Source organism: Bradyrhizobium diazoefficiens, from assembly GCF_016616885.1.
Lineage (GTDB): Bacteria > Pseudomonadota > Alphaproteobacteria > Rhizobiales > Xanthobacteraceae > Bradyrhizobium > Bradyrhizobium diazoefficiens_F.
In genome coordinates this window covers 6,186,825-6,299,993 of the sequence record NZ_CP067102.1, presented here as the reverse complement: position 1 = coordinate 6,299,993, position 113,169 = coordinate 6,186,825, and the positions used below count along the sequence as shown (strand labels likewise).

Sequence of the window (113,169 nt, the reverse complement as noted above, 5' to 3'; positions counted from 1 at the left end):
GAAGCGGATCACCATGCGCACGCCCTCGACCTCGAACTGCCGCATCGAGGCAATCCAAAGGCTCAGGATGATCAGGTAGAGCGTGAGGGCGGCGAGCAGCCGCCAGCCTACGAACCAGCTTTGACGTGGCGACATGGTGGTTTCCTTCATTATGTAATCAGCGATTACATTTCGGTGTGGCAAGAACGTCAATTGTGTAATCGCTGCTTACATTCACGTTCGGGTGATGCTAGAAGGCGCCATGCCTGCCCGTCAGACGTCCAAGCCTCAGAGCTCCAAGCCCCGGGGCTCCAAGTCTCAGACCTCCAAGCCTCGCGCGCGTCGCCAGACGTCCGAAGCCCGGCCCTATCATCACGGCGACCTCCGCCGGGTGCTGATCGATGCTGCGCTGCAACTGGCGGCTGAGGGTGCCGAGGTCTCCGTACGCGAGGCCGCCCGCCGGGCCGCGGTGTCGCCGGGGGCGCCGTTCCGGCACTTCCCCAACCGCGACGCGCTGATGGTGGCGGTGGCCGAGGAGGCGCAACGGCGCTTTCGCGTCGAGATCGAGGCCGCGCTGGGCGATGCTGCGCCCGCCGACCCGCTGGCCCGCTTCCGCGCCTTCGGTATCGCCTATGTACGCTGGGCGATGCGCAATCCCGCGCATTTCGAGATCATCTCCACGGGGCGCTATTTCGCCCATGGCAGCTCGGCCGAGCTGACGCGCGACAATGCCGAATTGGTCGCGCTGACCGAGCGGATGCTGGCTGACGCGGCCGACCAGGGCCTGCTGCGATCGGCGGATCTCAAACGCATCCTGATTGCCGGCCGTGCCATGATCTACGGCTTCGCCCGAATGAACCTCGACGGTCATTTTCCGCGCTGGGGCGTGGCGGAAGACGAAATCGAGCGGATGGCGGAGGGGGTGATCGATCTGTTCATCGCCGGGATCGCGACAGCTTAGCGTCGTCAGGGGTGGCGCTTCGCCCCCCGCTAACATTAAGCGAAGGTCGGATCGCCGCGCGCGTTGCTTGTCCGTGACCGTTCAATTACAATTTTATGACACGGTGCAGGCTTTCCGGCTGCGCCGAACGTCGCAGGCCGGTCAGACGGCTTGGCATCACCCGCCGGACCAGCTGTTGCGTATCGTCGATGGCGCCCGCGCCCAATTCAGGTCCTTCCGCCACCACCGCCGCCCTGGCGAGCGTCGCCGCGCTCGGCATCTGGCGGCTGCTGGCGGTTGCCGCGCCGCATTTCGCAGCGCTTGCGCTGATGTACGAGACCGAGACCGATTTCGGCTCCCGCCTGTCCTTCCTGTTCGCCTGGGGGATCCTCAACTTCTTCTGGATCACGCTGTTGCGCCGGCCGGCACTGTCGGGCGCGCTGTCGCTGACCATGGTCGTAGTGCTGGTGCTGCTATCGCGGCTCAAGCACGACGTCGTTCAGATGACGGTCAACTTCATCGACCTGATGATGATCGACCGCGACACCGTCGCGTTTCTGTTCACGATCTTTCCGAACCTGCGCTGGTCGGTGATCGGGGCCGGCCTCGTCACGCTGCCGCTGATGTATGCGCTGTGGTGGCTCGATCCGTTCCGCATCCGCCGCCTGCCGGCATTCGCCGCCATGCTCGCCTGTGTTGCTGGGTTGGTCGGCTATTCCGTCTCTCATCCGGACGAAGCTTGGCGCGGCTATTACGACGACGGCTATCTCTCGAAGTTCTTCCGCTCCGGGGTCACGGCGGTCTCCGACTTCGCGCAGTACGGCTTCATGGAGTCGGCCGCCTCGACCGATGAGCGGCTCAACATGCCACTGGTCGACGCCTGCCATCCGGCCGGCCGGCGGCCGAATATCATCATGATCCATGATGAATCGAGTTTTGACATCCGCGCCGCACAGGGCATCAAGGTGCCGCCGGGTTATGGCGGCCACTTCAAGTCCTGGGACGGCAAGGAGCGCACATTCCTGGCCGAGAGCAATGGCGGGCCGAGCTGGTTCACCGAATACAACGTGCTTGCGGGTCTCTCCTCGCGCTCGTTCGGCCGCTTCGCCTATTTCGTGACGCGCATTGCCTCGGGCCGCGTCGAGCGCGGCCTGCCGCTGGCGCTGCGCCGTTGCGGCTACGACACCCTATCGCTCTACCCCGCCTATGGCGGCTTCATGGCCGCGCGCAGCTTTCAGGTGACGACCGGTGTCGAGCGCTTCCTCGACTCCGGGGATCTCGGCGCGAAGGACGTCGAGCCCGACAGCTTCTTCTACGACAAGGCGCTGCGGTTGATGGGCGAGCGGACGCCGAACAAGCCGCTGTTCAGCTTCATCTATCTCGGCGCCAATCATTTCCCCTGGGAGACGCGCTTCCGCCCCGATTTGGTGCCGAACTGGCGTGCGCCGGGCAATGCGCCGTCCATCGACGAATATCTGCGCCGGCAGGCGATGAGCGCCGAGCAATACAAGGCCTTCGTCGCGGGCTTGAAGAAGAGTTTTCCGGGCGAGCCCTTCCTGATCGTGCGCTACGGCGATCACCAGCCTGAATTTGCGCCCAATCTGCTCGAGCCCGGGCTCGACGAAGGCGCGATCGGCAAGAAGCTCGACGCCTACGATCCGCGTCTCTACGCGACCTATTACGCGATCGACGCCGTCAATTTCGAGCCGGTGAAAAGCGACGCTGTGATGGACACGATAGACGGTCCGTATCTGCCGCTGGTGATCCAGGAAGCAGCCGGCATCCCGCTCGATCCGTCCTTTGCGGAGCAGAAGCAGATCATGCTCCGCTGCAAGGGCATCTTCTACGGCTGCAAGGACGGCGCCGAAGCGCGGCGGCTGAACCGGCTGCTGATCGATGCAGGGATGATCCACGGGCTGTAGTTGGCCTACTGTTTGCCCAGCTTCTCCCACAGCCACTTTGCCACCACATCCGGCGATGAAGTCGCATCGTTGCCGCTCGCGCGCAAATTCGCCTCGCGCATGGTGGCGATGTCGATCTTGCCGAGCAGTGGGCTCAGCGCCGCCTTGAGCCGCTCGTCGCCGACGCGCTTCGGGGCCAGCAGCAGGATCGCGTCGTAAGGCGGGATCGCGTGCTTGGGATCGTCGAGCGCCATCAGATCGTATTTCGCGATCAGCCCGTCGCTGGTGTAGCCGGCGATCACGTCGACCTCGCCGCTGGCCACCGCCGCATACATGAAATCCGGCTGCATCTGGCGCTGCGCGCTGAACTGAAGACCATAGGCTTGCCGCAGCGCCGCCCATTCCGGCCGCGAGAAGAATTCGTAGTCGCCAGCAATCGACATCGTCGATGCATGCGCGGCGAGATCGGCGATGGTGCGGATGCCGAGCGCGTCGGCGCGCTTCTTCGGCATCACCAGCGCATAGGCATTCTCGAAGCCGAGCTCGCCGAGCAGCGTGATATTGTCCTTCGCGAGCGCCGTCTTCAAATCTGCCACCAGCTCCGCGCGTGGCTTGATGTCGGGGCGGTGCAACTGGTTGGCCCAGAGCGTACCGGAATAGTCGACATAGAGATCGATGTCGCCCGCCTTCAACGCCTCGAAGATCACGCTCGAGCCGAGACCCGACCGCGCCGTGGCGGAGAGGCCGGCTGCCTGGAGGCGGTCCCTCAGCAGGGCCGAGAGCACGTATTGCTCGGCGAAGGTTTTTGCACCGACCACATAGCCGGACGACGAACGTCCCATCGTCGGTACCAATGTCGCCGCGACCAGTGCCGCGATCCCGATCGCACCGAGCCCGGCGCCAATGCGGCTGCGATTGCGCAGGCCGCTCTCGATCAGGCCAAGCAGCTGATCGACGGCGAGCGCGAGCAGGGCTGAGGCAACGCAGCCGAACAGCACGAACACCCAGTTCTGGGTTTGAAGCCCCGCAAAAATGTAATTGCCGAGGCTGGTCTGACCGATCGGCGTCGACAGCGTCGCGGTGCCGATCACCCACACGGCGGCGGTGCGGATGCCGGCCATCATCACCGGCAGTGCCAGCGGAAGCTCGACCATGATCAGCGACTGCCGCTCCGTCATGCCGGCGCCTTTCGCGGCTTCGATCAGCGCGGGGTCGATGCCGTTGAGCCCGGTGATGCCGTTGCGCAGCACCGGCAGCATCGAGTAGAGCGCCAGCGCCAGCATTGCCGGCAGGAATCCGAATGCGGAGAAGGAGACGCCGAACCATTTTAGCGTCACGGACGCGGCGAGCAGCAGCAGTGGATAGAACAGCGCGAGCAGCGCCAGCCCCGGCACGGTCTGCACGATGCTGGCGAGCGCGAGCAGGACGGCGCGCGGCGCCGGGCGGTTGCGTGTGAGGATTGCGAGCGGCAGGCTGACGATCAGGCCGAGCGCGAGCGCGGCGAGGCTCACCCGTACATGATTGCCGAGATAGTCGGGCAGATGCGACAGCGCCTCGCCCCAGCGTGGATCGGTTATCATGCGGCACCGCTCTGTGGTAGCAGCGCGTTCAGCCGCTCGACCTGGCGCCGAGGCGTGCGAAGCAGCTCCAGCACATAGGCATCGCTGCTCGTCGAGAGCTCCGAAGGCGTACCCTGCGCGAGCAGTTTGCCGCCGCGCATCACCGCGATGCGGTCAGCGAGCAAAATCGCCTCTGTCATGTCGTGCGTGATCATCACGGTGGTCAGGCCGAGCTTGCGGTGCAACGAGCGATAGTCATCGCCGAGGGCGTCGCGCGTGAGGGGATCGAGCGCGCCGAACGGCTCGTCCATCAGCACGATGCGGGGCTTTGCTGCCAGCGCCCGCGCCACGCCGACGCGCTGGCGCTGCCCGCCCGAGAGTGCCTCCGGCAGCCTTTCACGATGGGAGGCGCGGTCGAGCTGCACCAGCTCGATGAGCTCGTCGACGCGCGCGGCAATGTCGGCCGTAGGCTGGCCGAGCAGCTTTGGCGTGATCCCGATATTGTCGGCGACGCTCAAGTGCGGAAACAGCCCGCCGCTCTGGAAGACATAGCCGATCCGGCGCCGTAGAGCGACCGGATCGACGTTCTGGACGTCCTCGCCCTCGACCGTGATGGTGCCGCCATCGGCCTCGATCAGCCGGTTGGCAAGCCGTAGCAGTGTCGTCTTGCCCGAGCCCGAGCCGCCGACGATCGCCAGAAACTCGCCCTCGGCGATATCGAGCGACACATCGTCGACGGCCCTGAGGGGGCCGAAGCTCTTGGAGACGTGCGTATAGCCAATCATCGGCCTGGAAGGCATCAGACGTGCACTCAGCTCGCTTGCCCTCCGGGGGTGTTCAGACCGGGGACATGGTGGACGGGTGTTCGGAGACATCGTGGACACTTTCGACAGCGAATCAAGGAGGCTGTCGGATGCCGTTCCGCGAGGTGTCTCGGATGGACGCGAGATTGGAGTTTGTGATGTTGGCCTCGGCAGAGGGAGCCAACGTTCGGCAATTGTGCCGTCGGTTCGGGATCAGTCCGACGACGGGCTACAAGTGGTTGGAGCGTTGGCGGACAAGCGGGACGACGGGGCTTCAGGAGCAGTCGCGGCGGCCGCAGCATTCGCCGCTGCGCAGCGTTGCGGCGACAGAGGATGCGGTGCTTTCGGTCCGCACGGAGCATCCGGCCTGGGGCGGCCGCAAGATTGCCAGGCGGCTGAAGGATCTCGGCCACGATGAAGTTCCGGCGCCCTCCACGGTGACGGCCATCCTGAAGCGGCATGGTATCGAGCTCGGCACATTCGGCGGTGGTCAGGCCCCCTTCACCCGCTTCGAGCGCGGGCGGCCGAACGAGTTGTGGCAGATGGACTTCAAGGGCCATGTGGCCATGCACGCCGGCCGGCTTCATCCGCTGACCGTGCTCGACGATCACTCGCGCTTTTCCGTGGTGCTTGCGGCTTGCGCCAACGAGCAGACCGAAACGGTCCAGCAGCAACTCATCACCGCATTCCGCCGCTACGGCCTGCCCGAGAGGCTGATTACCGACAACGGTTCGCCCTGGGGCGATGGCCCGGGCAGCCCGTTCACCCCGCTCGGCGTCTGGCTGATCGAGCTTGGCATCAGGATCAGCCATTCGCGGCCCTATCATCCGCAGACCATGGGCAAGGACGAACGCTTCCACCGCAGCCTCAAGGCCGAAGTGCTGTCCGCTCCGCCCTTCGCCGATCTCGCCGCCGCCGCGCGCGCCTTCGAGCACTGGCGCAACGTCTACAACACGCAGCGACCACACGAGGCTATCGAGCTGGCCGTCCCGGCCAGCCGCTATCAGCCGAGCCAGCGCGCCTATGTCGAGACCATCGCGCCCTTCGAATACGCCCCGGGCGACATCGTGCGCCGCGTCCAGCAGGGTGGTCACGTCAGCTTCCTCGGCCGTGCCATCAAAGTCCCCAAGGCCTTCCGCGGAAAGGCGATCGCCTTCCGGCCAACCACACAGGACGGCCTCTTCGACGTCGTCTTCCGAACCCAGACAATTGCAACCGTCGATATTCGGCCTCTCGACGGCAGGCTCGAAAGTGTCCACGATGTCTCCGAACACCCGTCCACCATGTCCCCGGTCTGAACAGGGGGAGGGGGGTGGTCGGGCCTCATGCGTAGCACGCTTGGCCGGTTGATTGAACTTGGCCGCGTGAGCGGCTAAGGCATCGCCAGGGTTCGGAGGAAACACATGACTACGCCCACGGCAGTGGCGCTGGAAGATGCCAAGGTTGCGTTCCGGTTAGGGGACGGGCGGGTCTATACGGCGGTGGAGAAGGCCCATCTGACGGTCGCACAGGGCGAGTTCGTCGCCATTGTCGGCCCGACCGGCTGCGGAAAATCCACGCTGCTCAACGTCGCAGCCGGGCTGCTCAAGCCGGCCGCCGGCAGCGTCAAGATTTTCGATCGGCCGCTTGCGGGGCTGAACCGGGACGCCGGCTATCTGTTCCAGGCCGACGCGCTGTTCCCCTGGAAGACCGCGCTCGACAATGTCGCGATCGGGCTCGAGATCAAGGGTACGCCGCGCAGCGAGGCGCTCCCGCTGGCGCAGAAATGGCTGACCTCCGTCGGGCTTGGCGCCTTTGCGGGCCGCTATCCGCACATGCTCTCCGGCGGCCAGCGCAAGCGCGTGGCGCTGGCGCAGGTTCTGATCCGCGACCCAAAGATCCTGCTGATGGACGAGCCTTTCGGGCCGCTGGATGCACAAACCCGCCAGGTGATGGGCAATTTGCTGCTCGACTTGTGGAATGCCGATCGCAAGGCCGTGCTGTTCGTGACCCATGATCTCGAAGAGGCGATCGCGCTCGCCGACCGCGTCGTGATCATGTCGGCCGGGCCGTCCTCGCGCATCATCGGCGACTGGCGCGTGACGTTGCCGCGCCCGCGCGACATTTTCGAGGTGCGGATGGACAAGGAGTTCCATGCGCTGCATCGCGAGATCTGGAGCGTGCTCAAGGACGAGGTGATGAAGGGCTACGCGCAATCCACCCACGCGGCGGAGGCGGTCTGATGTCGCGCGTCACGCTGCTTGCGCTGCAAGTCCTGGTCGCCGTCGTCTGCATCGTGTTGTGGCAGCTGCTTTCGACCGTGCCGGTGTTCGGAAAAATCCTGCTGCCGCCATTCTTCTTCTCCAATCCCGTCGATGTGTTCAGCCAGATCGTGAAGTGGTTCGCGAGTGGCGTGATCTGGAAGCATCTCGCAATCACGCTCTGGGAATCCATTCTCGCCTTCGTGATCGGCTCGGTTGCCGGTGTGCTGGTCGGCTTCTGGTTTGCGCGGCAGCCGCTGGTTGCCGCGGTGTTCGACCCCTACGTGAAGATGGCCAACGCACTGCCGCGCGTCGTGCTGGCGCCGATCTTCGCGCTGTGGCTCGGGCTCGGCATCTGGTCCAAGGTCGCGCTCGGCGTGACGCTGGTGTTCTTCATCGTGTTCTTCAACGTCTACCAAGGCGTCAAGGAGGTCAGCCGCACCGTGCTCGACAATGGCCGCATGCTCGGCATGAGCGAGGGGCAGTTGATGCGGCACGTCTATTGGCCGTCGGCGCTGTCGTGGATGTTTTCCTCACTGCACACGTCTGTGGGTTTCGCTGTTGTCGGCGCCGTCGTCGGCGAATATCTGGGATCGGCGGCAGGCCTCGGCTATCTGATCCAGCAGGCCGAAGGCATATTCGACGTCGCCGGCGTGTTCGCCGGCATGTTCGTGCTGTCGGCCTTCGTCATCCTGATCGACTTCGGGGTGACGTTGGTGGAGCGGAGGCTACTCGTCTGGCGGCCAACCGTGGATGGGCGCGGTTAACGCAAAACGGGACCGCGCATCTGCGCGAGCCCGACCGCAAATGCTCAATCAAGCAGCTTGACGTCGTCGGGCGCTTGCGGCGGCGTCTTGATCGCGATCGCCTTGACCTGACCGCTGATCGGCTTGGTGCCGCCATGCGCCGTGCCCTTGGGGATGATGACGAGGTCGCCCGGTTTCACCGTCACCTCCTTGTCGCCGAACCAGATCGTCCCGGTGCCCTCCAGGATGTACTGGATCTCGTTGGTGTTGGGGTGCATGTGCTTGGGCACGTTGCCGACCTGGATCGAGACGGTGGCACCATCGGCAACCATGAACGTCTTGGAGCGGTAGCCGACCTTGTTGGCGTCCCCCAGCGCGTCGCCTTCCATCTCACTGGTATGGATGATTTGCGGGGTGATGCTCTCGGCGGCCAGCGCCGGCCGCAGCAGGTGGGTTGCGCCGCATCCCGCGACAAAGGCAGCGGTGAGCGACAGCGCGGCTGCAAGGCGATTCATGGATGATCCTCCCCATCAAAGTTTGTTGTTGTGGGCGCATGCTATTGCGCCGAAAGGCCAAATGGCCAGTGCCGCTTAAGCGGTGCTTCTCAAGCCAGTCCCGCTGCTCTATGGTGCCGCCAGCCGAACGGAGGAAACCAATGAAGAACACGATTGCCAGGCTCGCCGGCGCGCTGCTCGCGCTGACGCTCAGCACCTCGCTTGCCGCAGCGCAAAGCAAGGTGACCATCGCGGTCGGCGGCGGAGCCTGCCTGTGCTATCTGCCGACCGTGCTGGCGAAGCAACTCGGCGAATACGAGAAGGCCGGCCTCAATGTCGATCTGGTCGACCTCAAGGGCGGCTCGGACGCACTCAAGGCCGTGCTCGGCGGCAGCGCCGACGTGGTTTCCGGCTATTTCGACCATTGCGTCAACCTGGCGGCCAAGAAGCAGGAGCTGCAGGCTTTCGTGGTCTATGACCGTTATCCCGGCCTCGTGCTGGTGGTCACTCCCTCGCACTCGGCGGACATCAAGTCGGTCAAGGACCTCGCCGGCAAGAAGGTCGGCGTCAGCGCGCCCGGCTCCTCCACCGACTTCTTCCTGAAATATCTCCTGAAGAAGAACGGGGTTGATCCCGCCAACACCGCCGTGATCGGTGTCGGCCTCGGCGCCACGGCGGTGGCGGCAATGGAGCAGGGGCAGATCGATGCCGCGGTGATGCTCGATCCCTCCGTCACCGTGCTTCAGGGCAGCCACAAGGATTTGCGCATCCTCAGCGACACCCGCACCCAGAAGGACACGCTCGAGACGTTCGGCGGTGAATATCCGGGCGGTGCGCTGTACTCGACCGTGGCCTGGATCAACGGTCACGAGAAGGAGACGCAGGCGCTGACCAACGCGATGCTGGCCACGATCGCCTGGATTCACTCACATTCGCCCGAAGAGATCATGGCCAAGATGCCGGACGAGATGGTTGGCAAGAACAAGGACCTTTATCTCGCCGCGCTGAAGAACACGATCCCGATGTTCTCCGAGACCGGCAAGATGGACCCGAAGGGCGCGGACGCCGTGCTGGCTGTGTTCAGCGTCGGTTCGCCGGAGGTGGCCAACGCCAAGATCGACGTCAGCAAGACTTTTACCAACAAGTTTGTCGACCAGGCCAAGAAGACCACGGGGAGCGCCAAATAACTGACGCGAAGGCTTGGTAATCAGGCCCCATGACATCACCAACCATTCATCGCGTCACGACGCTTGAACTTGCCGTGCGTCCCGCCGTCTGGCTGTTCGCCGAGGAGCGGCGCGCCGAGATCGAGGCGCATTTCGCCGAGCAGCAACGCGCGCGGCCGAAAATCTGGAACGGCCGGGTCTTGCTCGGGCGCGATGCCGTCTTCACCGACGGTCATCTTGCTGCGACCTATTTCGAGACGGATTTCGCCAGCTTCCTCGCCTGGCGCGACTGGGGCTTTCCCGATCCGGCCGTATTCAACGGGTTCGGCATGGGCGCGCTGCGCACCTCCGATGGCGCCTTCGTGATGGGCGAGATGGCCCATCACACCGCCAATGCGGGGCGCATCTACTTCGCGTCGGGTACGCCCGATCTCGACGATGTCAGGGACGGCACGCTCGACATTCCCGGCAGCGTCGTCCGCGAACTCGAGGAGGAGACCGGCCTGTTGCCTGCCGATTATTCGGCGGAGGCGGACTGGCACTGTGTCGTCACCGGCAGCGCACTTGCAATGATCCGGATCCTCGACCTGGATATGCCGGGTGAGGCGGCCCGCGCGCGGATCGAAGCCAATCTGGCTCGCCAGGACGAGCCGGAGCTTTCGGCCATCCATCTCGTGCGCGGAATGGATGATCTCATGCCGGCCATGCCGCGATTTGTCACGGCCTTCATCGCGCAGCAGTTCGCCTCGCGCTGACGCGCGAGGCTTGACATCGTGCGCCCCAGCCCATGTGATGGGCGAAAAAGCAAAAACAAAAAATCGCAATGCACAATCGTCCAGGGAGGTTTAGATGCGCCTGCGCATGGCTGTCCGCTTGGTACATGGGCTATTGATCGCGATTGCAGCGATGGGCTTGACCGTTTCGGTTCAGGCTCAAGAGAAGAAGATCAAGATCGGCGTGATTTTCGATCTGACCGGCCCACTCGCGGGTGGCGGCTCCGAGCTCGAATATCTCGGCACCAAGATCATCCTCGACCATTTCAGCAAGACCGGCGTCGAGGGCTACAAGGTCGAGGCGGTCTACGCCGACGCGCAGAGCAAGCCCGACATCGCCATCAACGAATCCGTCCGCCTGCTCGAGCAGGAGAAGGTCGACATGGTACTCGGCTTCTTCTCCTCGGCCCAATGCGTGCCGGTTGCCGCCCGCGTCGAGCAGCTCAAGAAGTTCATGTGGATGACGACCTGCATCTCGTCCGCCGTGTTCGCCGACAAGAACTACAAGTACGTCTTTCGCCCGCAGGCGAGCGGCGATCAGTTCGGCGCAATGACGATGGATTTCATCGCGCAGAATGCCCAGTCAAAGCTCGGCAAGGAGCCGAAGGACCTCCGCGTCGCCATCATCCATGAGGACGGCTCCTATGGCGTCGACGTCTCCAAGGGCAACGAGGCCGGCGCGAAGAAGGCCGGCTTCAACATCGTGCTGAAGGAGGGCTATTCGGCGACCGCGCCGGATCTCTCCGCGCTGGTGACCAAGCTGAAGCGTGCCAAGCCCGACGTCGTTTTCCACACCGGCTACAACCCCGATATCACGCTGTTGCTGCGGCAGGCGCGCGAGCAGGGCCTGAAGTTTGCAGCCCTGGTCGGCCATGGCGCTGGCTACGGCGTCTACGAGAAGCTGAAGGAAGGGATGGGCGCCGACGCGAGCTACATCTTCAATACCGACCCGATCTCGATCTGGCTCGCCAACCCAAAGACCATGAACCCGAAGCTTGCGCCCGTCATCAAGATGGTCGGCGAGGAGTTCGACAAGATCAGGCCGGGCGTTGCCATCCGCTCCGCTCACGTCGGCATCGGCGCGTCCAACACCTACGTGTTCATGGATGATGTCCTGCCACGTGCGATCAAGAAGTATGGCGGGGTCGATCCAGAGGCGCTGCGCAAGGCCGCGCTCGATACCGACATCCCCGAGGGCGGCACCATGCTTGGCTTCGGGGTCAAGTTCTATGGCGAGGGCACGCCGATGGCGGGCCAGAACGAGCGCTCGTTCCCGGTCGTGATCCAGTACATCGACGACAAGTCCTCGGTCGTGTGGCCCAAGAGCCAGGCGCAGCGCGAAGCCGTGCTGCCACTGCCAAAGGGCACCACCTATAGCAACCAGTAGCAGCGGAGCGGGGCGGTGCTGGAGGTCAGCGGACTGGTGAAGCGGTTTGGCGGCTTCAGCGCCGTCAACAACGTGTCGTTCAAAGTCGATCAGGGCGAGATCCTCGGCCTGATCGGCCCCAACGGCTCGGGCAAGAGCACGATCTTCAACATGCTCTCCGGCACGCTGGCGCCAAGCTCCGGGTCGATCCTGTTCGATGGCTCGGAGATCGCGGGGCTGGCGCCGCACCGGATCATCAACCGCGGCATCGGCCGCACCTTCCAGATTCCGCGGCCGTTTCGCCGCCTCTCCATTTTCGAGAACGTCGCACTTGCCGGCTTCTACGGCCAGGGCCGCCATAGCCGCGTCGAGGCCGAGGAGGCGGCCGAGCGTTCGCTTGCCATGGTGGGCTTGCCGACCGATCGCCACGCCAGCGTCGACGGGCTTGGCGCGGCCGGCTTGAAGAAGCTCGAGCTTGCGAAAGCGCTCGCCACTGCGCCAAAGCTTCTTCTCGCCGACGAGAGCCTCGGCGGCCTCGACGAGGCCGAGATGGGCCAGGCCGCCGACATGTTGCGCAACATCCGCGACGAGCTCGGTATCACCATCATCTGGGTCGAGCACATCATGGGCGTCTTGATGCGCGTCGTCGACCGCGTCATGGTGCTCGATCATGGCGAAAAAATCTCGGAAGGGCTGCCGAGCGCGGTTGCCGGCGATCCGCGTGTCATCGAGGTCTATCTCGGCACCGATGCCGCGACCACGCAGGCTGCGGCCGCCGAAGCGCGTCGCCGCGCGGGAGACCATTGATGCTGGAGCTTCGTGGCGTCAACGCCGGCTATGGCACCTTTCAGGCGCTGTTCGACGTCAATCTCGATGTCAAGGCAGGCGAGGCCGTCGGCGTCATCGGCCCGAACGGCGCCGGCAAGACCACGCTGATGCGCGTCATCTCCGGCCTGATCCGTCCCTCGCGCGGGTCGATCGCGATGGAGGGCGTCGACGTCCTGGCGACGCCGCCGCACAAGATCGTCAGCCTCGGGATTGCGCATGTGCCGGAGAACCGGCGGCTGTTTCCGCAGCTCTCGGTCGACGGCAATCTCAAGATGGGCGCCTTCATGAGGGAGGCGCGCGCCCGCTATGCCGAGCGGCTGGAGGTCGTGTTCGACCTGTTTCCGCGGCTGAGGGAGCGCCGTCATCAGATGGCCGGCACGATGTCCGGCGGCGAGCAGCAGATGTGCGCGATCGGCCGCGCGCTGATGTCCAATCCAAAGCTTCTGCTGCTCGACGAGCCCTCGGCGGGGCTGGCGCCGGTCGTGGTGCAGCAGGTGTTCGAACTGGTGAAGCGGATCCGCGCCAGCGGGCTGACGGTGCTGATCGTCGAGCAGAACGTGCAGCAGGTGCTGCGCGTGGTCGACCGGGCCTACCTGATCGAGGCCGGCACGATCCGCGCCTCGGGCACCTCGGCCGAGATGCTGGCGAGCGACACGGTCAAGGAAGCGTATCTCGGGGTGTGAGGGGCATATGCAAGCGTTCCTGGACATTTTCGACATCTACCTGCTGGAGGCCGTCATCAACGGCATCCTGCTCGGCGGTGTGCTGGCGCTGCTCGCGCTCGGGCTGAACCTGATCTTCGGCGTCATCGACGTGACCTGGATATGCTACGCCGAGCTCGTGATGATCGGCATGTACGCCATGTATTTCATGGTCCAGTATTATGGCATCAGCTATTTCATCGCAGCACCGCTGACCATCCTGCTGGTCGCGATCCTCGGCGCGTTGCTGCATTATCTCGTGATCGCGCCGCTGTTGACGGCGCCGCCGATCAACCAGCTGCTCGCAACCGGCGGCGTGCTGTTCGTGCTGCAGAGCTTTGCCACCGTCGCGTTCGGCATCGACTTCCGCAACCTCGGCATCCGGCTGCCGGTGCTCGCTTTCGGCGACATGAATTTTAGCTACGCGCGACTTCTGTCATTCCTGGCCGCGCTGGTCGGCATGGTCGCGGTCTATCTGTTCATGACCCGCACCTTCACCGGCACGGCGATCCGCGCCATCTCGCAGGACCGGCAGATCATGGCGCTGATGGGTGTCGACACCAAGCGGATCTATCTCATCACCTCCGCGATCGGCGGCGGGCTGGCCGGACTCGCCGCCTGCTTGCTGGTGCTGCAATACGACGTGCACCCCTTCGTCGGCCTCTCTTTCGGGCCGATCACCTTCCTGATCTGCGTGCTCGGCGGGCTCGGCAATTTCATCGGCGGTTTCATTGCGGCGTTCGTGTTCGCCGAGATCATCTCGCTCGGCGGCCTGTTCTCCGATCTCGAATGGGGCTACGTGCTCGCCTTCGCCTTTTTCATCGTCATGATGTTCATCCGGCCCGCGGGCCTGCTCGCGAGGCGCCGATGATGGGACAGGGCCGGCTTGTTGCGTGGGGGATAGGACTGGCCGCGCTGGTCGCGCTGCCCTTCGTCTATCGTGATCCCTATCACCTGCACATTCTGGTGCTGATCCTGATCTGGTCGTTCGCCTACACGTCGTGGTCGATGATGGGGCGGTTCGGCCTGGTCTCGCTCGGCCACGGCGGCTTCATGGGGATCGGCGCCTATGTCACCGCGCTGTTGTGGAATCATCTCGGCCTGTCGCCATGGATCGGCATTCCCGTGAGCATGGTCGCGGCCGGCGCGCTGGCGCTGATCGTCGGCTATCCCTGCTTCCGCTTCCGCATCACCGGGCACTATTTCGTGCTGGTGACGCTCGCGCTCTCGGGCATCGTGCTCCAGGTCATCACGGCCACGCGCGACTATACCGGCGGCTCGCTCGGCTACACGCCAAACCGTGCCTCTGGCAGCAAGCTGCTGGCGCTGCAATTCGACGACAAGACCAGCTGGTATCTGGTCGCGCTCGCGGTCTGGCTCGCAGGCATCGTCGTCTGGCACCTGATCGATCGCAGCATGAGCCGCTACGCGCTCGAGGCGATCTCGGAGGACGAGGACGCGGCTGCCGCCGCCGGCGTCGACGTCACCGCGGAAAAACTGAAGATCACCTTGATCAGCGCGGTGATGACGGCGCTGGCGGGCGCCATCTATTGCCAGTACCAGATGTTCATCACGCCCGACACTGTCTCCGGCATCGCGGTGTCGCTGCAGATGGTGTTCGCGGCCATCGTCGGCGGCCTGTTCGTCTCGCTCGGCCCGACCGTCGGCGCCGTCATCACCATCCTTCTCGCGGAAACCTTGCGCATCGGCTTCGGCACCAGGGCGGTCGGCTGGGACAACCTCGTCTATGGCGTGCTGCTGGTGCTTTTCATCATATTCCTTCCGAAGGGCATCCTTGGTAGCCTGCTCGACCGATTGAAGCCGCAACGCAAGGTGCCCCGCGCTCATGAGCAAAAAGCCGTCCAAACCGCTCGCCCAGGAACTTGACCGCTACATCACGCCATTCCGGCACGACGGGTCCGGCAAGTTTCACCTGAAAGACTACAAGACCAACGAGAAGGGCGATCTGGACAAGGAGACGGCGCAGGAGATTCTCGACGCCAACAAGAAACGGCTGATCGCGTTCCAGGAGAAACTCTACGCCCAGGACCGCTGGTCGGTGCTAATCGTATTCCAGGCAATGGATGCCGGTGGCAAGGACAGCGCGATCAAGGCGATCTTCGAGGGCATCAATCCGCAGGGCTGCGAGGTATCCGCTTTCAAGGCGCCGAGCAGCAAGGAGCTCGACCACGATTTCCTCTGGCGTCACGTCATCGCGCTGCCGGAGCGTGGCCATATCGGCATCTTCAACCGCTCCCATTACGAGGAATGCCTGGTGACGCGCGTGCACCCGGAGATCCTCGCCAAGGAGAAGCTGCCGCCACGGCTCGTCACCAAGCACATCTGGAAGGAGCGGTTCGAGGACATCTCCGCGTTCGAGCGCTATCTCTGCCGCAACGGCACATTGGTGCTGAAATTCTTCCTCAACGTGTCCAAGGAGGAGCAGCGCCAGCGCTTTCTCGATCGCCTGGAGCAGCCGGCCAAGCAGTGGAAGTTCTCGATGGACGACATCAAGGAGCGTGCCTTGTGGCCGCGCTATCAGGCGGTCTATCAGGACATCGTGCGCCACACCGCCACGCCGCACGCGCCGTGGTATGTCGTGCCCGCCGACCACAAATGGTTCGCCCGCGTCGTGATCGGCTCCGTCATCGTCGCGGCGCTGGAAAAACTGGATCTGCGCTTTCCTCGCGCCGACAAGGCCTCGGTGGCGGAGTTCGAGAACGTGCGCAAGGCGCTGGAGCGGGAACGGAAGGGCAAGGGGTAAGGCGCAGCGATCTGCGATCGACCTCCGCCCTACGATTTCTCGAAAACAACCCCATGCACAGTAGCCGATGATAGTGAAATCAATGGCTTGACCGTCGGCGCAAATAATATTCTGAATTTGCGAATTTTATTTGACCCGTCGGGCAAAACAGGAGCATGATGTCATCATCGCGCCGGTGCCCCTCAGTAGCCCCGGCCCCACCAGTAGCAGAAGCGCTCGACATTGGCGGGAAGGCTCGCTTCGTAGTTCGCCCACTTCTCGTATTTCGGCAGCTTCACTTCCTTCATCGCGGTGTCGAAGCATTTGCCGGCGTCGGCCGCCTTCTTCACCTCGGCCGAAAGATCTTCCATGTACGCGATGTCGTCCTCTACATCCTTCTTGGTGCCGAGCCGGCCGCCGGCATAGGGATGGCCGGGGATCATCCTATCCCAATCGAGCGAAGCCAGCTTCTTCAGCGAGGCGATATATTCCAGCGGCGAGGCGTTGTCCGGAATGTTGCGGAACTGGACGGATTCGATCGGCGCGAAGTCGACCACGAAAACGAGCTTCTCCTTCGGCAGCCGCATCACCAGCGAATTGTCGGAATGGTTGCGGCCGACATAGTCGAGCTCCAGCGTGGTGCCGCCGAGCGTGATGGTCTTCTTGTCGCCGACCACCTGGTCCGGCATCACGATGTCGGCCAAGAGCGCGTTCTGCTTTTTCAGCTCGAGCAGCCGCTCCTTGGCCCGCCGGTGCGCGATGAAGGTGGCGCCGAGATCCTTGAAGGGCTGGCCGCCGGCGATGTGGTCGTAATGGTGGTGGCTGTAGATGACGTATTTGATCGGCTTGTCGGTGACGGCCCTGATCGCGTCGATGTAGGGTTTTGCGGGACGCAGATACGAGATCGGATCGGTCGCGATCACGCCCTGCGGTGTCACCACAAACATCGACTGATGGCCGCCATAGCGGAAGATGTAGACGTTCTCGGTGCCGTCGACCTTCTTGGTCGAAGTCTGCGGCGGGTTTTGCGCGAACGCCGATCCGGTCATGAGGGCCGCGAGTACGGCGATACAAAATGATGCTTTCATCTCTGGCTTTCTGAAATGGCGAGGCGGATATGCTCCCTCACACAAACGCTGCCGAGAGGGATTTATTCCGCGCTCTGATGGGGTCAGTCGTCACGGAACAAGCGTGCAAATGTGATCCTCGGTCCATTGATCCCGCTTGACAGTTTTATGTCACGGGAGGACCATGCTTATGGTCGCAAACAAGCGACGCGTAATGTCCATCTCAAGAGCAAGGGGAGGTCTATGACGCCACCTCCGCAAATCCAGCCGCGTTAAGTGCGATGGAGCTCGTTCGGACTATCGCATAGCGGCGGAAAACCGCGAACGGCACGCCGGGTTAAGGTTTAGTGGGCTGCAGTCAGTGAGGCATAGCCCCTACCTGCCCGGCGCTGTGCGTTTTGGGCGCACGGTAACTACGCCTTCTTCTGCACACCGAAGAGATCACCGAGCCATTGATAATACACCGGCTGCTTGTCGTGCAGCGTGGCGCGGTTGTTGGGAGGACGGTCGGCATTGCCCCAGAGATAGAGGCTTCCGGTCACCGCAAAGAACTCCTGTACGTTCTTCAGCACGAATGATAGGCGTGGAGCAGCTCGTGCAGCAGCACCGGCTTCTCCGGCGCAACGACGGCCGCGTCAACCGTGACGCCCTCGACCTTGGACGAGAAGTGCCCGCCGCCGTCGCCCTGTCCGGGCTTGACCGAGACCGGCTGGCTTTTGAAGAAGGTCATGATCTCAGGCTTCGCGCCGCATTCGACGACGATGTCGATCTGATGCTTCAGCGACGCGACGACTTCCTTGAGGTTCGGCTGGCTCTGCGCGGCGCTGGTGTCCACCGTGATGCCGCGATAGGCGAAGGCGGGTCCGCTCTGCGCGATCGCAGTCCGTGTGCCGAGCACGATCGCAGCTCCCGCAAGCACGAGCTGGCGCCGATCGAAATGTGTCATGTGATGCCCCCGAATTCCCGCGGTAATCTCGCATGCTTTTGCGACACTGACCACGGCCGGGTTCCATCATATCTGCGTTGCAGCAAATGCCAAGAGATGGTCGCCTGATCGGCAAACTTCCGACACATGATCAGAGCGAATAGCGCTGATCCGGCATGACGCAGTGCTTCGCGCGGTCACGATTCCGCCGGCGCATTTCATTTGTTTTGGGGAATCCGCGTGTCGCATAAGCTTGCATCGGCGCTTTTCGCCGCCTTCTTTCTCACCCTCTCGTCTTTCTCCCCTGCCCACGCAGAGCCGCCTGCGCCGGCCGCCACGGCCGCACTGTCATCTGACGAAGCCAGGCGCGCGCTGGAGACGCTTCAGGACGACAAGAAGCGCGCGCAAATGATCGATACGCTGCGCGCGATCGCGAATGCGTCCGGTCCGCAGCAGCCAGCACCCGCGCCTGAGTCAAAATCGCCAATCCCGCTGTCGGCCGACGGCCTCGGCGCGCAACTTCTGCTCACGGTGTCCGAGGAGATCGGTGAGATCTCGCACGATGTCGCCGACATGGCGCGGACGCTCACGCATTTTCCGGCGTTCTATTACTGGATCGTGCGGACCGCGAATGATCCCGACGCGTATAATCTCCTGATCGAGATCGCTTGGAAGCTGGCGCTGGTGTTTGGCTGCGCGCTTGCGGCCGAATGGGTGATTGTCCGCCTGATCCGGCGTCCGGTCGCCTTCCTCGAAGGCCGTGTGCCGCAAACCGCGCGCCTGCCCGTCGAGGTGCTGCCCATCGCCGATCCGCCGTCATCGGTCGCCGACGTCACCCCTTCGCCGGACTTGCACAAGCGCCGGCACAGCCTCGCGCGCGTCTGGCAACTGTTGCTGCGGCTGCCCTTCGTGTTGGGACGGCTGTTGCTCGAACTGCTCCCGGTGGTCGTTTTCGTCAGCCTCGCCACCGCACTGCTCGGTACGGAGATCGGCGAGCCCGCCACCGTCCGCCTCGTGATTCTCGCCGTGGTCAATGCTTATGCGTTCTCGCGCGGGCTCATTTGCGTCGTCCGTGCGCTGGCTGGGCCATTCGGCCTGTTTCCGGTGCGTGCCGAAACCGCGGCCTATATCGAGATCTGGGCGCGTCGCATCGTCGGCGTCGCTGTCACCGGCATCGCGTTCGCCAATGTGGCGCTGCTGCTCGGCCTGCATCGCGCCGGCTATGCCGCGCTCATTCGCATGGTGCTGCTGATCGTGCACCTGTTTGTCGTCGTCATCATCCTGCAATGCCGCCGCCAGGTCGCGGACGCCATCCGCGCGCCGGCGGACCGGCAGGGGCTCGCGGCGCGCCTGCGCAATCGCATCGCCGGCGGCTGGCATTATCTGGCCATCGCGCTCGACCTGGCGCTATGGGCGGTCTGGGCGCTAAACATCCGCAACGGCTATTCGCTGCTGCTGCAATATTTCGTCGGCACCATCGCGGTGGTGCTGATCACGCGGGTCGCGATCATGGTGACGCTGAGCCTGATCGATCGCGGCTTCCGCATCCAGCCGGAAATCCTTCAGCGTTTTCCCGGACTGGAGATCCGCGCCAACCGCTATCTGCCGCTGTTGCGCAAGATCGTCTCCGGCGTGATTGCCTTCATTGGCTTCGTCGGCGTGCTCGAGGTCTGGGGCGTCGATGCCATCGTCTGGTTCTATGGCGGCCAGATCGGCAGCCGGTTGCTCTCGGCGGTGGCGACGATCGGCGTCGCTGCCGCCATCGCCGCGGCGATTTGGGAGGCCAGCAACGCGCTGCTGGACCGGCAGATCAATACGCTGTCGCGCGACGGACATTATGCGCGCGCGGCGCGCCTGCGCACTTTCCAGCCGATGCTGCGCACGGCGCTTCTATGCCTGATTGCCACGGTCGTCGGCCTCACGACGCTGAGCGAAATCGGTGTCAATGTCGCGCCGCTGCTCGCGGGGGCCGGCATCGTCGGCATTGCCATCGGCTTCGGTTCGCAAAAGCTGGTGCAGGATCTCATCACCGGCCTGTTCCTGCTCCTGGAGAATACGGTCCAGGTCGGCGACACCGTCAGCGTGTCGGGCCTGTCTGGCGTGGTTGAGAATGTCTCGATCCGCACCATCCGTCTGCGCGCCGGCGACGGCGCCGTGCACATCGTGCCGTTCAGCGCGGTGACGACCATCACCAATGCCAGCCGTGGCGCCGGCAATGCCTCCGTCAGTGTCAACGTCGCCTACAAGGAAGACACCGACCGCGCCGGCCAGATCCTCAAGGACATCGTCGAGGAGATGCGCCGCGAGAGCGAATTCCGCCCGTTGATCCGCGGCGATCTCGAGCTCTGGGGCATCGACAAGGTCGATGGTGCCATGGTGTCGATCGTCGGCCAGATCCGCTGCACCGAGGCCGGCCGCTGGCCGGTCCAGCGCGAATTCAACCGCCGGATGAAGCAGCGCTTCCAGCAGCACGGCATCGAGGTCGCATCCGCGACCCAGACCATCTTGATGCAGATCGCGCCGCCTGCCGATGTCGCCATCAATCCGACGCCGCGGCGGGCGGCCGGATAGCCGCGCCGCAAAATTTCCGGCTTGCCTCCGCTCACGCGGCAGCGTTCACTCGCCCTCCAGTCTGCTGATGACATGCGGACGACAAGAAGCCTGGGAGAGAGTGATGCGGGGGCTGTGGGCCGGATTGCGCGGTCATGCGATCGTCATTTGCGCGTTGATCGCATGTGCTGCATGGAGCGCACCCGGCCACGCCCAGCCATTTCCGTCGCGTCCCATCACGCTGGTGGTCCCGTTCGCGGCCGGCGGACCGACCGATACGCTGGCGCGGATCCTGTCGGAACGGATCGCAGCCGAGCTGCATGCGACCATCGTGGTCGAGAACGTCGCCGGCGCCTCCGGCAGCATCGCCGGCGCCCGCGTCGCGCGTGCAACGCCTGACGGCACGACCATCACCATCGGCCATTCGGGCACGCATGTGCTCAACGGCGGGATCTTCAAGCTGCCTTACGACGTGGTCACCGATTTCGAGCCTGTCGCGCTGGTCGCGATGGGGACGCAGCTGATCGTCGGCCGAAAGTCGCTCGAGGCCAACAGTCTGAAGGAGATGATTGCGTGGCTGTAGGCCAATCCCGGCAAGGCCACTGCGGGGACGGCCGGCGCCGGCACCGGCGCGCATGTTGCGGGTGTCTTCTTCAAGGACAAGACCGGCACCGACTTCCAGTTCGTGCCCTATCGCGGTGCGGGGCCCGCCATGATCGACCTCGTCGCCGGACAGATCGATATCATGTTCGACCAGGCTTCGAACTCGCTGCCACAATACAAGAACGGGGCGATCAAGGCGTTCGCGGTGACATCGCCGACGCGGCTTGCGTCCGCGCCCGACATTCCGACCGTCGACGAGGCGGGCCTGCCTGGCCTGTACATCTCCTACTGGCACGGCATCTGGGCACCGAAGAACACGCCGAAAGAGATCGTCACGAAGCTCAACACGGCCATTGTCGCGGCGCTTGCCGATCCCGCCGTCAAGCAGCGTTTCGCCGAGCTGGGCCAGGAGATTCCGCCGGCGGAGCAACAATCGCCGGCCGCGCTCGGCGCCTTCCAGAAGGCCGAGACCGAGAAATGGTGGCCGATCGTGAAGGCTGCGGACATCAAGCCGGAATAGCTGCACGACGTTAACTATTGCGCCGCCTGCAACTGCAGATCGTTCGCGAAAAGCTCGCTGCGGTGCGAGATCACAATCGCGGCTTGAGGAGCAACGTCCTTGATCTCAAGTGAGCGCTGGCCGACAATGTTTGCCCTTCAATAAGAAATTCCCTGGGGGATTTCGTGAATAGACCTGCTTGGGTCAGCGCCCAACCGACCTCATCCGATTCCGCGCAAGGCATGACGCTGCTGCGCAATCCCCTGCTCAACAAGGGCACGGCTTTTACCGAGGCGGAGCGCTCCGCGTTCGGCCTGCGCGGCCTGCTGCCGCCTTGCGTGCTGACGATGGAGACGCAAGCTCAGCGCATTCTGACCAATCTGCGCACGCTGCCGACCGACCTGGAAAAATACGTCGCGCTGAATGCGCTGCATGATCGCAACGAGGCGCTGTTCTTCCGCGTCGTCGTCGACAATATCGACGAGATTCAGCCGATCATCTACACGCCGACGGTCGGGCTCGCCTGCCAGAAATACGGCCTGATCTTCCAGCGGCCGCGCGGCATGTTCATCTCCTCGCGCGATCGCGGCCAGATCGCCGAGATCCTGAAGAACTGGCCTTATCCGGCCAAGCTGATCGTCGTCACCGACGGCGAACGCATTTTGGGACTTGGCGATCTCGGCGCCAACGGAATGGGTATCCCCGTCGGCAAGCTCTCGCTCTATTCGGCCTGCGCCGGTGTGCATCCCGAGCACTGCCTGCCGATCGTGCTCGACGTCGGCACCAACAACGAAGAGCTCCTGAGCGATCCCTACTATCTCGGTCTGCGCGAGCGACGGCTCACCGGCGAGGCCTATGACAGCTTTGTCGACGAGTTCATGACCGCCGCGCGAAAGACCTTTCCCGATGTGCTGATCCAGTTCGAGGACTTCGCCAACCATTCCGCGTTCAAGCTGCTGCACAAATATCGCGATGAAGCCTGCGTCTTCAACGACGACATCCAGGGCACTGCGGCGGTCGCGCTCGCCGGGCTGTTCTCGGCGCTGCGGGTGAGCGGCGGCAAGCTCAGGGACCAGCGCATCCTGTTTCTCGGCGCGGGCGAGGCGGCAACCGGCATCGCCGATCTCGTCGTCTCCGCGATGATGGCGGAGGGCGCAACGGAAGCCGAGGCGCTCCGGCGCAACTGGCTGGTGGATTCCCGCGGTCTCGTCGTCAGTGGCCGCGATGGCCTCTCCGGCCACAAGCTCCGCTATGCGCATAAGGATCGGGCGCCGATCGCCGACTTCCTCACCGCGATCAAGACGCTGAAGCCGACGGCGATCATCGGTGTTGCCGCGGTCGGCGGCGCCTTCACGCCCGAGGTGCTCAAGGCGATGGCCGGGCTCAACGAGCAGCCGATCGTGTTCGCACTGTCCAACCCGACCTCGAAGGCCGAGTGCTCGGCGGAGGATGCCTATCGCTACACCGCGGGCCGCGCGCTGTTCGCCTGTGGCAGTCCCTATGATCCGGTCAAGCTCAATGGCCGCACCTTCGTGCCGCGCCAGGGCAACAACTCCTACATCTTCCCCGGCGTCGGCCTCGGCGTCATCGCCAGCCGCTCGCGGCTCGTGACCGACGAGATGTTCATGGCGGCGGCCCATACGCTCGCCAATTGCGTCGGCAAGGACGACCTGGATCAGGGCAGCCTCTATCCCGCGCTGCCCCGCATCCGCGAGGTCTCAGCCCTGATTGCGGTGGCGGTCGCTGATGTCGCCTATCAGCGCGGGCTTGCCGACGGACCCGCGCCCAACGACGTCAAGGGCCTGGTCCGGTCGCAGATGTACGAGCCGAAGTACTGACGTCGCTAAGCTCGACATGGAGCGATGAGTGCGCTGACGCTTCCACATCGTCATGGCCGGGCTCGGACAAGCCCGGCCCATGACGGCACGGTGGAATCGCCGTTGTCTGCCGTCGCCTTATGTGCGACGGTTCGTAGCGTTACAAGAATCTCAAGCCGTTAGGTAAGTCACCATGGACGATCGTTTGCCCGACCTGGGCGATCTCGAGCACGAGGTCATGCAATTGGTATGGGCTCATGGGCCGGTCACGGCCGAAATCGTGCGCGAGCGGCTGTCGCGACGCCTGAAGGAATCGACGGTGCGGACGGTGCTGCGCCGGCTGGAAGAAAAGGGCTATGCTCGCCACACCGTGGACGGACGCACCTACGTGTACCACGCCGCCGAAGAGCGCGCCCGCGTTGCGGCCAAAGCTGTGCAGCGCATCGTCGACTGGTTCTGCAATGGCTCGATGGAGGAGGTCCTCGTCGGCATGGTGGACAATGCGATGCTTGACCAGCAGCAATTGCGCGCGCTGGCGGATCAGGTGGCCAAGGCGAAGAAGGCGAGGGGAGTGAAAAAAGAATGATCGCAGCTCTGGCTGAGGCGGCGTTACGCTCCTTCGCGCTGGGAGGTGTCGTCTGGATCGGTCTCATCCTGTTCCGCGTGCGCAATCCGCACGTCCACATGACGGCGTGGGTCGTCGTGCTCTTGGCATCGCTGGCGATGCCGTTCGTGATGCATTGGCCGACGCTCACCATTGACCGGCTGCCTTTGTCCATGCCGGTGCCGGACGAGTCTTGGCCGGCCGATTTCGCGATGCCGGAGCATCCGCAGCCGTCCCTGCCGATCGCACCCAATGCGGCGATCGCGCCGATGGTGAAGCGAGGGGTCTCGATCGACTGGTGGATGGTCGCCACCACCGTCTATGCCTGTGTTGCCAGCCTGCTGCTGCTGCGGCTCGCCATCGGCCTCTGCCTGACCTGGCGTCTGGTGCGCGCGGCGAAGCCGGTGACAAGCCGTGAGATGATCGATGCCGATGTGCGCGTCAGCCGCGACGTCGGCGGCCCCGTCACCTTCGGTTCGACCATCCTGGTGCCGCCGCAGTTTTTCGGCTGGGACGCGAAGAAGCGCCTCGCGGTGCTCGCCCATGAGGGCGCGCATGTCGCCAACCACGATTTCTATGTCCTCTTGCTCGCCTCGCTCAACCGCGCGGTGTTCTGGTTCAGCCCGTTCTCCTGGTGGCAGCTGGCGCGGCTTGCCGAGCTTGCCGAAATCATCAGCGATGCCCGGGCGATCGAGATGATCGACGACCGGCTGTCCTACGCCGAAATTCTGCTCGACGTCGCCGCCTCCGTGAAGCCGCAGCCGATGGAGCTTGCGATGGCGCACGCTTCGACCGTGCGCGCGCGGGTCGAGCGCATCATCGCAGCCGCCGCCATGCCCGTCGCGGTCGGTTGGCGCAAGCGGCTGTGGATCGCGGCCGCGATCGTGCCTGCCGTGATCGTGTCGGCCGGCATGATCGCCTATCGCACGCCCGATCCCGTGTCCGGCAGCGCCGATCTCGGCGATGTGCCGGCGCAGCATTACCGTCCGTTCGTCAATTTCTACGCCGTCAATTTCAACGCCATGGGCCCCGCCTCGGTGTTTGCCATCTTCCGCGAGGGCGACGAAATCTACGGGCAGCTCACCGGCCAGCGCAGGCTGCGCCTGAGCGTCGCCAGCGACGGCACGGCGTCCTATGCGGCGTCGTTCGGTGAGGTCACGTTTCCGATCGATGCCGAGCGGCGCTCCTCCGAATTGATGCTGCATATGAATGGCCGCGACGTGCGCGCCGTTCGCGTTGCCGAGATGCCGGCACCGGCGACCGATCCCGTGTCGCTCGATCACTATGTCGGCTGGTACAAGGTCGCGCCGAACCGCGTGCTCACCGTGCGGCGCGATGGCGATCGTCTGCAAGTGCAGGAGACCGGGCAGGGCCGAACGCCTGGTCTTGCCGAGGGGGCCGATGCCTTCTCCGTCCACGGCGATCGTCTCCTGATCTTCCTGCGCGATGATGTGGCCGGCGTCTCGCGCGTTCTGGTCCAGAACGCCACCTCCGGCGCCCGCCTCGCGCAGCGGATCGATGCGGCGCAGGCCCAGGCGATCGAGGCCGACTTCGCGCGCCGCCTGGCGGAGGTGCCTGACAGGTTCAGGGAGCAGGTCCCGGCTGCGGGCAGCAAGGAGACGATTCTTGCCGGGATCGAGGATATGCGCCGCGGTACGCCAAACTATGATCGCATGAGCGCGCCGCTCGCCGCCAACATCCACCGACGGGTCGATGAATTGCGCGCGACGTTCACAGCGCTCGGCGCGGTCGAGTCGATCTTTTTTCGCGGCGTCGGACCCGGCGGCTATGACATCTATGGCGCCAAGTTCGAGAACGGCACGGCGGAATTTCGCCTGCTGCTGGAGCCCGACGGCAAGGCCGGCGACGTGTTCTTCCGGCCGGACGGCAATGACGAACTCGGTGGCATCGTCCCCTGCTCAGAGGAAGCAAGCGTGCGCGGCCGCGCCGGCACCTCGCCGATCAGGATCATGCTCTATAACGAGACGGACGACGACATTCAGGTCTTCAATCTCGGCGCGGACGGCGAGCGCAAGGCGCAGAGCGTCGTCAGGTCCGACATGACCTGGGTGACGCTGACCACCGTGAACAATCCATGGGTCATCGCCGACAAGTCCGGGAAGTGCATGGAGATTTTGGTGCCGGGCCGGCAGACCCGCTTCCACAATGTCGAGGCCTCGAATCTCGGTGCCCGGCCGGGGCGCGCCGCGCGTCGCGCCGTTCCGATCGCCAATGGCGAGGCGATGCTGCGGCAATATCTCGAGGGCATCGGCAAGGGGCAGCCCGACTACGACCATATGACGACCGAGGTCGCCAACATCACGCGTCAGCAACTTCCGTTCGACCAGGCTATCCTGGCGCGGCTCGGCCCGTTGCGCGCGGTTTCCTTCCGTGGCGTCACCGCGCTCGACAGCGACATCTATCTCGCCCAGTTCGCCAACGGCTCGGCGGAATGGCGCATCGGCGTCAGGAACGGGACGATCACCAAGATCGCGCTCGGGCCGAATTTCTAAAAGCGCGGGGTGCCAGGACAGCGCCGCGATCGCGCCAATCGCGGCTTGCGCATGATTGCTGCGAGTGCTACGATGTGTAACACTACTATAGGTAGCCGGCTGTGAGCCGCCGGATTTCGGCGCGGCCTTCGCAAAGCTGACCGGGTTCATGATGTGCACGCTGACGCAACGGGAGCTCGACTTTCTCGCCAGCCTGAAAACCGGCTGGCGGCTGCTCTATCGGCGCGAGCTGATGCGGCTCGTCAGGGGCGACGTCGAAGCCGGCGAGCCGCGGCCGGAGGCGCGCCCAATCGGCTGGCGCGGCGCAGCAGGTTGATTTTCCCCTGTCTGTGTCGATTCAGGACAGGTTAGTGTGGTGAATTCATCACAGCCGGCGCGAAACCACGGCGGCCCCAGGGCCGCTTTTGTTCAGCCAAGGTTCTGCCCTCATTGCCCACCGAAACTTGGGGTTGTTCGGAGGGCGCATCATGTCTCGCTTTGCAAGTGCCGAAACTGCCCGGATCTCGCTGGCAACCTCGAGCCGGTTGCTGCTTGCCATCGTCGGCGCCGCTTCGCTCGCCGCGTGCGCGCAATCACCGGTTGGCCGCCAGAGAGCCGATCTCGCACCGGCCACAAGGCAAGCCGCGATCGAGCGTCCGCACCGGGTGGCGGCGCTGCATCCGCGTCCGATCTACAGGCCGCATCGCTCCAGCGACACAGCAAGCGCCAAGCCGACCGCCTCGCATGGCGTAGCCAGCTTCTATTCGGATACGGAGACCGCGAGCGGCGAGAAGTTTGACAAGAACGAATTGACCGCGGCCCATCCGAGCCTGCCGTTCGGCACCAGGCTGCGCGTGACCGATGTCTCCTCCGGCCGCTTCGTGACCGTCCGGGTCAACGATCGCGGGCCCTTCGTTCGCGGACGCGTGGTCGACATCTCGCCCTCCGCGGCCGAGGCGCTCGGCATGGTCGACAGGGGCGTGGCCAATGTGCGGCTCGACGTCGTGCAATAAGCCGCTGTTCATCGACATCGACACGCCGTGTTTAACCGGCTGTTAGCTGCTCTCGCGCACCATGGGTACCCGGCAATTCGGGGCTTTGGGGGAGACGGCGCTTGACCACGATCCAGTATCTCGAAGATCAGGCGGCGCGCGCCGAGCGACTTGCCAAACGGATCACGGATACGCTGACGATCGAAAAGCTCCTGACCTTCGCCGGCGAACGCCGCCGCGAGATCGAGGTCATCGCCGGCCGCCGGCGCGCCTGACGCCGTTGGATTCAGAGCGCTCTTTTTGCCTGGGCTTTATAGCTTGTCGCGATGACAATGCGCTCAGCTATGGCTCTCGACGAAATCGCTGAGATAGTCGGGGAGCGTCACGCCATCGATGTCGCAGCGTGCCTGGATTTCATCGGCAACGTCGGTCGAGATATCCTTCATCCAGTGTTCGAGCGTGTTGAACGAGATCACCTTGATGGGGTCGTTGAAGTAGCCGGCGACGAGCTCGTTGATCGCGGTGTCGAGGTCGCTTCGCTCGACGCGAATTTCAGTTGCCTCGTCGCGGCGATCGATCACCACGAACATTGTTTGGTCTGCGCCATAGGGCACGACCGGGGATGGTACGCCAGCTTCAAGCATGTGAGCGTCTCACGCCTTGGCTTTCCGATCCCTGTTAACGGGAAAAACCGGAAGAAGGTTCCTGCGCAAATCAAAAGGCGCAGGTAAGACGTTTGTCGTACGCGGGTGGCGGCGGTGTTCGCCTATGCGCAGATGCACTCAGAGAAACTCTCTCAGCCGCGACAGCTCGAGCACGTGCTCTGGCGAGAGGATGTCCGTCACCAGCGGCGGCTGCGGCGCCGTGTGGATGTCATAGAGATGCCGGGTCGGCGCCGGCTTCGCCATGAAGGCGGAGATGCACTCGTCCAGCGTGCCTTCGCTCACCTGATAGGATGCGCGGCCCGGCCGGCGCTGGTTTCCGAGCGAGGGCCATTTATGCAGCGCGGCGAGCGCGCCGAAATCGACCTTTGACTCAACTGATACGCCACCCATTGTCCCCGCCTCACGCAAAGAGAACCCCAGCACGCAACCTCGCGTGCCAGGGTCCATTACCCATCGCTACATCTCAATGCCACGTGCCGATAATGCGGCGGCCGGGAAAAGGTTCCCCGCCGATGGGCGTCTTAACTCGCGGCGGCTGCGATTCTGTGCGCTGGGCTCGCCTGGCCGTGACTGATGTCGTCGTCGCGGCTGACCGGAAGCCCGGCGAAGCGCCGCAGGGCTTGCGCCATCTGCATTCGGCCCTGGACGCCGGTGATCACCACATCGACCATCGCAAAGGACGAGTGGAAATGGCCGCGCGCCCTAAGCTGCTCGACCGGGACGCCGGCGGCCGCCATTGCCTCGGCATAGGCGATGCCTTCGTCGCGCAATGGATCGAACTCGCAGGTCACCACGTAGGCCGGCGGCAGACCGGCGACCTTGCCGCGCAGTGGCGACACGCGCGGATCGGTGCGGTCGGCCGGTGCGCAATAGAGGTCCCAGAACCAGTACATCAGCGAGCGCGTCAGGAAGTAGCCGATCGCATTGTCGTTGTAGGAGGGACGATCGAAGGTGCAGTCGGTGACCGGACACACCAGCAGCTGGCCGGCGATGTCAGGCCCGCCGCGGTCGCGCGCGAGCTGGCAGGTGATGGCGGCGATGTTGCCGCCGGCGCTCCAGCCTGCGACCAGCACGGGACCCGGCTTGCCGCCGAGCTCGGCCAGATGCTCGGCGATCCAGCGCGTCGCTGCATAGCCGTCCTCGGCCGCCGTGGGAAAACGATGCTCCGGCGCGTGGCGATAGCCGACGCTGACAAAGGTCATGCCGGTTCGCCGCACCATGTCGCGGCAGAACGGCTCGTCCGACTGCTCGTCGCCGAGCACCCAGCCGCCGCCGTGGAAATAGACCACGACCTGATGCGGGCCCGGTGTGGCCGGCTTGTAGACGCGGTAAGGCAGCGGGCCATCCGCGCCGGGCAGGGTGCCGTCGACGATGTCGCCGATCAGCCGTCCCCGCGGGGCGACCCTTGTTGAACTCGTTGACGAAGGCGCGCGCGCCGATCGCGCCCATCGACTCGATCGGCGGCAGGTTCAGCGACGCCAGCAGGTTCAGCACCAGCCGCACGTCCGGCTGCAGCCGCACCACCTCGCCGTCATTGCATTGCGCGGCGACGTTGGGGCCGGTGAGCTTGAAGCCGAGCATGCCGCGGCTCGTGACCTCGTCGCAGATGCTGCGATAGGGACCGACGCCGCCAGTGTAGGGCATCAGGCCCTGCACCTTGCCGGGCACGTTGGCGCCCGTGTACCAGGTGTTCGCGAGCCGGTGCAGCGTCACCATCGAGCAGTCGGCCATGTGGCGGCCCCAGCCGGCCTGCGCCGTCTCGGTCGGCTCGATCGTGGTGAAGCCGGCGTCGCGCAGCGCTTTGAGCCGATCGACGACCCAGTCGACATGCTGCTCGATCGACACCGCCATGTTCGACAGCACCGACGGGCTGCCGGGTCCGGTGATCATGAAGAAGTTCGGGAAGCCCTCGACCGTGAGGCCGAGATAGCTCTGCGGCCCCTGCGCCCAGACATCGCTGAGCGATTTGCCGTTGCGCCCTGTGATCGGATGCACGGCGCGGATCGCGCCGGTCATGGCGTCGAAGCCGGTCGCGAACACGATGATGTCGACATCGACGTTGCGTTTGCCGGTGGTGATGCCGCTTTCGGTGATCGCCTTGATCGGCTCCTGGCGCAGATTGACCAGCGTGACGTTCGGCCGGTTGTAGGTCGCGTAGTAGTTGGTATCGAGGCAGGGACGCTTGGCACCGAACGGATGGTCGTGCGGTGTGAGTGCCGCGGCCGTTTCCGGATCCTTCACTGCGGCGCGGATTTTTTCGCGGATCAGGTCCGAGACGATGTTGTTGCCGTCGAGATCGACGCCCTGATCGGCCCAGAGCTGAGTCAGGATGTGGACGAGATCGCCTGCGGCCCAGGCGCGTTCGAACCGCTCGCGACGCTCGGCGTCGGTGAGCTGCCAGCTCACCACGGTCTGCTGCGGATAGGGGACGCCGGTCATCGACCGACGCGCCTGCTCGCGATAGGCCGCGCGGTCGCTCTGGAACAGGTCCCTGCGATCGGCCGGCGAAGGGCCGTTATGCGCAGGCAGCGCGAAATTCGGCGTGCGCTGGAATACGGTCAGGTGCGCGGCCTGCTCGGCGATCAGCGGGATCGACTGGACGGCCGACGAACCGGTACCGATCACGGCGACGCGTTTTCCGGCGAGATTGACGCCGTCATGCGGCCAGCGTCCGGTGAAATAGATCTCGCCCTTGAAGTCCTTGACACCGTCGATCTCCGGCGGTTTTGGCGCGGAGAGGCAGCCGGTGGCCATGATGTAATGGCGGCAGGAGACTGGCGCGCCATTGCCCGTGGTGAGCTGCCAGTGCTCGGTCGCCTCGTCCCATCTGGCTTCGGTGACCTTGGTCTTGAAGCGAATGTCGCGCCTGAGATCATAGCGATCCGCGACGAAGCCGAGGTAACGCAGGATCTCCGGCTGGGTCGCGTATTTCTCCGACCAGGTCCAGGCCTTGTCGAGTTCTGGATCAAATGTGTAGCTGTAGTCGATGGTCTGGATATCGCAGCGCGCACCGGGATAGCGGTTCCAGTACCAGGTGCCACCGACGTCGCCGGCTTCGTCGAGACCGACGACCGAGAGGCCGGCCTTGCGCAGGCGATGCAGCAGATAGAGGCCGGCAAATCCGGCGCCGACCACGGCGACGTCGACCTGTTGGACGGTTCCACTGGCCGCTTTGGACTCACGTGCGGCGACCATTGCGTCAGGCATGGTATTCCTCCGAGCATTTTGTTTTGCCGGCAGGCTAGTCCTGCAGGCTCGGCTTGTCATTAGAGCAAGTGCAATCTTCGGTAGTCGCTTGCGGTGTCATCGGGGCGGCGCGAACCCCGCTCCAATGCACGCATCGCGATGCACAATGGCCGTGATTGCCCGGGCTAATCATGCCTGACCCGCCTGTGTATGCTTGCGGCTACAAGCCACGCGTACCCAGGGCGTCATGACAGAGTTGAGCGAGCGAACCAAAGCCAACATGGACGTCGTCCTGGAGGAGACGTGCCGTCAATTGCCGCATGGCGGCGATCACGACAGCCGCAGGTTCATTGCCGAGCGCCTGATCGAGGCGGCGCAATCCGGCCACTCCACGCTCGGCGAGCTCGGCATCGTCGCGCGACGTGCGCTGGCGGAGATTTTTGCCAAGGGCGGCTAGCTGCCGCCACAGCGCTTGCCTCGCCGCGGGGCACGGACGTAACCTGCCGGGAACCTTTCGGCAGCTCGAGACTCCAAGATGCGGTGGCTGTTTACGCTCGTTGCGGCCTCTTCATTTCTTTGCTGCGCCGGTGCTGCCGTCGCGCAGGGGGTCGGCCAGTTTCCGTTTGCGTTGACGCGCGAAGGTCAGATGCTCGGCGCCGTCGAAGGCGAGATTGCCTCCTTCAAGGGGCTCGCTTATGCAGCGCCGCCGGTCGGCAGCCTGCGCTGGCGTCCGCCGCAGGCTTTGCCCGAGAGTTCGGAGATGAGCACGGCCTACGACTATGGCGCGCCCTGCCTCCAGCCATCGCTGCCGGCCGCGCGCGAGGATTGCCTCACGCTCAACGTGTTTCGTCCCTTCGGCGTCGACGGGCCGCTGCCGGTGATGGTGTTCATCCATGGCGGCGGATATGTCACTGGCACCGCCAATGATCCGTTGTTCGATGGTGCAAGGCTCGCGCAGGCCGGGCTCATCATCGTGACGGTGAATTATCGCTTGGGTGCACTCGGCTGGCTCACGCATCCCGCTCTGGCGGAAGATACCTCCGGCAATTTCGGCCTGATGGACCAGATCACGGCGCTGCGATGGGTGCACGTCAATATCGCGGCCTTCGGCGGCGATGCGAACAACGTCACGCTGTTCGGCAACGGTGCCGGCGCAACGTCGATCGCGCTGCTGATGCTGTGCGCCCAATCCCGCGATCTTTTCCAGAAAGCCATCCTGCAATCGGTGCCCGGCCGCGTGCGCCTGCCGTCGTCGCAGGAGGCTCAGGCCACAGGCCGGCAGTTTGCCGCCGCACTTGGGCAAGATGCGGATTTGCGCGTCGTCGCACCGGCGCGTCTTCTCGCCGCAGAAAAGCGTCTGCTGGGCAGATCGCCGCGCAGCTTTACGCCGGCGATGGATGGAGACCTGGTGACGGAAGACATCGCCGCGGGATTTGCCGCGGGACATGAAAGCCGCATTCCCCTCATCATCGGCTCGAACGACGACGAGACCCGCTTCGACAGCGAGCTGGAGGTCAAGGAGACGATGTCATTCTCGGGCGAGAGCACCGGCGAGTTGCGCAAGCTCTATCCTGATGCCGCGAGGCCATCCGACGTGGCGGCCAGATTCTACACCGACAAGGTGTTCTCCGAGCCGGTGCGAATGCTGGCCCGGCTTCATGCCGCAACCGGCGCGCCGACCTTCCGCTATCGCTTTGCCTATGTGCCTGAAGCACGGCGCGGCAATCCCGACGAAGGCAACGGGCGCGAGTTGCAGTTCATCTTCGGCGTGGAGGGCGTGCCCGGCGCGGGCATCTTCTCGCGACGGGATCGCGAGGTCGCGAACCGCATGCGCGCCTACTGGATCAACTTTGCGAAAAGCGGCGATCCCAATGGCGCAGAGCTGCCGCATTGGGATGCGGCCGCGGACCGCGATCATCTGCTGTTGATCACCAATGATCGCATCGCGAGCGGTGAAGACCCCTGGGTGGAGCGTCTGGACCGGCTCGCGCGCGAGAGCAAAAAATGAGTTGGATTTAGGCCGCGAGCTCGACGCGCGGCGCCGGGCTCAGCCGGTCTTCCTCCAGATGGTCCATCGCGCCATCCTTCTCGACGGCGTAGAACTGCTGACCTTCCTTCGTCCTGTAGGCGGCGCGAACCACGCCACGGCGGCCCTTGTCACTGTTGACGACGTCCCCCAGCGCAAACTTCTTCATCTCACGTCTCGCTTGTCCCCCTGGCCAACTCCTTCGGCCCACGCGCCGGATTGTGGGCGGCAAATCGTTAACGACTTGCTAACCATGCCGGCTTGCCTATGCTCGCCGTCGATTGCGCGACTGGTACACGCGCATGTTGAGACGAGCTGGCACCCATGACGCGATTTCCGACCCTGTTCCTGTCCCACGGCGGCGGCCCTTGGCCCTTCATGGAGGACCGGCGGGTGCAATATGCCAAGACTGCCGCGGAATTCGGCCGGCTGCCGCAGCTTCTGCCAGCAAAGCCGAAGGCCGTGCTCGTCATCACCGGCCATTGGGAGGCTGACGCCTTCACCGTGTCGACCTCGGCACATCCGCCGATGGTGTACGACTATTACGGTTTCCCCGAGCATACCTACCACATCAAATATCCCGCGCCGGGTCAGCCTGCGCTCGCAGCAGAAGTGAAGGCGCTGCTGGCACGCGCTGGCTTCGATTGCCGGGAAGATGCCGATCAGGGGTTTGACCACGGCACCTTCGTGCCGCTCGGTCTGATGTATCCGAATGCCGACATGCCGATCGTGCTGCTGTCGCTGAAGTCGAGCTACGACGCGGCCGAGCACATCAAGGTCGGACAGGCAATTGCTTCGCTTCGCGACGAGGGGATTCTGATCGTCGGCAGCGGATTGACCTACCACAACATGCGCGGTTTTGGCCGCCCGGAATCGAAGCCGGTCTCCTACGATTTCGAGGCCTATCTGAACGAGGCGATCGGCGCGGATGCGGCGCGCCGCAACGCGATGCTGGTGGACTGGGAGAACGCACCGAGCGCGCGTCTCGCCCATCCGCGTGAGGACCATCTGCTGCCGCTGATGGTGGCGGCCGGTGCGGCGGGCAGCGACGTCGGCAAGCGCGTCTTCGTCGACGAGGTCGCAAGCGTCGCGATGGCGTCGTATGTGTTTGGCGGTTGATTCTTCCTTCTCCCCTTGTTTGTGGAAGAAGGTGGCGCGAAGCGCCGGATGAGGGGTGCCTCTCCGCGAGTTCAACTCTCATTTCAGCCGCGGCGGGACGCCATCAGGCCGCGATAGAGCGAGGCGTATTCGCCGGCGCGGTGGCGCCACGAGACGTCGGTCGCAAGGCCGCTCAATTGCAGCCGTCGCCAGGTCGGCTTGTCGTGGAAGACAGCATTCGCGTTGCGTAGCGTGCCGGCGAGGGCGTCCGCCGTCACGGGGCCGAACTTGAATCCGGTGGCATTTTGTCCGGTCTCGCCGATGTCGACGATGGTGTCCTCGAGGCCGCCGACACGGGCGACGATGGGGACGGCGCCGTAGCGCAGGGCACAGAGCTGGGTGAGCCCGCACGGTTCGAACCGTGACGGCACGAGGAGCGCGTCCGAGCCGGCCTGCATCAGATGCGCCAGTATTTCGTCATAGCCGATCATGACGCCGATCCGGCCAGGACTGGCACGCGCCGCGGCCTGATAGCGATCCTGGAGATCGCGGTCGCCGCTGCCGAGCAGCGCGAGCTGCATGCCCTGGTCCAGGATCGTCGGGATCGCCTCGAGCAGCAGGTCAAGCCCCTTCTGCCAGGACAGCCGGCTAATGACGCCGAGCAGCGGTGCTTCGTCGGAGGAATCGAGATTGAATTGCTGCTGAAGCACCGCCTTGTTCGCGGCTCGAAACGTGAGGTCCTGCGCGCCGAAGCGATAGGCGATGTGCGCATCGGTTTGCGGATTCCAGACTTCGGTGTCGATGCCGTTGAGGATGCCGCTCAGCACGCTTGCGCGCTCGCGCAGCAGGCCGCCGAGCCCCATGCCGCCCTCGTCGCTCTGGATCTCCTGCGCATAGGTCGGCGACACCGTGGTGATGCGATCGGCCAGTCGCAGCCCGGCTTTCAAAAAACTGATGCCGCCGAAATATTCGAGGCCGTGGACATCGAACGACGCGTCCTGCGGCAAGCCGATCGCGCCCGCCAGCGTGCGGTCGAACTTGCCTTGATAAGCCATGTTGTGAATGGTCATGACGGTGCCGGGCCGCGCCCCGCCATCGTAGTGCAGATAGGCCGGTGCCAGCCCGGCCTGCCAGTCATGAGCATGCACGACGTCAGGCACGAAGGCCGCGACGAGACCGTGGCCGATATCGGCTGCCACGCGCGACAGCGCCGCGAAGCGCACGCCGTTGTCCGGCCAGTCGACCCCTTCAGTGGTGACGTAGGGGTTGCCCGGCCGTGCGTAGAGATGCGGTACGTCGAGCACGAACAGGTCGAGCCCGTCATGCGAGCCGGCGAGCAGGCGTCCGGGGCCGCCGAAATAATCCGGCCAGCGCCGGATCTCATTCGCGCCAGAGAGCAGCCGCATCACCTGCGGATAGCCCGGCATCAGCGTCCGCATCTCGACGCCGTGCGCCTTCAGCGCAATCGGCAGCGCACCGGCGACGTCCGCGAGGCCGCCGGTCTTGACGATGGGATAGACTTCAGAAGCGACCGCGAGGACGCGAACAGGCGTCATGTATTGAGACCGTCGATCATCGGCTGGGTGATCAGCGAGATGCCCTGCTCGGTGGTGCGGAAGCGTTTTGCGTCGAGCTCGGGATCCTCGCCGACCACGAGGCCTTCGGGGATCTCGACGCCGCGGTCGATCACGACGTTCTTCAGCCGCGCGCCGCGCCCGACATTGACGTAAGGCATGATTACGGCGTTCTCGACATTGGCGTAGGAGTTGATCCGCACGCCGGTGAACAGCAGCGAGCGGCGCAGCGAGGCGCCGGAAATGATGCAACCGCCCGAGACCAGCGAGCTCACCGCCGAACCGCGCCGGCTCTCCTCGTCGTGAACGAATTTTGCCGGCGGCGTGATCTCCGCATAGGACCAGATCGGCCAGGCCCGATCGAACAGATCGAGCTCCGGCACCACGTCGGTGAGGTCGATATTGGCCGCCCAATAGGCATCCACCGTGCCAGCGTCACGCCAATAGGCGCGCGGATTGCTGCCCGAGCGCACGCAGGAGGTCGAGAACTGATGCGCGATCGCGCGGCCATTCTTGACGATGTAGGGAATGATGTCCTTGCCGAAATCGTGGTTCGAGTGCGGGTCCTCGGCGTCGCGCTTGAGCTCCTCGAACAGGAATTTCGCGTCGAAGACGTAGATGCCCATGCTGGCAAGCGAGACGTCCGGCTTGCCCGGCATCGGCGGCGGATCTTTCGGCTTCTCCAGGAACGACTTGATCCAGCCGTTCTCGTCGACATGCATGATGCCGAAGCCGCTTGATTCCGCGCGCGGCATTTCGAGGCAGCCGACGGTGACGTCGGCGCCGCTGTCGACGTGCTGGCGCAGCATCACTTCGTAGTCCATCTTGTAGATGTGGTCGCCCGCGAGCACGACGATGAAGCGGCAGGCGTGGGACTCGATGATGTCGATGTTCTGGTAGATTGCATCGGCCGTGCCGACGTACCACATGTTCTCCGAGACTCGCTGGCTCGCAGGCAGGATGTCGAAGCTCTCGTTGCGCTCGGGCCGGAAGAAGTTCCAGCCCATCTGCAGATGCCGGATCAGGCTGTGCGCCTTGTACTGGGTGGCAACCGCGATGCGGCGGATGCCCGAGTTGACCGCGTTCGACAGCGCGAAATCGATGATGCGGGATTTGCCGCCGAAGTAGACCGCGGGCTTGGCGCGCCGGTCGGTCAGTTCCAGCAGCCGGCTGCCGCGTCCACCGGCCAGGACAAACGCCAAAGCCTGGCGGGCAAGCGGCTCATTTCCGGCGGCACTCATGTCATCCTCCCACTCGTCTGGCGCAAGCCAAATTCTGGCGTAAACCAAGGCCTTCGCGAAGTGCCTTCCGGCCGCGCACCATTAGAACCGATAGTAACGGTACGAATAGGTAATCGGGAAGGTGCTTGTTGGTTGCGAACGCATGGGAAGCTTAACGCTTTGCCGCGGGCTACGCGGGCCCACCCGCGCCGTCGTCCCGATGTCACATCGGCGGGAGGTGATCTCAGGAGACCACAATCCCGGCATGGGAGCATGTCTTGTGCGCCGCACGCGAATTCGAACGGCCCGGCGAACACGTCACGCCGGTCTATTGGCGTGGCCGTGGCTTTGGATGGGGGCTCCGTGGCCTTGCGTCTGGCGATCGCCAGCGGTGGACCTTACGGCTATTGCGGCGGTGGGCCGTACTATGGCTACGGATATCCGGGACGGGGCTAGTGATGCGTTGCGTCCGGGGCACGAGACCTCACGAAGTCATCAAGCGGCTGTGAGGTAGGAACGAGACTTCCGACCCGATCGCTTTTCTCGAAACATTCCTTCTGTGCTTTGAGCCGACAACAACGCCCTCATTGCTATTTGCACCTCCTCCCTTGCACCGTCGTCCATCCCGTCAAAAATCAAACAGACGACCACATCGGGAGACCGGCCATGGGCCTGCAAGAAACAAAAATCGAATCGCTTCCCTTCGTTACCGCTGAACTCAACTATCTCGCGCCGGTGTCCGGCAAGCCTCGCACCTACGCCTTCGATCCGCCGCCGGGCGAACCGAAAAGCACCTCGCTGCCGGAGCCGCATCAGGTGCCGATCTTCGATGCGCGCCTGATCGCGCAGAACTTCTCGCTCGACCGCGAAGGCTTTGCGCTGGTGCGTCACCCCAACCAGGTGAAGGATTTTTACAACGACGAGGAAATCCGCGCCGTCTACTATCCGGCCGTCGAGGCTTTCCTGCGCGCGACGCTGAAGGCCGATCGCGTTTTCATCTTCGACCACACTGTGCGCAGGCGCGTCGAGGGTGCCCCGGATATTCGCGACGGTGGCCCACGCCAGCCCGCCACGCGCGTGCATGTCGACCAAACCGCCGTCTCCGGTGCGAACCGTGTGCGCGAGCATCTACCAGACGAAGCCGACGAACTGCTGAAGGGCCGCGTCCAGGTGATCAATCTCTGGCGGCCGATCCGCGGCCCGCTGCGGGACTCACCGCTTGCGATGGTCGACGGCACGACCGTCGCGCCCGACGATCTCGTCGCCTCCGACCTGATCTATCCCAACCGCAGCGGCGAGACCTATTCGGTGAAATACAATCCGAACCACTGCTGGTTCTATTTCCCCGAGATGACGGCGGACGAGGCGCTGCTACTCAAATGCTACGACTCAGCGACCGACGGCCGTACCCGTTTCGGGCCGCACACCGCCTTCGTCGATCCGACCACGCCGCTTGATGCCGCGCCGCGCGAGAGCATCGAGGTGCGCACGCTGGTCTTTCACAAACAGTAACAATGTGTGATGGCACTGCCGGGCACCACCCGGCAGTGTCGTGGGAACCAAGGGGAACCCGACGACGTTGCAGCGCGGGGCCAACCTGGAGCGGTGCCGTGCGAGCGCAGCCGACGCTATTGTTGTGTCTGACCACTTTCTCGCTTTTTGCATTTTCCATTGCCCACGCTGAAAGCGGACTTGCCTCATATTATGGATACGGAAAAGCCGCGAAGAGCGGCGAGCTGACTTGCGCGCACCGGACGCGTCCGTTCGGCAGCGTGCTCAGGGTGTCCTACAGCGGGCGCACGATCCAGTGCCGCGTCAATGATCGCGGTCCCTTCATCCGCGGCCGCATCGTCGATTTGTCGGTGTCGGCCGCCCGCGCGCTCGGCATGATGAGCGCCGGCGTGGTGCGGGTCTCGGTGGAATAGCCCGACGAGCGCGCTATAGTGCCGCCCACAGCAAGGGGAGGGGCGCCATGGCCAGGATCAGGGTCGGGCTCGTCGGCTGCGGCTTCGTGTCGGAGCTGCATATGTATGCGTTCCGGCGCGTCTATGGCGTGGACGTCGAGGTTGCGGCGGTCGCTGCGCGCGGCGATCACGTCGTCGAATTTGCCGCCCGCCATAACATCCCGCGGGTCTATCGCAGTTTTGCGGAAATGATCGCCGACCGCGCGCTCGATGTCATCGACATCTGCACGCCGCCCAATCTCCACGCCGAGATGATTGTCGCCAGCATGCAGGCTGGCAAGCATGTCATCTGCGAAAAGCCGTTTGCCGGCTATTTCGGCCGCAACGGCGACGAGCAACCAATAGGCAAACACGTGCCGAAGGCGCTGATGTATGAGCGCGTGCTGGAGGAGATGGACGCCACGCGTGCCGCGATCGAGCGCACCGGAAAACTCTTCATGTATGCCGAGGACTGGATCTACGCACCGGCCGTGACCAAGACCGCCGAGATCCTCAAGGCGACAAAGGACAAGATCCTGTTCATGAAGGGCGAGGAGAGCCATTCCGGCTCGCATGCGGCGCATGCCGCGCAATGGGCGATGACCGGCGGCGGCTCGCTGATCCGGATGGGCTGCCATCCGCTCTCAGCCGTGCTGTATCTCAAGCAGGTCGAGGCGAAGGCGCGTGGCGAGACCGTCAAGGTCGCCAGCGTCACCGGCGATGTCGGCAACGTCACGGCGGGCCTCAAGCCGGAGGAGCGGACCTACATCAAGGCCAATCCGGTCGACGTCGAGGATTGGGGCACGCTGACGGCGACCTTCTCCGACGGCACCAAGGCCACCGTGTTCTCCGGCGACATGATCATGGGCGGCGTGCGCAACCTGATCGAGACCTACACCAGCGGCGGCTCGCTGTTTGCCAACATCACCCCGAACACGCATCTGATGAGTTACCAGACGAGCGAGGAGAAACTCGCAAGCGTCTACATCACCGAGAAGGTCGACCGCAAAACCGGCTGGCAGTATGTCTGCCTCGAGGAGGAATGGACGCGCGGCTATCTCCAGGAGATCCAGGATTTCATGGAATGCGTCGCGACGGGACGGCAGCCGCTGTCGGATCTCGCGCTGGCCTACGAGACAATCAAGGTGAATTACGCCGGCTATTGGGCGGCGGAAGAAGGGCGGCGGGTGGTGTTGTAGGGCGTCGCCGCAGCTTCGCTGATATCAATCTCGCCGCCTACCAGGCTCCGACAGCCATCATCACGACGATGGTCAGGCAAGAGAGGCAGGCAATCGACGCAGCATAGAATTCGGGCGTATTCAATGTTGCCTCCTGAAAGGTGCTGCCTTTCTAAATACTATTGCCGTGGCGTGATTATTCCCGCGCGCGCTTCAGGTCCGCTTCGTGCTGTGCGTCCGCCGCATCATCCAGATCGGCGGAATCATCGTCCGGCAGAAAAAGTTTGGGATGCTTGCCCGTGAGGAGAAACTGTTTGCGCATCTCGGCAAGACGGGCGCGGCAAAATTCCTTGTAGAGCAGTTCGAGTATGGCGGGCATTTTGACCCCCATCGTTGAAATTCTACAATCTGAAAATTGCTAATCGCCGCTGCATGGCTCGATCATGCGAGCCGGTGCCGACTAAATCAAACCGGCGCTGCGTGCGATTGGTTGATCCGTTTGTACGCACGAAGACGAAGCAGGGTTGATTATCTAGATCACACTCTAGAAGATTTTTATTTCAATAAGACTTCGTTTCGCAACCTGTGCGGGCCGCCTTGCGGCAAAAATCCAACTACAACGCGAAGAGCATAACCACTGGCTGCGAGGGCCTGGGTCTGCAACGCCATCCGGGGGTGGGAGGGCAGGGCGATCGCGTATGGCATTTTGCGCGACCTGAGTGCGCGCCTCGTCCTTCGAGACGACCGCTTCGCGGTCTCCTCAGGATGAGGCTAAGCGGCATCGGTGCTCGTTAAAACTACGGCTGCACACTCGGTCCTCATCCTGAGGGCCCGCCAATGGCGGGCGTCTCGAAGGATGGCCACAGGGGAATCGCTCCGATAGGCGATTGCCCTGCCCCGGAGCGGGAGGATGACGACAAGCACCGCAACTTCCCTACGCCCCGTAAGTCGATCCCTTCGGCAACGGAAACACGGGGTCCTGCGTGCGGATGTTGGTCGGCCACACCACCGAGATGTGCTCGCCGGCGTTCTGCATCACCACCGGCGTCGAGCGTTCGTTCTGGCCCGAGAGCGGCGTGCCCGGCGGGAAGAACTTCACGCCGTAGCCCTGGATGGTGCCGCCGGGCGGGATGTCGACGTCGAGCGCGGCCTTGCGAATGGCCTCTGGCTCGAAGCTGCCGTATTTCTCTTTCGCCACCGGCAGCACGTTGTTGAGCAGCACCCAGGTCTGGTTGAAGCCCATCGAGCAGTGCGGCGGCACGTCGGTGGCGCCGGTCTTGGCCTGGTAGCGCGTGACCATGGTCTTGATCAGATCGCCGATGCCGGGCGCAAGCTTCGACGGATCGAGCAGTTGCGCCGGCACCGGATCGATGTTGCAGAAATTGTCGATGTCGGCGCCGAAGGTCGCGCGCAGCTTGTCGAGCTGGCTATAGCCGGCGCCGGCACCGAACAGCATCTTGAAACGAAGTCCGCTCTCGCGTGCCTGACGCAAGAACAGGGTGATGTCGGGATTGTAGCCGGCGTGCGAGATCACATCGACCTTGGCGCGCTTGAGTTTTGTGACGAGCACAGAGAGATCGGGGGCGGAGGCCGAATAGCCTTCGCGCAGCACCACCTGGATGCCGGCCTCCTTGGCATAGGCCTCGTCGGCCGCGGCGACACCGACGCCATACGGACCGTCCTCATGGATCAGCGCGACCTTGACCTCCTTCGGCTCCATGCCGAGTTTTGTCTTCGCATGCTCGGCGATGAAGCCGGCAAAGGCCTGGCCGTATTGATCCGAATGGATCTGCGCGCGAAAGACGTATTGCAGGTTCTTGTCCTTGAACACGGCGGTCGAGACCGCGGTCGTGATCCAGAGGATCTTCTTCTGCTGCTCGACCTTTGCCGCCATCGGCACGGCGTGCGCGCTGGAGTAGACGCCGTTGATGATGTCGATCTTTTCCTGGCTGATCAGGCGCTCGGCTTCGTTGATGGCGACGTCGGCCTTGCTCTGGGAGTCGGCGGAGATGGGCACGATCTTGGTCTTGCCGCCGATGCCCCCCTTCTCGTTGACGAGGTCGATGGCGATCTGCGCGCCGACCGAGGAGGCGACCGAGCCGCCCGCGGCGAATGGTCCGGTGAGATCGTAGATCAGGCCGATGCGCAAGTTCTCGGCTTGCGCCCGGGCCTGGGTCCAATCGAGGCTGAGTGTAGCGGCGGCAGCCGCCGTACCCTTCAGCAGCTGCCTGCGTGAAGTCGGCATCCTATCCCTCCCTCCAAACCGTCGTTTGCGACTGGCTTTATGTTTTTTGGCGAGTATTTGGAGGGCGCTTGTGAAAGTCAACATGCACCGCACCAGGCAAATCGCGGCCGTCGGTGATCACAGGCATTTTTCCCTGAGTATCATTCTTTTTGGGGAGCGCTCGGGAATAGACCGCTCCGCTATCCCTCACTACGGATCGTCCAATGGCTCTGCATCATGCCGGAGGCGAACATCCGCTTGTCGTGCGAGTGCTTTCGGCGTCGCCCCGACACGGCATTGTCTTCCGCAATTGTGACGGTTTCGCTCCCGCGCGTTCGCCGCCGGTCGGGCTCACAACGGGCATTCGGCTTGTGCCCGTCAGATGTTGCGTGCCATCCTAGCTGGGTAAATTGCACGGGAAGCCCAATTCCCGGCTTGGCCATTGTGCCACGTTAAGGGTGGAACACAAAAGCTTAGGGAGAAGAGACATGGTGTGGACGCTTCGTTTTGCGGGGCTCGCTTGCGTTGGCCTGTTGCTGTCCCCGGTCAGTGCCTTGGCAGGGCCGAAGGTCGTGTCCGGTCCGGGTGCCGATCCCGGCTGCTTCAAGCCCTGGTCTGCCCAAACCAAGTTCTTCCAGTGGGACAAGAAGCCCGGTCCCTACAAGATCGCGCTCGTCAACGGCTTCGTCGGCAACACCTGGCGCATCCAGATGGTGAAGACCGCAAAGGCCTTCGCCGCGCAGCCGGGCATCAAGGAGAACATCAAGGAGTTCAAGGTCGTCTCGACCGGCACCGATGTTGCAGCGCAACTCGGCGCGATGGAGGACTTCATCAATCAGGGTTTTGACGCCATCGTCACCATCGCGGTGGCCCCCGATGGCTTCGACCGCATTATCCGCCTCGCCGACAAGAACAACGTGGTCGTGGTCCCCTTCGATAACGTCCTCGACACCGACAAGGTGATGATGGTCAACGAGGACCAGAAGGAAATGGGCCGCATGTCGGCGAAGTGGCTCATCGATGAGAGCGGCAAGAAGGCAGGCGACATCCTCGAAGTTCGCGGCCTGCCGGGCAATTCGGTCGACCGCGATCGCCATCTCGGCTTCCGCGAAGTCATGGAAGCGCCGGGCAACAGCTTCAAGATCACCGAAGTGGTCGGCAATTGGGACACCGGCACCTCGCAGAAAGTGACGGCGGACGCGCTCGCGGTGCACGGCCATTTCGACGGCGTGTTCACACAGGGCGGCTCCGACGGCACGGTGCAGGCGATGATGTCGGCGAAGCACCCCTTCGTTCCGATGTCGGGCGAGGGTGAGAACGAGTACCGCAAGCAGATCGCCGATCACGCCAAGGACGGGCTCAAGGGCATGTCCTACGGCCAGTCTCCGGCGCTGGTCGCCATCGCCACCAAGGCGGCGATCTCTGCGCTGCAAGGCAACGTCATGCCGCAGCTCATCTCGATCCCGATCCCCGTTGCGACCTACAAGGACCTGAAGCCCGGCACCAACTACTGGCCGGACCTCAACGCAAACTTCTTCGCGCCGAACCAGTTCACGCCCTGCGGCGTCAATTTCACGGCGCCGGAGATCATGTCGCAGAGCGAGAAGAACACCCAGTGAGCGCACTGGAGATGTCCCGGTTGCGGCCCGGCCTTGGCCGGGCCGTTGCTGCGTGAGCTCCGCCATGCCGGACGCCACCCCGAGCCAACCCGCCTTCCTCGCCCTGTCCGGAATCTCCAAGCGCTACGCCGGTGTGCGGGCGCTCGAAGGTGTCGACTTCGCATGCGAGCGCGGCAAGATCCATGCGGTGCTGGGCGAGAACGGTGCCGGCAAGTCGACGCTGATCAAGATCATCGCCGGCGTCGTCCAGCCTGATGCCGGCACAATGCGGCTCGGCGGACGCGATGTGAGCTTCGCGACGCCGTCCGCGGCCAATGCCGCCGGCGTCGTCTGCATCTTCCAGGAATTGTCGCTGATGCCCGACCTTTCGGTCGCGGACAATATCTCGATCGCGTCGCCGCCACGCCGCTTCGGCCTCATCGACGCCCGGGCGCAGCGCCGCCGCGCCGAGCAGCTGCTGGCCGAGATCGGTTGTGAGGACGTCAATCCCCTGCTGCGCGTGCGCGATCTGCCGCTGTCGCGCCGCCAGGTGGTGGAGATCGCCAAGGCGCTCGGCAAGAAGCCGCAGCTCTTGATCCTCGACGAAGCGACATCGGCCCTCACCAGTGCCGACGTCGAGAAGGTCTATGCCATGCTGGCGCGGCTCAAGGCCGACGGCGTTGCCATTCTCTACATCTCGCACCGGATGCACGAGGTCGAGGCGCTGGCCGACCGCGCCTCCGTGTTCCGCAACGGGCGCCATATCGAGACCTTCGACAAGGGCCGACGCTCGACCGCCGATATCGTTCAGCTCATGATCGGACGCGACATCGCCACGCAGTATCCGCCCAAGCCCGCGCGCGGATCGCCGAAGCCGATGCTGGCCGTCGATCATCTGAGTTGGGACAAGCGGCTTGATCGCATCTCGCTTCGCGTCGGCGCCGGCGAGATCGTCGGCCTCGGCGGGCTGGATGGCCAGGGCCAGAAATCCCTGCTGCTGGCGCTGTTCGGGGTGCTGCGCGGCGTCTCCGGGCAAGTCACCGTGGAAGGCCGCGAGGTGCGTCCGGGATCTCCGGCGGCGGCGAAGTCGGTCGGCATCGCGCTCGTGCCGGAGGATCGCAAGACCGAAGGCCTGATGCTGCCGATGTCGATCGCCGACAATCTGGTGATCGCCTCGCTCGACGCGATCTCGAGCGGACCTCTGGTCGATCGCGCCAAGGAGAACGATGCGATCAAGCGCGCCATCGCGCGGCTGCAGATCAAGATCGGCGCGCCCGGCGACGCGGTCGCCACACTCTCCGGCGGCAACCAGCAGAAGGTCGTTCTCGCCAAATGGCTGATGACTGATCCGAGCATTATTTTGCTCAATGATCCCACCCGCGGCATCGATGTCGGCACCAAGCAGGAGCTTTATCGGCTGATGCGCGAGCTCGCCGACCAGGGCGCCGCCATCCTGTTCTACTCGACCGACTATGACGAGCTCATAGGCTGCTGCGACCGGGTGGCGATCATGTATGACGGGCGCATCGTGCGCGAGCTTGAGGGTGATGAGCTCACCGAGACCAACATCATCGCGAGCGCGCTGAACATCGACGCCGCGACGGCGGACACTTCCGGAGCCGCCCATGCTTGACGATGTCGCGATCAGGATCCGGCAGAACATCGGCATCGTCACCGCCGTCCTGTTGTTCTCCATCCTCTATCTGCTCTACAACCTCGCCCATCCCAAGGGCTTCTCGTCAGCGGTTCTGGTGCAGAACGGCGACGAGATCTTTGCACTCGCCATGCTGGCGATGGCCCAGACCGTGCCGGTGTTGGCGTCGGGGCTGGATCTCTCCGTGGGTGCCGTCATGACCATGGTGGGGTGTTTTGCGAGCTATCTGCTCACGGGGGCGGCAGGGGGCACCCCGTTGCATCTCGAGATATTCGGTCTGCATCTCGGCCTCGGCACCTTTCCCGGCGGGGTGAGCGGCATCCTGCTCGGGATCGTCATGTGTCTTGCGACCGGCGCACTGGCCGGCTTCGTCAACGGCTGCGTCGTCGTCTATGGACGGATCCAGCCGATCATCGCGACGCTTGCGACCGGCGCGGTCTATATCGGCATCGCGCTGTTCCTGCGGCCGACGCCGGGCGGCAAGATCGACGAGGATCTCAACTGGGCGCTGACCAATTCGCTCGGGGATTTCGCCGCGACCGTCCATATCTTCGATGATGGCGCGGCAAGCTGGTTTGCGCCGGTGGCCTGGATCCCGGTGCCGTTCGTGCTGCTGGTCCTGATCGCGCTCTTGGTCTGGGTGCCGTTCCGCCGCTCCGTGCTTGGCCGGGCCGTCTATGCGGTCGGCTCGGCCGAAGGCGCGGCCTACATGTCCGGCCTCCCGATCGAGCGTGCCAAGATCGCCGCCTTCACGCTCGCCGGCTTCTTCGCCGGCTGCGGCGGCCTGTTCCTCGCCATCCAGACATCCTCGGGCAATGCCGACATCCCGCAGGCCGGCGCCTACACGCTCAACTCGATCGCCTCGGTCGTCATCGGCGGGACGTCGCTGCTCGGCGGGACCGGCAGCGCGATCGGCTCGATCTTCGGCGCCATGGTTTTGCGCGTCATCTCGTTCTTCTTCCGCATCTTCGACATCGCGCCGCTGTTGCAACCGCTGTTCGAGGGCCTGATCCTGCTGGCGGCGGTCAGCATCGGCGCGCTCGGCGTTTTGCGCGTCAAGAACACGCTGGAGCTCTTCCGATGAGTTCGGCCTCCCTCAGCCTCTCGCGCGACGACCGCCCGATCCTGATCGCGGCCCTGTTCATCCTCGTCATCCTGGTGGCGGGCACGGTCTATACATTTGCGCGCTTCGGCAGCGCGCCGCTGTTGTCGCCGACCTATCTGTTGCAGCAACTTCAGATCGGCGCCTTCCTCGGCATCGTGGCCGCTGGGATGATGATGGTGATCCTGATCGCCCAGATCGACCTGTCGGTGCCGTGGACGCTTGCCGCGGCTGCGATGATGGCGACATCGATCGGCGGACCGCTTGCGATTCCGGTTGGACTCAGCGTCGGGCTTCTGGTCGGTCTCGTCAACGGCATCGGGGTCGCCTATCTGCGCGTGCCCTCGATGATCTTCACCCTTGGCGTCAACGCGGTGATGCGCGGCCTGATGGTCGCGCACACCGGCGGCTACGCCCCGCAGACCGGCGCCACCGACCTGATGCGGATGCTCGCCGGCGACCGCACGCTCGGCATCCCCAACGCCTTGTTCGTCTGGGCCGCCGTGTCGGTGCTCGTCACGATCGTCCTCCAGCGCACGGCGCTCGGCCGTTACGTCTATGCCATCGGCAACAAGGAAGCAGCCGCGTATCTGGCCGGTGTCGATACCCGCCGCATCACCGTGATCTGCTTCGTCCTGTGCGGTGTCGCAGCCGCGCTCGCCGGCGTCCTGCTCGCCGGTTACTCCACCAAGGCCTATCAGGGCATGGGCGATGCCTATCTGCTGCCGTCGATCGCGGCGGTCGTGATCGGCGGCACCAACATCCTCGGCGGCCGCGGCCGCTATCTCGGGACGCTGATTGGCGTCGTGCTGATCGTGCTGCTCAACAGCGTGCTGTCGATCATGGACATGCCCGAGGCCGGCCGCCAGGTGATCTATGGCCTCGTCATCATCTTCATGCTGCTGGTCTACGGCCGCGGCGAGCGCGTCACCAGTTGACGCGACACGCTCGACTTCGTCGCGATGCTCCCTTACACCGCCGCCCGCGTGTTGAGGTAGATCGAATACACCGAGGTCTGTCCGCAGATGTAGAGGCGGTTGCGGCGCGGGCCGCCGAAGCAGACATTGGCGACGATCTCGCCGATCGGGACCGTGCCGAGATGCGTGCCGTCGGCTGCGTAGCAGAACACGCTGCGGCCCGCCGACGTCCAGATGTTACCATGGATGTCGCAGCGGAAGCCGTCATAGAGCCCGTCCGGGCAGGTGGCAAACAGCGAGGCTTCGCCGACTGTTTGCCCCCTGACCTGATAGGACCAGATCGTCGGCGGCAGCCCGCTGATATGCGTCGCACCGGTGTCGGCGACATAGAGCCGGGTTTCGTCCGGCGAGAAGGCCAGCCCGTTGGGCTGCACCCGGTCCGACACGACGCGCGTGATGGCGCCGGAGCTGTCGTCGATCCGGTAGACGTTGGAGGCGCCGATCTCTGACGGGCCCTGCTGTCCTTCATAGTCGCTGTCGATGCCGTAAGTCGGATCTGAGAACCAGATCGAGTTGTCCGACTTGACCACAACGTCGTTGGGTGAATTCAGCCGGCGGCCCTCGAACGCATCCGCCAGCACGGTGATCGAGCCGTCGTGCTCGGTGCGGGTGACGCGCCGCATGAAATGCTCGCAACTGACCAGCCGCCCCTGGCGATCGGTGGTGTTGCCGTTGGAATTGAAGCTCGGCGCGCGGAATACCGACACCGAGCCGTCGGTCTCGTCGAAGCGCATCATCCGGTTGTTCGGAATGTCGGACCAGATCAGATAGCGCCCGGCCGGGAAGTAGGCGGGGCCTTCAGCCCAGCGGCAACCGCTGGCGAGCTTTTCGAGATTGACATGGCCGATGACCAGCCGCTCGAAGCGCGGGTCGTGGGCGACATAGGGGAGCATGCGTCCTCCTTGATGAGCCGCAGATTCTTGGAGCTGCCTGCGTGCCATCCTTACTGTGATCGACCCTGCCGAATTTGCAAGGTGCTTCGGTTCAAAGGGGGCAAAACGAAATGCCCGGGACATCTAGCGTGAAGACGTTCGCGCTTCTGCCCGGGCATCACGTCGTTACGGTGGCGTTGTTCCGCCCTCTTACTGCGACAGCTTCACGAAGTTCGGAAACTTCAGCTTGCCTTCCGCGATCTTCTCCGGCCACACCACGACCTGCTTCTGGTCCTGCCACTGGAAGACGAGGCCGGTCACCGCGCCGGGGCCGGACTTGATGCCGTGGGTGAACTCGTCGTCCTTGCCGTAGAACTGGATCTGGCCGATCGTGCCCTCGAAATTGGTCTTCTCCATCTCCGCGACCATCTTGTCGGGATCGGTCGAGCCGGCGCGCTTGATTGCGTCGGTGATGATGTAGACCTCGTCATAGGCGGTGTAGCCGGTATAGGCCGGCGGCGTGCCGAACTTGGCGGCGAAGGCCGCCGCGAACGGTTTTGTCTTGGACGTGACGGCAACATCGGGTGTTGCGACCGCGAGCGACGGCACGCCGTCTGCGGCGCCGTTGGTGTCCTTCCAGAACGTCGGGCTCAGCGCCTGCGCGCTGATGCCGAACATCGGGATCGGCACCTGCTGGTTCTTCCATTGCACCGTCGGCTGCACGCCGACATGGGAGATGCCTGTCACGATCACGTCAGGCTTCTTGGCTTCCATGTTGTTGAAGATCGGCGTGAAGTCGGTGGTGTCAGGCGAAAAACGCACATGCTCGACGACCTTCAGCCCGGCCTTGGGCAGGCAGGCCTCGTAGCCGACATCGAGCGGCTTGGTCCAGGCGGCGTCCTCGCTCATGATCGCGACCGTCTTCATGTGCATCTTGTCGACCAGAAGATCCTTGGCCGCGTCGCAGACGATCTGGGCTTGCGCCGCCGAGGTCAGGTAGCCGTGGAACGTGTACTTGTTCTTCTCGTAGTCGTTGTGGATCGCCTTGGTGATTTCGTTCGAGGCGGCACCCGGCGTGATCAGCGGCATCTTCAAGCGAGCTGCCCAGGGCTCGAGCGCCAGCACGACCTCGCTGATATAGCTTGCGATCACCGCGGAGACCTTGTCCTCGCTCACGGCGCGCTGGAAGGCGCGCACCGAGTCGGCCGAGGAGCTCTTGTTGTCATAGGTGACGATCTCGACCTTGCGGCCGAGGATGCCGCCCTTGGCGTTGATCTCGTCGGCGGCGATCTGCGCGCCGCCCGGTGTCGCGGCGCCCGCGATCGATTGCACCTCGGCGATGACGCCGATCTTGATCGGATCGCTCGACTGCGCGTAGGCGGGCGCGGCGAGGCACAGCGCCAGCGCGGAGGTGAAGAGGCCAGAGCCCAGAATGCGCGATGATCGCATGGTCGTTTCCCTTTCGTTGTTTATTGTTGATACGCGCGCATTAGAGAAAATCGGCGCCGGCCTCAGCGGCGAAGCGGCCGGGATCGCCCTCCCAGACGATCCTGGCGTGCTCCAGCACGTAGACGCGGTCGGCATGCGGCAGCGCGAAGGTGACGTTCTGCTCGCCGAGCAGCACCGTGATCGACGTGGTCTGCCGCAGCTTCGTTAGCGCCTTGGACAACAGCTCGAGGATGACCGGCGCAAGCCCCAGCGTCGGCTCGTCCAGAATCAGGATCTGCGGCTGCATCATCAGCGCGCGTCCGATCGCAAGCATCTGCTGCTCGCCGCCGGAGAGCGTCTGCGCCATTTGACCCTGGCGCTCCTTCAGGATCGGGAACAGCTCGAACAGCCAGGCCAGCTGCGCTGCGCGCTTGTCGTCGGTGAGATGCTGCCCGCCGAGATCGAGATTTTCCCGCACGCTCATCTCGCCGAACAGCTCGCGCGATTCCGGGCACTGCACGAGGCCGCTGCGGGCGATCTTCGCCGGACTGGTGCCGCGCAGCTTCTCACCGCCGCGGATGATCTCGCCGCTATAGGGCAGGAAGCCGGAGATGGTGTTGAACAGCGTGGTCTTGCCGGCGCCGTTGAGGCCGACGATGGAGACGAACTCGCCCTCGTGGATATGGATCGAGACGTTCTCCAGCGCCTGTGCCTTGCCGTAATGGACGCTGACATTCTCGACCTGCAGCAGCGGCACTTTGTCCTTGAAGCTGGTTTCGGGCCGCGCTTGGCTCTCGATGGCGCCGCCGAGGTAGACCCGGCGCACCGTCTCGTTCTTCATGACGTCGTCGGCCTTTCCGGTGACGATCTCCTCGCCGAGATACATCGCCAGCACGCGGTCGACCAGTGCTGCGACGCTCTTGACGTTGTGGTCGACCAGCATCACCGCGCGGCCTTCGTCGCGGAAGCTGCGGATCAGGTCGGAGAACACGTCGACCTCGGCGCGGGTCAATCCGGCGAAGGGCTCGTCCACCAGCACCACTTTGGGATCACGCGCGATCGCTTTTGCCAGTTCGAGCCGGCGCAGATCGGCGAAGGGCAGCGTCGGCGGACGGCGGTTCATCACGCTGCCCAATCCGACGCGATCGGCGATCCACTTGGCGCGCTCGACCAGCGCCTTGTCCGGAAACAGCATGAACAGGCTGTCCGGCAAGAGCGCGACCATGATGTTCTCCAGCACCGTCTGCCGGTTCAGCGGCCGCGAATGCTGGAACACCATGCCAAAGCCTTTTCGCGCGATCTTGTGCGCGGGCAGGCCCGCGACATTCTCGCCCTCGAACACGACGTCGCCAGCGGTCGGGCGCTCGATGCCCATCACGCTCTTCATCGCGGTGGATTTGCCCGAGCCGTTCGGCCCGATCAGGCCGAAGATCTCGCCGCCATTGACGTCGAAGCCGAGGTTCTTCACCGCGGTCAATCCGCCAAAACGTTTGGTCAGGCCGCGGACTTCGAGCACGGGCCGGTTTGAAAGCCTCTGGTCCATTACGAGCGAGCCTCGCGCGAGAGGGCCGCTCCGAGGAAGCCGCCGGGGAAGAACAGGACGACGAGGAGGGCGACCGCCGAGACGATGAAGGTCGCAAGCTCGCCGGTCGGGCGCAGGAATTCGCCGGCGACGATCAGGAAGATCGCACCGAGTGCGGCGCCCAGCACGGTGCGCCGGCCGCCGAGCACGGCCGAGACGATGACGTTGACGCCGACCGCGACGTCGACGACGGTGCCGACCGAGGCGGTGCCGAAATAGAACACCAACAGCGCGCCGGATAACCCCGAGAAGAACGCGCTGACGATGAAGGCCGCGAGTTTGTGCTTGACGATGTTGAAGCCGAGCGCGCCGGCCTGCACCGGATCCTGGCCGCTGGCCTGCAGCACGAGTCCGACAGGCGATTGCGACAGGCCGTAGAGGATCGCGGCCGAGATCGTCATGAAGCCGAGCGCGATCCAGTAATTGGCGCCGGCATTGATGGTGATGACATCTGGGATGGTCAGCCCGATCTCGCCACCGGTGAGATCGGCGAACACCACGATGAAGTTTTGCAGCATCAAGACCGCGACCAGCGTGGTCAGGCCGAAATACGGTCCGCGCACGCGCAGCGCCGGCAGCGCCAGCACGAGACCGGCGATGACGGAGGCGCTCGCGCCAAGCACGATGCAGAGATAGACCGACCAGCCGAACTGGGCATTGAGAATGCCGGCGGTATAGGCGCCGACGCCAATCAGGAAGGTAGGCCCGAAATTCACTTCGCCGGCGAAGCCGAACAGCAGGTCCCAGGCCATCGCGAACACGCCGAAATAGAACGCGACGGTGAGTAAGCCCAGCACATAGCCGGAGACATAAAGCGGCAGCGTAGCTGCGATGATCACGAGTACCAGCGAGACGAAGAACAGGCGCGAGGTAAAGAAGCTCGCCATCTCAGCGCCTCCCCAGAAGGCCCTGGGGCCGGATATACATCACGAACACGAGCAGCAGCAGCGCCGGAATGGTGCGGTAGGCGGGCGAAACCAGATAGGCCGTCGCCGTTTCGAGATAGCCGACCACGAAAGCTGCGATCAGCGAACCGGAGACGCTGCCGAGGCCGCCGAGCACCACGATTGAGAACGCGCTCGCGGTCAGCGGCCCGACGCTGTAGGAGCTGACGCCCAAGAACATGCCGAGCAGCACGCCGGCGATGCCGGCCAGAATGCCGTAGATCGCCCAGACCACGATGTAGATGTTGGTGAGCTCGAGCCCCAGCAGCGTCACGCCGCGCGGGTTCATCGAGGCCGCCAGCACCGCCTTGCCGGTGCGGGTACGGTTTACCAACAGCCACAGCAGCGCGATCACGAGGCAGCACACGATCGCCGTGAAGATCTCATTCTTCGGCGTGCGGACGCCGAGCACGTCGACGACGCCTTCGACGATCGGCAGCACCGTCTTGGCGTTGTTGGTGAAGAAATAGGCGATCAGCTCCTGGATCATGATGCCCCAGAGCAGCGTTCCCGTGAGGACGAAGATCTCCTTCTCCTCGTTCGGGATGCGCCGGGAGTCCTGGATCGGCTTCACCACCGCGAAGTAAGTGGCGAACGCCGTGAGGAGGGCGACCCCGACCCCGATCAGCGCGCCGGCATAGGTGCCGACATTGAGCACGCTGGCGGCGGCCCAGGCCGCCACCGCTGCTGCCACCATGATGGCACCGTGGGAGAGGTTGAGCACGCCGGAGACGCCGAAGATCAGCGTGAAGCCGGTGGCACCGAGAGCGTAGAGAGCGCTGATGGCAAAGCCATCGATCAGAATCTGGAAAGCTCGCATTGATGATTGGCCAAGAGTCTCAACTGAGGGAAGTGCTGCGGGGCGCCGCAAATGGAGGCTCCCGGGAAGTGGTCCCGGGAGCTGCTCCTGCTAGTTCGAGAGCTTGATGAAGCTCGGGAACTTGATGTCGACCTTGGCGACGTCCTTGGGCCAGACCGCGCTCTGCTTGCCGTCCTGCCATTGCAGCATCAGCCCGGTGATCAGGCCCTTGCCATATTTGATCGAGTGCGTGAACGGATCGTCCTTGCCGTAGAACTGGACGCGGCCGATCGTGCCTTCCCAGTCGGTCTTCTCAAGCGCGTCGACCAGCTTGTCGGCATCGGTCGAGCCGGCGCGCTTCACGGCGTCGGCGATGTAATAGACCTCGTCATAGGCGGTGTAGCCGGCATAGGACGGGTAGTTGCCGAACTTCTTCTTGAAGTTTTCGGCGAACGGCACCGACTTCGGCGTCACCGCGACGCCGGGCCCGGAGACGCCCTGATAGAGCACGCCTTCGGCGGCCTGGTTGGTGTCCTTGCCGAAGGTTTCGTTGGTCGCCTGCGAGGAGATGCCGAACATCGGGATCGGCACTTGCTGGTTCTTCCACTGCACCGTCGGCTGCACGCCGACATGGGAGATGCCGGTGATGATGACGTCGGGCTTCGCGCCCTCGATCTTGTTGAAGATCGGAGTGAAGTCGGTGGTGTCAGGTGAGAAGCGGATGTGGTCGAGCACCTTCAGCCCGATCTTCGGCAGACATTCCTCGTAGCCGACATCGAGCGGCTTGGTCCAGGCGGCGTCCTCGCTCATGATGACCGCCGTCTTCATGTGCATCTTGTCGACGAGCAGGTCTTTCGCGCCGTCGCAGACCGAAAGTGCCAATGCCGCCGAGGTCAGATAGCCGTGGAAAGTGTACTTGTTCTTTTCGTAATCGGCATGGACGCTCTTGCTGATCTCGTTGGAGGCAGCACCGGGCGTCACGAACGGCGTCTTCAGTCGCGCGGCCCAGGGCTCGAGCGCCAGCACCACCTCGCTGATATAGCTGGCGATGACCGCGTTGACCTTGTCCTCGTTCACCGCGCGCTGGAAGGCGCGCACCGAGTCCGCCGAGGAGGAGTGGTTGTCGTAGCCGATGATTTCGATCTTGCGGCCATCAACGCCGCCGGCAGCGTTGATCTCGTCGGCGGCGAGCTGCGCCGCCTGCGGGATCGATGCGCCGGCGATCGCCTGCGCTTCCGCGATTACGCCGATCCTGATCGGATCGGCCGCAAATGCCGCGCCTGACGCCACCAACAATGCGCCCGTCGCGACCGCACCAAACGCACTTCGCAATGCACCAGAGAGTGCTTTATTCATGTTGTTCTCTCCCTTGAACCAAGCTTCTTTGAGCTATTGGAGCGGGACTATAACGACGCGAGAATCCTCGGCAAGTGAAACTGTATTCAGGATTGTACGATGGGGACTAAAGTTCTAGCGGCGCAAATATCGGGCATGACGGAGCGTTATTCCGCACGCAGGCATGCAGATTTCGTCGGCGGCCATGCGAGGGCATCGCAGGTGCGCAAGTGTGTCATCGCAATCGCCGCCGCGGCAGATCGAGTGGCTTGAGGCGGGCCGGATCGAATGGCGCGAGGTCGACATTGCGCGTTGCGCCTTTGACGATCAACTCCGCTAGCGCTTCGCCGGTTGCAGGGGCATTGAGGATACCCCAGACACTGTGTCCAGTCGCAACATAGAGCCCTTCATCCTGCGGCACTCGGCCAATCAAGGGCAGGCCGTCCGCGGTCACCGGACGAAAGCAGGCCTGCTGCGCGATGATCTTCTCTGGACTGAACAGTGGCGACAGTCGCTCCGATAGTTGTTGCAACCGGTCCATAAGGTTGGGCTCGGGCCTCACGTCGGCCGGATCAGTGGGGAAGGCAGCGGTGTCGGGGCAAGCGGTCACATAGGTGCTGCCATCCGGGCGAGGGAACACCTCGATGGGGGTGGTTTCGCCGTAGATCTCCATCTCAAGAAACAAGGCGTCTGCCGATACATGCGTGCCAGTGTCGTACACGATGCTCGGGCTGCGTTGAGCATAGAGAGCGGGCAGGCTCATCCATTGCGCCGCGAGCCGCGACCATGGTCCCATCGCGATCACGACAGCGTCCGCTTCGATGACATCGTCTTCCACCCCGACGCCCTTCAAGGTGCTGCGATCTGCGTCGCGCACGATGCCCGTGAAGCGGCCCCGGCGAAACTCGGCGCCTTGCGCGAGCGCCGCGTTCATCACGGCCGATGTGAACTTTTGCGGATGGACGATCGCAGTCGTCTCGGTCGTGCCGATGCGGTGCGCAATGACGATGCCGTCGCTGAGCCAGTCGAGCCTGGACGGCGCGTCGCGTTGCGGATCACCATCGGCCGCAACGAAGCCGCTATACGCGGTCATCGCACGGTAGCCCCAATCGCCCGCGATCTCCCCGGGCAGTTGTGCGTGAAGCGCAAAACTGCGTCGCGCCAGTGCATCGAGCGGCGTACCCGCACACCAGTCGCGTGCCAGAAAGCCGCCGGCCTTGCCGGAGGCCGCGGCCGCGACCTCGGTCCGTTCGACCACGATGACCTCGACGCCATGACGGCGGAGGAAGTAAGCCGTGCAGGCCCCGATCACGCCGCCGCCGCAGATCACAACGCGCATGGCTTGTTTCCTGACCCGGCCTCTCGTTTGCGGAGACAACCTAGCTCGAATAGCCGCGTTCCAGGGCATGACGCTGCTGATAGCGGTCCAGCGCCAGATGGACGAGGCGCGTCAGCAGCTCTGCATATGGCACGCCCGAGGCTTCCATCATCTTCGGATACATGTTGATCGACGTGAAGCCGGGCAGGGTGTTGATCTCGTTGAAGCAGAATTCGCCGGTTTGCCGATCGAGGAAGAAATCGACCCGCGCGAGGTCGCTGCATTCGAGCGCCGCGAACACTTGCACCGCGAGCGCGCGCACGCGCTCCATCTGTGCCGGGTCGAGCCTGGCCGGAAGATCGACGCGGGCGCCGTCGGGATCGAGATATTTGGCCTCGTACGAATAGAATTCGTGATGGGCGTTCGGATTTAGCTCGCTGGCGACGCTCGCAAACAGCGTCTCGCCCTCGAGCACGGCGACCTCGATCTCGCGGGCGTCGATGCCCTGTTCGACCAGCACCTTGACGTCATAGCGAAACGCATCATCGAGCGCTGGCGCAAGTGCATCCCACGTCTTGACCTTGTGAATGCCGACACTGGAGCCCATGTTGCACGGCTTGACGAACACCGGAAGGCTCAGACCGTCGACCGCCTTGGCGAGAGACGAGACGCGATCCGCGGCGAAGGCCTTGCGGGTGAGCACGCGATAGGGCGTGACCGGAACGCCGGCGAATTCCGCGAGCCGCTTGGCGACATCCTTGTCCATGCTGACGGCGGAGGCGAGAACGCCCGACCCGACATAGGCAACCTCGGCCAGCTCCAGAAGCCCCTGCATGGTGCCGTCCTCGCAAAGGGGGCCGTGCATCACCGGAAACACGACGTCGATCTCGATCGGGTCGGTTGTGCCTTCGGTCATCGGCATGAGAACGCCGCGTCCATCGGCTCTTCGGGCGAGCCGCATCTCGGGCGCATCGGGCAGGATCGGCAAGGCCGTCCGCGCCGGATCGATCCTGGCAAGATCGTTCCACTGCCATCGGCCCGTCTTGTCGATCGAGACCGGGATCACCTCAAAGAGCGCACGGTCGAGATGCCTGAGCACGGAGGCGGCCGATTTCAGCGAGACCTCGTGCTCACCGGACCTGCCGCCATAGAGAACAACGACGCGAATTTTGTCTGCCATGGCTCAATTATCACGCGCGCTGGCCGGAAGTCACGTGCTGCCTGCGGAGAGGCACGCCCTCAACCTCTATCGATCACCCAACGGGTCACCGCTTGGTGAAAGTTAAGAGGGCCCGGAACGGTCATGTGCGTCTTGACGTACTTGAAGCCCGCCTTTTGCAGCGTGCGGTTCGGAGCCGCATTGAACGCATTGGGCTCACAGAAGAGCTGCTTGAGCTTGAGAATCTGGAAATAGAGTTCGACGGTCTGCCTGACACATGCGACGCCGATACCCTGCTGACGTTGCGAGGCATCGGTGATGTGAAGGTGCATATTCGCCTGCTGGCCAACGCGGATCTTGTCAGCGGTGGAGAACCCCAGAAACCTGTCATTGTAAAGCCAACTCACCAAGAGGCTGCTCCTCTGTTCGACAGGCTGGTCGAACATCTGCTCATAGAGACGCTGCCATTGCGATGCCTGCGGCAGTCGCGACGGATCGACCCCGAGCATTTCCAAATGCTCCGGCGTCGCTGCGTGGAAATACTCAATGATCATTGCAGTCTCGTGCAAAGTCATCGGACGAACGGTGACGGTCATTTGGTTGTCCTTGTGAACGATCAGCTTCATATTTGAGGCGCCAGCGGAGTACGCCAGCGCCTCGTCGCAATTCAGCTCACGCCTGCTCAGCCCGGTCCCGCACCTTGCGTCGCTGTGTACACGGCGTAGAGCGACTGGCTCGCGGCCATGAACAGGCGGTTGCGCTTCGGCCCGCCGAAGCAGATGTTGCCGCAGACTTCCGGCAGGCGGATACGGCCGAGCAGCTTGCCGTCCGGCGACCACACCGTCACGCCGTTATAGCCGACGGCGCGACCGGCATTGCTGGAGGCCCAGACATTGCCGTTGACGTCGCAGCGCACGCCGTCGGGTCCGCACTTCACGCCGTCGATCATGAAATCGCTGAACCGCTTATGGTTGGACAATTTGTTGTCGCTGCCGACGTCGAACACGAACACCTCGCCCTTGCCGCCCGCGCCGGTGTCGCCCGGTCCCTTGCCGGTCGAGACGACGTAGAGCTTCTTGAAGTCGGGCGAGAAGCACAGGCCGTTGGGATCGGGCACCTGGTCCTCGGTGACGACGAGATCGACGCGGCCTGAGGGGTCGATGCGATAGCAATTGGTCGGCAGCTCACGCTTGCCCGGCGCGAAACCGGCCGGCTGCCCGATCCGTGGATTGAGCTTGCCGGGCGCATTGCTCGGTCCGCCCGCAGCATCGGGTTCGCCCTCGTAGAGCTGGCCGCCATAGGGCGGATCGGTGAACCAGTAGCTGCCGTCGGGATGCGCGACGACGTCGTTCGGCGAGTTCAGCTTCTTGCCGTTGTAATTGTCGCAGAGGATCGTGGCGGTGCCGTCGTTCTCATAGCGCGTCACCCGCCGGGTCAGGTGCTCGCAAGAGAGCTGGCGGCCCTGGAAGTCGAACGAATTGCCGTTGCTGTAGTTCGACGGCGTGCGGAATACACTGACATGGCCGTCGTCCTCGCTCCAGCGCATCTGCCGGTTGTTGGGAATGTCGCTCCAGAGGAGATAACGCCCCTGCGCGTTCCACGCCGGACCTTCCGCCCACAACAGGCCGGTATGGAGCCGCTTGATCGAGGTGTTGGGCTGCGCGAGGTCGTTGAAGGACGGATCGACGGCGATGACGTCGGGGTCCCAGAAATAAGTGGTCGGCGCGCCGCGCGGACTGAAATCGCGCGGCGGGGTGGTGATTGTCGTCGGCGGGGCGGCAGGTCCGGTCTGGGCCAGTGCGGCGCCCGTTCCGGCCATCGTGGCCGCGGCACCGAGCGCAAGTCCCTGGACCAGCGTCCGTCGTGAAAGCGCAACATCCTGCTCACGCTGCTGTTGGCGTGTCATTCGCGTCCTCCCAGGTCATGTTCGGCTGGCCGGTTGATCCGGCCGAGCAAGTGCAAGGTTAGTCCCGTCCGCGACGAGTTGCGAGGGCTGCCGTCGCATCGTCTGCGCGATTAAAGATGGCTGAATTCGTCAATTTGCCGATTCATGCGGGAATAAATGTGAACGGCCGTTCTGCACGGTGTGACGCGACAATTCGCGTGCCCTTGAGGGATCCCTTGGGGAATTAACCCAGCCCCAGTTTGGGCCCTGTCAAGCCTTGACGTTGCCCGTATTGCTGCCCAGAAACCTCGGGAGAGAAAGGCCGCAGCCAATGATGCAGGGTATCATCACATTGATCGTGTTGCTCGGGATCGCGTATGCGGCCGGCTATTTCACGCGCGATTTCCAGTCCCGCAAACGGCGTGCCGCGGCTCGCCGCTCGAGCGGCTACACGCAGCCGGACTGGCTTAGCCCCACCGTTCCCGCCAACACGAACGAAACTCCGTCCCCCGCCCTCGGTGAACTCGGCCAGATGCTGGACCGCTGGGAAAGCAGGGCCCGCTCGCGTCGCGCGGGGTAGACCTCCAGGCGCCACAGCAGCGCTATCCCTTGCGTTGCCCCGCCGGGCAAAACACGCAAGCCTGGGTCAATCGGCGCGCGTCGAAATATTCCACTTTACCGAAATTCGGATTTGTCGTATGTATCGCCCATCCTGATCCGGCGAAAAGGGGCGGTCGTACGTCGTCACGAGCCGCGGATCGGGCTGCTGTGGACGCGCGCGGCGCCGTCGCGGATGTGAGTGGCAGGGCGGGACAGACTGGCCGGTTGGGATTGGTGCCGTCTCAAAATCGAAGGACCTCGCGATATGGGTCCTGGCTTTCGCCAGGACGACCCCGAGAAGGTGGCTACGTTCTCGCCTATTCGAGGGATGTTAGGTCACCTATATTGACCATCTTTTGGCGTTGCAGTTGCTGCCATTTCTCGTTTAGAAACGACGCACTCGAGCCTCCCGGCAACCAACCGTCAACGGTTTTGACCGAGAATTTGGGGCTCAAAAGGGTCTGGCAATGCTGATTCGCGGCCAAATCGATGGGATTTCGGGGGAGGTGGCTCTGGCCGCCGCCACGTTCCCGGCCGCGCTGCTGCCCACCCTCCTTATTGGCGGGCTTCTTCTTACTTGCCCCTGAGGGCCGGCTGGGCGCGACGCGCCTGGGCGCTCAGGGGGTGTACGAGATCACCGGACCCGAGATGCGCCCAGAATGATCGGCGCGAACGCTTAAAGGAATTTTCGAAATGGCCACCGTGAACAAGTCCGACAAGGACCGCGTCATCATTTTCGACACCACGCTGCGCGACGGCGAGCAGTGCCCCGGCGCCACCATGACCTTCGAGGAGAAGCTCGAGGTCGCCGAGCTGCTGGACGATATGGGCGTCGACGTCATCGAAGCCGGCTTCCCGATCACCTCGGAAGGCGACTTCCAGGCGGTCAGCGAGATCGCCCGCCGCTCCAAGAACGCCGTTATCGCCGGCCTGTCGCGCGCGCACCCGGCCGACATCGACCGCTGCGCCGAAGCCGTGAAGTTTGCGAAACGCGGCCGCGTCCACACCGTGATCGCGACCTCGCCGCTGCATATGCGGGTGAAGCTGAACAAGACGCCGGAGCAGGTGATCGAGACCTCGGTCGCGATGGTCGCGCGCGCCCGCAACCAGATCGACGACGTCGAATGGTCGGCCGAGGACGGCACCCGCAGCGAGATGGAATATCTCTGCCGTATCGTCGAGGCCGTCATCAAGGCCGGTGCCACCACCGTGAACATCCCCGATACCGTCGGCTACACGGTGCCTGAGGAATACACGCACTTCATGAAGACGCTGATCGAGCGCGTGCCGAACTCGGACAAGGCGGTGTTCTCCGTGCACTGCCATAACGACCTCGGCATGGCCGTGGCGAACTCGCTGGCCGGCGTGGTCGGCGGCGCGCGTCAGGTCGAGTGCACCATCAACGGCATTGGCGAGCGCGCCGGCAACGCCGCGCTCGAAGAGATCGTGATGGCGATCAACGTGCGCAACGACAAATTCCCGTACTGGAACAAGATCGACACCACGCAGCTGACCCGCGCCTCGAAGGTGGTGTCGGCGGCGACCTCGTTCCCGGTGCAGTACAACAAGGCCATCGTCGGCCGCAACGCCTTCGCCCATGAGAGCGGCATTCACCAGGACGGCGTGCTGAAGGATGCCTCGACCTACGAGATCATGCGGCCCGAGATGGTCGGCCTGAAGCAGTCCTCGCTGGTGCTCGGCAAGCATTCCGGACGCCACGCCTTCGTGCACAAGCTGGAGGAGATGGGCTACAAGCTCGGTCCGAACCAGCTGGAAGATGCGTTCACGCGGATGAAGGCGCTCGCCGACCGCAAGAAGGACATCTACGACGAGGACATCGAGGCATTGGTCGACGAGGAGATGGCGGCGTCGCACGATCGCATCAAGCTGACCTCGCTGACCGTGATCGCCGGCACCCATGGCCCGCAGCGCGCGACCATGAAGCTCGACGTCGACGGCCAGATCAAGATCGAGGAGGCCGAAGGCAACGGTCCTGTCGATGCGGTGTTCAACTGCATCAAGCGCCTGGTGCCGCATGAGGCCAAGCTCGAGCTGTATCAGGTCCACGCGGTCACCGAAGGCACCGATGCGCAAGCCGAGGTCTCCGTGCGGCTGTCGCATGAGGGACGTGCGATGACGGCGCGTGCGGCGGATCCGGATACGCTGGTGGCGTCGGCAAAAGCCTATCTCGGCGCGCTCAACAAGATCGTCATGAAGCGCCAGCGCGACACGGTGACGACGGCTGCGGCGAGCTGACGCTGCTGACTTCGCCTCTCCCGCTTGCGGGAGAGGCCTACACGCCCGGGCGATGCGAAGCATCGTCCCGCGCGTGGCGGGTGAGGTTCTTTCCTCCAAGGGAATGTCGCGTTACGGAGACACCCTCTCCCCAACCCTCTCCCGCAAGCGGGAGAGGGAGCGCAGCGGTGCCTGCATTCATGACGAATAGCTGCCCTGCTAACGGCCAATAGCACGCGCGAGCGCCGGCCTGTATTGATTTGGCCTAGCATGAGGATCGGCCGCCCGCACGCCGGGCAGCCCAAAAAAGCAACAGGGAGAGATTATGCGCACCTTCGCGATCGCGGCGTCCGTCGCGGCACTGGCACTTGGCCTTGCCGGCCCCGCCAGCGCCGACCCGATCATCATCAAGTTCAGCCACGTCGTCGCGACCGATACGCCGAAGGGCAAGGCGACCGAGAAGTTCAAGGAGCTCGCCGAGAAGTACACCGGTGGCAAGGTCAAGATCGAGGTCTATCCGAACTCGTCGCTCTACAAGGACAAGGAAGAGCTTGAGGCGCTTCAGCTCGGCAGCGTGCAGATGCTGGCGCCATCCAACTCCAAATTCGGCCCGCTCGGCATCCGTGAATTCGAGGTGTTCGATCTGCCCTACATCCTTCCCGACCTGAAGACGCTGCGGAAGGTGACGGAAGGTCCGCTCGGCGCGCGGCTGCTCAAGCAGCTGGATTCCAAAGGCATCACCGGCCTTGCCTATTGGGACAACGGCTTCAAGCAGATGAGCGCCAACAAGAAGCTGGTGGCGCCGGCGGATTATCAGGGCGTCAAGTTCCGCATCCAGTCCTCGCGCGTGCTGCAGGCCCAGTTCAAGGCGCTCGGTTCGCTGCCGCAGGTGATGGCGTTCTCGGAAGTCTACCAGGCGCTGCAGACCGGCGTGGTGGATGGCCAGGAGAACACCTGGTCGAACATCTATACCCAGAAGATGCACGAGGTGCAGAAGTACATCACCGAGACCAATCACGGTTACATCGGCTACGTCGTGATCGTGAACAAGAAGTTCTGGGACGATCTGCCGGCCGACATCCGCGGCCAGCTCTCGAAGGCGATGAAGGAAGCGACCGACTTCAACAACGCGCAGTCGCAGAAGGAAAACGACGACGCGCTCGCCGAGATCAGGAAGAGCGGCAAGAGCGAGATCATCAAGCTCACGCCGGAGCAGGACGAGGCGATGCGCAAGGCGATGGAGCCGGTCTACAAGGATGCGGCGAGCCGTGTCGGCCAGCCGCTGATCGACGAGTTCCTGAAGGAAGCCAAGAGCACCACGAACTAGCGTAAAGGCATGAAATGGCTTCTGTGTGCGCTGCACGGAAGCCCTTTTTGTTACGAATGGTGTCAGGATGCGGCTGAACTAAAATTCATAGCCGTTAGATCTTCGTAAGAACGCGCTTCCTGTCCAAGTTGTAAGTTGCACCTGGGCCTTGCGACCCTCATCTTGGGGACATCCTTTCCGAGGAGGCTCGTATGAGGAAGTTCACCATCGCCGCCATCGCCGTGCTCAGCATCGCCGGCTCCGGCGCGGTCTATGCCCAGTTTCATCGCCCGTGGATGGAGCACTTCCGCCACATCCGCATGAACCCGGAAGACCGCGCCGCCTTCGTCGACGCGCGGATCGCCGCCGTCCATGCCGGGCTGAAGCTCAACGCCGACCAGGAGAAGCTGTGGCCGCCCGTCGAGGCCGCCGTGCGCGACTTCGCCAAGCTGCGCATCGACCGCGCCAATGCCCGGATGAACGCCGGCCCGGGCGACGCCGCCAAGAACGGCGACCAGCCGGACGATCCGGTCGCCCGCCTGCGTCAGCGCGCCGACGACATGAGCGCGACCTCCGCGGCGCTGAAGAAGATCGCTGACGCAGCCGATCCGCTCTACAAGACCCTGGACGACGGCCAGAAACGCCGCCTTGCCGTGCTGACCCGCCACCGCGGCCCGTTCGGCGGCGGCGAGGACGGCCCGCGCCACCACTTCATGGAACGCGGCATGGACCGCATGATGGAGCGCGGCATGGACCATTTCCGCGGCGGCGACCGCGACGACGACCCGGATCGGGAAGGGCGTCTTTGAGCGCTCCGGGATTCCCCGGGTATTAACCTCCGAGAAGCCGCTGGAATCCAGCGGCTTTTCGCATTTCCGGCGCTGTGGAAGAACCTTGGAAAACATGCGCCACATCGCTTGCCAGACCCGGATCGCTTTGCTAAACGACCGGCCTCGCAAGGCATTGACCGCCTTTCGGGCGCATAGCTCAGTTGGTAGAGCAGCTGACTCTTAATCAGCGGGTCCCAGGTTCGAGCCCTGGTGCGCCCACCAAATACAAGACCTTCTTCTTCAATAGATTGCGAGCAGGTCCGCCGAGAACGAAACGGGTCTCGTGCGACGTTTTTTGCGGTCAGACTTCGTACGGCCAGATTGCTGTTTAGATTTTCCTTGCTTCGGTACCTTCACCCCCATTCGATACAGCGCGCAGATCCGATGGTACAGGCCATGCACGTGATCGTCGTAGAATAGGATACTAGAGCGAGCAAACGGACAATCTGTTCTGCCCGTCGCCGCAACGAGCGGCCGAATGATCGAATGTCTGCGACCGCCGGTCTACCAGCTGGAATCTACGAACTGGGAGTGGATCGTTCCGCCGACCCAAGCTTTCAATTGGGTGTATCTGAGGCAATTCGATCAAGGCGTAATCGATGTCGATGATCGGTGAGCAGGCGAGCTCCTCCCATGACAGCAGCGAGAGTGCCTAAGCCTGTGCCGCCAGCGATCAGGAACATAATCAGCAGTTGATATTTTGCCGCGTCCACGGGCTCGACGCCCGCGAGAATTTGGCCAGTCATCATCCCCGGCAAGGAAACAAGGCCGATCGCCGCCATGCTGTTCATGATCGGCATGAAGCCGCTTCTCAACGCGTCCCGGATGATTGGCAGCAGTGCCTGATGCCGAGTACCGCCGAGTGCAAGACACGCTTCCACGGCGGTCCGTTCGCGCACCAGGCTATTCGTCAGCACGTCCAAGCCCAGGCTTATGCCGGTCATGGTGTTGCCCAGGATCATCCCCAGCAAAGGCAGCGCATAGCGCGGATGATACCAGGGATCCGGGCGCAGCTCCGTCAGGAGCGCGAACATCGTGATGGTACCTGCGGCGAGCAGCGTGCAGCCGGCGCCCAAGCTGTAGCTCCAAACGCCCGGCAAGCGCCGCTTCTGCCGCGCGACGATCTCCCGCGAGGCGAAGAGAACCATGATGAAGGCGGCAAGGGCGGTCCAGAGCGGCGACACCGCAGCGAACAGGAACGTCAGCACGTATCCAACGAGGAGGAGCTGAAGCACCATCCGCACAGTCGCGATGGCCAGTTGTTTTTCAAGCTTGAGACGGAGAACAAGCGAGAGAGTGCCGTCCATGACGACAAGGAGAGCGGGCAGGACCAAATCACCGTACGACAGCTGGATGTAGGTCACGGTCGATTTTCCTCGATCCCACCATTAGGGCTCATCGCAAATACCCTTGACCCGACCCGGTGGGCTTGAGCGTTGTCGTGGGTACTCCAAATGACGCTCGTTCCATTCGCAATGCGTTCGGCGATCAAGGATTCCACGGCCGCGGCGGATGCCGAGTCGAGCGCCGAGGTTGGCTCGTCCAGCAGAAGCACCCGCGATCGTAGCATAAGCGCCCTTACAAGTCCCAGCCGCTGTTTCTCTCCGGAGGAGAGCCTCTGGATCGGCCAGGGTCCGCAGTCGTCCGACAGCCCAAGGCGTCTGACCAGCGGGAGGGCGTCATCCCAGCCCGTGAAGTGCTCTTGCACGGTGTCGCACCACCAGCCGGGCTCGGCGGCGACATAGGTCACTTGCTTTCGCCAGGCAGGAGCGGGCATCGCCTCTCTCAGCGTTCCGTCCAGCTTGACCGTTCCTTCGTTGGGATCGAGATCCGCAATTGAGCGAAGCAGCAAGGTTTTCCCGACTCCCGAAGGCCCTTGCAGGGCGACGCATTCGCCGTCCTGCAAGTCGAATGACACGGAAATGTGCAAGCGCTTGAGCCCGCTGACCGTCAACATGCGTCAAAGCTTAAGCTGCAGCCGATCGGCAACCCGGCTGGCGATCTCCGTCGGCGCCTCGACCGGATAGGGGTGCACCGAGCTGACATTGATCTCACCGAGCACGTAGCTGTCGCTCCCGTCCGTCTGCACCCGGCCAAGCATGAAGTCGGCGTCCCAGATCATGGGCAGGTCACCACGGACGATATCGAGCAGCGAGGTTAGCTGTGGCGTCCACTCGTCTTCCATCAACCGGCGCAGTCGCTGGAAACGCGGGTCTGCGTTGGATGTATAGAGCCGCGGTCCGGCCTCGGAACGCGCGGCGGGCGAGTCGACCAGGGCTTTGACTTTGTGGTGACCGAAGCCGGCACAGCGGTCGCCTGCCATATAGCAGCGAATCATACCTTCGCTTAGGCGCGGCTGGTATGGTTGATCGATCACGCTGCCGTTTTCGAAATACTCCGCGCAGCGACGAAGAAAATCATCCAGCGTCAGTTCCTCGGACGCGTCCTTGGTCGCATCGAGCACCCTTATCGTGGAGGTGTTCGGCAGCGCCTCGACCTTCCAGACGCCTTGGCCGCCGTTACCGCGGTTGCGCTTGATCACGCGTGGACCGGTTGCGAGCCGTACAGGCAGCTCGGCACGCATCGCGGCGGCGGTTTGATATAGCGCCGTGTCTGATCCCCACCCCATCGAGCGGGTACGATAGAGGACCTCCTTGGTGCCCATCTTGAGGATGACGTCCGGATGAGCGCTGACCCACACGCCCTGCGTGGCGACGTCCCGCAGCAGGGAGTCGAGATCGGCGCGGTTACGGCCGTCTTGAATTGGGTTGACCCAGACGAGCACGCCGCCCACCGCGAGCAGTTGTTCGCGGACCGCGTCTGCGAAGCTTTCGTCGTAGATCACTGGGCGCGCTTCGACGCCGACGGCGGCGAGCGCTTCGATGACGTCAAAGAAGCGGCTTTTTTGCGGGGTCGCATCCCGTCGCGCGGCATCATCTCCTCGCGAGAGGATGGCGACGGTACGTCGGGGGAAGGGTCGTCTTTCGATGTCCATGCGCAAGCTCCACGTTTTGCGTGCTGCGCAGAGCTTGGACCGAAGTCTCGCCGGGAGTCTGCCTGATCCCGCTCGGGCAGTCTACGTGAGTTCGCTTGACCCCATCAAGGGGCCATTCGCCTTTCCGGATGCAAAGTCGGATCGCGCGCCGAGATTAACTTCGTTCCATTCGATCGCTGAAAAACTCCGTGGCGTAGGGCCCCATATTTTCTTGGAATCCTTCGGCCCGCGCGGTTGACAGCCCCGCCATCCGGGCTTTTATTCAGGCCACGGGGAAAATGCGATCTCCCCGCGAGGCGTCATGCCCAAGAATCGCGTCCTGATCACCAAGGGCGCAGCATGGCAGTATCGTACACCTCCATTTCACCCGACAAACTGTCTCGATTGATAGGCACGGCGGCTGCGCCGGCGCTCATCGACGTATGCATCGGATTTTTCGGCCGACCCGCGCCTGATTCCCGGCGCGATGCGACCAAGCAGACGCACAACTGGCCGAACAACAAGATCGGGTGAGGAGGCGGGACTACTTCTGGGGCAGGGATAACCAGGAGACCAAAGATGCGGACATCAACGATCTATCGGACCGCGCTCCTCTTGGCGCTTACGGCGTCGCCCGCACACGCCCTGACCCAGGAGGAACTGATCGCCAAGATCCAGGCGGCCGGCTACTCGCAAGTGCAAGACGTCAAATCGACGGCCGAAGGCATCACCGCGCAGGCGGTGAAGGAGGGTAAGCCGGTGAAGCTCGTCGTCGACAGCAGTGGCCAAATCAAAGAGCGGAATTGAACGTGAGGAGTAACACCATGAAGAAGACCATCTTGGTCCTGGTCGGCATCGTCTGCCTTTTCGCATTCCGCTTCGCGCCCTTGTTCCCCGCGTATGCTCAAGATGCCGACTGGCAGAAGGTTGACGAGATGCTCGGCCGCAAGGCTGCCGTCTCCGACGACGTTCGCCGCTACGGCTTCCCCCGCAGCGACCTCTCCGTGACCCTGGACGGCGTCACGATCAAGCCGGCGCTGGCGTTGGGTGGCTGGGTCGCGTTCAAGCCTGCGCACGGCGGCGCCATGGTCATGGGCGACCTCGTTCTGCTCGAGACCGAGATCAATCCCGTGATGGCGAAGATGATCGCGAGCGGTCTCGAAATCACTGCCGTGCACAATCACCTGCTGCGGGCGAACCCGGCGACCTTCTACATGCACGTCGCCGGCCACGGCGACCCCGTCAAGCTGGCCTCGGCGATCCACGATGCTTTGGCCGAGAGCAAGACGCCGCTGACCATAGCGGCACCGGCCAACCCGCCACCCGCGGTCGATCTCGACACCGCCAAGCTCGACCAGATCATCGGCGTGAAGGGCCAAGCCAACGGCGGCGTCTACCAGATCAACGTCAAGCGGCGCGACCCGATCACCCAAGAGGGCATGCCCTTGACCCCCGTCGGTCCGATGGGTGTCGCGATCGGCATCAATTTCCAGCCGACGGGCGGCGGCAAGGCTGCCATCACGGGCGACTTCGTGCTGACCAGCGACGAGGTGAACCCGGTCATCTTGGCGCTGCGGACGCACGGCATCGAGGTGACGGCACTGCACAGCCACATGCTGGACGAGCAGCCTCGGCTCTTCTTCATGCATTTCTGGGCGAACGACGATGCCATCAAGCTCGCAGAAGGCCTACGCGCAGCGCTCGACAAGACCGCGAGCACGAAGAGCTAACGAAACCTGGAAGATCGAAGGATGCGAACGTTCACAGCCATGTTCCTGGCGGCAGTCGGAGTTCTTGCGGGCATGAACGCTGCGGTCGGCCAGACCAGTTGCAAAGTCTGCGCCGATCAACAGAAGGCTTGCATGAAGAACTATGCCGGACCTTGGTGAGAACGATGACGGCTGCTACGCGGTGACTCTCAAGGGCCAGAGTGTCGAATTGGTGCCATCGGGACTCGGGCTTCCGCTCGACGGGATCCTCGAACCCGCAGATCAGAATTGAAGGGGGCAAGACTGTGACGACGACAACAACGACAGGTGAACGCGGTAGGATGGGTGAACTGGTCCGCTACTTTCTGCGACTGGGCTTTCTCGGCTTCGGCGGACCGGTCGCACTGGTTGGCCAGATGGAGCGCGAACTCGTCGACGACAAAAAGTGGCTCACCAAAGAGCAGATGCGCGAGACCATCGCCATTTGCCAATCGCTTCCCGGGCCGCTCGCGATCCAGGTCGGCATCTTTATCGCCTATTTGCGCTGCGGTTTCTGGGGTGCCTGGGCCGGCGGCTGGGCGTTCATCCTGCCGAATTTCGTCATCGTCGCGGCCCTCGGCGCGCTCTTTGTTCATTTGGGGGATCTCAAGGCGGTTACAGGCATCTTCTATGGCGTCAGCCCGGCCGTGATCGCTCTGATCCTGCATTCCTGCTACCGGCTTGCCAAGCTCGGTATGGAAGACTGGCTGCAGTGGGTGATCGCAGCCGTCTGTCTGGCCGTCACCGTGATCCTGAAGGCCGAGGTCGCGCTGCTGTTCATCGGGTCGGGGATCGTGGGCATCGTCTATTACGGCCACGTCAGGCGCCCGCCGGTCGCGCTGCAGCTTGCGCTGATCCCGGCGGCGGCGCCCGCCGCCATCCCGGCCGCGACCGGTTCGACGCTCGGCAAGCTGCTGCTGTTCTTCCTCAAGGCGGGCTCGCTAACCTTCGGCAGCGGGCTCGTCATCGTTCCCTTCCTGGAGCAAGGACTGGTGCAGCAGTACGGCTGGCTCAATGAGCGCGAATTCCTGGTGGCTGTCGCGATCGGCATGATGAGCCCCGGGCCGGTCGTAATCACGGCAACCTTCGTCGGCTATCTGGTGGCGGGCTTCTGGGGCTCCCTGATCTCGACGGTCGGTATCTTCTTGCCGTCCTTCCTGCTGGTTCTGATCGCGGCCCCGTTGCTGGCGCGCCATCGCAAGAATCCGAATGTGCAGGGCTTCGTGAAGGGCGCTTACGCGGCGGCGATCGGAACCATCTTGGGTGCGAGCTTCCTGCTCGGCAAGATCGCGATCGGCGACTGGCTGACTGCGCTCATCGGCATCGTCTCGCTCGCCGTGCTGTTTCGTTGGAAGGTCAGCAATCCCTTGCTCATTGCCGCGACGGCAGTCATTGGGCTGGCTGCCTATCCGATCCTGCAGCCCGCATGGGTGCTCACAGGGCTGAAGTGAGATGCAGACGATGCGAACGACGTTGAGGAATGCTCAGACAGGGCTGCGCCTACCGGTCGCAGTCCTGGCGATCCTGCTGACATCGGTCGCCCCCGCACCGGCGGGCGCGTTCGATGAGATTCCGGCGGAGCGGCGAGGAGGCGTCAACGTGAGCTACTGGTCCGGCGTTCCCCTGGGCATCGACGATTACGAAACAACCCGGGATCAGATCGTCCAGCGCATCGACGCGCTTATTCCGACGCTGGCGGCGGCCGCCGAATCCGCAGGGAATCAGGTGCCACTCCAGCTCGAAACCAAGATCCCGCTCGGCGATGTCCGCGGGCGGATCGATCATTTGGCGGTCGACCTGAAGCGGCAGCGGTTGTTCGTGGCCGAACTCGGCAATGACAGTGTCGGCGTCGTCGATCTGGCCGCAAACACCGTCCTCAAAACCATCACAGGGCTCAGCGAACCCCAGGGTGTCGGCTATGAGCCGTCGACCGACACGCTCTACGTCGCCGATGCCCGCGATGGATCGGTCCGGCTCTACGAAGCCAACGAGTACAAGGCGACCGGACGGATCGAGCTCGGCAGCGATGCCGACAACATCCGGATCGACGCGGCCGCTAGGCGCGTCATCGTCGGCTATGGCGATGGTGGTCTGGCGGTCATCGACCCGGCCACTCGCAGCAAGGTCCAGAGTATACCATTGAAAGCGCATCCGGAGAGCTTCCAGCTTGAGCCCAGCAGCGGGCGCATCTTTATCAACCTGCCCGATGCGCGAGCGGTCGCAGTGGTGGACACCGCGTCCGGGAAGCTGATCGCCAACTGGCCAATGGACAAAGGTGGCAATTTCGCGATGACCATTGATCGCGACCTCGGCCGCGTGCTTCTGGCGTACCGCAGCCCCGCCGCACTTGCCGTCTTTTCGATAGACGGCAAGCTGATCGCGAATGCGGAAACCTGCGGCGACGTCGATGACATCTTCATCGATGGGAGGCGCAATCGTGTCTATGTAAGCTGCGGCTCAGGATACGTCGACGTCCTTGAAATCGATGGGTCAGCCTATCGGAGGATCGCACGTTTGCCGACAGCAAGGGGGGCGCGAACGTCGCTCTTTGTGCCGGAGTTGGACCGTCTGCTTGTGGCCGTCCGGGCCGGGCCCGCTGGGCCGGCCGCGATCTGGGTGTTCAAACCAATGCCGTGAGATCGAATTCGTAAGGAGGCAGCCCCATGTGCAGACGTAGCCGAGGCTTTCGCAACTCCGCGAGATACTTTGTGCCACGGGTTGCGGTCACTTTGGCGCTGGTCGCCTGGTCGGTTCCAGCTTCCGCCTATCGCCCATTCGACGGCACCGATGCGGCCGTTGCAAAGACGGGCGAAATGGAGATCGAACTGCAGCCGGCGGGGCGCTTGCGCGATGAGGGCGGGGCAAGCTTGATTGCGCCGGCCTGGGTCATCAACTACGGTTTGAGTGAAGGTTGGGAAGCCGTCTTCGAGGGCCAGGGACAGACCCCGCTTTCTCCATCCGGGCCAACCAGCCTGACTGCAGCCGGAGCCTTTCTCAAGCATGTGATTGTACCCGGGAGCCTGCAGGACAAAACGGGCCCGAGCATTGCGACCGAATTTGGCGTTCTTCTCCCGGATAGTACCGGCAATGCAGGCGCCGGTTTGAGCCTGGCCGGCATTGTCTCGCAGCGCTGGGATTGGGGCTCCATCCATCTGAACGCTGAGACGGCCTTAACCCGCGACCATCATGGCGATGTCTTTCTTGGCGCAATCATCGAGGGGCCGTCGACGTGGACAGTTCGCCCTGTCGCAGAAGTCTTCTACGAGAACGAGTTTGGGAAGGAGGAGACGTTTTCCGGTTTGGTCGGCTTGATCTACCGGGTGCGAGACGATCTGAGCTTCGACGCCGCAGTCCGTCATGCACTCACCGGCAGGCACCCGGTGACCGAAATTCGCGCAGGCCTGACCTTCGGTTTTCCGCTTTCCTTCTTTGAAGGTCACGCCGCGGGACGGTCGTCGACGATGCCGCCGAGATAGCCTACTGGCGATCCGATTTCTCTGGACGGGCGCGCCAGTCGCGGCCCACCGTCTGGTGATCCTGATCCGGCGCAGCCTGACCGGCGTGGTCGTTCTCGCCGCCTTGGGCCTTCCAGTCGCGTCCGATCTTGACATCCTCAGCGCGACTGCGATCCTGCTCACGCGATTGCTCCGACTGTTGGGGCGATTGCGTCTCCTGAACCGGGATGGACTGCGCTTGGACGGCGGCTCCGCCGAATGCGACGGTCAGCGCGAAAGCGGATAATGCTTGGGTATCCCCACGACGGCCATTCCGACAAGCGATCAGCGGCTGCAGCGGCGGTCGTGCTTGCCGGGCTTCTCGAATGGGCCTTCGACATCGCGATTTAACCTGAGTCTGTGACGACGCCGGGGCTGCCGATCTGCGGGCACAAGCACTTCTCCGAGCTGTTAAGATGAAACTTGAGAAGTCTACCTTTTGCAGACGGCTGAAGGACACCCGTGCTTGATCCGCACTCCATATCGGCTAGACCGGAGACAGCGGGGTCAAGGCGGGTCTGGGTATCGGTGAGCAATCTTTACAGTTTGGTCTCGCTGATCTGCTTTAGCCGTCCTTCCAGGGGTGTGCCGAGACAACGTACGGGATGGTGACGAAGCGAGCACGGTCAGGATTAGCGTACCATGTTGCGATCTCCATGCACCCAAACCTGGCGTTCTGTTTGTCGCCACGCTTTGTCAGCCATAATGATCGAACTCGCTGAGGGCTATTCTCACTTCCCGCGCAAAATCAATAAGGGCCACGGCGAACGCCGCGAGCGCGGTCATGAAAAGGATCGCGACTCCGCGCTCATGTTGGATCTGCAAAAGAGCGCTTGCGAACGCCACGATGACGAGAAGGGTGACAGCTATGCTGCTGATCACGGACCAGTAGATGGCTCTGTTCAGCATCGCCGTTCGCCGCAGCAGACGGGGAATGTCAGCCTTCAATCGGGATTTAAGGCCGTCGTCATCCGCGATGCCGTTTAACACAATCGTTCGATCGATGATCCGGTTCAGCCGCCCGATCAACACGGCGATAAAGGCGGCGAGTGCCCCCAGAAGGAAAGCGGGCGCCGCTGCCTGCGAAATGACATGGGACAGCTGACTGACCGATGGTGTATCAGGAAACATTGAAGTCGGCCTGCTCTGTTTTCGATGTCCGATACGGTCGGCGCCGCCCGGTACAGGAACTGGCCGATAAGGCTACACAGGCGCCGCAAAGGGGCGCTATGCGAAAACGGTCCAGCGACCGGGACTGGGTGTCGGATTTCGCATAGTCAACCAAGCGTTCAAGTTCGTATTGGTACGGATCGCACATGACGATCCTGGCCCCCGCCCATGACGAGTCTCGCAATACATCTATGGCCTCGGTGGCTCAGGATTGCGCTTGTCGGAATTGCGACTGCGGCGATCATCGGTGGTGGGCTGTTCTGCTATCGCTACTTTGCAAAGCCGGTCGTTCTCTCGATCGCGGTCGGCTCGACTGATGGTGAAGCAAACTCTCTCGTGTCCGCAATAGCAGCCCGGCTGGCAGCGTCCGGTTCGCACGTTCGCATGAAGGTGATCGACAGCGGCACGGCTTTGAAAGCATCGGAGATGTTGACCACGGGGAAGACGCAGCTTGCCATCGTTCGTGGCGACACCGGAAATCTGTCGGATGCGAGGAGCGTGCTGCTTCTGAGCCACGGTGTGGTTCTGATATTGGCGCCCTCTGGCGGCCCTGACAGCCTGGGCGATCTTCGCAATGCGACGATTGGTGTCCTCGGAGGCGAGATCAACCGGTCGGTTGTCGAGGCGTTGAAACAGGTTTACCAATTCGATCGCGCCAAGGTCCGCTTTCAGGACCTCGCCATTGCAAGAAGCGAGGGCGCCGCGCCGCTAGGGCAAGATCAGGCCATTCTTGCCGTTGTGCCGCTTACGGAAAGATATCTGGCAAAGATCAGACAGTACTTTCAGAAAGCGGAAAAGGGAAACGCTGCCAAGTTGCTCGAGATCGGGTCGGCAGGCGCCGTCGCCAACGTCGCACAGTATTATGAAAGCTATGACATTCCGAAGGGCACCTTGCGGGGGCCCCGCCCGTCCCTTCAGACGATCTGACGTCGCTGCGCGTTTCATACTTTCTTGTCGCCCACAAATCTGTCGACGCGAGCGTTGTGACGGACCTGACGCAATCGCTGATTGGCGTCCGGCGGGATTTGTTGACGGAATATCCGGTGTTGACCCAGGCGGCCGCACCCAGCACGGATGCCGATGCCTTGATTCCTATTCATCCGGGGGCTGCCACGTACTACAACGGGAACCAGCAGAGCTTCTTCGACAAGTACGATGACAAGATTTATTACGGTTCGCTGGTGCTTGGATCGCTGATCTCGGTCGTCGTCGCGGCCTGGCGCTTTGCCCGCTCCGGGCCCGAATCGGAAAGCATGCTCCAGCCACTCTACGAGCTTGGTAAGGAGATTCAGAGTGCCAGAAGCGAGTCGGCCTTGGACGAAATCGAAAAGCGAATTGACGAAATCCTCAAGTCGGAGCTCTCCAGAAGCAAAGACGGTGAAGGCGCCGACAGCGCTGATATGGCGGCGCTAGGTCTGGCGGCCCATCGGCTGCAATATCTGATGAGCCACCGCAGAGCGACGCTGCGTCAAACGATGTCGGGAGCCAAAGCAGAACCGGTAACATCACATTCCTAGGAGGATAAAATGCTTATTCGTCTGTCTATGGTCGCTCTGGGTGCGCAATTGACTGTAGCAATGGCCGATGACCTGCCTCGGTTCGATATTCAGCGGAACTGCCGCCTCGATACCGCTGCTGCCGCGGGCCTTGCAGTTGCTGAGGGGATGAAAAACTGCGTGAGGGATGAACGCCAGGCTCGTCAGCAACTCTCGAAACAATGGTCGCGATTCTCAGCGTCGAACCGGGCGAGTTGCACGACGGAGAGCAACATCGGGGGAACGCCGAGCTACGTCGGTTTGCTCACGTGTCTCCAGATGACAGTATGGGCTCGATAATGAGAAGAAAAGCAGACCACCGATTGGTATCTGCATCGTCGATCCAGGCAAACGGTGTTCGCGACTGAGAGAGACCTAAATGAAGCAGCTCGCCGGGAGCCGATGGTGGCTGTTCATTTTCGCGGCCCTGCTGATCGTCTATCTCGCGCTGGCCTATGTCGTGCTCCCGGTCCTGTGGACTCATCACGAGCATGAGCCGGGCCTCGCTTCGTCCCCCATGGTGACACGGACCGGTGCCGACATTCCGGGAGATCCCCTCAATGTCGGGCTTGTGGGGAGCAAGGAAGATATCCTCCGCGCCATGCAAGCCGCCGGCTGGTTTCCGGCCGACGCGATCACTTTGCGCTCCAGTATCGACATCGTCGGCAGCGTGGTGCTCGACCGGCCCTATCACGATGCACCCGTCAGCCCGCTCTACTATGACGGTAAAAAAGAGCAACTCGCTTTCGAAAACCCCGATGGCAAGAGCGCCGACCGACGACATCATGTTCGTCTATGGCTTGTCCTTGAAAAAGGCACCGACGGCCGTCCGGTTTGGCTTGGCTCGGTTACTTTCGACCGCGGGGTCGGCTTGAGCCATGATACCGGGCAGGTCACCCATCACATCGGGCCAGACATCGATGCGGAGCGCGGCCTGCTGATGCGCGATTTGCGCCAGGCAGGAATGGTCGAAGCATTTTTCCAGATTTCCGGAGTGGGACCGACTTTGCTCGCCTGGAATGGCGAGGGTGATCGCTATTATACCGACGGAGAAATCGACGTCGCTCGTCTTGTCGTAAACGGCGTCAGACGAATCGAACCGCCGGCGACGTTGCCTCCTCCGCCACTGATTGCCCTGAAGGATCAAATCTGGCACGGCGTCAGCAATGCCGTGGGGCAATGATCGCTACGTCACAGTTCTCTTACTTGGTCACTATTCTCCGTGCTGGCGTCACGGTGCTGGTCGGCGCCATCGGCGATATCGAGAACGTCAACCACGTATTCCATCCGGCTGGCCGATTTTCCGCAGCGAATTCGCCGTACCCCTTCAGGTTCAAATATCCCTGCATGTCTCCGACCGGAAACAAGTAGCCGATCTGAGGGCCGACGCCCACCACACGCGACCGGAAACCACCGAGGATCGGGTGCTGCCCAAAATCGTCGGTGACCTGCTGATAGTAGTAGCCGACGAGGCCAACGAAGAGCTGCTTCGAGAGAAACTGAGAAGCGCCCCAATCGACGTGGAAATCGATGCCGTTCTGGTATTGCGTATCCTGGTTCTTGAAATTGTAGGTGAACCCGGCGACCGCTGAAAATTCATGCCCGGCGACCGGATTGAAGTAGGTGTAGCCGCCGCCGCCATCGATCGCACCGTGGCCGATGCCAAGGTTGGATAGGCGCGTGGGATCATAGGCGCCAACCGGAATATCGCCAGTCACATAAGTCATGAAATTGTGGACGCCGGCGTTCCACTTCAACGTCACTTGCGGATACAGATCGCCCACCGACGTGAGCGAATCAGAGAGGGTCCCCATCCGGGTTGTCGCAAGTGGCCCAACAAACGCCGTCAGCGTTCCGTCGAGCGAAGTAGCCGATCGGCCGAAGAGGCCGGTCATGCCGATTGCCAATTGTCCGCCCAGCACGGGCGTCGCGAAGGTATAAGTCGGGTTCAGCAGGATGAGGTCGGCCTGCGCGTTCAAATGCAGATTCAAATTCACGTTGATATTGGCAGGGATTTTGCCGATCTGGATCTCTCTGGCCGCCGCTGCATTGCCGAAGGCTGATACGGTTGTGTGATAATAGACTTCGGCCATCGACCAGCCCGGGACTTGGGGAGCTGCCGCGAGGCTACTGAACCGCCCGGGAAGCCAATACGAAACACCGCTCTCGTCCGCGCGGGCCGCTTCGGTGAAAGATCCAAGAAGTAGTGCAGTCACGCCAATACAGGCTGCCTGAAGGCCAAGCCCTGGACCCGATATCTGGTGCTTCATGTGTCCCTCCAGCAATCAAAGCTCAACCATTGGATGCCAGACACGCAAGACGATACTATGCAAAATCGGTCCGCGACAGGCGTTTCCGTCGCCGTGTTGTCTTGTAGTCACTCTCGAAGAGCGCTCGTGCAAACGCATTGGCATGCTTCGGGGAAATCTCAGGCAGCGAGACCGGGGTTTTCAGACCCGAGCCTGGGTATACTAACGGTTTGCCAGTTCGCCCCTCGACGCAGGGTTTCCGAAGGACTTTCCCCAAATACCTTTCGGTATTCGACCGAAAAGCGGCCCAATTCGACGAAACCAAAGGCTGTCGCGATCTCCGTCACGGTCGCCATTTTGCTGTCGGCCAACAAAAGAGCCCGTCTCGCATGAGACAACCGGGACATTCTAAGGTGCCGGGATGGTGCTATGCCGTGGATTTGGTGAAATGACTTTCGCAGCGTTCGCTCGCTTACGGCAAGGATGCGACACAGCGATGAGATTCGCAGCGGCTCATCCAGATCGGACAGAGCCAAACTTTCTGCTCGTTCAACGAGAAGATGCCACGACTTGCGTTGCTGTCCGAATGGTCTCGGGTCGCTATCGGCCATCGTTGTAGCCCCAAGGTGAAATGACGCCGTGATCACAGCACACCATTGAGGGGTGTCCGGGCACTATTGTACCTGGGGGCAAACGGGAGCTTGTCAGTCGCGCGTTCGCTCCCGAGTTGAGGTGCTCGAGAGGGGATTTGGGGTATCTTGCATCGGCCGCAGACTCGCCAGCAATCCTGTTCGCTCCGCAATAGAGACCGCCTCTGCAAACGATTGCACCTGCAGTTTGTTCATGATCCCATGGCGGTGCGCTTTGATTGTCCGTTCGGATGTGCCGAGCTGAAAGGCGATTTGCTTGTTGAGCTTGCCTCGGACCATGAGCGCAAAGACCTCTTCCTCACGAGGTGTCAGCGTTGAGATCAGAAGTTTGAGCGCACTCACCTGATCCTGGTTTTGCTGTACCACCGCATGGCGAGCAAAGGCGCGTTCGATCGCTGCCAGCAACGTTTCCCTGGGAACGGGCTTGGATAGAAAATCGTCGGCCCCCGCCTTGATAGCGCGCACGCTGGTCGGGATATCGCCGTGTGCCGTCATGAAGATAATTGGCCAACTCACAGACAGTTTGGCCAACTGTTCCTGAAGCTGGAGGCCCCCCAGGGTCGGCATCTGGACGTCGAGCAGGATGCAGCCCGGTCTTGCTGATTCGCTGGCCCGCAAGAACGAGGTCGCTGATTCATAGTCCGCCACCTCATAACCGGAAACTCTGAGTAACCGCGAAATCCCGCCTCGAAACGACGGATCGTCGTCCACGACATGAATCACGGGGGGACTTTTCGTCCAGTGCGCGCTTTTCTGAAAAGGCTGACCAAATATTGCTGTCATGGAGGCAGCGCTCCCTGAAGTACGACTTCACAATAACATCAGGCAATCGCTTGGGTCTGGCACACAAAATACAACCTTACCGGGTCAAAATACTATCGCAGCGCTCGTGTAACGTAAAGTTATCGCGTCGCGAATGGACGACCAATTTGTCGCACATGCGGGTGCGTGCAGGTACGCTCACAGGTCAGGTCTACAATGACCGTTCGGCGTCGCGTTACAGATAGGCCGTGTAGGAGCTGATCCAGACAAGGATCGACGCCAGTAGGCCGATCACGCCGGCTTCGGGCGCAAACACTGTCGCGCTTCCAGACATCCCCAGGCGTAGCGAGTCGTGGCTGATCTCCTCCGGAATTGACATCGCCGCCGGAAAAACAGTTGCGCCGCCAAAAGTATTGGTGCGCGCGAGTGTCCCGGACACGGCAATCTGGCCCTGACCGATGCCCCTGGGAATCACTGTTATCCGTGAATGAAAGATGCGGCCCGGGATATTGTCGAAAACGATATCGACAGCAGCACCTTCCCTAATCGTCTCGAAGCCGTTTTGCGAAAACAATCCGACAATCGCGATTTCACGCTCGACGATGAAAGACATCGCCGAGTGCATCTGCAATGCCCGGTCGCCGACAGCCAGTGCTGCGATCGTGACGTAACCGTCCGCAGGCGCGCGAATGGTGGTCTGGGATAGCTCCCAGCTTGCCGTCCCCAGTTGCGCCTCGATCTGGGCCACGGTGGTGTTGACGCCATTGACTTCGGAGTCGAGGGCCAGTTTCGAGCTTTGTTGCGCCGCTTTCGCCGCGGTGAGTTGCGCCGATACCGTCTCGAACTGAACCTGCTTGTCCTGCGCCTGGAATTGCGAGTTCGCGTCGTCGGATGCGAGTTGCTGTATGTCGGCGAGGCGTTTGGCATTGTAGGCACGCTGCGCGGCCAGCCCCGCAACATTGGCGGTCGCCTGCTCGTAGTTCGCCTGCAGGATTTTCGTCTGCTGACGCGCTGCGGCCAACGATGCCTGCAACTGCGCCACCTTGTATTGGAACGGTGCTGGGTCGATTTGAAACAACACGTCGCCGCTCTTCACGGGGGCGTTCGGCTTGACCGGAATAGCAATCACCTCGCCGGTGACGTTGGGCATCACTTCGACAACCCTGCCGGCCACGGTGATACGTCCCGACGGTGTCAGATAGTTAAACAGCGCAAGGAATGTAGCCAGAATAAGCGCGCCCGCAAGCACCGAGACCGTGCCTGGACAACCAACCCCATCGAACCAGTTTGAATTTTGAAAACAGAAGCCAAAGCGCGACGATGTAGAGGCACAAGATAACTATCATTGTCCCGGCTCGCATCCGGTTTGCCGATTCTTCATCGTAGCGCGGTTGCCTGACCCCGCTATGCAAAATCGGACGCGCTAAAAGGCGACAGGTTGGCACCTGCGACGGCAACTTTTTTGCGTCGTGCCCGATTCTGCATAGTCGGCGAGAGCAAAGCGCTTCATAGACGCGATCTCGCTCGTCAAACGGGATGTAACCGGAAGTCGCCCAACGATTCACAAACAGGGAATGGAAAAAATGCGTGTCACGAAACTGATTCAAGCCGGCTGGTTGCTCGCCGTGAGCGCGGTGTTATGCGGCATGGGCGCCGCATTTGCCCAAACGCCATCCGCGCCGCCGGCGATGAAAACGATCGGCGCGCACAGTACGGCGAAGCCGGAGCTCATTCAGTCGCTGATCGTGATGAACGCGCGCGGCGCGACGCTGCAGGGCGACAAGCTGACCATGACCGGTATCTCGCCGAACTCGATCATCTTTGCCGACCGGCCGGTTCGGCTGGCCGGCCACGAGCCGACCGCCATGCTGCTCGAGGATTGGGGCAAGGGGAACGACAATTTCACCAAGGATCCTCCCAACGCCACCATCTCGGCGTTCAGCAAGGATGGCGCCTCGGTGAAGGACGCGGTCGTGGTGTTGAAGACGCCAAAGCTCGAGGGCGACACCCTGACCTTCACCGTGCAGGTTCTTGAAGGCGACATCACCGGCGCCGACGGCGGCGCCGCGCTGTTCATCGATATCTTTGGCGTCTGGCGGCGCGCCGCGTTCCGCGGTGCGGTGTACGCCGGAGCTGTCGCTGGAGCAGCCGCTGTTGCTGCGCCCTACGTCTATCCCTACGCACGTCCGGCTTGCGGCTACTACCCCTATCCGCCCTGTTACTGAGAAACTGCGAGCGAAGTACATGCTCGAAAGCATGTGCTTCCCTGAATTTGAGGCCTACTTGTCCCTCGCTCGTCAACCATAGGAGCGCGAAGATGAAAAAGCCATTCATTCCAGGCTGTGCCCTGATCTGCTGTTTCATTGCGATAGCTCCAGCGACAGCCCAGCAAGTCACGGGCACGCCGGGTTCGCCCGGCGCAACCACGTCCATTGATGGAAAACAACTCCCCCCGCCGGACCCAAGGTTCGGCGGCGAGATCAAGGACGGCGCACTGCAGTCCAAGCCGTGGTGGGCGCCGCGTGTCGTCCCGCCAAAGAGTGCGCCCAATGTGTTGCTGATCATCACCGACGACGCCGGCTTCGGCGTGCCCAGCACCTTCGGCGGCGTCATTCCGACACCGACAATGGACCGCATCGCCAACGAGGGCCTGCGCTACAACCGGGTTTTCTCCACTGCGCTATGCTCGCCGACGCGCGCCGCGCTGATCACCGGGCGCAACCACCACTCGGCTGGGTTCGGCGTGATCTCGGAGCAGTCGACCGGGTTCCCCGGCTACAACAGCATCATCGATCGGGATAAGGCCACCATCGGGCGCATCCTGCTGGAAAACGGCTACTCGACCTCGTGGTTCGGCAAGAACCACAACACGCCGGCGTTCGCCGCCAGCCAGGTCGGGCCGTTCGACCAATGGCCGACCGGCATGGGTTTCGAGTATTTCTATGGCTTCGTCGGCGGCGACGCCAACCAGTGGCAGCCGAACCTGTTCCGCAACACCACGCAGATCTATCCCTTCCAGGGCAAGCCGGGCTGGAACCTGATCACCGGGATGGCTGACGAAGCCATCGACTGGATGACGCGGATTCACCAGACCGATCCGAGCAAGCCGATCTTTATCAAATACGCCCCCGGCGCCACGCATGCACCGCATCACCCGACCAAGGAATGGGTCGACAAGATCAGTTCGATGCATCTGTTCGACGACGGCTACAATAAGTTGCGCGAGCGCATCCTGGAGAATCAGAAGCGTCTCGGCGTGATCCCGAAGGACACCAAGATGGCGCCCTGGCCCGACGACTTGCTCAAGCCGTGGGATCAGCTCACCGCCGACGAGAAGAAGCTCTTCATCCGTCAGGTTGAGGTATTCGCTGCCTACGCCGCCTACAACGACCATGAGATCGGTCGCGTGATCGAGGCCTTCCAGGACCTGGGTAAACTCGACAACACGCTCGTCATCTATATCAATGGTGACAACGGCACGAGTGCCGAAGGCGGGCCGCTGGGCACGCCGAATGAGGTTGCGTTCTTCAACGGCCTCAACAAGCTGCCCGCCGAAGTGCAGCTCAAGTTTTACGACGTGTGGGGCACCGAGCAGACCTACAACCACATGTCGGCCGGCTGGTCGTGGGCCTTCGATACCCCGTTCGACTGGTTCAAGCAGAACGCTTCAAGGCTCGGCGGCATCAACCAGAACATGGTGGTGTCGTGGCCGGCGCGCATCAAGGACAAGGGCGGATTGCGCGAGCAGTTCGTCCACGTGATCGACGTCGTGCCCACCATCCTTGAGGCTGCCGGCATCCGTGCCCCCGAGATTGTCGACGGCATCAAGCAGAAGCCCATCGAAGGCACGAGCTTCGCCTACACCTTCGACACGAACAATGCCAAGGTGACGTCCCGCCACAAGATCCAGTATTTCGAAATGATGGGCCAATGGGCGCTCTACAACGACGGCTGGATGCTCAGCACCAAGGTCAATCGTGCACCGTGGGAGGCTTTCGGTCCGGCCAACCCCGATCCGCTGAACAACCAGGTGCTCCAGCTCTACAACCTGAACGCGGACTTCAGCCAGACCGACGATATCGCCGTAAAGAACCCGGACAAGATCAAGGAGATGAAGGCTCAGTTTATCGCCGAGGCCAAGAAGTACCAGGTCTTCCCGATGGACGCATCGGTCGCAGCGCGCATCGTAGCTCCGCGGCCGAACATTACCGCAGGGCGCAGCGAGTACGTCTACACCCGGCCGATGGTCGGCCTGCCGCAGGGTGACTCGCCGCTGTTGCTCAACACGTCCTATACGGTCACGGCTGACATCGAAGTGCCTCAAGGCGGAGCGGATGGCATGATCCTTACCTCCGGCGGGCGCTTCGCCGGCTACGGTTTCTACCTGCTGCAGGGCAAGCCGGTATGGCTTTGGAACATGGTCGACCTCGAACGTATCAAATGGGAAGGCCCGGATGCACTTGCGCCCGGCAAGCACATTCTCGAGTTCGAGTTCAAGTACGATGGGTTGGGACCGGGCACGCTGGCGTTCAACAACTTTTCCGGCGTCGGTCGGCCCGGCACCGGTACGCTGAAGGTGGACGGCAAGGTCGTCGATACCAAGACGATGCCAAAGACCCTGCCCATGATCCTGCAATGGGACGAGAGCTTCGACATCGGCTCCGATACGCTGACCGGCGTGAATGATGCGGATTACAAGCCGCCGTTCCCACTGACCGCGAAACTCAACAAGCTGACGATCAAGGTCGATCGTCCGCAATTGTCAGCCGCAGACATCGCGAAGTTCCAAGCTGCAATGAAGGCGGCCGCGGATGGGCCAGTCTCGGATGAATTAAGTCTGGTGCAGCGATTGGAAGCACGGTTCGACAAGCGAGAGGACTGCCGCAAGCAGGCTGATGCACAAAAGCTCGGTCCGATCGAACGGATCGGATTTGTCCGAAAGTGCTTGCAGTGACGATCGGCGATTGAAGTGCGAAAGGGACTTTTTCGAGGTCCTTCCAGACGGAACAAGGTGCTTGGGCTGGTCCTTTTGCCGGCACAGGCCCTTCCCATCCTGGGTAGATGTTTAGGAGATCGGTCTGATGAAACCAACATTGTCGGCCTTTTCAGCGCTGTCCTTGATCGCGCTGCTGGTGCTTCCCGCAGATGCGCAACAGTACAAGTATGAAACCCCGATGCCACCCGGCGTTGCCTCGCCAAGCAGCGTTGAGACCCGCCTCGGTACGCTCAAATTCTTCGACGGCTTTCCGGACAACGCGACCGCGCAGAAGCTATTCGAAAATCTCGACTTCCAGCGAGCCGTACAAGCGTACCTCATGGCTATCCCGGCCGTGAGCCAAGCAACCAATCGCAACGCCATGCGTACACTGGGGCCGGTGAACACGGTGGTGCCGATTTTCGAGCAGTTGATGGACTCACGCTCGAACTTCCTCACCGCGAACGACAATACGGTCTATAGCTGGACTTGGATCGACCTCAGCAAAGGCCCGCTTGTTTTCGAAGTCCCGCCGAAGGTGCTTGGAGGCGTAAACGATATCTGGTTCCGTTGGGTCGTTGACGTTGGCATCACGGGTCCCGACAAGGGCGAAGGTGGCAAGTACCTGTTCCTGCCTCCCGACTACAAAGGCGCAGTGCCGGATGGCGGCTATCATATCGTTCGGTCGCCAACCTTCAATCTTTGGGTTCCTTGGCGAAGCTTCCTGGTCAACGACGATCCAAGGCCCGGCGTCGAATTGGTGAAGAGGTTCACAAAAATCTACTCTCCGTCCGAGGCCGCGAACTCGCCGTCACTGAACTTCGTGGATCTGTCCGCAAAGCCGTTCAATACGGTTGCTCCAGCAGACTACACCTTCTGGGAATTGCTCAATCAGGTGGTGCAGGAGGAGCCCAGCGCGTCGCTCGACCAGATCAGGCTTGGCTACTACGCCTCGATTGGCATCACGAAGGGCAAGCCGTTCGCACCGGACGAGCGGATGAAGAAAATACTGACTGAAGCCGCCGCGGTTGGTGATGCGACAGCCCGCGCCATTGCCTTCCATAATCGGGAGAAGGACGCGTACTACTACGCGAACAGCAATTGGCAACTCCCGTTCATTGGCGGTTACAAGTTTCAGACGGAGCCGGATGTCCTGAATCTCGACGCCTACATCTACTATTATTTCATGGCTACCGGCGTGACCCCGGCGATGGAAGAGAAGATGGTTGGTCGCGGCTCGCAGTACGCATGGACTGCGCGGGATGCCAAAGGCGATCCGCTCGAGGGAGGCAAGAGCTACAAGCTGCGCTTGCCGCCAAACGTCCCCGTGAAGGACTTTTGGTCAGTGATCCTCTACAGCGATCAGACCCGTTCGATGATCCAGACCGACCAGCAGTTCCCCAGTGTCAGCAGCCAGACCAAGGGGCTTCTGATCAATGCAGACGGATCGGTCGACGTGTACTTCGGGCCGAAAGCGCCCGCTGGCAAAGAAAAGAACTGGGTGCAGACCGTCCCCGGAAAGGGCTGGAACACTATCCTGCGTCTCTACGGCCCGCTCGACCCCTGGTTCAGCAAGACCTGGCGTCCCGGAGAAATCGAAGGGCTGTAGCTCCTGCGGAACTCATCGATCCACCTTGGCAATAGGAGGTTCTCATGTCTTCGCAAAACAAAGCAAAAGCGCTCCTGCTTCGGCGTCGCGATTTTGGCCTTGCTGCTTTGGCGTTCGGCGCGACCGCCGCGTTGCCTGCGCCGAGTCCGGCGCAAGGACCCGTCGACAAATTGAGGAAGGACTTAAACGTAGAGGGTGACTTGAAGGATCTGGCGGACGACGTCAGGGCTGAGGTGGCCTACGTTCATGGCATGGAAGCGTATGTCTACGGCTTCCCGCTGGTGATCATGGATGTAACGAGGGCGGTGACGACTGCTACTTCGAAATCAGGCGAATATAGTGCGCCTATCAACCAGTTCGGCCGGATGCGCACCTATGTTGACCCGAATTTCAAGAACGTGGTGCGCATCAGCCGGAATTCGCTGTGGTCATTCGCTTTTCTTGATCTGGATAAGGAGCCCTTTGTTTATTCCCAGCCGGACACCAAGGGACGTTATATCGTCATGCAAGCTCTCAATATGTGGACGGATGATTTCGCCTCGGCGGGAAACCGCACCACCGGCACGGGCCCCGGCAACTTCCTGATCGCCGGACCCAAATGGAACGGCACGGCGCCGTCGGACTGCAGGGAAACCTACCGATGCTCGACGCGGTATGCTTGGGTGTTGGTGCAGATCGCGGCCGCTGGCCCGCAGGATTTTCCCGAGATAAACGCGCTGCAAGACAAGCTGCAACTCACTCCGCTCAGCGCCTGGGGCAAGCCGTACACGCCACCCTCCAACGTAGCGGTCGATCCCAACGTCGACATCACGGCGACTCCCTTCGACGCCGTGCAATTGATGACCGGGGAAATGTTTTTCAAACGTCTGGCGGCGCTGCTGAAGGATAACCCGCCTTACGCAGCCGATGCTCCGATGCTCGCCAAGCTCAAGAAGCTTGGAATCGAGCCCGGCAAGGAATTCGACAACAGCACGATCGATCCGGCGATCATGAAAGGGCTGAATCGCGCGCCTGCGGAGGTCTGGCTAAAACTCCAGGCCGGTCCGTATCAGGCAGCGACGGTGAACGGATGGCAGAATCCGCTCAACCTCGGCAGGTACGGTACCGATTACGATACCCGGGCCCTTGTCGCCTGGCTCGGGCTCGGCGCGCTGACGTCGGACGACGCGGTGTATCCCAGCGCTTTCGTGGATGGCGAGGGACGGGTGCTGGACGGCCGGAGGGAATACGTCCTGCATTTCGCGAAGGAGGCAATGCTCCCCTCGGACAGCGGGGTCTGGTCCGTTTCGCCGTATCGAGGGAACTTCTATGTGGACAACCCTATCCAGCGCTATGGAATCCTCTCCGGGATGCCGCTCAAGTACAATCCGGACGGATCGCTGGACATTTATATCCAGGCCAAGACACCCGGCACGGACAAGGAAGCAAACTGGCTGCCGTGCCCCCCGAGCCTCCCGTTCAATCTGACCATTCGTGTCTATCAGCCGAAAAAGCCCTTGCTCGATGGCAGTTATAAGATTCCGCCAGTGACACGAGTGGGATAGTGCTGGCTCTCCATTGGAGTGGCCGAGTTGCGAGTAACGGATGCGAACAGACGTGCCTCGCTGCGATGAAACCGGAGTGCTGGCCATGGCTTCGTGCCACCGATTACGGCTAATTTCAATGGGGGCAGTCGCGGTGTTTGTCAGCGCGATGATCGCCGCATCCGCGACCGGTATCGCGAAAAAGGATGAGCCGCCGGCCGCACTCGGAAGCTGCGCCGCTTATTCCGGGCTCCCCTCCGAAGCGCGCGAGACCACCGGAATGGCATTCATTCCGGCGGGCACGTTTACAATGGGTTCAGAACGTCACCAGCCGGAGGAGCACTTCACCCATGTTGTGCGGGTCGATGGGTTCTGGATCGATCGTCATGAGGTAACGAACGCGCAATTTGCAAAATTTGTCGAGACGACGAGTTATGTAACTCTGGCCGAGCGTCCGGTCGATCCCAAGAACCATCCTGATTGGCCTCAGGAGATGCTCGCCCCCGGCTCGGTCATTTTCGTGCCACCGAAAGACAGGCGCGGCGAAGATGGTCGATGGTGGCAATACGTCGCCGGTGCAAACTGGCGCCAGCCACACGGTCCGGGAAGCTCGATCGTGGGGAAGGAAAATCATCCCGTCGTCCATATCGCGTACGACGACGCGCTGGCTTATGCGCAATGGCTCGGTCGCAGCTTGCCAACCGAAGCGCAGTGGGAGTTCGCAGCGCGGGGCGGACGCGATGGCGAAGACGACTGGAGCAGCGCCTATGATCCTGAAGGCAAGCCGATCGCAAATTCCTGGCAAGGCATCTTTCCGGTGCTGAACACGAACGAAGACGGCTACGCCGAGACGGCTCCTGTAGGCTGCTTTCCACCAAACGGCTATGGCCTCTACGACATGATCGGCAACGTCTGGGAATGGACTACCGATTGGTACAGGCCGGGTCACCCGAGGGAAGTGGCGACCAATCCGAAGGGACCGGAGCTGATTAGCCTCCGTATTGCACCCGGGCAAGCTCCCCGCCTCGTCATCAAGGGCGGCTCCTTTCTGTGTGCCATGAACTACTGTTCTCGCTATCGTCCAGCCGCGAGACAGCCCCAGGAAAGCGATGTTGCGACCGTGCATCTGGGGTTCCGTACGGTGCTCAACAAGCCAATTCCCTAACGACTGCGTAGTGGTCGATGGCGGCTGAGCTTTCCCGGATCAGACATCAGGAAATATCAGTCTCATGTTGAATTTTGCATAGCGCTGTGGAGCCGCTGCGCAGGAGTATGGTTTGCGCGGCCGGGGCTTCTTTGGTGCCGACAGATGTAGCGAGTCCAGTTCAAAATCTTTTACGACCATTGGATCGAGGAGTTTGCCATGAACATCACGCGACGTAACCTGACTGTCGGCGGCCTGAGCCTGCTGGCTTCCTCGTCACTTTGCAGCCCGCTTCGCGCCGATTGGGACGGACCGGTCGTCAAGGCGATCGAAGGAACGGAAGAATTCTGGCTCGCCAGCGACGCCTACGTCTTCGGTTATCCGCTGGTCACCATGGAGATGACGCGTCGCGTCATCACCAACGCCGCCAAGGTCGAGGGCACGCACGGGCCGATGGGTCAGATCATCAAGCTGCGCGAGTATCCCAGTGCTGCATTCAGGGACGTTACGGCTCCAAATGCGGACACGCTCTATACGTCGGCGTTCATCGACGTCGGCAAGGAGCCTTGGGTGCTCAGCATCCCCGACATGAAGGATCGCTATTTTCTGTTCCCGATGCTCGATGGATGGACCACAATATTCCAGGTGCCCGGCAAACGCACCACCGGGACGGCGGCGCAGACCTACGCGATCACCGGGCCGGGCTGGCAGGGGACGCTTCCTGCAGGCGTCAAGGAATACAAGGCGCCAACCAGCATCGTATGGATTCTGGGCCGCATCTACTGCACCGGTACGCCGGAGGATTACGCCGTCGTGCACGCGCTGCAGGATGAATGCAAGCTGGCGCCGCTCAGCTCGTATGGCAAGTCGTACACGCCTCCCTCGGGCACTGTCGATCCGTCCATCGACATGAAGACCGCCGTGCGCGAACAGGTCAATCGAATGAGCGCGACGGAATACTTCACCCTGCTGGCGAAGCTCATGAAGGACAACCCCCCGGCGGCCGCGGACGCGCCTGAACTGGCCAAATTTGCAAGGATCGGACTTGTTGCGGGCCAGGACTTCGACGCGAGTAGGTTCGATCCGGCATTTGAGAAGCGTGTTCCGCAGGTCAGTTTCGACCGCATCATGCTGCAGTTCAAGGTCGGCAAGCCCATAAAAAACATCAATGGCTTCGCGTACGATACCGTGACAGGGATCTACGGGACTGACTATCTCAATCGCGCGCTCGTTACTGCGATCGGGCTCGGCGCCAATCGGATAGAAGATGCGGTTTATCCGACGTCGCAAAAGGACGCGGACGGACGGGACTACGAGGGCAAGAACAAATACGTCATGCAGTTTGCCAAGGGGGAATTGCCTCCAGCCGAGGGCTTCTGGTCCCTCACGATGTACAACGCCGAATATTTTTTCGTCGAAAATCCGATCAACCGCTATTCCATCAGCGCCAGACAGAACCTCAAGGCGAACCCGGACGGGTCGGTCGACCTCTACATTCAGAACGAATCGCCCGGCAAGGACAAGGAATCGAACTGGCTGCCGGCTCCGGCAGGCAAATTCGTGCTGATGCTGCGGATGTATTGGCCGAGGGAGAAACCGCCGTCGATCATTGACGCGACCTGGAAGATCCCGCCGGTAAAGAAAGTCTCCTGAATTTTGCTGCACGGCCGGCGCTTCGGCGCCGGCCTTGTTCTTTCGCATTAGGCATTCCAGGGAAAAACTTCCGAACGTCGTTCGGCTGAAGCCAGATTGGCAGATCGCATGCGCACGATAGCGATCGTCGAAGACGATCCCAGCATGCTACAAGGTCTCAACCGCCTGTTGTCGGCCCGTGGATTCAACGTCCTGGCATTCAGGTCGGCGGAGTCGTTTATGGAAGATGCCGCCAACTGCAAAGCCGCGTGTCTCCTCGTGGACATTCGCCTTGCGGGGATTTCCGGTATCGATTTGAAGCGGAGGCTGGCTTCATCGGGCAGCAGTATGCCTGTCATCTTTATGACCGGGATCGACAATGAGGCGGTTCGCCAGGAAGCGCTTGATCTCGGCTGTGTGGCCTTTCTGAAGAAGCCATTTTTAGCAAAGTTGCTCATTGATGCAATCGATGCCGTGGTGTGAAGCCACGGGCTCTCGGCTTGGGCGCCCACAAGGAAGCGACAGCCTTTGTGTCCTGCTGGTGATTTGGTTCGAAACCAGGCGTTCACATTTGCCAAAGCGGGTTTAATTTGTCTCGATTTATCCCTCCCGCAGGGGTCGCAATTGGGATAGCATCCACCCTTGGATGACTTTTTATCCCGACTTTGATTTCGCCAAGCCGTTATGATCCGGATACTCTTTAGTGCAGCGTTGCTTCTTTTTGCGGCGATCGACTCGGCGTTCGCCGAGCCGAAGCGCGTGCTTCTCCTTCATTCATTTGGCCGCGATTTCGCGCCGTTCAATGAATACGGGAAGCAGCTTCGTTCCGAACTGAATCTGCAATCGCGAGATCATCTCGATATTTTCGACGCATCGCTTGCGACGGCCCGTTTTCCGGAAGGCGAGGAAGGCCCTTTCGTCGACTATTTGCGCGGTCTCTTTGTCAATCGCCCAATCGATCTCGTCATCACCATCGGGGGGCCGGCCGTAAGCTTCTCGCAAAAGTACCGGCAGCAGCTTTTCTCCGACGTTCCGGTGCCGCATACCGCGTTCGAGGAGCGGCGATTTCCGGAAAGTGCGCTGACATCCAGGGAAGCAGTGGTCGCGGCCTCTATCGATATCCCCGGTGCCATGAGGCACATATTGCAGGTACTTCCGGACACCAAGAACATTGTGATCGTGCGTGGTAACTCGCCACTCGAAAAATATTGGGCAAGCGAGGTCAAGACCGAAATTGCACCGTTCGAGGACCGCGTTGCCTTCATTTGGTTCAACGAACTGTCGTTCGAGGAGATGCTCAAACGTGCGGCCGCTCTTCCTCCGCACAGCGCCATCTTCTTCGGGATTCTTTCGGTGGACGCTGCGGGAGTGCCTCATGAGGAGGGCAGGGCGATGGCTCGTCTTCACGCGGCAGCAAACGCGCCGGTGTTCAGTCATATCGACATGTTTTTCGGTCAAGCAATCGTCGGCGGACCGATCACCCTTATCACGGACGTCAGCCGGCAGGCCGTTAGCGCGGCTATTCGTATCTTGAACGGCGAATCGCCCGCCGCGATCGGCAAGGTGGTGGTCGGACCGGCAACGCCGCGATACGACTGGAGAGAGCTTCAGCGGTGGGACATCAGTGAAAACAACCTGCCTGCCGGAAACGAGGTTTTCTTTCGCGTTCCCGGCATATGGGAGCAATACCGGCCCCAGATGATCGCCGGGTTGTCGCTCCTGCTGCTGCAAGCGGCGATCATCTCGTGGCTCGTTTTCGAGCGCCGCCGCCGGCATCTAGCGGAGGTGGAGGCGGGCAGTCGCCGCCGGGAGGTCGTTCGGCTGAACCGGGTTGCCACCGCTGGTGCGCTGTCGTCATCGATCGCCCACGAGCTTAATCAGCCGCTGGGAGCCATCCTTAGCAATACCGAGGCCGCGCAAACATTGCTGAAGGCCGACCCGCCCGATCTCAGGCAAATCGGCGAAATCCTTGCCGACATTGTTCGGGACGATCAGCGCGCCAGCGAGATCATCTTCGGCTTGAAAAACCTGCTGGACAACAAAAAGGCTTCTGATCTGCAGGCATTCGACCTCAACGACGCGGTTCGTGAGGTCGCTGGAATCGTCGCGCCCGAGGCTGTGCGGCGGGAAATCATCCTGACCACCGACTGTGCGGCTGACAGGTTGCCGGTACGAGCTGATCCAATCCATATGCAGCAGGTGATACTGAACCTCGCGATGAACGCCCTGGATGCCATGGAAGGCTGCGATCCAAAACCAGGCAAATTGTGGATCCGAACGTCCCGGGATGCCGAGTCGCGGATCGTCAAATTGGCCGTAACGGATTCAGGACGAGGTATCCCCGAGGACAATTTGGCGACCATCTTCGAGGCGTTTTTTACCACCAAGCCGCAGGGGACGGGATTGGGACTGCCGATCGCGCGAACCATCATCCAGACCTACGGCGGAAGCATTTGGGCCGAGAATCGCCTGCGCGGCGCCGCATTCTACTTCACGCTTCCATTGGCGAAGGCAATCGCTGCTTAAAGCGAGAGCCTGCTCGAGCCGACCAGCTCCCCCTAACGCGGGAATTGGGCTGGCGGAGTTTCAGCAAACGACGCATGTGAGTAAGGCGAGCCTGATATTGTTCGTTCTTTTTTCAGGTGATCATTTCTGCATAGTCAACTTGATCGGCCGTCCCCTAGGGTTTGGAAGCCCGAGTTTTGGGAGCCGGCCGATGAAAATCATGCAACTCCTTGCCGTGCTGTGCGCTCTAGAGGTGGTGCTCTCAACAACAGCTCTAGCCAAAACCAAGAGCACGCAAGTGGGAGCTGTTCTGGTTCACGAGAATGCTCAAGTGAACCGGCCCGTCTTCATAGGCGGCAAGAGCGGCTTCATCCTCAGACAGGACTTGTTCGATCGCCTGAACCCAAACAACATTAGGACGGATTGGCCCGCTCCGTCGGCTCAACCTGGCCAACACTAACGGTCAGTGGTAACGCCCGGTTTCTGGCGGATACCGTTGAAAGCTCGACTGTCATGCTTGCCGATTGCCAATTCAGATATTGAACGATGATTGCCCTTCTCGCCACCATCGATCTGGCCCGGATGCGGCGGATCAAGTACGAGCTGCTGAAGGAGGCGGACTGGAATTCGAATGGACCGCTCGGCGACTGAAGCGAGCTTCCGGTACGCCGCCCTGTGCGGTTCTGCCGTAGGTCCGATGGCGGCTTTTGCACGAATGACGATGCCTTTTCAGGCCTGTCGCAGAAACAACGCTCCGCTTGAGCTCCTGCCAGGGAAGACTATGCGCCCCATTTATCGGCAAGGGGGGCAAAACTGGCCACCATTCCCACAGAAACCTCGTGATGCTCGCGCTGCGCTATGCCGAGGGCTCCGCGCCAGCTTCCGCCGCTGCCACCGCCCAATCGGGCAAATCCAGCAGCCGGGACACTCATGACTGGATAAAACTTGGGGGCAAGGCCAGACGGCCGACCGGGACGAGTTGTCGCGAACGAGCAATCTCGCCAGACTTGATAACTTGGTTATGATATCGCGGAGGTAGCTTAATCGCAGCTGTCCGCCTTTCCGGGAGAAGCGAAAAGCGGACGCTGTAGCTCTGTTGGTTTACCATGGGTAAGCTTTATGCAAATGAACGATGTCACCGCTCGAACGAACGCCGACGCCTTGACCGAGAAAAGCCTCGCTCAAACAAAGACTCGAGAAAGCCCGCCACGCACGGATGTCGGGACGATAACGCTCCATTGGGCGACCGCGCTCGCGTTCGTCGTAAGCCTCGTTACCGGCATACGCATCGCAGCGGACGCGCTAAGCGCCCCCTTCTCGAAATGGCTCACTCCGGTCCTGCCGCAAGGCGAGATCTTTTCCTGGCATTTCCTCGCGGGGCTCGCCGTCTTTTTCTGCGGGTCGGCCTACGTCGCCTACCTCGCGCGCAGTGGCCTCGTCGAGCGCAACAGCCCCAAGAAGACGCGGATCCTCGCGATGCGCGCGCCGGCTCGCCTCAAGTGGGGAGCCGTCAACATCATCCTGCACTGGTTCGTCTATGCGCTCGTGATCTTCCTCACGGGGACGGGCGTCATGATGTATCTCGGCTATGGCGGGTGGTGGGCTTATCTCCACTCGACCGCCGCCTTCGTCGCGCTCGTCTATATCTTTGCGCATGTCGCCGCGCATTTTCTCTATGGCGGCTGGCTGCAGATTTTCCGCGTGTTTCGGCCGACGCCGCTCGCGATCACGAAGGCCGTGCGGCCGTGGCCTCTTCTCGTCGCCGCTGCAATCGGGGTGGCAGTCGCGTGCGGCGTCGCCGGGCTCGACTGGGCGATGCGCGATACGCTCGTCGTCGCACGGGTGAGTGACGCGCCCAAGCTGGACGGCGCCATGGGCGATCCCGCCTGGTCGCGCGCGCGCCCCGTCGTCATCCGCACGCAGCAGGGTGCCAATCTCGGCGGATCGGGCGAATCGCTCGTGGAGGTGCGCGCCCTGCACGACGGGCAGAAGGTCTATTTTGCCTTCCGCTGGGAGGATCCCACGCGCTCCCTGCGCCGCATTCCGATCATCAAGAAAGAGGATGGCTGGCACGTCCTCGACGAGCGTGCGGGCCTGCAAGACGCCGTCGACTTCTACGAGGATAAGCTGGCGGTCATTTTCTCGGATAATTCATCGCTCGGCGGCGCAGGCGCGACGGATCTCGGCGTCAACCCGCTGCCCGGCAAACCGATGCCGATCAACGGCCGGGGCTTCCACTACACGACGGATGGCAGCTACATAGACATGTGGCAGTGGAAGGTGTCGCGCGGGGGCATGCTCGGGCGCGTCGACAGCCAATATATCGGCCCGCCCTACGCCCCGACCTTGGACGAGCAAAATTACGATGCCCGCTACCAGGGCGGCTATTGGAACAAGCCTGGTCGCGCTCTTTATTCGTATAACTTCAAGTTCATCCGCAGGGACGACAAAGGGCCCGTCACGGTTCCGCGGCTTCCCAAGGACTGGAAGGCGCAGGTCGCGGCCCTCAGCAAATTCGATCTTGATCCCAACAGCACCGACGACGAGAACGGCCGCTGGTATATGTTCGACTGGGAGAGCGAACCCTACACGCCAGAGGCCGACGCGAGGATTCCCGTTGGCACGATCCTGCCCGGCGTGATTATTGCCGGCGACACCGAAGGAGAGCGGGCCAATGTCACCGGGGTTTCAAAATGGAGCAACGGACATTGGACGCTCGAGCTGACGCGCAACATGAAAAGCGATGGCAGATATGACAAAGCCCTCGTGCCGGGCCACGATCTCTACATGTGGGTCGCTGTCTTCGACCATGCACAGACGCGGCATGCGACCCATAATCGCCCGGTGCGTGTCGTGGTGCAGGAATAGGCATCTCATGGGGGGCGACGAGCTCGACCGAAGGCCACCACGGCGCGGCTGCGCTGAAGCATGGCTTCGCCCTCATCCGAGCATCGCATTCTGGCTTGGCGAGCGCCGGCCTGCTCGCAGAAATTCGCAGCACCTAGAGGCCTCGCGATGAAGAGGCATTGTCGGCTCGTCGTCAACGGCAAGCTCGTCGAAGCCCGCGCCGGCGAAAGCCTGATCGACGCGGCGCTCGGCGGCTCGATCCTCGTTCCGCACGACTGCAGATCGGGACAATGTCAGAGCTGCCGGGTGACGGTCGTTTCGGGCTCGGTCGATGACGGCGGCTCGGGCCATGGCCGCACCGTGCTCGCCTGCCAGGCCACGGTCGCAGGCGACGCGGAGATCGAATTCGAAGAATTGCCGATGCCGATGAAGCGGGTGGGCGCCGTCACCGAGATCAACGAGCTCTCGCCGGAGATCGCCGAAGTCGTGCTGACGACTTCGGCGCCGCTCGAGTTTCGGCCGGGCCAATATGTGCGCGTCAAGTTTTCCGGCTATCCTGCGCGCGAGTTCAGCCCGACCTTCAGGCTCGATGGTTCCTTCAAGCAAGTCGAACTCGTCTTTCACATCCGGCGCCTGCCTGACGGCACCGTGTCGGGGCAGATCGGCAAAGCCATCGGGCCCGGCCATGCGGCGCATGTGCAAGGTCCCTTCGGACAAGCCTATCTACGACAGGGCCAGGGGCCGCTGGTGCTGATCGCCGGCGGAGCAGGCTGGGCCCCGATCTGGGCGCTCGCCCGCTCGGCGCGCTCGACCCAGCGCAACCGCGAGATGGCGGTCGTCGCCGGCAGCCGCGATGCCGATAACCTCTATATGCTTCCCTCGTTGCAGTGGCTGATCGACGACGGTGTCCGCGACGTCATGATGACGACGGAGGTCGGATCTATCCCGCCGATCAGGCCCGGGCGCCCATCGCACTACCTGCCCCTGCTCGGGCTGGATGATACGGTCTACGTCGCCGGCCCTGTTGGCCTCGTCGATGTCGTGAAGAACAAGGCGCGCTCGGCCAATGCGCAATGCTACGCCGATCCTTTCCTGCCGAGCTCTCAAACCTCATCGCTGATGGACAAGATCGCCCGTCTATGGCGAAGCCGGGAGCAGCCTCATCGCCCCGGTCTGTGAGCCGATGCCGAGTTCAGCAGCGCCGGCGGCCAGCGAGCCCCGGCGGTTCACGGCTTGACGGGCAGACTACCGAGGCTGGTGATGACGTCGGCCGCCTTCTGCGTATCGGCGAAGCGTAGAAAGGCCAAGGCGTCCGGATCCTGCAACGTGTTTAAATAGATCAGCGCCAGCACCACGCTCGAGGGATAGTCCGCGTCGGTCGGGTAGTGGCCGTCCACGCGAAGCACTGTGAGCCCCTGTTCCAACGGCCGCGAGAAGGGACCGAAGCCGATCGCGCCTTGAACATCGCGAACCGTCTCGATCGCTTCCTGTGTGGTCGTTGCCGTCTTCGATTTCTCGGTGATCTCGAGATCATGCCAGCCGGGCATGCTGGCCCGTAGCACGGTGAGAGTGCTGTCCTGGTCCTCGCGCCGCACGACGCGGATGCGCATATCGGCGCCACCCAGCTCCTTCCAATTCGCAAGGCGGCCCGAATAGATCGCAACGAGCTGATCGCTTGTGACGGCACTCACTCCACAGCCGGGATGGACGATGAAAGCCGAGGGCAGGCGGGCGATCGCCTTGTAGACCATGCCGGAAGCCGCTTCGGCGTCGGTCAGGCGGCGTGCGACGCGCCCTAAGATCGCCTTGCCGGACCCCACGGCCGCGATGCCTCCGCCAGAACCGATGCTCGGCGGGACCTCGACCCGTGCCGATCCTTCCTGCTGCATGAAGCTCGCGGCGATGACGCGCAGGACATCGATGCCGTCTCCGGTCCCGACGATCTCGAGCCTGCGTGTTTCAGCGCCAGCGGCATTCAGCCCCGCCAGGCAGAGGCCCAAAATTGCCGCCGTGATCCTCGCAAATGCCATTGCAAACCCCTTCAACCACGAGGTGCGCAATCTGGCAAAGAAACCTAAACCAACTGTTGTCGCAACGCCGTGCCTTTTGGAATCATCTGTGCCGGACAAAAAGCATAAAATTTGATGGTTTCGAAAAACCCGTTGCTAATTAGCCAGCAACAAATAGGCGATAAATAGACGATATTGAATGATTCACTCGCCTAATGTCGGCCCGGAACACGCTCAATTGGGGGCCTCAGTGAGCGAACTGACCGGCCCCCGCAAGTTCAGGGTGCTGGCGGTGGTGGCGACTGACGCGGATATTGCAAAGGCATCGAGGGCGCCGCTCCACTGGCGCCGTTGGGCCATTCCGTCCGGGGTTCCGATTTTTCCCTCGTCTATCGCCACGCGCCTTGTTGCCGTCGTCCTCGCGACCGGCGTCCTCGGGCTCGGCCTCATCGGTGGCTCGACGGCGCTACGCCTGCAGCAGCAACTGAGGCACCAGGCTGCGGCACTGGGTGAACTCTCAGAAGATCAGCTCGCTCATCGCCTCGACGGCGAGGCGCAGCTGGCGCGAGCGCGAATCGAGGTCCTGGGCGCGGAAACCGCATCTCGCCTGCGTCAGATCTCTCAGCGCGCCGACGTGGCCAAGGCGGTCGCCTCGAACAACGACGTGACTATCCGCGAACTGCTCAGCATCGTTGCTTCGACCTCCGGCTTCGAAAGGCTGATCGCCTTCGACGAAACCGGTCGTGTGATCGGCGCCAACACGCCCCTCGACCTCCTCGCGCTGAACCGGGCGCTCGACGGGACCGCCCTCTCCGTCAATCTCAGCGCGATCCTCAAGGACAATAGCCGCTCGCACCCGCAGGGTGAGGAAGGCACCTATGAGCTCAAATTGGGTGAATTGTCAGCGCTCGGCCTGCCGGAGCGTCACACCATAGCGCACACCGCGATCGAGCCCGTGTTCGACGACTTCGGCGACCTCATCGGCGCGCTTGCCGCCATCCGACCACTCGGGCGCACGGAGCGGACTCTCGAGAACTTCACTTCGCTAGCCAATGCCGGCGTGGTCATCATTACGGGTGACAACGAGATTGTGTCTTCCGCGGGGCCTGAAGGGGTGAGATTCAACGGCGCCAGGACGCGTTTGTCCGGGCTGCAGCACTCGGATGACGGCAACTACGTCGCACGCTGCGTCGATTACGAGGCGACGCTCAAGGTGTGCACGTTCGCGAGCGCATCGCTCGTGACGACGACACGCGATCAGATGTTCCAGATTGGCGCAGCCCATACACGTTCGCTGATGTGGCAGTTCCTGGCATCTGCCGCGCTGGCGCTCGGTGCCTTGGTCGTCGCGCTATTGGCCGCCGTGAGGCGCCTCACCAAGGGACTTTCGGCGCTCGCCAAGACCGCCCAGGAAATCGCTGGTGGTAATCTCGACGTGCCGTTCCGCGCAACAGGCATCGGCGAGGTCCGCGGCCTCGGCCTCGCATTCGAGCAAATGCTGACGCATTTGCGGGCCAGCACTCGAAGAATTCGTCAGCTCGCCTTCTACGATACGGTGAGCTGCATTCCCAATCGGGAGAAGATGCGCATCGATGCGCCGGCGCTCATCGACGCAGAAGAGGGCGGAGCGCTGTTCTTCCTCGACCTCGATGGCTTCAAATCCATCAACGACACTTTCGGGCACAAGGCTGGCGACGAGTTGCTCAGGATGGTCGCCGCGCGCTTGAGCGGTTTGCTGACGTCCAAGGGCGCTCCCGGCAAATGTCTGCTCGCCCGGGTCGGGGGCGACGAGTTCGTCGCCATCATCGCTGGGGTGAAGACGGTCGAGGCCGCGAGCCTCAGGGCCCGCGAGATGATCGAGACGCTGCAGGTTTCCTTCAAGCTCCAGAGCAACCATGCGACCATCGGCGTCAGCGTCGGCATCGCGATTTGTCCCACCCACGGCACAACCTATGACGATCTCCTGATCCGCGCCGACCTTGCGATGTACGCCGCGAAGAGCTCGGGACGCAATACCTACGCGTTCTTCACTCCGGATCTCGCAGAGGTCGCGCGTTCCCGCCATGCGCTCGAAACCGATCTCGCCTTGGCGATCCGTAACGAACAGCTCGTCGTCCACTACCAGCCCAAGGTGTCCTGCGCGGATGGCCGCATCCTGGGGGTGGAGGCGCTGGCGCGCTGGCATCACCCGAAGGAGGGCAACATTCCTCCTCAGCGCTTCATCAAGATCGCGGAAGAGATCGGCCTCATCATGGAGATCGACCGCTTCGTGCTCAAGCGCGCGCTCGCCGAAATCGGGGGCTTGATCCGGGCCGGCTCGAACCTCGTGCTCGCCGTAAATGTCGCGGCGACGGACATTGAGGATCCGCTGTTCATCAAGGATGTCGTCACGACCGTTCGCGAGGCCGACTTCCCGCCACGACACCTCGAGATCGAGGTCACAGAGTCGGTCGCGATGCGCAATCCTGATGTCGTGCGCGAGAGAATAAGCCTGCTCAGGCAATTGGGCATACGCTTCGCAATGGACGATTTCGGGGCCGGCTATTCGAATCTTTCGACAATGGCGAGGCTCCCCTTCGACGCCGTGAAACTCGATCGCACGCTCGTGGCGGGTGTCGCGGAAGACCGCGAAAAGCAGACGATCCTTCGCCTGGCACTCGGACTTGCGGACGAATTGGGGTTCGAAACGGTCGTAGAAGGCGTCGAAACGGCCGAAGACCTTCGGTTCGCGGCCGAAAACGGCGCGACCATGGCGCAAGGCTATATTTTTTCTCCGCCGCTATCGTTCGAAGAGTTCGCCGTCTTGCTCCAGCCGGGCCGTTTGGTTTCGGCGGTCGAAGTGGTGCCCAGGCGAGACGGAGCGGAGCGGCAGGCTGCGATTCGCTGAGGCGTCGGCGACGACACCGGCTGAGTCCTGCCAGGGCCCACCGGTGATTTCGAGAGGCGGGCCCGCTGCTCGCGCAGCCACGCTTCCAGCGCCGCGAGCAGCGGCGCGCTTCTCTCGCGGATGCGCCGAAGGATTACGCCGCCCTTGCCCGGGCGGGGCTCTAGCTTCTGTACGCGATCTCCTGAAAGCCATCGGCTTTGAGCTGCTGTTCGAATTCGCGTTCGTCCATGCACGGCTCCTGTCGAGCGGCGGCATCGATGGCCGGCGACCAGACGGGTTTGGGGACAACGCCTCCGTCCAACGGCAGCAGACCCCGACTATTGCGCCGCTTCCGCGAGCAGCGCGGTCGGGTAGATCGGCTTGGTGAGGAACTTCGCACCGTGCGGCAGGGGCCGGGACAGCGGACGTCCCGAGATCACGATGATCCGGACATCGGCGCTCTGTTGCTGGGCGAAGTAAGCCAGATCTACGCCATCCATCTTCCCGACCAGTTTGATGTCGGTGACGATCAGGGACGGATGCTTTGCTTTGAGTGCCAGCGCCGCGGTCTCTGCGTCCTCACACTGCAACACCTCGAAATTGTTGTCTTCGAGCAGCATTGCGAGCATTTCGCGCTGAATGTCGTCGTCCTCGACGACGATTGCCGTGGGGCGGTGCGGTTTCGACTGGCCCATTGCGTCACCTCACTTGCTATCATTTGTTAAGTGCGGAGGGGGCGGCTCTGTTCCCGGTATGATGTGTTGGGTTCCGCGCTCGCGTGGGTTGCAGGTTGCTTCCGGCCGTGTGGGCAATTGGCGGAGCACATTCTCCGCTTCGATCAGCACAGTGCGCACAAACTTTCGTTCCTCGATCGCGTCGCGGGTGAAGAAGCCGTGCTTGACGGCATTGCCGTTCCCAAATGGCGCCCCGGATCCCGCCGCACCGCCGTGCATGCGGCAGCGCGTCTTGCCGCGCAACGCAGGCGCGCGGCACGGTTCGCCGTTCCGTGTTTGCGCGCCGCAGCGCTGGCTCGCCTGCATCGGACCGGTGTTGCGGGCGCGGCTCATGCGGTGACGGCTGCCGCGTCGGCCATGCCGGGCTGCGCGGCGATCAGGCTCGCGTGCTGGGTGAAATGGCCGACCACGGCCTTGCCGCCATCCTGCACCGACAAATTCTGCACCGTGATCGCACACGCGCCGTTGCTGCGATGGCGGTTCAGGGCTTCCATTTGGGCTGCGTAGGTGCGGGCCAGCCGGGTCAGCGCGCGCGAGAGGCTTTCCTGCTGCGGCACGTCGTCGGTGCAGGCGAGGCGACAGGCGCAGCGCATCGATGCGACGTGAATGCTCACCATCTGCGCCGCCAGCATGGCCTCGAGCGAATCCTTCGGCGCGATGCTCTTCAGCATCGAGACCATGAAGGAGAGATTGCCCTGGTCGGGCATGCGCGCAACCGCGCTGGCTTTCACCAGCTGGCTCAACATGCCATGTAGTGCCTCGCGGTCGACCGCGCCGAGCGCCTCAGCCAGCAGCTTTTCGCCCATGCGCGGATCAGGATGGTCGATCACGATGCGGCTGCGGCGGAGCTTTACTTTCGGGCTTGCGATGATCGCGGCTCGATCGTTTGCCGCGATGGGCATCGTCTCGGTACTGGTCAGGGATGTCGTCATGCGATGTGTCCTTTGCCGGCGCAGGCGCGAGGCCTCGCTGCAAGCGAAGCCGATCGTGCATCTGCTGAGCGGCGGTTGAGATTTTCAGATGTCGATAAGAGACTTGCGCGCACAGCCGGGGTCGAGCACCCCAGCCGGGGCGGCCTGGACACCGGCGATTGTCGCGATGATGCCACCCTGCCCCTGTTTTGCCCGACGTGTCAAACGGATTTTCGGGATATGCGAAGGACCTTTCGCGCAAGTCCTTGTTCTGACTGGCGTCGGCTACTGTGCATGGGGTTGTTTTCGCGTTTTTGTTGGGATAGCGGCGCACGCCTCCCGTGCGCTGCTCCCGCGGTTCTATGGGAACCGCAGCAAGCTCAGAACTGCAAACGGGATTGCGGGAGACCTGCGGCGCTTACGCCTTGGGAAAATCCTTGCGCATCGCAATCTCGGCGGCATCGCCGGGCGACAGCACGGTCTGCTCGAACGCCGGCTGCGGCCTCGTCATGATGTCGTAGAGCGAGATGCCCTTGATCGGCTTGTCCATGAGCTCACGGACGCAATCGGCCAGCGTGCCGTTGTAGACGAGATAGGGCGGACCGCGGTCCTTTTGCCTCTCGCCCTTCAACGACGGCCACTTCTTCAATTCGGCCGGCGCGTCGTAAGCGATCGGCGATCCCTCTTTGAACATCCGTGTGGCCCCGGGCGGCTTGGACTATCGGGGAATCCTAGAGCCGCCCGGTAAACGCGCGTTAAAGAATTAGCTCAAATCAGCTGGCAATGAAGGCGAGCAGGGTGCCGTTGGCCTTGGCTGGAGGCACGACGATCGCGGCTCCGCTGCGAATGCCCGCCGAACCCAGCGCTTTCTCGGTCGCTGCGAGATCGCCGCTGACGAGCACCAGCGCGGCGCCGCCGCGTTCGGAGAGACCGGCGAGCGGCACGCCGGGATAGCGTTTGCCGAGCTGCTCCAGTGTCAGATAGACGAAGTCAGCGCGATCGCCGCCGGATGTCACCGTCACCGCATCGTCGGCCTCGGCCCTCGGTTCGCGATCGATCAGCCGTGCCAGATGCGCCGCTTCCTTCGCGGGCTCGGGCGTTGCGATCAGCACCTGGCTGATCCGCTTCGCGGCATTGGCGTGCGTCATCAGCTCGGGAATCCACACCGTCTCGCGGGTCTTGTGCTGGCAGGCGAAGATGCGCACGCCGCCCGGGGCCTCGGCGGTCGGCCACATGAAGGTACGGAATTTGGCGGCCGAGACCGTGCCATCAGGCAGCGTCACTGGCCGCTCGAAATCGGTCGGGCCGATCGGCGTGAGGCCTCGCGCGCGGATCTCCTCCGCACCGGCCGCGGAATCGATCGCGGTGAAAGCGATGCGTTCGATTCCCTCACCGTGCCGCTCGACAAAGGCGCGCGCCGGCGCGTTGTGTTCGGTCGGCACCAGTACGCCGAGCAGCTCCATATAGTCCGGGTCGAACATGATGGTGTAGTTGCCGGTGCCCATATGCGCGCTGTGGGTGCCGCGTGGCGAGAGGGTGAAACCCAGCTGCCGGTAGTTTTCGGCGGCCTTGTCGAGGTCCTGCACCATGACCACGGCGTGGTCGATACCGATGACGTTCTTGAGGGCCACTGTGATTTCCCCGAATGCAAACTGACTTTGGACGGCTTAAGCGACGGCTGTCCCTGTCTAAGCTGAATAGGCGATCAAGTCATTTTCAAATCGGCATGGGATGCGGAATTTCATTCCGCGAACTGCGGCATCGACGCGTTATGCCTTCAGCGATCCTGCTCGCTAAGATAAGCGGCGAGGATGGCGCGCTCCTCGCCGGTCATTTCGGTGATGTTGCCTGGCGGCATGGCGTTGGACCAGGCGGCGACGCGCCCGATCAGGCGGATGTTGCGGTGGATGTGCTCGGGTGCGTCGAGCAAAATGCCCTTTGGCGCGGTCACGATGCCGGCCCAGACCGGCTCGGCTGCGTGGCACATGCTGCAGCGGGACATCACGATCTCCTCGACATTTGCGAGTGTCGGCTGTGCGGGCAGCGCGCCCGTCTTGACCTCGCGCGGGCCGGCCGCGGACAGGAAGAGGATTGCGATCGCGCCCGCTGCTGCGACACCCCACACCCACCACGGCGATTTGCGCCCGGCATGGCCCTCGTTGAAGAAATGGCGGATCACTGGCCCCAGCGCCAGCACGATCGCAACGATGATCCAGTTGAAGCGCGTGGCGTAGAGCAGGGGATAGTGATTGCTGATCATCAGGACGACGACCGGCAGCGTCAGATAGTTGTTGTGGACCGAGCGCTCCTTGCTGGTCTTGCCGAGCTTTGGGTCGGGCGCCTGGCCCGCGATCAGGCTGGCAACGATCTTCTTCTGGTTCGGGATGATCACCGCAAACACGTTGGCGACCATGATGGTGCCGATGATTGCCCCGATTTGGTTGAAGGCGCCGCGCCCGCTCAGCACATGGGTGAAGGCGTAGGTCAGTGCGACCAGGAACAGATAGCCGCCGATGGCAAAGGGCAGCTCGCGCTGCGCAAGCCCGGTGCGACAGGCGGCCTCATAGAGCAGCCACGCCAGTGCGAGACTACAGAAGCTGAACAGTCCGGCCTGGATCGGTGTGAGGTCGAGGATCGACTTGTCGACCAGGAACAAATCGGCGTCGAGATAGTACACCACCACCATCAGCGCGAAGCCGGACAGCCAGGTGGTGTAGGCCTCCCATTTGAACCAGGTGAGCTCGTCCGGCATCTGGGTCGGCGCCACCAGATATTTCATGATCCGGTAGAAGCCGCCGCCATGGACCTGCCAGGCCTCGCCTTGCACGCCATCGGGCAGATCACTCTTGGGCTTGAGGCTGAGGTCGAGGGCGATGAAATAGAACGAGCTGCCGATCCAGGCGATCGCGGCGACCACGTGCAGCCAGCGCAGCAGCAAGCTCGCCCATTCCGATACGATCGATCCCCACATGATCACCCCATCAATCGCGACGTCGATGCCGCAGCTTTGATGACCGCAACCGGCGGCCGTGCCCTTACAATCTGTTGCACCGATCCGCGCCATTTTCCAGTACGATGGGTCATACCAAATGCACATCGTGCGGGCATGAGCTGACGTGGGATTTGGCAGAAAAAGTCCGGGAGGAAGGCGACGTGACAATTCGTGTTTCGCACATGATGGTGCCCGCTTGGCTGCTGGTCGCCTGCGCCGGCGCGCACGCCGAGTCCGTGCTGCAAGGCAAGGATGCCTATGGCAGCTGGCAGGCCGACAAGCCCGGCACCGTCAGGCTGATCCGCCCGCAGGATCTGGTCAAACCCGGCGCCTCGCCGTCGGTCTCCAACCCCACGCGCGTGACGGCGCGCGGTGGCGCCATGCCGCTCGTGCCAGAGGGATTCAAGATCGAGCTGCTGGCTGACGGCCTGTCCGATGCGCGTGTGCTGCGTGTCGCGCCGAATGGCGACATTTTCGTTGCCGAGACCGGGCCGGGGCGCATTCGCGTGCTGCGTCTCGGGGAGGGCGGCGCCAAGGTTGCGACCAACGAGGTGTTTGCCAGCGGGCTCAGCCGTCCCTTCGGCATCGCCTTCTTCCCGAACGGCGACAATCCGCAATGGATCTATGTCGCCAATGCCGGCAACGTCGTCCGCTTTCCCTATCACGTCGGCGACCTGAAGGCATCGGGCAAGCCAGACGTCGTGGTGGCGAACCTGGCGCACGGATCGGGGCATTCGACCCGCGACATCGTGTTCACGCCCGACGGCAAGCGCATGCTGGTGTCGGTCGGCTCCGCGAGCAACGTCGCCGAGGGCATGGGGAGCCCGCCCGGCGGGCTCGAGGCCTGGTCGCGCACGAAAGCCGTCGGTGCCTCCTGGGGCTATGAGGCCGAACGTGCGGCGGTGCTCTCCTTCGACCCCGAAGGCAAGGACCGCAAGCTTTACGCCACCGGCATCCGCAACTGCGTCGGTCTCGCAATCCAGCCGCAGACCGGCCTGCCCTGGTGCTCGACCAATGAGCGCGACGGTCTCGGCGACGATCTCGTGCCCGACTATGTCACCAGCGTGAAGGAGGGCGGCTTTTACGGCTGGCCGTGGTTCTACATCGGCAACAATGAAGACCCGCGTCACGCCGGCGCGCGGCCGGACCTCAAGGACAAGGTGACAGTGCCTGACGTGCTGGTGCAGCCGCATTCGGCCTCGCTCGGCATGACCTTCTATCAGGGCACGCAGTTTCCGTCCGAATACCAGGGCGACGCCTTCGCCGCCGAGCACGGCTCCTGGAACCGCTCGAAGCGCACCGGCTACAAGGTGATCCGCATCAGGATGAAGGACGGCAAGCCGACCGGGGAGTACGAGGATTTCGTCACGGGCTTTGTCGTGAACGACAGCCATGTGTGGGGACGACCGGTTGGAATCGCGGTGGCCAAGGATGGCGCGCTGCTGGTATCGGAGGATACGGGTGGCACGATCTGGCGGGTGACGCATTAGACTCGCGCGGCAGTGAAGGTGCACCTTCGCCCCTTCAAGGGGAGCAGGGAAGGGGCACCGAGTTTGCCTCGCCTTACCCCCGCCTCACGCTCGCGCCGCCGTCCACCGGTAGCGTTACGCCCGTGATGAAGTTCGCTTCATCCGACGCCAAAAACAGCGCGGCATTGGCGACATCCCATCCCGTGCCCATCTTCTTGCGCAGCGGCACCTTGCTGTCGCGCTCGGCTTCAACTTCGGCGCGGGTCTTGTGCCATTCGCGGGCGCGGGTGTCGACCGCCATCGGCGTGTTCATCAGGCCGGGCAGGATGACGTTGGCGCGAATGCCGTATTCGGCGTTCTGGTACGCGAGTTGCTCGGTGAAAGCGATCATCGCCGATTTCGTCGCCTTGTAGGCGACATAAGGATAGGTGGTGATCGCGGCCATCGAGGAGATGTTGATGATGGCGCCGCTCTGCTGCACGCGCATGATCGGGATGACTTCCTTCGCCGCCAGGATGCAGCTCTTCAGATTGATGGCGACGACGCGGTCGAACGCCTCCTCGGTGATCTGGAGCAGCTCGGCATCGCCGCCGGACAGGCTGACGCCGACATTGTTGTGCAGCACGTCGATCCGGCCCCAACGCGACTTGGCGTCGGCGACCATCGCCTTGAGCTCGGCTGAGCTGGTGACGTCGGCCTTGAAGGCGGCGGCGGTGCCTTCCGTCGCCGCGATCAGATCGACGGTCTCTTGCGCCGATTCCAGATGGTGGTCGACACACAGCACTTTCGCCCCCTCGCGCGCGAAGGTCAGCGCGGTGGCGCGGCCATTGCCCATGCCTTCGCCTGGGCTTTGCCCAGCGCCAACGACGATCGCAACCTTGTCCTTCAAGCGCATGTCATTTCACTCCCGGGATCGGGTACTGCTGGAGTACCTCTTTGTAATAGGGCTCGTTGTCGATCTTCATGGTGGCGAGCACGCGCACCACGCCGCAATAAAACGCGATGGTGAGCACGAGATCGACCATGTGCTCGTCGGAGAGATCGTGCGCCGGCGCGGGCGAGCGGAATTGCTGCAGCGCGGCCGTTACCAAAGCTCCGCCGCCACTGATCACCGCCACCTTGCCGGCGAGGCCGGCATCGTCCTCAGGGCCCTGCATGTCTCATCCCGATATTTTCGTGCAAACTAGCAATGGAGCGCAGAGGTGAGAAGGCCGGCCGTCCCGCGCGGATGTCATTGACATCGCACGGAATTGCATGCCGCCTGACGAGATGAGCTGCGGCTGAGCGGCGAAGGTGCGGAACCCTTTTCACGCAACTGCGTTTGTGGCGGGGAGTTTTTGGCGTTACGCTTCCTCCAGGGGTCTCCCAATCGCAAGTGGCTTGCCGATGAATCTGCTCGATCCACAAGGGCCGGTGGCTGCCGCCAACAGCACCATCCTGGTCGATTCCGTCTTCATCATGCTTGCGATCGTGGTGCCAACCATTGTCGCGATCCTGGCTTTTGCGTTCTGGTTTCGCGCGTCCAATCCGAAGGCGCGCTTCCAGCCTGACTTCGTCTATTCCGGTCGCGTCGAGATGGTGGTGTGGGCGATCCCCGCACTCACGGTGATTCTGCTCGGGGGCGTCGCCTGGATCGGCTCGCACCAGCTCGATCCCGCAGCGCCCGTGCCGGGCACCGGCAGCCCTGTGAGGATTCAGGCCGTCTCGCTCGACTGGAAATGGCTCTTCATCTATCCGGACCAGCGCGTCGCCACCGTCAACACGCTGACGGTGCCGGCCGGCGCCGAGCTGAATTTCCAGCTGACCTCGTCGAGCGTGATGAATGTGTTTTTCATCCCGCAACTCGGCAGCATGATCTACACCATGAACGGCATGGTGACGCGGCTGAACCTGCGCGCCGACAACGAGGGCAAGCTGCAGGGGCTGGGGGCGCATTTCTCCGGCGACGGCTTTCCGGACATGATGTTTGACGTCAACGTGATCTCGCCGCTCGCCTTTCCCGATTGGGTAGCAACCACTGCGAAGACCGACGCCGTGCTGAACGAGGACAGCTACAAGAAGCTGATGCAGCAGGGCATCGAGAGGGGCAGGCCGACCTATCGGCTCGAAGACCCACGGCTGTTCGACCTGATTGCGACCCAGCACATTCCGCCAGGGCCGGGGCCGGAGCTGATCTCCGATGCCGGCCGTCCCCACAGTGGAGGCCACGATGCTCGGTAAGCTCGACTGGTCGGCCATCCCGTTCGATCAGCCCATTCCGCTCATCGCCGGCGGCGTGGTGCTGGTCGGCATCCTCGCAGTGCTGATCTGGGTCGTGGTGAAGGGGCATCTGCCCTATCTCTGGCACGAATGGATTACCAGCGTCGACCACAAGCGGATCGGCGTCATGTACATCCTGCTGGCCTCGGTGATGCTGCTGCGTGGCGGCAGCGACGCCATCATGATGCGGATCCAGCAGGCAATCGCCTATCAGTCGCAGGGCTATCTCCCGCCGGAACACTACAACCAGATTTTCTCGGCGCACGGCACGATCATGATCTTCTTTGTGGCGATGCCGTTTGTGATCGGGTTGATGAATCTCGTCGTGCCGCTCCAGCTTGGCGTGCGCGACGTGGCTTTTCCGACGCTGAATTCGGTTGGCTTTTGGCTGACCGCGACCGGCGCGCTGCTGGTCAATCTGTCGCTCGTGATCGGCGAGTTCGCGCGCACCGGCTGGCTCGCCTTTCCGCCGTTGTCGGAGCTGTCCTATTCGCCCGGCGTCGGCGTCGACTATTACGCCTGGTCGCTGCAGATCTCCGGCGTCGGCACGCTGGTCGCCGGCATCAACCTTGTGACCACGGTGCTGAAGTTGCGCACAAAAGGCATGAACTATCTGCGTATGCCGATGTTCTGCTGGACGACGCTGGCCTCGAACCTCCTGATCGTTGCGGCGTTCCCGATCCTCACCGCCACGCTCGCGATGCTGCTGCTCGATCGTTACCTCGGCTTCCACTTCTTTACCAATGAAGCCGGCGGCAACGTCATGATGTTCATGAATTTGATCTGGGCCTGGGGCCACCCGGAGGTCTACATCCTGGTACTGCCGGCCTTCGGCATCTTCTCCGAGGTGGTCTCGACCTTCTCCGGCAAGGCGCTGTTCGGTTATCGTTCCATGGTGCTCGCGACCATGGCGATCTGCGTCATCTCCTTCATGGTCTGGCTGCACCATTTCTTCACGATGGGGGCAGGGCCCGACGTCAACGCCATCTTCGGCATCGCCAGCATGATCATCGCGGTGCCGACGGGCGTGAAGATCTACAACTGGCTGTTCACGATGTATGGCGGGCGCATCCGTTTCGCGACGCCAATGCTGTGGGCGGTCGGTTTCATGGTCACCTTCATCATCGGCGGGTTGACTGGCGTGCTGGTTGCGGTGCCGCCGGCGGATTTCATGCTCCACAACAGCATGTTTTTGGTGGCGCACTTCCACAACGTCATCATCGGCGGCGTGCTGTTCGGTGCTTTCGCTGGTTTCGAATACTGGTTTCCGAAGGCTTTCGGCTTCCGCCTCGACGAGCGCTGGGGCAAGATGGCGTTCTGGTTTACCTTCACAGGCTTCTACGTCACCTTCGTGCCGCTCTATGTGGCCGGCATGCTCGGCATGACGCGGCGCTTGCAGCACTATAACGTCGCCGAGTGGCGGCCGTGGATGATCGTGGCTGCGATCGGGATGGCCGTGCTGTCGATCGGCGTCATCTGCCAGATCATGCAGCTCGTGGTCAGCATCCGTAATCGCGAGGCGTTGCGCGATCGAACCGGCGATCCCTGGGACGGCCGCTCGCTGGAATGGGCGACCTCGTCGCCGCCGCCGGTGTTCAATTTCGCCTTTCATCCCGACGTCCGTGGCGAGGATGCCTATTGGGACATGAAGATCCATGCCCAGCAGCAATCGCTCGAGCACGACGTGCCTGAGTATCAGGACATCGAGATGCCCAGGAACTCGCCGACCGGCTTCGTCTGTGCGTTCTTCGCCACCATCATGGGATTTGCGCTGATCTGGCATATCTGGTGGATGGTGATCCTGGGCGGCATCGGCGCGTTCGCGACCTTCGTCGTCTTTGCCTGGCGCGACCATGACGAATACGTCATTCCGGCTGCTGAGGTCGCCGCGATCGACCGCGTCAATCTCGAGGAACGGCGCAGCCTGGTCAGCTTGGCGGGAGCGATCTGATGGCGATGACCGCGACCGTCGGCCACGCGCATGCCGATCCCCACCACATCGGCGTCGTCATCGAGCATCCCGGGCCCGCGCCTAAGAGGACCGTGACTGCCTACGGCTTCTGGGTCTTCCTGCTTTCCGACATCGTGATGTTCTCCTGCTTCTTTGCAGCCTATGCGGTGCTGGTCAGCCAGACCGCCGACGGCCCCAAGGGCTCGGAGATTTTTGAGCAGCGGAACGTCGCGATCGAGACCGTCTGCTTGCTATTGTCGAGCTTCACTTGCGGCATGGCCAGCATCGCAGCAGACGTCCGCAACCGGTTTTGGTTCTACCTCGGCATGGCCGTGACCTGTGTGCTCGGGCTGATCTTCCTGGCCATTGAGTTCAAGGAATTCGCCGACCTCGTTGCCCGCGGCTATGGCCCGTCACGCAGTGCCTTCCTGACTGCATTCTTCTCGTTGGTCGGATGTCACGGCCTGCATGTGTCGGCCGGCGTGCTCTGGCTGCTGACCATGATGGCCCAGGTCTTTGCAAAGGGCTTTCGCGCCGACGTGCTGCGCCGGATGATGTGCTTTGCGCTGTTCTGGCACGCGCTCGACATCATCTGGGTCGGCGTCTTTTCCGTCGTTTACCTGCTTGGGAGTGGCGTATGAGCGATCAGACGCACATGCGTGTCGAGCATGACATCGCCCCTGGCGATGAAGAGCAACACAGCGTCGGCGAGCGTATCGTCGGCTATGTCGTCGGCCTAGGCCTCGCGCTGCTGCTCACGGCAACCTCGTTCTTCATTGCCGGAACGGATCTGGTCTGGCAGCCCTCGATTCCCGTCGCGCTGATCGTGCTCGCGATCGCGCAAATGGGGGTGCATCTGGTGTTCTTCCTGCACATCACCACGGGGCCGGATAACACCAACAACGTGCTGGCGCTGGCCTTCGGCCTGCTGATTGTCTTCCTGGTGGTCGGTGGCACCGTCTGGATCATGGGGCATTTGAATCAGAACATGCCGCCGATGGACCAGTTCATTCGGATGCACAGCTAGCGCGGCGCAAAAAAGAAGAGCCGCTTGTTGTGACAAGCGGCCCAAGTCTAGGGAGGAAACGCCCGAGCAAAGCAATCGGACCGAAGCCGGATTGCCGCCAAGGAAACGCTCGCGCAAAGCGCTTGCGTACATATATAACTGGGGCAACTCCCGTTGGGGTTCAATTCCGGATCAATACTGTCTCGGTCTACCACTCACGGGTGCGTGAACTGTCTGTTCACTTTGGGCGGCGGCAATTGTACGCCTTGCGGAAGCCCGAGGCCTGCGCGTCGTCTTCCGAGCAGAACCAGCGGTCCGGCTTGGTGGTCGCGGCGTAGCTCGGGCAGCCCCGCAGATGATAGATGCCGATATTGCCGGTGACGCGCGCGCGCACCGCGAGCTTGCCCTTGATGGCGCAGCTCGGCGGCGCCGTCAGCTCCTCCGGAAACAGCACCGCGCGAATCTCCTTGTCGCGGTCGGCGCGGCAGGCGGCGCCGAGCAGCGCGCCGTCCTTCTTGCCGGCGCGAAACTCTTGCGGTGCAACAAAACAGCCCTTCCAGATGCCGGCGGACGCCGTCTTGGCCTCGGCCGCCGCCGGCTTGATGTTGGCCTTGATCGGCTCGCGCGCGATGGCAAAGCCCAGTTTGAGCAGCTGCTCGTTCAGCGAGACCTTGTCGCCCTCGACCGTGCAGATCGCGCGGTGGCGCTTGCCAAAATTCTTCTCGGGACCGACATCGTCGCAACGTACCGGCTTTCCGCCGATCAGCTTGGTGAGCTGGTCGCGGGCCTCGATGCCGCAGGTCCAGGGATCGGCGTGGTCGTCGATGCAGACTTGGTCCAGCTCGGGCGCGTCGACGCCGTCGAGCCGGTAGGTGACGTCGCCGAGCTGGATCGAATTGGCGTCCCGGACCGTGGCTGCGGCAGTCAGCGCGGCGGAGGGACTGGTGGTCCCCAGAAATCCGGACAGCGCGAGAAATAAAACGAGCGCGAAGGCGCGGGCGGCGGCAAATGAATTCTCGACGGACATAACTTCTCGCTATCGATGGCTCTTGCACCTCGTTCCTAGCATCCGGATGGGACGATACCAATGGTCTGCGCTGTGCGAAGTGCGACATTCGCCCGCCAGCCTTTACTCGCCGGCCGGTCTGCCCCTATCGTTTGCGGACCTTGTGAGCCGTGATGGCCGAATCGCCCGGGAAGCGGCGAGGGCGGGAGGAAGATTTCTTGATAAAAGACCCCGTGGACGTCCTGATCATCGGCGCCGGCGCTTCGGGCGCCGCGGTGGCGTGGTCGCTGGCCGAGACCAAGATGCACATTCTCTGCCTGGAGCAGGGCGGCTGGATGAACCCGGCGGAATATCCCAGCACGGGCCGCGACTGGGAGGCCAAGTTCTACGGCGAGTGGTCGTCGAGCCCCAATGTCCGCGGCCGGCCCGAGGACTATCCGGTCAACGACGACGATTCACCGATCAAGGTCGTCAACTACAACGCGGTCGGCGGCTCGACGGTGATGTACACCGCGCACTGGCCGCGGCTGCATCCCTCCGATTTCAAGGTGAAGACGCTCGACGGCGTCGCCGACGACTGGCCGATCGATTACGACGCGCTGACCCCGTTCTTCGAAGAGAAC

At 62.7% G+C, this 113,169-nt stretch carries 102 protein-coding genes, 1 tRNA gene and 3 pseudogenes (2 of these 106 running past the window's edge); 63 read left to right on the top strand and 43 right to left on the bottom strand.

Annotated elements, in window-relative coordinates; translation table 11 throughout:
- Positions 1 to 135, bottom strand: partial view of a ferric reductase-like transmembrane domain-containing protein gene (locus JJC00_RS29275; protein WP_200469298.1) — the start only. Its footprint begins 486 nt before the window's first position; only the first 135 of its 621 coding nucleotides appear in the window; the start codon lies at positions 133 to 135; its stop codon lies off the left edge, out of view.
- A gap of 235 nt (positions 136 to 370) precedes the next feature.
- Here JJC00_RS29275 and JJC00_RS29270 point away from each other — a divergent pair, with 235 nt between their 5' ends.
- Positions 371 to 940, top strand: a complete 570-nt coding sequence (locus JJC00_RS29270) for a TetR/AcrR family transcriptional regulator (protein WP_246773961.1) — start codon at positions 371 to 373, stop codon at positions 938 to 940.
- 188 nt (positions 941 to 1,128) lie between these two features.
- Positions 1,129 to 2,841 carry a sulfatase-like hydrolase/transferase gene (locus JJC00_RS29265; RefSeq protein WP_200469296.1) on the top strand — a complete coding sequence of 571 codons (1,713 nt, stop codon included), beginning with the start codon at positions 1,129 to 1,131 and terminating at the stop codon, positions 2,839 to 2,841.
- A 5-nt stretch (positions 2,842 to 2,846) separates the two neighbouring features.
- On the opposite strand, the gene JJC00_RS29260 is transcribed toward JJC00_RS29265, so the two are convergent.
- Positions 2,847 to 4,400, bottom strand: coding sequence for a glycine betaine ABC transporter substrate-binding protein (locus JJC00_RS29260; RefSeq protein WP_200469295.1), 1,554 nt, complete (start codon positions 4,398 to 4,400; stop codon positions 2,847 to 2,849).
- Positions 4,397 to 5,179, bottom strand: a complete 783-nt coding sequence (locus JJC00_RS29255) for an ATP-binding cassette domain-containing protein (protein WP_200469294.1) — start codon at positions 5,177 to 5,179, stop codon at positions 4,397 to 4,399. The genes JJC00_RS29260 and JJC00_RS29255 overlap by 4 nt, the downstream gene beginning before the upstream one ends.
- A gap of 113 nt (positions 5,180 to 5,292) precedes the next feature.
- Between JJC00_RS29255 and JJC00_RS29250 the strand changes: the two genes are divergently transcribed.
- The 3 genes from JJC00_RS29250 (at position 5,293) to JJC00_RS29240 (ending at position 8,189) form a co-directional block, all read left to right on the top strand.
- The gene (locus JJC00_RS29250; RefSeq protein WP_200469293.1) at positions 5,293 to 6,480 is read left to right on the top strand and encodes an IS481 family transposase; all 1,188 of its coding nucleotides are present in this window, start codon (positions 5,293 to 5,295) and stop codon (positions 6,478 to 6,480) included.
- Between the two features lie 105 nt (positions 6,481 to 6,585).
- The gene (locus tag JJC00_RS29245) at positions 6,586 to 7,404 is read left to right on the top strand and encodes an ABC transporter ATP-binding protein (RefSeq protein ID WP_200469292.1); all 819 of its coding nucleotides are present in this window, start codon (positions 6,586 to 6,588) and stop codon (positions 7,402 to 7,404) included.
- Complete coding sequence (locus tag JJC00_RS29240; RefSeq protein ID WP_200469291.1) at positions 7,404 to 8,189, top strand: ABC transporter permease; 786 nt, start codon at positions 7,404 to 7,406, stop codon at positions 8,187 to 8,189. The genes JJC00_RS29245 and JJC00_RS29240 overlap by 1 nt, the downstream gene beginning before the upstream one ends.
- A gap of 44 nt (positions 8,190 to 8,233) precedes the next feature.
- On the opposite strand, the gene JJC00_RS29235 is transcribed toward JJC00_RS29240, so the two are convergent.
- A complete protein-coding gene (locus tag JJC00_RS29235; RefSeq protein ID WP_200469290.1) occupies positions 8,234 to 8,683 on the bottom strand; it encodes a cupin domain-containing protein in 450 nt (149 codons plus the stop codon).
- Between the two features lie 140 nt (positions 8,684 to 8,823).
- Here JJC00_RS29235 and JJC00_RS29230 point away from each other — a divergent pair, with 140 nt between their 5' ends.
- The 8 genes from JJC00_RS29230 (at position 8,824) to JJC00_RS29195 (ending at position 16,260) form a co-directional block, all read left to right on the top strand.
- Positions 8,824 to 9,849, top strand: coding sequence for an ABC transporter substrate-binding protein (locus tag JJC00_RS29230; RefSeq protein ID WP_200469289.1), 1,026 nt, complete (start codon positions 8,824 to 8,826; stop codon positions 9,847 to 9,849).
- Positions 9,850 to 9,878: 29 nt separating this feature from the next.
- Complete coding sequence (locus tag JJC00_RS29225; protein ID WP_200469288.1) at positions 9,879 to 10,583, top strand: NUDIX hydrolase; 705 nt, start codon at positions 9,879 to 9,881, stop codon at positions 10,581 to 10,583.
- A 94-nt stretch (positions 10,584 to 10,677) separates the two neighbouring features.
- On the top strand, positions 10,678 to 11,988 hold the full coding sequence (locus JJC00_RS29220; protein WP_200469287.1) for an ABC transporter substrate-binding protein: 1,311 nt from the start codon (positions 10,678 to 10,680) through the stop codon (positions 11,986 to 11,988).
- A 15-nt stretch (positions 11,989 to 12,003) separates the two neighbouring features.
- Positions 12,004 to 12,774, top strand: coding sequence for an ABC transporter ATP-binding protein (locus tag JJC00_RS29215; RefSeq protein ID WP_200469286.1), 771 nt, complete (start codon positions 12,004 to 12,006; stop codon positions 12,772 to 12,774).
- A complete protein-coding gene (locus JJC00_RS29210; protein WP_200469285.1) occupies positions 12,774 to 13,478 on the top strand; it encodes an ABC transporter ATP-binding protein in 705 nt (234 codons plus the stop codon). The genes JJC00_RS29215 and JJC00_RS29210 overlap by 1 nt, the downstream gene beginning before the upstream one ends.
- Positions 13,479 to 13,485: 7 nt before the next feature.
- Positions 13,486 to 14,367 (top strand): branched-chain amino acid ABC transporter permease, encoded by an 882-nt coding sequence (locus JJC00_RS29205; RefSeq protein ID WP_128950396.1) that lies wholly within the window; start codon positions 13,486 to 13,488, stop codon positions 14,365 to 14,367.
- Positions 14,364 to 15,383: a branched-chain amino acid ABC transporter permease gene (locus JJC00_RS29200; protein WP_200469284.1), complete on the top strand. Its 1,020-nt coding sequence runs from the start codon at positions 14,364 to 14,366 to the stop codon at positions 15,381 to 15,383. Before JJC00_RS29205 ends, JJC00_RS29200 begins: the two co-directional genes overlap by 4 nt.
- Entirely contained in the window at positions 15,343 to 16,260 is a 918-nt protein-coding gene (locus JJC00_RS29195) for a polyphosphate kinase 2 family protein (protein ID WP_200469283.1), read from the top strand. Before JJC00_RS29200 ends, JJC00_RS29195 begins: the two co-directional genes overlap by 41 nt.
- A 182-nt stretch (positions 16,261 to 16,442) precedes the next feature.
- On the opposite strand, the gene JJC00_RS29190 is transcribed toward JJC00_RS29195, so the two are convergent.
- From JJC00_RS29190 to JJC00_RS29185, 3 genes are all read right to left on the bottom strand, one after another.
- On the bottom strand, positions 16,443 to 17,327 hold the full coding sequence (locus tag JJC00_RS29190) for an MBL fold metallo-hydrolase (RefSeq protein WP_200469282.1): 885 nt from the start codon (positions 17,325 to 17,327) through the stop codon (positions 16,443 to 16,445).
- Between the two features lie 392 nt (positions 17,328 to 17,719).
- Positions 17,720 to 17,848: a hypothetical protein gene (locus JJC00_RS38650; protein WP_283816722.1), complete on the bottom strand. Its 129-nt coding sequence runs from the start codon at positions 17,846 to 17,848 to the stop codon at positions 17,720 to 17,722.
- Positions 17,849 to 17,871: 23 nt separating this feature from the next.
- A complete protein-coding gene (locus tag JJC00_RS29185; protein WP_200469281.1) occupies positions 17,872 to 18,252 on the bottom strand; it encodes a hypothetical protein in 381 nt (126 codons plus the stop codon).
- A gap of 219 nt (positions 18,253 to 18,471) precedes the next feature.
- Here JJC00_RS29185 and JJC00_RS29180 point away from each other — a divergent pair, with 219 nt between their 5' ends.
- The 8 genes and pseudogenes from JJC00_RS29180 (at position 18,472) to JJC00_RS29145 (ending at position 28,063) form a co-directional block, all read left to right on the top strand.
- The gene (locus JJC00_RS29180) at positions 18,472 to 20,802 is read left to right on the top strand and encodes a mechanosensitive ion channel family protein (protein ID WP_200469280.1); all 2,331 of its coding nucleotides are present in this window, start codon (positions 18,472 to 18,474) and stop codon (positions 20,800 to 20,802) included.
- A 103-nt stretch (positions 20,803 to 20,905) separates the two neighbouring features.
- Positions 20,906 to 21,904 (top strand): annotated as a pseudogene (locus JJC00_RS29175) (Bug family tripartite tricarboxylate transporter substrate binding protein).
- A 221-nt stretch (positions 21,905 to 22,125) separates the two neighbouring features.
- Entirely contained in the window at positions 22,126 to 23,721 is a 1,596-nt protein-coding gene (locus JJC00_RS29170; RefSeq protein WP_200474273.1) for an NAD-dependent malic enzyme, read from the top strand.
- Between the two features lie 172 nt (positions 23,722 to 23,893).
- A complete protein-coding gene (locus JJC00_RS29165; RefSeq protein WP_148753097.1) occupies positions 23,894 to 24,286 on the top strand; it encodes a BlaI/MecI/CopY family transcriptional regulator in 393 nt (130 codons plus the stop codon).
- Positions 24,283 to 26,817, top strand: coding sequence for a M56 family metallopeptidase (locus tag JJC00_RS29160; RefSeq protein WP_200469279.1), 2,535 nt, complete (start codon positions 24,283 to 24,285; stop codon positions 26,815 to 26,817). The genes JJC00_RS29165 and JJC00_RS29160 overlap by 4 nt, the downstream gene beginning before the upstream one ends.
- A 148-nt stretch (positions 26,818 to 26,965) precedes the next feature.
- Positions 26,966 to 27,133 (top strand): hypothetical protein, encoded by a 168-nt coding sequence (locus JJC00_RS29155; RefSeq protein ID WP_200469278.1) that lies wholly within the window; start codon positions 26,966 to 26,968, stop codon positions 27,131 to 27,133.
- A 151-nt stretch (positions 27,134 to 27,284) separates the two neighbouring features.
- Entirely contained in the window at positions 27,285 to 27,809 is a 525-nt protein-coding gene (locus JJC00_RS29150) for a septal ring lytic transglycosylase RlpA family protein (protein ID WP_200469277.1), read from the top strand.
- A gap of 101 nt (positions 27,810 to 27,910) precedes the next feature.
- The gene (locus JJC00_RS29145) at positions 27,911 to 28,063 is read left to right on the top strand and encodes a hypothetical protein (RefSeq protein ID WP_200469276.1); all 153 of its coding nucleotides are present in this window, start codon (positions 27,911 to 27,913) and stop codon (positions 28,061 to 28,063) included.
- Positions 28,064 to 28,126: 63 nt separating this feature from the next.
- Here the strand turns inward: JJC00_RS29145 and JJC00_RS29140 are convergent, their stop codons facing one another.
- The 3 genes and pseudogenes from JJC00_RS29140 to JJC00_RS29130 all read right to left on the bottom strand — a co-directional run bounded on the left by JJC00_RS29140 (position 28,127) and on the right by JJC00_RS29130 (position 31,660).
- Positions 28,127 to 28,432, bottom strand: a complete 306-nt coding sequence (locus tag JJC00_RS29140; protein WP_200469275.1) for a hypothetical protein — start codon at positions 28,430 to 28,432, stop codon at positions 28,127 to 28,129.
- A 138-nt stretch (positions 28,433 to 28,570) separates the two neighbouring features.
- On the bottom strand, positions 28,571 to 28,843 hold the full coding sequence (locus tag JJC00_RS29135; protein WP_200469274.1) for a hypothetical protein: 273 nt from the start codon (positions 28,841 to 28,843) through the stop codon (positions 28,571 to 28,573).
- Between the two features lie 131 nt (positions 28,844 to 28,974).
- Positions 28,975 to 31,660 (bottom strand): annotated as a pseudogene (locus JJC00_RS29130) (flavin-containing monooxygenase).
- A 226-nt stretch (positions 31,661 to 31,886) separates the two neighbouring features.
- Between JJC00_RS29130 and JJC00_RS29125 the strand changes: the two are divergent.
- Both JJC00_RS29125 and JJC00_RS29120 read left to right on the top strand, forming a co-directional pair.
- On the top strand, positions 31,887 to 32,096 hold the full coding sequence (locus tag JJC00_RS29125) for a hypothetical protein (RefSeq protein ID WP_200469273.1): 210 nt from the start codon (positions 31,887 to 31,889) through the stop codon (positions 32,094 to 32,096).
- A gap of 78 nt (positions 32,097 to 32,174) precedes the next feature.
- Positions 32,175 to 33,647, top strand: coding sequence for a carboxylesterase/lipase family protein (locus tag JJC00_RS29120; protein WP_200469272.1), 1,473 nt, complete (start codon positions 32,175 to 32,177; stop codon positions 33,645 to 33,647).
- Between the two features lie 7 nt (positions 33,648 to 33,654).
- Here the strand turns inward: JJC00_RS29120 and JJC00_RS29115 are convergent, their stop codons facing one another.
- Positions 33,655 to 33,834, bottom strand: coding sequence for a hypothetical protein (locus tag JJC00_RS29115; RefSeq protein WP_200469271.1), 180 nt, complete (start codon positions 33,832 to 33,834; stop codon positions 33,655 to 33,657).
- A 155-nt stretch (positions 33,835 to 33,989) separates the two neighbouring features.
- Here JJC00_RS29115 and JJC00_RS29110 point away from each other — a divergent pair, with 155 nt between their 5' ends.
- Positions 33,990 to 34,784 (top strand): DODA-type extradiol aromatic ring-opening family dioxygenase, encoded by a 795-nt coding sequence (locus tag JJC00_RS29110; RefSeq protein ID WP_200469270.1) that lies wholly within the window; start codon positions 33,990 to 33,992, stop codon positions 34,782 to 34,784.
- Positions 34,785 to 34,867: 83 nt separating this feature from the next.
- Here JJC00_RS29110 and glgA read toward each other — a convergent pair whose 3' ends face one another.
- Positions 34,868 to 36,319 carry a glycogen synthase GlgA gene (gene glgA / locus JJC00_RS29105; RefSeq protein ID WP_200469269.1) on the bottom strand — a complete coding sequence of 484 codons (1,452 nt, stop codon included), beginning with the start codon at positions 36,317 to 36,319 and terminating at the stop codon, positions 34,868 to 34,870.
- Complete coding sequence (glgC, locus tag JJC00_RS29100) at positions 36,316 to 37,578, bottom strand: glucose-1-phosphate adenylyltransferase (RefSeq protein WP_200469268.1); 1,263 nt, start codon at positions 37,576 to 37,578, stop codon at positions 36,316 to 36,318. Before glgC ends, glgA begins: the two co-directional genes overlap by 4 nt.
- A 645-nt stretch (positions 37,579 to 38,223) precedes the next feature.
- Between glgC and JJC00_RS29095 the strand changes: the two genes are divergently transcribed.
- The 3 genes from JJC00_RS29095 to JJC00_RS29085 all read left to right on the top strand — a co-directional run bounded on the left by JJC00_RS29095 (position 38,224) and on the right by JJC00_RS29085 (position 40,699).
- Complete coding sequence (locus JJC00_RS29095) at positions 38,224 to 39,069, top strand: CmcJ/NvfI family oxidoreductase (protein ID WP_200469267.1); 846 nt, start codon at positions 38,224 to 38,226, stop codon at positions 39,067 to 39,069.
- Between the two features lie 98 nt (positions 39,070 to 39,167).
- Positions 39,168 to 39,482, top strand: coding sequence for a septal ring lytic transglycosylase RlpA family protein (locus JJC00_RS29090; protein WP_200469266.1), 315 nt, complete (start codon positions 39,168 to 39,170; stop codon positions 39,480 to 39,482).
- Positions 39,483 to 39,529: 47 nt separating this feature from the next.
- Positions 39,530 to 40,699: a Gfo/Idh/MocA family oxidoreductase gene (locus JJC00_RS29085; RefSeq protein WP_200469265.1), complete on the top strand. Its 1,170-nt coding sequence runs from the start codon at positions 39,530 to 39,532 to the stop codon at positions 40,697 to 40,699.
- Positions 40,700 to 40,874: 175 nt separating this feature from the next.
- Here the strand turns inward: JJC00_RS29085 and JJC00_RS29080 are convergent, their stop codons facing one another.
- Both JJC00_RS29080 and JJC00_RS29075 read right to left on the bottom strand, forming a co-directional pair.
- Complete coding sequence (locus JJC00_RS29080) at positions 40,875 to 41,057, bottom strand: hypothetical protein (protein WP_200469264.1); 183 nt, start codon at positions 41,055 to 41,057, stop codon at positions 40,875 to 40,877.
- 555 nt (positions 41,058 to 41,612) lie between these two features.
- Positions 41,613 to 42,923, bottom strand: a complete 1,311-nt coding sequence (locus JJC00_RS29075) for an ABC transporter substrate-binding protein (protein ID WP_200469263.1) — start codon at positions 42,921 to 42,923, stop codon at positions 41,613 to 41,615.
- A gap of 467 nt (positions 42,924 to 43,390) precedes the next feature.
- On the opposite strand from JJC00_RS29075, the gene JJC00_RS29070 reads away from it, so the two are divergent.
- The 4 genes from JJC00_RS29070 (at position 43,391) to JJC00_RS29055 (ending at position 48,194) form a co-directional block, all read left to right on the top strand.
- Positions 43,391 to 44,521 (top strand): sugar ABC transporter substrate-binding protein, encoded by a 1,131-nt coding sequence (locus JJC00_RS29070; protein ID WP_200469262.1) that lies wholly within the window; start codon positions 43,391 to 43,393, stop codon positions 44,519 to 44,521.
- 64 nt (positions 44,522 to 44,585) lie between these two features.
- On the top strand, positions 44,586 to 46,133 hold the full coding sequence (locus tag JJC00_RS29065; RefSeq protein ID WP_200469261.1) for a sugar ABC transporter ATP-binding protein: 1,548 nt from the start codon (positions 44,586 to 44,588) through the stop codon (positions 46,131 to 46,133).
- Entirely contained in the window at positions 46,126 to 47,238 is a 1,113-nt protein-coding gene (locus tag JJC00_RS29060) for an ABC transporter permease (protein ID WP_200469260.1), read from the top strand. The genes JJC00_RS29065 and JJC00_RS29060 overlap by 8 nt, the downstream gene beginning before the upstream one ends.
- Positions 47,235 to 48,194, top strand: coding sequence for an ABC transporter permease (locus JJC00_RS29055; protein WP_200469259.1), 960 nt, complete (start codon positions 47,235 to 47,237; stop codon positions 48,192 to 48,194). Before JJC00_RS29060 ends, JJC00_RS29055 begins: the two co-directional genes overlap by 4 nt.
- 32 nt (positions 48,195 to 48,226) lie before the next feature.
- Here the strand turns inward: JJC00_RS29055 and JJC00_RS29050 are convergent, their stop codons facing one another.
- The 10 genes from JJC00_RS29050 to JJC00_RS29005 all read right to left on the bottom strand — a co-directional run bounded on the left by JJC00_RS29050 (position 48,227) and on the right by JJC00_RS29005 (position 59,576).
- Positions 48,227 to 49,126 carry an SMP-30/gluconolactonase/LRE family protein gene (locus tag JJC00_RS29050; RefSeq protein ID WP_200469258.1) on the bottom strand — a complete coding sequence of 300 codons (900 nt, stop codon included), beginning with the start codon at positions 49,124 to 49,126 and terminating at the stop codon, positions 48,227 to 48,229.
- Between the two features lie 189 nt (positions 49,127 to 49,315).
- Positions 49,316 to 50,554, bottom strand: a complete 1,239-nt coding sequence (locus tag JJC00_RS29045; RefSeq protein WP_200469257.1) for an ABC transporter substrate-binding protein — start codon at positions 50,552 to 50,554, stop codon at positions 49,316 to 49,318.
- Between the two features lie 40 nt (positions 50,555 to 50,594).
- Positions 50,595 to 52,076, bottom strand: coding sequence for an ATP-binding cassette domain-containing protein (locus tag JJC00_RS29040; RefSeq protein ID WP_200469256.1), 1,482 nt, complete (start codon positions 52,074 to 52,076; stop codon positions 50,595 to 50,597).
- Positions 52,076 to 53,002 carry a branched-chain amino acid ABC transporter permease gene (locus JJC00_RS29035; RefSeq protein WP_200469255.1) on the bottom strand — a complete coding sequence of 309 codons (927 nt, stop codon included), beginning with the start codon at positions 53,000 to 53,002 and terminating at the stop codon, positions 52,076 to 52,078. Before JJC00_RS29035 ends, JJC00_RS29040 begins: the two co-directional genes overlap by 1 nt.
- A 1-nt stretch (position 53,003) precedes the next feature.
- The gene (locus JJC00_RS29030) at positions 53,004 to 53,879 is read right to left on the bottom strand and encodes a branched-chain amino acid ABC transporter permease (protein ID WP_200469254.1); all 876 of its coding nucleotides are present in this window, start codon (positions 53,877 to 53,879) and stop codon (positions 53,004 to 53,006) included.
- A gap of 90 nt (positions 53,880 to 53,969) precedes the next feature.
- Complete coding sequence (locus JJC00_RS29025) at positions 53,970 to 55,214, bottom strand: ABC transporter substrate-binding protein (protein ID WP_200469253.1); 1,245 nt, start codon at positions 55,212 to 55,214, stop codon at positions 53,970 to 53,972.
- 214 nt (positions 55,215 to 55,428) lie between these two features.
- Positions 55,429 to 56,532 carry an NAD(P)/FAD-dependent oxidoreductase gene (locus tag JJC00_RS29020; protein WP_200469252.1) on the bottom strand — a complete coding sequence of 368 codons (1,104 nt, stop codon included), beginning with the start codon at positions 56,530 to 56,532 and terminating at the stop codon, positions 55,429 to 55,431.
- A gap of 40 nt (positions 56,533 to 56,572) precedes the next feature.
- Positions 56,573 to 57,691, bottom strand: coding sequence for a D-alanine--D-alanine ligase family protein (locus JJC00_RS29015; RefSeq protein ID WP_200469251.1), 1,119 nt, complete (start codon positions 57,689 to 57,691; stop codon positions 56,573 to 56,575).
- 59 nt (positions 57,692 to 57,750) lie between these two features.
- Entirely contained in the window at positions 57,751 to 58,296 is a 546-nt protein-coding gene (locus tag JJC00_RS29010) for a GNAT family N-acetyltransferase (protein WP_246773960.1), read from the bottom strand.
- Between the two features lie 56 nt (positions 58,297 to 58,352).
- Complete coding sequence (locus JJC00_RS29005) at positions 58,353 to 59,576, bottom strand: SMP-30/gluconolactonase/LRE family protein (RefSeq protein WP_200469250.1); 1,224 nt, start codon at positions 59,574 to 59,576, stop codon at positions 58,353 to 58,355.
- A gap of 313 nt (positions 59,577 to 59,889) precedes the next feature.
- On the opposite strand from JJC00_RS29005, the gene JJC00_RS29000 reads away from it, so the two are divergent.
- The 5 genes from JJC00_RS29000 (at position 59,890) to JJC00_RS28980 (ending at position 64,748) form a co-directional block, all read left to right on the top strand.
- Positions 59,890 to 60,135, top strand: coding sequence for a hypothetical protein (locus JJC00_RS29000; protein WP_200474271.1), 246 nt, complete (start codon positions 59,890 to 59,892; stop codon positions 60,133 to 60,135).
- Between the two features lie 713 nt (positions 60,136 to 60,848).
- A complete protein-coding gene (locus JJC00_RS28995; protein ID WP_200469249.1) occupies positions 60,849 to 62,411 on the top strand; it encodes a 2-isopropylmalate synthase in 1,563 nt (520 codons plus the stop codon).
- 304 nt (positions 62,412 to 62,715) lie between these two features.
- The gene (locus tag JJC00_RS28990) at positions 62,716 to 63,717 is read left to right on the top strand and encodes a TRAP transporter substrate-binding protein (RefSeq protein WP_200469248.1); all 1,002 of its coding nucleotides are present in this window, start codon (positions 62,716 to 62,718) and stop codon (positions 63,715 to 63,717) included.
- Positions 63,718 to 63,908: 191 nt separating this feature from the next.
- Positions 63,909 to 64,505 carry a Spy/CpxP family protein refolding chaperone gene (locus JJC00_RS28985; RefSeq protein ID WP_200469247.1) on the top strand — a complete coding sequence of 199 codons (597 nt, stop codon included), beginning with the start codon at positions 63,909 to 63,911 and terminating at the stop codon, positions 64,503 to 64,505.
- Positions 64,506 to 64,672: 167 nt separating this feature from the next.
- A tRNA-Lys gene (locus JJC00_RS28980) sits at positions 64,673 to 64,748 on the top strand.
- Between the two features lie 335 nt (positions 64,749 to 65,083).
- Here the strand turns inward: JJC00_RS28980 and JJC00_RS28975 are convergent.
- From JJC00_RS28975 to JJC00_RS28965, 3 genes are read right to left on the bottom strand one after another with little or no spacing between them, the layout of a single operon-like run.
- On the bottom strand, positions 65,084 to 65,890 hold the full coding sequence (locus tag JJC00_RS28975; protein ID WP_200469246.1) for an ABC transporter permease: 807 nt from the start codon (positions 65,888 to 65,890) through the stop codon (positions 65,084 to 65,086).
- Complete coding sequence (locus JJC00_RS28970) at positions 65,887 to 66,483, bottom strand: ABC transporter ATP-binding protein (protein WP_200469245.1); 597 nt, start codon at positions 66,481 to 66,483, stop codon at positions 65,887 to 65,889. Before JJC00_RS28970 ends, JJC00_RS28975 begins: the two co-directional genes overlap by 4 nt.
- 3 nt (positions 66,484 to 66,486) lie before the next feature.
- Positions 66,487 to 67,521: a Cj0069 family protein gene (locus JJC00_RS28965; protein ID WP_200469244.1), complete on the bottom strand. Its 1,035-nt coding sequence runs from the start codon at positions 67,519 to 67,521 to the stop codon at positions 66,487 to 66,489.
- 339 nt (positions 67,522 to 67,860) lie between these two features.
- Here JJC00_RS28965 and JJC00_RS38360 point away from each other — a divergent pair.
- The 6 genes and pseudogenes from JJC00_RS38360 to JJC00_RS28940 form a co-directional block, all read left to right on the top strand.
- A pseudogene (locus tag JJC00_RS38360) lies at positions 67,861 to 67,993 on the top strand (sulfurtransferase); the annotation flags it as partial.
- Between the two features lie 86 nt (positions 67,994 to 68,079).
- Positions 68,080 to 68,307 carry a PepSY domain-containing protein gene (locus JJC00_RS28960; RefSeq protein ID WP_200469243.1) on the top strand — a complete coding sequence of 76 codons (228 nt, stop codon included), beginning with the start codon at positions 68,080 to 68,082 and terminating at the stop codon, positions 68,305 to 68,307.
- 17 nt (positions 68,308 to 68,324) lie between these two features.
- Positions 68,325 to 69,230, top strand: a complete 906-nt coding sequence (locus JJC00_RS28955; protein WP_200469242.1) for a DUF1259 domain-containing protein — start codon at positions 68,325 to 68,327, stop codon at positions 69,228 to 69,230.
- Positions 69,231 to 69,550: 320 nt separating this feature from the next.
- On the top strand, positions 69,551 to 70,699 hold the full coding sequence (gene chrA, locus JJC00_RS28950) for a chromate efflux transporter (protein WP_200469241.1): 1,149 nt from the start codon (positions 69,551 to 69,553) through the stop codon (positions 70,697 to 70,699).
- 10 nt (positions 70,700 to 70,709) lie between these two features.
- Entirely contained in the window at positions 70,710 to 71,885 is a 1,176-nt protein-coding gene (locus JJC00_RS28945; RefSeq protein ID WP_246773959.1) for a hypothetical protein, read from the top strand.
- A 92-nt stretch (positions 71,886 to 71,977) separates the two neighbouring features.
- Positions 71,978 to 72,724, top strand: coding sequence for a hypothetical protein (locus JJC00_RS28940; RefSeq protein ID WP_200469239.1), 747 nt, complete (start codon positions 71,978 to 71,980; stop codon positions 72,722 to 72,724).
- Positions 72,725 to 73,438: 714 nt separating this feature from the next.
- Here the strand turns inward: JJC00_RS28940 and JJC00_RS28935 are convergent.
- Complete coding sequence (locus JJC00_RS28935) at positions 73,439 to 73,873, bottom strand: DUF2721 domain-containing protein (protein ID WP_200469238.1); 435 nt, start codon at positions 73,871 to 73,873, stop codon at positions 73,439 to 73,441.
- Positions 73,874 to 74,080: 207 nt separating this feature from the next.
- Between JJC00_RS28935 and JJC00_RS28930 the strand changes: the two genes are divergently transcribed.
- The 3 genes from JJC00_RS28930 (at position 74,081) to JJC00_RS28920 (ending at position 76,630) form a co-directional block, all read left to right on the top strand.
- Positions 74,081 to 74,839, top strand: coding sequence for a hypothetical protein (locus tag JJC00_RS28930; protein ID WP_200469237.1), 759 nt, complete (start codon positions 74,081 to 74,083; stop codon positions 74,837 to 74,839).
- Positions 74,840 to 74,895: 56 nt separating this feature from the next.
- A complete protein-coding gene (locus JJC00_RS28925) occupies positions 74,896 to 75,429 on the top strand; it encodes a hypothetical protein (RefSeq protein ID WP_200469236.1) in 534 nt (177 codons plus the stop codon).
- A gap of 397 nt (positions 75,430 to 75,826) precedes the next feature.
- The gene (locus tag JJC00_RS28920) at positions 75,827 to 76,630 is read left to right on the top strand and encodes an LssY C-terminal domain-containing protein (RefSeq protein WP_200469235.1); all 804 of its coding nucleotides are present in this window, start codon (positions 75,827 to 75,829) and stop codon (positions 76,628 to 76,630) included.
- 19 nt (positions 76,631 to 76,649) lie between these two features.
- Here the strand turns inward: JJC00_RS28920 and JJC00_RS28915 are convergent, their stop codons facing one another.
- The 4 genes from JJC00_RS28915 to JJC00_RS28900 form a co-directional block, all read right to left on the bottom strand.
- Positions 76,650 to 77,717, bottom strand: a complete 1,068-nt coding sequence (locus tag JJC00_RS28915) for a SphA family protein (RefSeq protein ID WP_200469234.1) — start codon at positions 77,715 to 77,717, stop codon at positions 76,650 to 76,652.
- A gap of 158 nt (positions 77,718 to 77,875) precedes the next feature.
- Positions 77,876 to 78,307, bottom strand: a complete 432-nt coding sequence (locus JJC00_RS39030; RefSeq protein WP_200469233.1) for a helix-turn-helix domain-containing protein — start codon at positions 78,305 to 78,307, stop codon at positions 77,876 to 77,878.
- A 93-nt stretch (positions 78,308 to 78,400) separates the two neighbouring features.
- Entirely contained in the window at positions 78,401 to 79,129 is a 729-nt protein-coding gene (locus JJC00_RS28905; RefSeq protein WP_200469232.1) for a response regulator transcription factor, read from the bottom strand.
- Between the two features lie 214 nt (positions 79,130 to 79,343).
- On the bottom strand, positions 79,344 to 80,357 hold the full coding sequence (locus tag JJC00_RS28900) for an HlyD family secretion protein (RefSeq protein ID WP_246773958.1): 1,014 nt from the start codon (positions 80,355 to 80,357) through the stop codon (positions 79,344 to 79,346).
- Positions 80,358 to 80,691: 334 nt separating this feature from the next.
- Here JJC00_RS28900 and JJC00_RS28895 point away from each other — a divergent pair, with 334 nt between their 5' ends.
- The 11 genes from JJC00_RS28895 (at position 80,692) to JJC00_RS28845 (ending at position 96,522) form a co-directional block, all read left to right on the top strand.
- Positions 80,692 to 81,333: a hypothetical protein gene (locus JJC00_RS28895; RefSeq protein ID WP_433996465.1), complete on the top strand. Its 642-nt coding sequence runs from the start codon at positions 80,692 to 80,694 to the stop codon at positions 81,331 to 81,333.
- A 92-nt stretch (positions 81,334 to 81,425) separates the two neighbouring features.
- Positions 81,426 to 84,062 (top strand): arylsulfatase, encoded by a 2,637-nt coding sequence (locus JJC00_RS28890; RefSeq protein WP_200469231.1) that lies wholly within the window; start codon positions 81,426 to 81,428, stop codon positions 84,060 to 84,062.
- Positions 84,063 to 84,189: 127 nt separating this feature from the next.
- A complete protein-coding gene (locus JJC00_RS28885) occupies positions 84,190 to 85,692 on the top strand; it encodes a DUF1254 domain-containing protein (protein WP_200469230.1) in 1,503 nt (500 codons plus the stop codon).
- Between the two features lie 44 nt (positions 85,693 to 85,736).
- Positions 85,737 to 87,236: a DUF1254 domain-containing protein gene (locus JJC00_RS28880; RefSeq protein ID WP_200469229.1), complete on the top strand. Its 1,500-nt coding sequence runs from the start codon at positions 85,737 to 85,739 to the stop codon at positions 87,234 to 87,236.
- Between the two features lie 40 nt (positions 87,237 to 87,276).
- Entirely contained in the window at positions 87,277 to 88,380 is a 1,104-nt protein-coding gene (locus JJC00_RS28875) for a formylglycine-generating enzyme family protein (protein WP_246773957.1), read from the top strand.
- A 198-nt stretch (positions 88,381 to 88,578) separates the two neighbouring features.
- Positions 88,579 to 90,012, top strand: coding sequence for a DUF1254 domain-containing protein (locus JJC00_RS28870; protein WP_200469228.1), 1,434 nt, complete (start codon positions 88,579 to 88,581; stop codon positions 90,010 to 90,012).
- Positions 90,013 to 90,120: 108 nt separating this feature from the next.
- Positions 90,121 to 90,474, top strand: a complete 354-nt coding sequence (locus tag JJC00_RS28865; RefSeq protein ID WP_200469227.1) for a response regulator — start codon at positions 90,121 to 90,123, stop codon at positions 90,472 to 90,474.
- A gap of 201 nt (positions 90,475 to 90,675) precedes the next feature.
- On the top strand, positions 90,676 to 92,517 hold the full coding sequence (locus JJC00_RS28860; RefSeq protein ID WP_200469226.1) for a sensor histidine kinase: 1,842 nt from the start codon (positions 90,676 to 90,678) through the stop codon (positions 92,515 to 92,517).
- Between the two features lie 190 nt (positions 92,518 to 92,707).
- The gene (locus JJC00_RS28855) at positions 92,708 to 92,956 is read left to right on the top strand and encodes a hypothetical protein (protein WP_200469225.1); all 249 of its coding nucleotides are present in this window, start codon (positions 92,708 to 92,710) and stop codon (positions 92,954 to 92,956) included.
- 665 nt (positions 92,957 to 93,621) lie between these two features.
- Entirely contained in the window at positions 93,622 to 95,364 is a 1,743-nt protein-coding gene (locus JJC00_RS28850) for an ethylbenzene dehydrogenase-related protein (protein WP_200469224.1), read from the top strand.
- 147 nt (positions 95,365 to 95,511) lie between these two features.
- The gene (locus JJC00_RS28845) at positions 95,512 to 96,522 is read left to right on the top strand and encodes a 2Fe-2S iron-sulfur cluster-binding protein (protein WP_200469223.1); all 1,011 of its coding nucleotides are present in this window, start codon (positions 95,512 to 95,514) and stop codon (positions 96,520 to 96,522) included.
- Between the two features lie 47 nt (positions 96,523 to 96,569).
- Here the strand turns inward: JJC00_RS28845 and JJC00_RS28840 are convergent, their stop codons facing one another.
- Positions 96,570 to 97,373 (bottom strand): substrate-binding domain-containing protein, encoded by an 804-nt coding sequence (locus tag JJC00_RS28840; RefSeq protein WP_200469222.1) that lies wholly within the window; start codon positions 97,371 to 97,373, stop codon positions 96,570 to 96,572.
- A 229-nt stretch (positions 97,374 to 97,602) separates the two neighbouring features.
- On the opposite strand from JJC00_RS28840, the gene JJC00_RS28835 reads away from it, so the two are divergent.
- The gene (locus JJC00_RS28835; protein WP_246773956.1) at positions 97,603 to 100,239 is read left to right on the top strand and encodes a bifunctional diguanylate cyclase/phosphodiesterase; all 2,637 of its coding nucleotides are present in this window, start codon (positions 97,603 to 97,605) and stop codon (positions 100,237 to 100,239) included.
- A 317-nt stretch (positions 100,240 to 100,556) separates the two neighbouring features.
- On the opposite strand, the gene JJC00_RS28830 is transcribed toward JJC00_RS28835, so the two are convergent.
- The 6 genes from JJC00_RS28830 to JJC00_RS28805 form a co-directional block, all read right to left on the bottom strand.
- A complete protein-coding gene (locus tag JJC00_RS28830; RefSeq protein WP_200469221.1) occupies positions 100,557 to 100,913 on the bottom strand; it encodes a response regulator in 357 nt (118 codons plus the stop codon).
- Between the two features lie 9 nt (positions 100,914 to 100,922).
- Positions 100,923 to 101,285 (bottom strand): HGGxSTG domain-containing protein, encoded by a 363-nt coding sequence (locus JJC00_RS28825; protein ID WP_246773955.1) that lies wholly within the window; start codon positions 101,283 to 101,285, stop codon positions 100,923 to 100,925.
- Positions 101,282 to 101,884, bottom strand: coding sequence for a hypothetical protein (locus JJC00_RS28820; RefSeq protein ID WP_200469220.1), 603 nt, complete (start codon positions 101,882 to 101,884; stop codon positions 101,282 to 101,284). The genes JJC00_RS28825 and JJC00_RS28820 overlap by 4 nt, the downstream gene beginning before the upstream one ends.
- Positions 101,885 to 102,281: 397 nt before the next feature.
- The gene (locus JJC00_RS28815; protein WP_143843915.1) at positions 102,282 to 102,557 is read right to left on the bottom strand and encodes a hypothetical protein; all 276 of its coding nucleotides are present in this window, start codon (positions 102,555 to 102,557) and stop codon (positions 102,282 to 102,284) included.
- Between the two features lie 79 nt (positions 102,558 to 102,636).
- Positions 102,637 to 103,494 carry a VOC family protein gene (locus tag JJC00_RS28810; RefSeq protein WP_200469219.1) on the bottom strand — a complete coding sequence of 286 codons (858 nt, stop codon included), beginning with the start codon at positions 103,492 to 103,494 and terminating at the stop codon, positions 102,637 to 102,639.
- A gap of 146 nt (positions 103,495 to 103,640) precedes the next feature.
- On the bottom strand, positions 103,641 to 104,834 hold the full coding sequence (locus JJC00_RS28805; protein WP_200469218.1) for a urate hydroxylase PuuD: 1,194 nt from the start codon (positions 104,832 to 104,834) through the stop codon (positions 103,641 to 103,643).
- 206 nt (positions 104,835 to 105,040) lie between these two features.
- Between JJC00_RS28805 and JJC00_RS28800 the strand changes: the two genes are divergently transcribed.
- A complete protein-coding gene (locus tag JJC00_RS28800) occupies positions 105,041 to 106,345 on the top strand; it encodes a PQQ-dependent sugar dehydrogenase (RefSeq protein ID WP_200474267.1) in 1,305 nt (434 codons plus the stop codon).
- A 73-nt stretch (positions 106,346 to 106,418) separates the two neighbouring features.
- Here JJC00_RS28800 and JJC00_RS28795 read toward each other — a convergent pair whose 3' ends face one another.
- Both JJC00_RS28795 and JJC00_RS38355 read right to left on the bottom strand, forming a co-directional pair.
- Entirely contained in the window at positions 106,419 to 107,219 is an 801-nt protein-coding gene (locus JJC00_RS28795) for an SDR family NAD(P)-dependent oxidoreductase (RefSeq protein ID WP_200469217.1), read from the bottom strand.
- A gap of 1 nt (position 107,220) precedes the next feature.
- The gene (locus JJC00_RS38355) at positions 107,221 to 107,481 is read right to left on the bottom strand and encodes a hypothetical protein (RefSeq protein ID WP_246773954.1); all 261 of its coding nucleotides are present in this window, start codon (positions 107,479 to 107,481) and stop codon (positions 107,221 to 107,223) included.
- A gap of 229 nt (positions 107,482 to 107,710) precedes the next feature.
- Between JJC00_RS38355 and JJC00_RS28780 the strand changes: the two genes are divergently transcribed.
- From JJC00_RS28780 to cyoD, 4 genes are read left to right on the top strand one after another with little or no spacing between them, the layout of a single operon-like run.
- A complete protein-coding gene (locus JJC00_RS28780) occupies positions 107,711 to 108,544 on the top strand; it encodes a cytochrome ubiquinol oxidase subunit II (protein ID WP_200469216.1) in 834 nt (277 codons plus the stop codon).
- Positions 108,534 to 110,534 (top strand): cytochrome o ubiquinol oxidase subunit I, encoded by a 2,001-nt coding sequence (gene cyoB / locus JJC00_RS28775; protein ID WP_200469215.1) that lies wholly within the window; start codon positions 108,534 to 108,536, stop codon positions 110,532 to 110,534. Before JJC00_RS28780 ends, cyoB begins: the two co-directional genes overlap by 11 nt.
- A complete protein-coding gene (locus JJC00_RS28770) occupies positions 110,534 to 111,175 on the top strand; it encodes a cytochrome (ubi)quinol oxidase subunit III (protein WP_200469214.1) in 642 nt (213 codons plus the stop codon). Before cyoB ends, JJC00_RS28770 begins: the two co-directional genes overlap by 1 nt.
- Positions 111,172 to 111,561 carry a cytochrome o ubiquinol oxidase subunit IV gene (cyoD, locus tag JJC00_RS28765; RefSeq protein WP_200469213.1) on the top strand — a complete coding sequence of 130 codons (390 nt, stop codon included), beginning with the start codon at positions 111,172 to 111,174 and terminating at the stop codon, positions 111,559 to 111,561. Before JJC00_RS28770 ends, cyoD begins: the two co-directional genes overlap by 4 nt.
- A 217-nt stretch (positions 111,562 to 111,778) precedes the next feature.
- On the opposite strand, the gene JJC00_RS28760 is transcribed toward cyoD, so the two are convergent.
- Entirely contained in the window at positions 111,779 to 112,567 is a 789-nt protein-coding gene (locus JJC00_RS28760; RefSeq protein ID WP_200469212.1) for a thermonuclease family protein, read from the bottom strand.
- 200 nt (positions 112,568 to 112,767) lie between these two features.
- Here JJC00_RS28760 and JJC00_RS28755 point away from each other — a divergent pair, with 200 nt between their 5' ends.
- Positions 112,768 to 113,169 carry the 5' end (the start) of a GMC family oxidoreductase gene (locus JJC00_RS28755; protein ID WP_200474266.1) on the top strand. The gene runs 1,197 nt beyond the window's last position, so 402 of the gene's 1,599 nt are visible here — the first part of the coding sequence; its start codon is at positions 112,768 to 112,770; its stop codon lies beyond the right edge, outside the window.

Bases quoted from the DNA above. Each gene is read 5' to 3' on its own strand.
- JJC00_RS29265 (WP_200469296.1), top strand. From the start codon at position 1,129: ATGGCGCCCGCGCCCAATTCAGGTCCTTCCGCCACCACCGCCGCCCTG.
- JJC00_RS29260 (WP_200469295.1), bottom strand. From the start codon at position 4,400: ATGATAACCGATCCACGCTGGGGCGAGGCGCTGTCGCATCTGCCCGAC.
- JJC00_RS29255 (WP_200469294.1), bottom strand. From the start codon at position 5,179: ATGCCTTCCAGGCCGATGATTGGCTATACGCACGTCTCCAAGAGCTTC.
- JJC00_RS29250 (WP_200469293.1), top strand. From the start codon at position 5,293: ATGCCGTTCCGCGAGGTGTCTCGGATGGACGCGAGATTGGAGTTTGTG.
- JJC00_RS29245 (WP_200469292.1), top strand. From the start codon at position 6,586: ATGACTACGCCCACGGCAGTGGCGCTGGAAGATGCCAAGGTTGCGTTC.
- JJC00_RS29240 (WP_200469291.1), top strand. From the start codon at position 7,404: ATGTCGCGCGTCACGCTGCTTGCGCTGCAAGTCCTGGTCGCCGTCGTC.
- JJC00_RS29235 (WP_200469290.1), bottom strand. From the start codon at position 8,683: ATGAATCGCCTTGCAGCCGCGCTGTCGCTCACCGCTGCCTTTGTCGCG.
- JJC00_RS29230 (WP_200469289.1), top strand. From the start codon at position 8,824: ATGAAGAACACGATTGCCAGGCTCGCCGGCGCGCTGCTCGCGCTGACG.
- JJC00_RS29225 (WP_200469288.1), top strand. From the start codon at position 9,879: ATGACATCACCAACCATTCATCGCGTCACGACGCTTGAACTTGCCGTG.
- JJC00_RS29220 (WP_200469287.1), top strand. From the start codon at position 10,678: ATGCGCCTGCGCATGGCTGTCCGCTTGGTACATGGGCTATTGATCGCG.
- JJC00_RS29210 (WP_200469285.1), top strand. From the start codon at position 12,774: ATGCTGGAGCTTCGTGGCGTCAACGCCGGCTATGGCACCTTTCAGGCG.
- JJC00_RS29205 (WP_128950396.1), top strand. From the start codon at position 13,486: ATGCAAGCGTTCCTGGACATTTTCGACATCTACCTGCTGGAGGCCGTC.
- JJC00_RS29200 (WP_200469284.1), top strand. From the start codon at position 14,364: ATGATGGGACAGGGCCGGCTTGTTGCGTGGGGGATAGGACTGGCCGCG.
- JJC00_RS29195 (WP_200469283.1), top strand. From the start codon at position 15,343: ATGAGCAAAAAGCCGTCCAAACCGCTCGCCCAGGAACTTGACCGCTAC.
- JJC00_RS29190 (WP_200469282.1), bottom strand. From the start codon at position 17,327: ATGAAAGCATCATTTTGTATCGCCGTACTCGCGGCCCTCATGACCGGA.
- JJC00_RS29185 (WP_200469281.1), bottom strand. From the start codon at position 18,252: ATGACACATTTCGATCGGCGCCAGCTCGTGCTTGCGGGAGCTGCGATC.
- JJC00_RS29170 (WP_200474273.1), top strand. From the start codon at position 22,126: ATGACGCTGCTGCGCAATCCCCTGCTCAACAAGGGCACGGCTTTTACC.
- JJC00_RS29165 (WP_148753097.1), top strand. From the start codon at position 23,894: ATGGACGATCGTTTGCCCGACCTGGGCGATCTCGAGCACGAGGTCATG.
- JJC00_RS29160 (WP_200469279.1), top strand. From the start codon at position 24,283: ATGATCGCAGCTCTGGCTGAGGCGGCGTTACGCTCCTTCGCGCTGGGA.
- JJC00_RS29155 (WP_200469278.1), top strand. From the start codon at position 26,966: ATGATGTGCACGCTGACGCAACGGGAGCTCGACTTTCTCGCCAGCCTG.
- JJC00_RS29150 (WP_200469277.1), top strand. From the start codon at position 27,285: ATGTCTCGCTTTGCAAGTGCCGAAACTGCCCGGATCTCGCTGGCAACC.
- JJC00_RS29140 (WP_200469275.1), bottom strand. From the start codon at position 28,432: ATGCTTGAAGCTGGCGTACCATCCCCGGTCGTGCCCTATGGCGCAGAC.
- JJC00_RS29135 (WP_200469274.1), bottom strand. From the start codon at position 28,843: ATGGGTGGCGTATCAGTTGAGTCAAAGGTCGATTTCGGCGCGCTCGCC.
- JJC00_RS29125 (WP_200469273.1), top strand. From the start codon at position 31,887: ATGACAGAGTTGAGCGAGCGAACCAAAGCCAACATGGACGTCGTCCTG.
- JJC00_RS29120 (WP_200469272.1), top strand. From the start codon at position 32,175: ATGCGGTGGCTGTTTACGCTCGTTGCGGCCTCTTCATTTCTTTGCTGC.
- JJC00_RS29115 (WP_200469271.1), bottom strand. From the start codon at position 33,834: ATGAAGAAGTTTGCGCTGGGGGACGTCGTCAACAGTGACAAGGGCCGC.
- JJC00_RS29110 (WP_200469270.1), top strand. From the start codon at position 33,990: ATGACGCGATTTCCGACCCTGTTCCTGTCCCACGGCGGCGGCCCTTGG.
- glgA (WP_200469269.1), bottom strand. From the start codon at position 36,319: ATGACGCCTGTTCGCGTCCTCGCGGTCGCTTCTGAAGTCTATCCCATC.
- glgC (WP_200469268.1), bottom strand. From the start codon at position 37,578: ATGAGTGCCGCCGGAAATGAGCCGCTTGCCCGCCAGGCTTTGGCGTTT.
- JJC00_RS29095 (WP_200469267.1), top strand. From the start codon at position 38,224: ATGGGCCTGCAAGAAACAAAAATCGAATCGCTTCCCTTCGTTACCGCT.
- JJC00_RS29085 (WP_200469265.1), top strand. From the start codon at position 39,530: ATGGCCAGGATCAGGGTCGGGCTCGTCGGCTGCGGCTTCGTGTCGGAG.
- JJC00_RS29080 (WP_200469264.1), bottom strand. From the start codon at position 41,057: ATGCCCGCCATACTCGAACTGCTCTACAAGGAATTTTGCCGCGCCCGT.
- JJC00_RS29075 (WP_200469263.1), bottom strand. From the start codon at position 42,923: ATGCCGACTTCACGCAGGCAGCTGCTGAAGGGTACGGCGGCTGCCGCC.
- JJC00_RS29070 (WP_200469262.1), top strand. From the start codon at position 43,391: ATGGTGTGGACGCTTCGTTTTGCGGGGCTCGCTTGCGTTGGCCTGTTG.
- JJC00_RS29065 (WP_200469261.1), top strand. From the start codon at position 44,586: ATGCCGGACGCCACCCCGAGCCAACCCGCCTTCCTCGCCCTGTCCGGA.
- JJC00_RS29060 (WP_200469260.1), top strand. From the start codon at position 46,126: ATGCTTGACGATGTCGCGATCAGGATCCGGCAGAACATCGGCATCGTC.
- JJC00_RS29055 (WP_200469259.1), top strand. From the start codon at position 47,235: ATGAGTTCGGCCTCCCTCAGCCTCTCGCGCGACGACCGCCCGATCCTG.
- JJC00_RS29050 (WP_200469258.1), bottom strand. From the start codon at position 49,126: ATGCTCCCCTATGTCGCCCACGACCCGCGCTTCGAGCGGCTGGTCATC.
- JJC00_RS29045 (WP_200469257.1), bottom strand. From the start codon at position 50,554: ATGCGATCATCGCGCATTCTGGGCTCTGGCCTCTTCACCTCCGCGCTG.
- JJC00_RS29040 (WP_200469256.1), bottom strand. From the start codon at position 52,076: ATGGACCAGAGGCTTTCAAACCGGCCCGTGCTCGAAGTCCGCGGCCTG.
- JJC00_RS29035 (WP_200469255.1), bottom strand. From the start codon at position 53,002: ATGGCGAGCTTCTTTACCTCGCGCCTGTTCTTCGTCTCGCTGGTACTC.
- JJC00_RS29030 (WP_200469254.1), bottom strand. From the start codon at position 53,879: ATGCGAGCTTTCCAGATTCTGATCGATGGCTTTGCCATCAGCGCTCTC.
- JJC00_RS29025 (WP_200469253.1), bottom strand. From the start codon at position 55,214: ATGAATAAAGCACTCTCTGGTGCATTGCGAAGTGCGTTTGGTGCGGTC.
- JJC00_RS29020 (WP_200469252.1), bottom strand. From the start codon at position 56,532: ATGCGCGTTGTGATCTGCGGCGGCGGCGTGATCGGGGCCTGCACGGCT.
- JJC00_RS29015 (WP_200469251.1), bottom strand. From the start codon at position 57,691: ATGGCAGACAAAATTCGCGTCGTTGTTCTCTATGGCGGCAGGTCCGGT.
- JJC00_RS29010 (WP_246773960.1), bottom strand. From the start codon at position 58,296: ATGAAGCTGATCGTTCACAAGGACAACCAAATGACCGTCACCGTTCGT.
- JJC00_RS29005 (WP_200469250.1), bottom strand. From the start codon at position 59,576: ATGACACGCCAACAGCAGCGTGAGCAGGATGTTGCGCTTTCACGACGG.
- JJC00_RS29000 (WP_200474271.1), top strand. From the start codon at position 59,890: ATGCAGGGTATCATCACATTGATCGTGTTGCTCGGGATCGCGTATGCG.
- JJC00_RS28995 (WP_200469249.1), top strand. From the start codon at position 60,849: ATGGCCACCGTGAACAAGTCCGACAAGGACCGCGTCATCATTTTCGAC.
- JJC00_RS28990 (WP_200469248.1), top strand. From the start codon at position 62,716: ATGCGCACCTTCGCGATCGCGGCGTCCGTCGCGGCACTGGCACTTGGC.
- JJC00_RS28985 (WP_200469247.1), top strand. From the start codon at position 63,909: ATGAGGAAGTTCACCATCGCCGCCATCGCCGTGCTCAGCATCGCCGGC.
- JJC00_RS28970 (WP_200469245.1), bottom strand. From the start codon at position 66,483: ATGTTGACGGTCAGCGGGCTCAAGCGCTTGCACATTTCCGTGTCATTC.
- JJC00_RS28965 (WP_200469244.1), bottom strand. From the start codon at position 67,521: ATGGACATCGAAAGACGACCCTTCCCCCGACGTACCGTCGCCATCCTC.
- JJC00_RS28960 (WP_200469243.1), top strand. From the start codon at position 68,080: ATGCGGACATCAACGATCTATCGGACCGCGCTCCTCTTGGCGCTTACG.
- JJC00_RS28955 (WP_200469242.1), top strand. From the start codon at position 68,325: ATGAAGAAGACCATCTTGGTCCTGGTCGGCATCGTCTGCCTTTTCGCA.
- chrA (WP_200469241.1), top strand. From the start codon at position 69,551: ATGGGTGAACTGGTCCGCTACTTTCTGCGACTGGGCTTTCTCGGCTTC.
- JJC00_RS28945 (WP_246773959.1), top strand. From the start codon at position 70,710: ATGCGAACGACGTTGAGGAATGCTCAGACAGGGCTGCGCCTACCGGTC.
- JJC00_RS28935 (WP_200469238.1), bottom strand. From the start codon at position 73,873: ATGTTTCCTGATACACCATCGGTCAGTCAGCTGTCCCATGTCATTTCG.
- JJC00_RS28930 (WP_200469237.1), top strand. From the start codon at position 74,081: ATGACGAGTCTCGCAATACATCTATGGCCTCGGTGGCTCAGGATTGCG.
- JJC00_RS28920 (WP_200469235.1), top strand. From the start codon at position 75,827: ATGAAGCAGCTCGCCGGGAGCCGATGGTGGCTGTTCATTTTCGCGGCC.
- JJC00_RS28915 (WP_200469234.1), bottom strand. From the start codon at position 77,717: ATGAAGCACCAGATATCGGGTCCAGGGCTTGGCCTTCAGGCAGCCTGT.
- JJC00_RS39030 (WP_200469233.1), bottom strand. From the start codon at position 78,307: ATGGCCGATAGCGACCCGAGACCATTCGGACAGCAACGCAAGTCGTGG.
- JJC00_RS28905 (WP_200469232.1), bottom strand. From the start codon at position 79,129: ATGACAGCAATATTTGGTCAGCCTTTTCAGAAAAGCGCGCACTGGACG.
- JJC00_RS28895 (WP_433996465.1), top strand. From the start codon at position 80,692: ATGCGTGTCACGAAACTGATTCAAGCCGGCTGGTTGCTCGCCGTGAGC.
- JJC00_RS28890 (WP_200469231.1), top strand. From the start codon at position 81,426: ATGAAAAAGCCATTCATTCCAGGCTGTGCCCTGATCTGCTGTTTCATT.
- JJC00_RS28885 (WP_200469230.1), top strand. From the start codon at position 84,190: ATGAAACCAACATTGTCGGCCTTTTCAGCGCTGTCCTTGATCGCGCTG.
- JJC00_RS28880 (WP_200469229.1), top strand. From the start codon at position 85,737: ATGTCTTCGCAAAACAAAGCAAAAGCGCTCCTGCTTCGGCGTCGCGAT.
- JJC00_RS28875 (WP_246773957.1), top strand. From the start codon at position 87,277: ATGCGAACAGACGTGCCTCGCTGCGATGAAACCGGAGTGCTGGCCATG.
- JJC00_RS28870 (WP_200469228.1), top strand. From the start codon at position 88,579: ATGAACATCACGCGACGTAACCTGACTGTCGGCGGCCTGAGCCTGCTG.
- JJC00_RS28865 (WP_200469227.1), top strand. From the start codon at position 90,121: ATGCGCACGATAGCGATCGTCGAAGACGATCCCAGCATGCTACAAGGT.
- JJC00_RS28860 (WP_200469226.1), top strand. From the start codon at position 90,676: ATGATCCGGATACTCTTTAGTGCAGCGTTGCTTCTTTTTGCGGCGATC.
- JJC00_RS28855 (WP_200469225.1), top strand. From the start codon at position 92,708: ATGAAAATCATGCAACTCCTTGCCGTGCTGTGCGCTCTAGAGGTGGTG.
- JJC00_RS28850 (WP_200469224.1), top strand. From the start codon at position 93,622: ATGAACGATGTCACCGCTCGAACGAACGCCGACGCCTTGACCGAGAAA.
- JJC00_RS28845 (WP_200469223.1), top strand. From the start codon at position 95,512: ATGAAGAGGCATTGTCGGCTCGTCGTCAACGGCAAGCTCGTCGAAGCC.
- JJC00_RS28840 (WP_200469222.1), bottom strand. From the start codon at position 97,373: ATGGCATTTGCGAGGATCACGGCGGCAATTTTGGGCCTCTGCCTGGCG.
- JJC00_RS28830 (WP_200469221.1), bottom strand. From the start codon at position 100,913: ATGGGCCAGTCGAAACCGCACCGCCCCACGGCAATCGTCGTCGAGGAC.
- JJC00_RS28825 (WP_246773955.1), bottom strand. From the start codon at position 101,285: ATGAGCCGCGCCCGCAACACCGGTCCGATGCAGGCGAGCCAGCGCTGC.
- JJC00_RS28820 (WP_200469220.1), bottom strand. From the start codon at position 101,884: ATGACGACATCCCTGACCAGTACCGAGACGATGCCCATCGCGGCAAAC.
- JJC00_RS28815 (WP_143843915.1), bottom strand. From the start codon at position 102,557: ATGTTCAAAGAGGGATCGCCGATCGCTTACGACGCGCCGGCCGAATTG.
- JJC00_RS28805 (WP_200469218.1), bottom strand. From the start codon at position 104,834: ATGTGGGGATCGATCGTATCGGAATGGGCGAGCTTGCTGCTGCGCTGG.
- JJC00_RS28800 (WP_200474267.1), top strand. From the start codon at position 105,041: ATGGTGCCCGCTTGGCTGCTGGTCGCCTGCGCCGGCGCGCACGCCGAG.
- JJC00_RS28795 (WP_200469217.1), bottom strand. From the start codon at position 107,219: ATGCGCTTGAAGGACAAGGTTGCGATCGTCGTTGGCGCTGGGCAAAGC.
- JJC00_RS38355 (WP_246773954.1), bottom strand. From the start codon at position 107,481: ATGCAGGGCCCTGAGGACGATGCCGGCCTCGCCGGCAAGGTGGCGGTG.
- JJC00_RS28780 (WP_200469216.1), top strand. From the start codon at position 107,711: ATGAATCTGCTCGATCCACAAGGGCCGGTGGCTGCCGCCAACAGCACC.
- cyoB (WP_200469215.1), top strand. From the start codon at position 108,534: ATGCTCGGTAAGCTCGACTGGTCGGCCATCCCGTTCGATCAGCCCATT.
- JJC00_RS28770 (WP_200469214.1), top strand. From the start codon at position 110,534: ATGGCGATGACCGCGACCGTCGGCCACGCGCATGCCGATCCCCACCAC.
- cyoD (WP_200469213.1), top strand. From the start codon at position 111,172: ATGAGCGATCAGACGCACATGCGTGTCGAGCATGACATCGCCCCTGGC.
- JJC00_RS28760 (WP_200469212.1), bottom strand. From the start codon at position 112,567: ATGTCCGTCGAGAATTCATTTGCCGCCGCCCGCGCCTTCGCGCTCGTT.